The sequence below is a fragment of the Geodermatophilus sp. SYSU D01180 genome, assembly GCF_054050415.1.
On the sequence record NZ_JBJGZH010000019.1, the window covers coordinates 1 to 86,543 of the forward strand.

At 75.4% G+C, this 86,543-nt stretch carries 78 protein-coding genes; 43 read left to right on the forward strand and 35 right to left on the reverse strand.

Annotated features, from left to right (window positions below; translation table 11 throughout):
- Positions 1-44: 44 nt before the first annotated feature.
- Both gyrA and gyrB read right to left on the reverse strand, forming a co-directional pair.
- Positions 45-2,513, reverse strand: a complete 2,469-nt coding sequence (gene gyrA, locus ACI8AA_RS16770) for a DNA gyrase subunit A (protein WP_457045538.1) — start codon at positions 2,511-2,513, stop codon at positions 45-47.
- Positions 2,514-2,623: 110 nt separating this feature from the next.
- Entirely contained in the window at positions 2,624-4,657 is a 2,034-nt protein-coding gene (gene gyrB / locus ACI8AA_RS16775; RefSeq protein WP_457045539.1) for a DNA topoisomerase (ATP-hydrolyzing) subunit B, read from the reverse strand.
- Between the two features lie 83 nt (positions 4,658-4,740).
- Between gyrB and ACI8AA_RS16780 the strand changes: the two genes are divergently transcribed.
- Positions 4,741-5,430 (forward strand): DUF2867 domain-containing protein, encoded by a 690-nt coding sequence (locus ACI8AA_RS16780; protein ID WP_457045540.1) that lies wholly within the window; start codon positions 4,741-4,743, stop codon positions 5,428-5,430.
- A gap of 36 nt (positions 5,431-5,466) precedes the next feature.
- Here the strand turns inward: ACI8AA_RS16780 and ACI8AA_RS16785 are convergent, their stop codons facing one another.
- The 7 genes from ACI8AA_RS16785 to dnaA form a co-directional block, all read right to left on the reverse strand.
- Entirely contained in the window at positions 5,467-7,242 is a 1,776-nt protein-coding gene (locus ACI8AA_RS16785; protein ID WP_457045603.1) for an ABC transporter ATP-binding protein, read from the reverse strand.
- On the reverse strand, positions 7,239-8,015 hold the full coding sequence (locus ACI8AA_RS16790; protein WP_457045541.1) for a hypothetical protein: 777 nt from the start codon (positions 8,013-8,015) through the stop codon (positions 7,239-7,241). Before ACI8AA_RS16790 ends, ACI8AA_RS16785 begins: the two co-directional genes overlap by 4 nt.
- A gap of 13 nt (positions 8,016-8,028) precedes the next feature.
- A complete protein-coding gene (locus tag ACI8AA_RS16795) occupies positions 8,029-8,529 on the reverse strand; it encodes a DUF721 domain-containing protein (RefSeq protein WP_457045542.1) in 501 nt (166 codons plus the stop codon).
- Positions 8,522-9,700: a DNA replication/repair protein RecF gene (gene recF, locus ACI8AA_RS16800; protein WP_457045543.1), complete on the reverse strand. Its 1,179-nt coding sequence runs from the start codon at positions 9,698-9,700 to the stop codon at positions 8,522-8,524. Before recF ends, ACI8AA_RS16795 begins: the two co-directional genes overlap by 8 nt.
- Positions 9,701-9,793: 93 nt before the next feature.
- Complete coding sequence (gnd, locus tag ACI8AA_RS16805; protein ID WP_457045544.1) at positions 9,794-10,726, reverse strand: phosphogluconate dehydrogenase (NAD(+)-dependent, decarboxylating); 933 nt, start codon at positions 10,724-10,726, stop codon at positions 9,794-9,796.
- 109 nt (positions 10,727-10,835) lie between these two features.
- Positions 10,836-11,987 (reverse strand): DNA polymerase III subunit beta, encoded by a 1,152-nt coding sequence (gene dnaN, locus ACI8AA_RS16810; RefSeq protein ID WP_457045545.1) that lies wholly within the window; start codon positions 11,985-11,987, stop codon positions 10,836-10,838.
- 875 nt (positions 11,988-12,862) lie between these two features.
- A complete protein-coding gene (gene dnaA / locus ACI8AA_RS16815; RefSeq protein WP_457045546.1) occupies positions 12,863-14,740 on the reverse strand; it encodes a chromosomal replication initiator protein DnaA in 1,878 nt (625 codons plus the stop codon).
- Between the two features lie 675 nt (positions 14,741-15,415).
- Here dnaA and rpmH point away from each other — a divergent pair.
- From rpmH to ACI8AA_RS16855, 8 genes are all read left to right on the forward strand, one after another.
- A complete protein-coding gene (gene rpmH, locus ACI8AA_RS16820; protein WP_040338882.1) occupies positions 15,416-15,553 on the forward strand; it encodes a 50S ribosomal protein L34 in 138 nt (45 codons plus the stop codon).
- A gap of 1 nt (position 15,554) precedes the next feature.
- Entirely contained in the window at positions 15,555-15,974 is a 420-nt protein-coding gene (rnpA, locus tag ACI8AA_RS16825; protein WP_457045547.1) for a ribonuclease P protein component, read from the forward strand.
- Positions 15,971-16,387, forward strand: coding sequence for a membrane protein insertion efficiency factor YidD (gene yidD, locus ACI8AA_RS16830; protein ID WP_457045548.1), 417 nt, complete (start codon positions 15,971-15,973; stop codon positions 16,385-16,387). Before rnpA ends, yidD begins: the two co-directional genes overlap by 4 nt.
- Positions 16,380-17,552, forward strand: a complete 1,173-nt coding sequence (gene yidC, locus ACI8AA_RS16835; protein ID WP_457045549.1) for a membrane protein insertase YidC — start codon at positions 16,380-16,382, stop codon at positions 17,550-17,552. Before yidD ends, yidC begins: the two co-directional genes overlap by 8 nt.
- Positions 17,553-17,684: 132 nt before the next feature.
- Positions 17,685-18,284 (forward strand): Jag family protein, encoded by a 600-nt coding sequence (locus ACI8AA_RS16840; protein ID WP_457045550.1) that lies wholly within the window; start codon positions 17,685-17,687, stop codon positions 18,282-18,284.
- Positions 18,281-18,937, forward strand: coding sequence for a 16S rRNA (guanine(527)-N(7))-methyltransferase RsmG (rsmG, locus tag ACI8AA_RS16845; RefSeq protein ID WP_457045551.1), 657 nt, complete (start codon positions 18,281-18,283; stop codon positions 18,935-18,937). Before ACI8AA_RS16840 ends, rsmG begins: the two co-directional genes overlap by 4 nt.
- A gap of 91 nt (positions 18,938-19,028) precedes the next feature.
- Complete coding sequence (locus ACI8AA_RS16850) at positions 19,029-20,141, forward strand: ParA family protein (RefSeq protein ID WP_457045552.1); 1,113 nt, start codon at positions 19,029-19,031, stop codon at positions 20,139-20,141.
- Positions 20,138-21,190, forward strand: coding sequence for a ParB/RepB/Spo0J family partition protein (locus tag ACI8AA_RS16855; RefSeq protein WP_457045553.1), 1,053 nt, complete (start codon positions 20,138-20,140; stop codon positions 21,188-21,190). The genes ACI8AA_RS16850 and ACI8AA_RS16855 overlap by 4 nt, the downstream gene beginning before the upstream one ends.
- Positions 21,191-21,269: 79 nt before the next feature.
- Here ACI8AA_RS16855 and ACI8AA_RS16860 read toward each other — a convergent pair whose 3' ends face one another.
- From ACI8AA_RS16860 to ACI8AA_RS16900, 9 genes are all read right to left on the reverse strand, one after another.
- Positions 21,270-22,082, reverse strand: a complete 813-nt coding sequence (locus tag ACI8AA_RS16860; protein WP_457045604.1) for a D-alanine--D-alanine ligase family protein — start codon at positions 22,080-22,082, stop codon at positions 21,270-21,272.
- A gap of 344 nt (positions 22,083-22,426) precedes the next feature.
- Entirely contained in the window at positions 22,427-23,830 is a 1,404-nt protein-coding gene (locus tag ACI8AA_RS16865; RefSeq protein WP_457045554.1) for an aminotransferase-like domain-containing protein, read from the reverse strand.
- A gap of 203 nt (positions 23,831-24,033) precedes the next feature.
- Positions 24,034-25,188, reverse strand: a complete 1,155-nt coding sequence (locus ACI8AA_RS16870) for an N-acetylmuramoyl-L-alanine amidase (RefSeq protein WP_457045555.1) — start codon at positions 25,186-25,188, stop codon at positions 24,034-24,036.
- 129 nt (positions 25,189-25,317) lie between these two features.
- On the reverse strand, positions 25,318-25,644 hold the full coding sequence (trxA, locus tag ACI8AA_RS16875) for a thioredoxin (RefSeq protein WP_387988625.1): 327 nt from the start codon (positions 25,642-25,644) through the stop codon (positions 25,318-25,320).
- Positions 25,645-25,800: 156 nt separating this feature from the next.
- Positions 25,801-26,754, reverse strand: coding sequence for a thioredoxin-disulfide reductase (gene trxB / locus ACI8AA_RS16880; RefSeq protein WP_457045556.1), 954 nt, complete (start codon positions 26,752-26,754; stop codon positions 25,801-25,803).
- A 117-nt stretch (positions 26,755-26,871) separates the two neighbouring features.
- Positions 26,872-28,488 (reverse strand): hypothetical protein, encoded by a 1,617-nt coding sequence (locus tag ACI8AA_RS16885; RefSeq protein ID WP_457045557.1) that lies wholly within the window; start codon positions 28,486-28,488, stop codon positions 26,872-26,874.
- Positions 28,489-28,567: 79 nt separating this feature from the next.
- Positions 28,568-30,319, reverse strand: a complete 1,752-nt coding sequence (gene murJ, locus ACI8AA_RS16890; RefSeq protein WP_457045558.1) for a murein biosynthesis integral membrane protein MurJ — start codon at positions 30,317-30,319, stop codon at positions 28,568-28,570.
- 383 nt (positions 30,320-30,702) lie between these two features.
- Positions 30,703-32,955, reverse strand: a complete 2,253-nt coding sequence (locus tag ACI8AA_RS16895) for a DUF6049 family protein (protein WP_457045559.1) — start codon at positions 32,953-32,955, stop codon at positions 30,703-30,705.
- Positions 32,956-33,022: 67 nt separating this feature from the next.
- Positions 33,023-33,499: an NUDIX hydrolase gene (locus ACI8AA_RS16900; RefSeq protein ID WP_387988621.1), complete on the reverse strand. Its 477-nt coding sequence runs from the start codon at positions 33,497-33,499 to the stop codon at positions 33,023-33,025.
- 42 nt (positions 33,500-33,541) lie between these two features.
- Here ACI8AA_RS16900 and ACI8AA_RS16905 point away from each other — a divergent pair, with 42 nt between their 5' ends.
- Together ACI8AA_RS16905 and ACI8AA_RS16910 are read left to right on the forward strand one after the other, a co-directional pair.
- Complete coding sequence (locus tag ACI8AA_RS16905; protein WP_457045560.1) at positions 33,542-35,026, forward strand: CCA tRNA nucleotidyltransferase; 1,485 nt, start codon at positions 33,542-33,544, stop codon at positions 35,024-35,026.
- A 218-nt stretch (positions 35,027-35,244) separates the two neighbouring features.
- Positions 35,245-36,153 (forward strand): matrixin family metalloprotease, encoded by a 909-nt coding sequence (locus tag ACI8AA_RS16910; protein WP_457045561.1) that lies wholly within the window; start codon positions 35,245-35,247, stop codon positions 36,151-36,153.
- Here ACI8AA_RS16910 and ACI8AA_RS16915 read toward each other — a convergent pair.
- Positions 36,150-37,436 (reverse strand): MFS transporter, encoded by a 1,287-nt coding sequence (locus ACI8AA_RS16915; protein ID WP_457045562.1) that lies wholly within the window; start codon positions 37,434-37,436, stop codon positions 36,150-36,152. The two genes, ACI8AA_RS16910 and ACI8AA_RS16915, sit on opposite strands and share 4 nt — an antisense overlap.
- A gap of 138 nt (positions 37,437-37,574) precedes the next feature.
- On the opposite strand from ACI8AA_RS16915, the gene ACI8AA_RS16920 reads away from it, so the two are divergent.
- Positions 37,575-38,159: a YqgE/AlgH family protein gene (locus ACI8AA_RS16920; RefSeq protein WP_457045563.1), complete on the forward strand. Its 585-nt coding sequence runs from the start codon at positions 37,575-37,577 to the stop codon at positions 38,157-38,159.
- Positions 38,160-38,282: 123 nt separating this feature from the next.
- On the opposite strand, the gene ACI8AA_RS16925 is transcribed toward ACI8AA_RS16920, so the two are convergent.
- From ACI8AA_RS16925 to ACI8AA_RS16935, 3 genes are all read right to left on the reverse strand, one after another.
- Entirely contained in the window at positions 38,283-39,041 is a 759-nt protein-coding gene (locus ACI8AA_RS16925) for a hypothetical protein (protein ID WP_457045564.1), read from the reverse strand.
- Positions 39,042-39,221: 180 nt separating this feature from the next.
- Positions 39,222-40,301, reverse strand: coding sequence for an inositol-3-phosphate synthase (locus ACI8AA_RS16930; protein ID WP_457045565.1), 1,080 nt, complete (start codon positions 40,299-40,301; stop codon positions 39,222-39,224).
- 137 nt (positions 40,302-40,438) lie between these two features.
- Complete coding sequence (locus ACI8AA_RS16935; RefSeq protein ID WP_456927700.1) at positions 40,439-41,035, reverse strand: PadR family transcriptional regulator; 597 nt, start codon at positions 41,033-41,035, stop codon at positions 40,439-40,441.
- 155 nt (positions 41,036-41,190) lie between these two features.
- On the opposite strand from ACI8AA_RS16935, the gene ACI8AA_RS16940 reads away from it, so the two are divergent.
- From ACI8AA_RS16940 to ACI8AA_RS16950, 3 genes are all read left to right on the forward strand, one after another.
- On the forward strand, positions 41,191-41,601 hold the full coding sequence (locus ACI8AA_RS16940) for a DUF5318 family protein (RefSeq protein ID WP_456927699.1): 411 nt from the start codon (positions 41,191-41,193) through the stop codon (positions 41,599-41,601).
- A gap of 156 nt (positions 41,602-41,757) precedes the next feature.
- Positions 41,758-44,193 carry a transglycosylase domain-containing protein gene (locus tag ACI8AA_RS16945; protein WP_457045566.1) on the forward strand — a complete coding sequence of 812 codons (2,436 nt, stop codon included), beginning with the start codon at positions 41,758-41,760 and terminating at the stop codon, positions 44,191-44,193.
- Positions 44,194-44,322: 129 nt separating this feature from the next.
- A complete protein-coding gene (locus tag ACI8AA_RS16950) occupies positions 44,323-45,726 on the forward strand; it encodes a glycosyltransferase family 87 protein (protein ID WP_457045567.1) in 1,404 nt (467 codons plus the stop codon).
- Here the strand turns inward: ACI8AA_RS16950 and ACI8AA_RS16955 are convergent.
- Positions 45,723-46,538, reverse strand: a complete 816-nt coding sequence (locus ACI8AA_RS16955) for a deoxyribonuclease IV (protein WP_457045568.1) — start codon at positions 46,536-46,538, stop codon at positions 45,723-45,725. The genes ACI8AA_RS16950 and ACI8AA_RS16955 overlap by 4 nt on opposite strands.
- 141 nt (positions 46,539-46,679) lie before the next feature.
- Between ACI8AA_RS16955 and ACI8AA_RS16960 the strand changes: the two genes are divergently transcribed.
- From ACI8AA_RS16960 to ACI8AA_RS17000, 9 genes are all read left to right on the forward strand, one after another.
- Complete coding sequence (locus ACI8AA_RS16960; RefSeq protein WP_457045569.1) at positions 46,680-47,762, forward strand: hypothetical protein; 1,083 nt, start codon at positions 46,680-46,682, stop codon at positions 47,760-47,762.
- A gap of 146 nt (positions 47,763-47,908) precedes the next feature.
- Positions 47,909-48,196, forward strand: coding sequence for a 30S ribosomal protein S6 (gene rpsF, locus ACI8AA_RS16965; protein ID WP_387988608.1), 288 nt, complete (start codon positions 47,909-47,911; stop codon positions 48,194-48,196).
- 2 nt (positions 48,197-48,198) lie between these two features.
- A complete protein-coding gene (locus ACI8AA_RS16970) occupies positions 48,199-48,684 on the forward strand; it encodes a single-stranded DNA-binding protein (protein WP_387988607.1) in 486 nt (161 codons plus the stop codon).
- Between the two features lie 100 nt (positions 48,685-48,784).
- A complete protein-coding gene (gene rpsR, locus ACI8AA_RS16975) occupies positions 48,785-49,021 on the forward strand; it encodes a 30S ribosomal protein S18 (protein WP_073422051.1) in 237 nt (78 codons plus the stop codon).
- 11 nt (positions 49,022-49,032) lie between these two features.
- The gene (gene rplI / locus ACI8AA_RS16980; RefSeq protein WP_457045570.1) at positions 49,033-49,479 is read left to right on the forward strand and encodes a 50S ribosomal protein L9; all 447 of its coding nucleotides are present in this window, start codon (positions 49,033-49,035) and stop codon (positions 49,477-49,479) included.
- A gap of 620 nt (positions 49,480-50,099) precedes the next feature.
- Positions 50,100-52,673, forward strand: coding sequence for a replicative DNA helicase (gene dnaB, locus ACI8AA_RS16985; RefSeq protein ID WP_457045571.1), 2,574 nt, complete (start codon positions 50,100-50,102; stop codon positions 52,671-52,673).
- Positions 52,674-52,966: 293 nt separating this feature from the next.
- Positions 52,967-53,668: a molybdopterin cofactor-binding domain-containing protein gene (locus tag ACI8AA_RS16990; protein ID WP_457045572.1), complete on the forward strand. Its 702-nt coding sequence runs from the start codon at positions 52,967-52,969 to the stop codon at positions 53,666-53,668.
- 125 nt (positions 53,669-53,793) lie between these two features.
- Complete coding sequence (locus tag ACI8AA_RS16995) at positions 53,794-55,209, forward strand: molybdopterin cofactor-binding domain-containing protein (protein WP_457045605.1); 1,416 nt, start codon at positions 53,794-53,796, stop codon at positions 55,207-55,209.
- A gap of 10 nt (positions 55,210-55,219) precedes the next feature.
- A complete protein-coding gene (locus ACI8AA_RS17000; RefSeq protein WP_456927691.1) occupies positions 55,220-55,675 on the forward strand; it encodes a (2Fe-2S)-binding protein in 456 nt (151 codons plus the stop codon).
- Positions 55,676-55,804: 129 nt separating this feature from the next.
- Here the strand turns inward: ACI8AA_RS17000 and ACI8AA_RS17005 are convergent, their stop codons facing one another.
- Together ACI8AA_RS17005 and ACI8AA_RS17010 are read right to left on the reverse strand one after the other, a co-directional pair.
- Positions 55,805-57,016 (reverse strand): fatty acid desaturase family protein, encoded by a 1,212-nt coding sequence (locus tag ACI8AA_RS17005; protein WP_457045573.1) that lies wholly within the window; start codon positions 57,014-57,016, stop codon positions 55,805-55,807.
- Between the two features lie 28 nt (positions 57,017-57,044).
- Positions 57,045-58,145 (reverse strand): ferredoxin reductase, encoded by a 1,101-nt coding sequence (locus ACI8AA_RS17010; RefSeq protein ID WP_457045574.1) that lies wholly within the window; start codon positions 58,143-58,145, stop codon positions 57,045-57,047.
- Positions 58,146-58,248: 103 nt separating this feature from the next.
- Between ACI8AA_RS17010 and ACI8AA_RS17015 the strand changes: the two genes are divergently transcribed.
- Both ACI8AA_RS17015 and ACI8AA_RS17020 read left to right on the forward strand, forming a co-directional pair.
- A complete protein-coding gene (locus tag ACI8AA_RS17015; RefSeq protein WP_457045575.1) occupies positions 58,249-59,424 on the forward strand; it encodes a PucR family transcriptional regulator in 1,176 nt (391 codons plus the stop codon).
- Between the two features lie 353 nt (positions 59,425-59,777).
- On the forward strand, positions 59,778-60,041 hold the full coding sequence (locus tag ACI8AA_RS17020; RefSeq protein ID WP_457045576.1) for a hypothetical protein: 264 nt from the start codon (positions 59,778-59,780) through the stop codon (positions 60,039-60,041).
- Here ACI8AA_RS17020 and ACI8AA_RS17025 read toward each other — a convergent pair.
- Together ACI8AA_RS17025 and ACI8AA_RS17030 are read right to left on the reverse strand one after the other, a co-directional pair.
- A complete protein-coding gene (locus tag ACI8AA_RS17025) occupies positions 60,034-60,621 on the reverse strand; it encodes a class I SAM-dependent methyltransferase (RefSeq protein ID WP_457045577.1) in 588 nt (195 codons plus the stop codon). The genes ACI8AA_RS17020 and ACI8AA_RS17025 overlap by 8 nt on opposite strands.
- Positions 60,618-61,970, reverse strand: a complete 1,353-nt coding sequence (locus tag ACI8AA_RS17030) for a DNA polymerase IV (protein WP_457045578.1) — start codon at positions 61,968-61,970, stop codon at positions 60,618-60,620. Before ACI8AA_RS17030 ends, ACI8AA_RS17025 begins: the two co-directional genes overlap by 4 nt.
- A 93-nt stretch (positions 61,971-62,063) precedes the next feature.
- Here ACI8AA_RS17030 and ACI8AA_RS17035 point away from each other — a divergent pair, with 93 nt between their 5' ends.
- Entirely contained in the window at positions 62,064-62,495 is a 432-nt protein-coding gene (locus ACI8AA_RS17035) for a DUF6220 domain-containing protein (protein WP_457045579.1), read from the forward strand.
- Positions 62,496-62,724: 229 nt separating this feature from the next.
- Here the strand turns inward: ACI8AA_RS17035 and ACI8AA_RS17040 are convergent, their stop codons facing one another.
- Both ACI8AA_RS17040 and ACI8AA_RS17045 read right to left on the reverse strand, forming a co-directional pair.
- Positions 62,725-63,099 (reverse strand): hypothetical protein, encoded by a 375-nt coding sequence (locus ACI8AA_RS17040; protein WP_457045580.1) that lies wholly within the window; start codon positions 63,097-63,099, stop codon positions 62,725-62,727.
- Between the two features lie 281 nt (positions 63,100-63,380).
- Entirely contained in the window at positions 63,381-65,084 is a 1,704-nt protein-coding gene (locus ACI8AA_RS17045) for a helicase (RefSeq protein ID WP_457045581.1), read from the reverse strand.
- A 69-nt stretch (positions 65,085-65,153) separates the two neighbouring features.
- On the opposite strand from ACI8AA_RS17045, the gene ACI8AA_RS17050 reads away from it, so the two are divergent.
- From ACI8AA_RS17050 to pgm, 7 genes are all read left to right on the forward strand, one after another.
- A complete protein-coding gene (locus ACI8AA_RS17050; RefSeq protein ID WP_457045582.1) occupies positions 65,154-66,011 on the forward strand; it encodes an alpha/beta fold hydrolase in 858 nt (285 codons plus the stop codon).
- Between the two features lie 231 nt (positions 66,012-66,242).
- Positions 66,243-67,160, forward strand: a complete 918-nt coding sequence (locus tag ACI8AA_RS17055) for a restriction endonuclease (RefSeq protein ID WP_457045583.1) — start codon at positions 66,243-66,245, stop codon at positions 67,158-67,160.
- Between the two features lie 173 nt (positions 67,161-67,333).
- Positions 67,334-67,729 carry a VOC family protein gene (locus ACI8AA_RS17060; protein ID WP_457045584.1) on the forward strand — a complete coding sequence of 132 codons (396 nt, stop codon included), beginning with the start codon at positions 67,334-67,336 and terminating at the stop codon, positions 67,727-67,729.
- Positions 67,726-68,043, forward strand: a complete 318-nt coding sequence (locus tag ACI8AA_RS17065) for a hypothetical protein (protein WP_457045585.1) — start codon at positions 67,726-67,728, stop codon at positions 68,041-68,043. The genes ACI8AA_RS17060 and ACI8AA_RS17065 overlap by 4 nt, the downstream gene beginning before the upstream one ends.
- Complete coding sequence (gene bluB, locus ACI8AA_RS17070) at positions 68,040-69,755, forward strand: 5,6-dimethylbenzimidazole synthase (RefSeq protein ID WP_457045586.1); 1,716 nt, start codon at positions 68,040-68,042, stop codon at positions 69,753-69,755. Before ACI8AA_RS17065 ends, bluB begins: the two co-directional genes overlap by 4 nt.
- Entirely contained in the window at positions 69,752-70,114 is a 363-nt protein-coding gene (locus ACI8AA_RS17075; protein WP_457045587.1) for a hypothetical protein, read from the forward strand. The genes bluB and ACI8AA_RS17075 overlap by 4 nt, the downstream gene beginning before the upstream one ends.
- Positions 70,115-70,163: 49 nt before the next feature.
- Complete coding sequence (gene pgm / locus ACI8AA_RS17080) at positions 70,164-71,798, forward strand: phosphoglucomutase (alpha-D-glucose-1,6-bisphosphate-dependent) (protein ID WP_457045588.1); 1,635 nt, start codon at positions 70,164-70,166, stop codon at positions 71,796-71,798.
- A 41-nt stretch (positions 71,799-71,839) separates the two neighbouring features.
- Here the strand turns inward: pgm and ACI8AA_RS17085 are convergent, their stop codons facing one another.
- Positions 71,840-72,697, reverse strand: a complete 858-nt coding sequence (locus tag ACI8AA_RS17085) for an endonuclease domain-containing protein (RefSeq protein ID WP_457045589.1) — start codon at positions 72,695-72,697, stop codon at positions 71,840-71,842.
- A gap of 139 nt (positions 72,698-72,836) precedes the next feature.
- Between ACI8AA_RS17085 and ACI8AA_RS17090 the strand changes: the two genes are divergently transcribed.
- Entirely contained in the window at positions 72,837-73,454 is a 618-nt protein-coding gene (locus ACI8AA_RS17090) for a hypothetical protein (protein WP_457045590.1), read from the forward strand.
- A 23-nt stretch (positions 73,455-73,477) separates the two neighbouring features.
- Here ACI8AA_RS17090 and ACI8AA_RS17095 read toward each other — a convergent pair whose 3' ends face one another.
- A complete protein-coding gene (locus ACI8AA_RS17095; RefSeq protein ID WP_457045591.1) occupies positions 73,478-74,368 on the reverse strand; it encodes a diguanylate cyclase domain-containing protein in 891 nt (296 codons plus the stop codon).
- Positions 74,369-74,498: 130 nt separating this feature from the next.
- Between ACI8AA_RS17095 and ACI8AA_RS17100 the strand changes: the two genes are divergently transcribed.
- Both ACI8AA_RS17100 and ACI8AA_RS17105 read left to right on the forward strand, forming a co-directional pair.
- A complete protein-coding gene (locus ACI8AA_RS17100; RefSeq protein WP_457045592.1) occupies positions 74,499-75,443 on the forward strand; it encodes a hydroxymethylglutaryl-CoA lyase in 945 nt (314 codons plus the stop codon).
- On the forward strand, positions 75,440-75,940 hold the full coding sequence (locus ACI8AA_RS17105; protein WP_457045593.1) for a flavin reductase family protein: 501 nt from the start codon (positions 75,440-75,442) through the stop codon (positions 75,938-75,940). The genes ACI8AA_RS17100 and ACI8AA_RS17105 overlap by 4 nt, the downstream gene beginning before the upstream one ends.
- Here the strand turns inward: ACI8AA_RS17105 and ACI8AA_RS17110 are convergent.
- Positions 75,910-78,297 (reverse strand): SpoIIE family protein phosphatase, encoded by a 2,388-nt coding sequence (locus tag ACI8AA_RS17110; protein WP_457045594.1) that lies wholly within the window; start codon positions 78,295-78,297, stop codon positions 75,910-75,912. The two genes, ACI8AA_RS17105 and ACI8AA_RS17110, sit on opposite strands and share 31 nt — an antisense overlap.
- Positions 78,298-78,481: 184 nt before the next feature.
- On the opposite strand from ACI8AA_RS17110, the gene ACI8AA_RS17115 reads away from it, so the two are divergent.
- The gene (locus ACI8AA_RS17115) at positions 78,482-79,321 is read left to right on the forward strand and encodes a hypothetical protein (RefSeq protein ID WP_457045595.1); all 840 of its coding nucleotides are present in this window, start codon (positions 78,482-78,484) and stop codon (positions 79,319-79,321) included.
- A 4-nt stretch (positions 79,322-79,325) separates the two neighbouring features.
- Here the strand turns inward: ACI8AA_RS17115 and ACI8AA_RS17120 are convergent, their stop codons facing one another.
- Positions 79,326-79,799 (reverse strand): hypothetical protein, encoded by a 474-nt coding sequence (locus tag ACI8AA_RS17120; RefSeq protein ID WP_457045596.1) that lies wholly within the window; start codon positions 79,797-79,799, stop codon positions 79,326-79,328.
- Positions 79,792-80,157: a hypothetical protein gene (locus ACI8AA_RS17125; RefSeq protein ID WP_456927667.1), complete on the reverse strand. Its 366-nt coding sequence runs from the start codon at positions 80,155-80,157 to the stop codon at positions 79,792-79,794. Before ACI8AA_RS17125 ends, ACI8AA_RS17120 begins: the two co-directional genes overlap by 8 nt.
- A 62-nt stretch (positions 80,158-80,219) precedes the next feature.
- On the opposite strand from ACI8AA_RS17125, the gene ACI8AA_RS17130 reads away from it, so the two are divergent.
- Positions 80,220-81,137: a PaaX family transcriptional regulator C-terminal domain-containing protein gene (locus tag ACI8AA_RS17130; protein ID WP_457045597.1), complete on the forward strand. Its 918-nt coding sequence runs from the start codon at positions 80,220-80,222 to the stop codon at positions 81,135-81,137.
- Here the strand turns inward: ACI8AA_RS17130 and ACI8AA_RS17135 are convergent.
- The gene (locus tag ACI8AA_RS17135) at positions 81,107-82,099 is read right to left on the reverse strand and encodes an aldo/keto reductase (protein WP_457045598.1); all 993 of its coding nucleotides are present in this window, start codon (positions 82,097-82,099) and stop codon (positions 81,107-81,109) included. The two genes, ACI8AA_RS17130 and ACI8AA_RS17135, sit on opposite strands and share 31 nt — an antisense overlap.
- Positions 82,100-82,233: 134 nt before the next feature.
- On the opposite strand from ACI8AA_RS17135, the gene ACI8AA_RS17140 reads away from it, so the two are divergent.
- Genes ACI8AA_RS17140 through ACI8AA_RS17155 form a run of 4 tightly spaced genes read left to right on the forward strand, consistent with a single transcriptional unit; the run spans position 82,234 to position 86,020 of the window.
- Positions 82,234-83,244 (forward strand): siderophore ABC transporter substrate-binding protein, encoded by a 1,011-nt coding sequence (locus tag ACI8AA_RS17140; protein ID WP_457045599.1) that lies wholly within the window; start codon positions 82,234-82,236, stop codon positions 83,242-83,244.
- Between the two features lie 13 nt (positions 83,245-83,257).
- Entirely contained in the window at positions 83,258-84,268 is a 1,011-nt protein-coding gene (locus tag ACI8AA_RS17145; RefSeq protein ID WP_457045600.1) for an ABC transporter permease, read from the forward strand.
- Entirely contained in the window at positions 84,258-85,265 is a 1,008-nt protein-coding gene (locus ACI8AA_RS17150) for an iron chelate uptake ABC transporter family permease subunit (RefSeq protein WP_457045601.1), read from the forward strand. The genes ACI8AA_RS17145 and ACI8AA_RS17150 overlap by 11 nt, the downstream gene beginning before the upstream one ends.
- A complete protein-coding gene (locus ACI8AA_RS17155) occupies positions 85,262-86,020 on the forward strand; it encodes an iron ABC transporter ATP-binding protein (RefSeq protein WP_457045602.1) in 759 nt (252 codons plus the stop codon). The genes ACI8AA_RS17150 and ACI8AA_RS17155 overlap by 4 nt, the downstream gene beginning before the upstream one ends.
- Positions 86,021-86,543 lie beyond the last annotated feature (523 nt).

Below are 86,543 nucleotides of genomic sequence, written 5' to 3' on the forward strand. Positions count from 1 at the left end.
GCGTGGTGACCGGAGGTCACCACGCGCCTGCTCCCGGTTCCACCCTAGGCGGCGGGCTCGTCGTTGTCCGTCGTGCGCGCGATCGCCACGATCGACACGTCCTCGGGCAAGTTCATGAGCTTGACACCCATGGTGGCCCGGTCCTTGTTGTGGCGCACGCCGTTCACCGGCGTCCGGATCACGCCGCCACCGGAGGTGATGGCGTACAGCTCGTCGCCGAGCCGGACCGCCAGCGCCCCGACCAGGGCGCCCTTGCGCGCCTTCGGGTCCGCGGTGAGCACACCCTTCCCGCCGCGGCCCTGCGGCGGGTAGTTCTCGATGCCGGTCCGCTTGGCGAAGCCGCGCTCGGTGGCGACCAGGACGTCGACGCCCTCCTCGACGACCATCATCGACAGCAGCCGGTCACCGGGCGCCAGCGAGATGCCGCGCACGCCCTCGGTGGCCCGGCCCATCGGCCGCAGGGTGGCGTCGTCGGCCTTGAACCGGATCGACATCGCCGAGCGGGTGACCAGGAGCAGGTCCTGCTCCGGGTCGATGAGCGCCGCGCCGACCAGCTCGTCGCCCTCGCGCAGGTTGATCGCGATGACGCCGCCGCTGCGCGGGGAGTCGAAGTCCGACAGCCGGGTCTTCTTCACCTGCCCGTTGGCGGTGGCCAGCACCAGGTACGGCGCGACGCCGTAGTCCTTGATCTGCATGACCTGGGCGATCCGCTCGTCCGGCTGGAACGCCAGCAGGTTGGCCACGTGCTGGCCGCGGGCGGTGCGGTTGGCCTCGGGCAGCTCGTACGCCTTGGCCCGGTAGACCCGGCCCTTGGTCGTGAAGAACAGGATCCAGTCGTGGGTGGAGCCCACGAAGAAGTGGTCGACGATGTCGTCCTGCTTGAGCTGGGCGCCCATCACGCCCTTGCCGCCCCGCCGCTGCGACCGGTAGAGGTCGCTCTTGGTCCGCTTGGCGTAGCCGGTGCGGGTGATGGTGACGACGACCTCCTCCTCCGCGATGAGGTCCTCCATCGTCACGTCGCCGTCGTTGGCCACGAACTTGCTGCGGCGGTCGTCGCCGTACTTCTCGACGATCTCCTCGAGCTCGGAGCGGACCAGCTGCCGCTGCCGCTCCGGGGAGTCGAGGATCGCCTGCAGGTCGGCGATGCGGGCCTCGATCTCGGCCAGCTCGTCGAGGATCCGCTGCCGCTCCAGCGCCGCCAGCCGGCGCAGCTGCAGGTCGAGGATCGCGGTCGCCTGGACCTCGTCGACGTCGAGCAGCTGCATGAGGCCGGTGCGGGCGGCCTCGGCGGACTCGCTGTTGCGGATCAGCGCGATGACCGCGTCGAGCTGGTCGAGGGCCTTGGCGTAGCCGCGCAGGATGTGCGCGCGCTCCTCGGCCTTGCGCAGCCGGTAGCGGGTGCGCCGGACGATGACCTCGATCTGGTGGTTGACCCAGTTGCGGACCAGCTCGTCCAGGCGCAGCGTCCGCGGGACGCCGTCGACGATCGAGAGCATGTTGCAGCCGAAGGAGGTCTGCAGCTGCGTGTGCTTGTACAGGTTGTTCAGCACGACCTTGGCCACGGCGTCGCGGCGCAGGGTGATGACCAGCCGGCGGCCGACGCGGTCGCTGGACTCGTCGGCGATCTCGCTGATGCCCTGCAGCCGGCCGTCCTTGACCGCCTCGGCGATCGCCTCGGCCAGGTTGTCCGGGTTGACCTGGTAGGGCAGCTCGGTCACGACGAGCTGCACGCGGCCGCGGCTGTCCTCCTCGACCGTGACGACGGCGCGCATCTTCACCGAGCCGCGGCCGGTGCGGTACGCGTCCTCGATGCCCTCGCGCCCGACGATCAGGCCGTGGGTCGGGAAGTCGGGGCCCGGGATCGCCTTCATGCAGGCGTTCAGGGCCTCCTCCGGCTCCGCGTCCGGGTTGTCGAGCATCCAGTAGGCGGCCTCGGCGACCTCGCGCAGGTTGTGCGGCGGCATGTTGGTGGCCATGCCGACGGCGATCCCCGCCGAGCCGTTGATCAGCAGGTTGGGGATCCGCGAGGGCAGGACCAGCGGCTCCTGCGTGCGGCCGTCGTAGTTGGCCTGGAAGTCGACGGTCTCCTCGTCGATGCCGGCCAGCATCTCCATGGCCAGCGGCGTGAGGCGGCACTCGGTGTAGCGCATGGCGGCCGGCGGGTCGTTGCCCGGCGAGCCGAAGTTGCCCTGGCCGTCGATGAGCGGGTAGCGCATCGACCACGGCTGGGCGAGCCGCACGAGGGCGTCGTAGATCGCCGAGTCACCGTGCGGGTGGTAGTTGCCCATGACCTCGGCGACCGGCCGGGCGCACTTGACGTAGCCGCGGTCGGGGCGGAAGCCCTGGTCGTACATGGCGAAGAGGACGCGGCGGTGCACCGGCTTGAGGCCGTCCCGCACCTCCGGCAGCGCGCGGCCCACGATCACGCTCATCGCGTAGTCGATGTAGCTGCGCTGCATCTCCTGCTGCAGGTCGACCGGCTCGACGCGGTCGCGGGCAGGGGTCTCGGTCACTGGTCAGATCTCCACAGGTGAGTGCGCAGGAGTGGACGAACGCGCTGGTCAGGCGCCGTTTCCGGGACCGGGGGGCGGGCGTCGCACGCCGTTCCCCGGCCCCGGTGCGGCTAGACGTCCAGGAAGCGCACGTCCTTGGCGTTGCGGGTGATGAAGCTGCGGCGGGCCTCGACGTCCTCGCCCATGAGCACGCTGAACAGCTCGTCGGCCGTCGCGGCGTCCTCGAGGGTGACCTGGCCCAGGAGGCGGGTCTCCGGGTTCATCGTGGTCTCCCACAGCTCGCTGGCGTTCATCTCGCCGAGGCCCTTGTACCGCTGGATCATCTCCTCGCGGACCTTGCGGCCCTCCTCCTTGCCGGAGGCGAGCAGGGCGTCGCGCTCCCGGTCGGAGTAGGCGTACTCGTCACCCCACTTGCCGCCCCACTTGATCTTGTAGAGCGGCGGCCGGGCCAGGTAGACGTGTCCGGCCTCCACCAGCGGCCGCATGAAGCGGAACAGCAGGGTCAGCAGCAGGGTGCAGATGTGCTGGCCGTCGACGTCGGCGTCGGCCATCAGCACGATCTTGTGGTACCGGAGCTTCGACAGGTCGAACTCGTCGTGGATGCCGGTGCCGAAGGCGGTGATCATCGACTGGACCTCGGTGTTCTTGAGGACCCGGTCGATGCGCGCCTTCTCGACGTTGATGATCTTGCCGCGGATCGGCAGGATCGCCTGGAACATCGAGTCGCGGCCGGACTTGGCCGAGCCGCCGGCCGAGTCGCCCTCGACGATGTAGATCTCGGAGTTGCGCGGGTCGGTCGAGCGGCAGTCGGCGAGCTTGCCCGGCAGCGAGTTGTTGCTCAGCAGGTTCTTGCGGGCGAGCTTGCGGGCGTCCTGCGCGGCGCGGCGGGCGCGGGCGGCCGAGGCGGCCTTGGTGATGATGGTCTTGGCCTCGGTCGGGTTGGCCTCGAACCAGTGCGAGATCTGGTCGTTGCAGACCTTCTGCACGAAGCCCTTGACCTCGGTGTTGCCGAGCTTGGTCTTCGTCTGGCCCTCGAACTGCGGGTCGCCGATCTTGACCGAGACGATCGCGGCCAGGCCCTCGCGGATGTCCTCGCCGGTGAGCTTCTCGTCCTTCTCCTTGAGCAGCTTCTTGTCGACGGCGTAGCGGTTGACGATCGACGTCAGCGCCGCGCGGAAGCCCTCCTCGTGGGTGCCGCCCTCGTGCGTGTTGATGACGTTGGCGAAGGTGTAGACCGACTCGGAGTACGCGTCGGACCACTGCATCGCGACGTCGACCGACATGCGCATGTCGTTCTTGCCGGTGCCCTCGGCGCCGAAGCTGATGACCGAGCGGTGGATCGGCGTCCGCTTGGCGTTGATGTGACCGACGTAGTCGATCAGGCCACCCTCGTAGTGGTAGGTGACCTCGGTGGCCTCGAAGGCCTCCTGCTCGGCACCGGGCTGCAGGGCGGCCTCGGCCACCGACACCTCGTCGGCGACGCCGGTCTCGGCCTTGCCCTGGCCGGGCCGCTCGTCGCGCAGGACGATCTTCAGGCCCTTGTTGAGGAAGGCCATCTCCTGCAGCCGGCGGCTGATGGTGTCGAACGAGTAGGTCGTCGTCTCGAAGATGCCGCCGTCGGCCCAGAAGGTGATCTGGGTGCCCCGCTTGGAGGTCGGGCCGACCTCCTCGAGCGTGCCGGGCTTGGCGAACTCGTAGGCCTGGTGCCACTCGCGGCCGTCCCGCCAGATGCGGACGTCGAGCGCGGTGGACAGCGCGTTGACGACGGTGACGCCGACGCCGTGCAGACCGCCGGAGACGCCGTAGCTCTTGCCGTCGAACTTGCCGCCCGCGTGCAGGACGGTCATGACGACCTCGACGGTCGGCCGCTTCTCCACCGGGTGCACGTCCACGGGGATGCCGCGGCCGTTGTCCTCGACGCGGACGCCGCCGTCGGCCAGCAGGGTGACGCGGACGGTGTCGCAGAAGCCGGCCAGCGCCTCGTCCACGGCGTTGTCGACGACCTCCCACACCATGTGGTGGAGGCCGCGCTCACCTGTGGAGCCGATGTACATGCCGGGCCGCTTGCGGACCGCCTCAAGCCCCTCGAGGACGGTGATGGAGCTGCCGGAGTAGGAGTTCTCGGTCTTCGGTCGAGCGACCACGTGGGGCCCTTCTGTCGCGCTCCCGGCATGCGGGCATCTCTCCTCCGAGAGGGCCCCGGGGGCGCACAGCGCCGCTCAGCCGGATGCTGGGGATTCCTGTCCTCCATGTTACCGGGTCCACCGACAGAAACCGCGTCGCGCGGGCCCTCAGGCCGTCCCTGCGCCACTCGCGGCTCGCGACGTACCACCGGTGTTGCCCCCGGGGTCGACACGCCCGCCCTGGGGCCGCTGGGCCGGTCGACCGGACGCCGCCGTCCGCCGGCGACTCCCGGACTGGTCGACGTGGAGCCGGCAGCGCGCCCGCTCACCTGTCCGGTCACCGGTGCGACCGGCTACGTCGGCGGCCGGCTGGTCCCGGGACTGCTGGCATCGGGCTGCGGCGCGGCCGGCGCGACCCCGCCGACCTCGACGTCGGCGACGCGCTGGACCGGTGGCAGGTGGAGGAGCTCGACGAGGGGTCGCTGCTGCGGCTGCGCGCCGAGATGCGGGCGCCCGCCTTCGCCTGGCTCGAGTTCCACGTGGAACGTGCCGACGACGGCCGCACCCGGCCGCGGCAGAAGGCGACCTCCCACCCCTGCGGCCTGCTCGGGCAGCTCCACTGGTGGGGCGTCTCACCGTTCCACGGCGTCGTCTTCGGCAGCATGGTCCGCAACCTGTGCAGGGCCGCGGAGGCCCAGGGACGGCAGGGGCGCGACGGCGACGTCGCACGCGGCCTGAGGCACCGACCTCACCCTGCGGTGCCCGACCTCGCGCTGGGGGGTGAGGCGGGGTGAGGCCCGCGGCGCCTCCCCGGGCAGAGGGTCGGCCGGTCAGACCAGGAGCTGGGCCGAGGCGAGCTCGCGGTAGAGGGGGCTGGTCTCCACCAGCTCGGCGTGCGTGCCGCGGGCGACGACCCGGCCGCCGTCGAGGACGACGATCTGATCGCTGTCGAGCACGGTGGACAGCCGGTGGGCGACGACGAGCAGCGCCCGGTCGGCGGCCGCGGCGGCCAGCGTCTCGCGCAGCAGGTTCTCGTTGCGGGCGTCGAGGCTGGCGGTCGGCTCGTCGAGCAGCAGCAGCGCCGGGCGGGCCAGCAGCGAGCGCGCGATCGCCAGCCGCTGCCGCTCGCCGCCGGACAGCAGCACGCCCTCGTCGCCGACCGGCACGTCCAGCCCGCGGGCCGAGCGCTGCACCACGGCGGTCAGCCCGACGTCGGCGAGCACCGCCCACAGCTCGTCGTCGCCGGCGTGCGGCGCGGCCAGCAGCAGGTTCTCCCGCACCGTCCCGGCGAGGACCGGCGCCTCCTGCTCGACGTAGCCCAGCCGCGCGCGCAGCGCGGCCCGCGGCAGCTCGCGGACGTCGGTGCCGGCCCACCGGATCGTCCCGCCGGCCAGCGGGTAGAAGCCCTCGACCAGCGCGAGCACCGTCGACTTCCCCGCACCCGACGGCCCGACCAGCGCCACCCGGCTGCCGGCCGGCACGGTCAGCGACACCCCGCGCAGCACCTCGGTGCCGTCGGGGTAGGCGAACGAGACGTCGTCGAGCTCGAGCAGCGGGACGCCCGGCGCCGGCGCCCGCGGGGCGGTCGTCGCCCCGCCCACCTCGGCGACGGCGTCCCGCTCCGGCTCGAGGACCAGCACCTCCTGGATGCGCGCCAGCGCGCCGAGCCCGGTCTGCAGCTGGGTCCACGCCGAGACCGCCTGGCCCAGCGGCATGACCAGCAGGAACATGTAGAGGATGAACGCGACCAGGTCGGCGACGGCGATCGAGCCGGTGGCCACCCGGTACCCGCCGAGACCCAGGACGGCGAGGAACGCGCCCTGCACGGCGATCGACCCGGCCGGCGCGACCAGCGCCTGCACCCGCGCCACCGAGACCCCCGCCCGGTAGGCCCGCGCCGCGCTCTCCCCCACCCCGTCGACCTCCCGCGCGGTGGCGCCGCTGGCCCGGATGGTGCGCACCGCCGACAGCGCCCGCTCGACGGCCGCCGACATCGCGCCGACCTCCTCCTGGGCCCGCCGCGAGAGCCGGCGCACCCGCCGGCTGGTGCTCACCACCACGGCCATGCCGATCGCGACCGCGGCCAGCGTGACCAGCAGCAGCCAGACGTCGACCAGCGCCATGGCCACCAGTGCACCGATCCCGACCACCGCGGAGCCCGCCACCTCGACGACGCCGGAGGTGACGGTGGCGCGCAGCAGCGTGGTGTCGGCGCCCACCCGGGACATGAGGTCACCGGTGCGCCGCCGGTCGTACTCGGCCACCGGCAGCCGCAGCAGCCGGTCGGCCACCGTGCGCCGGGTGGTGAGGACGACGCCCTCCCCGGTGCGCTGCAGCAGGTAGGACTGCCCGGCGTCCAGCACCGCCCCGGCGACCAGGACCAGCACCAGCGCGGCGACGGCGGGCAGCAGCGGCCGGCCCGCGCCGACGGCGGCGATGACCCGCCCGGTGAGCGCCGGCTGGGCCAGCGCCGCGGCCGCGCCGACCAGCGACAGCCCGGCGGCCGCCAGCAGCGGCCGCCGGTGCGGGCGGAGCAGGGGCAGCAGGTCGCGCAGCCCCGCCGCCGGTGCGGCCGGGGGGCCGGCGGCGGCCTCGGCGGCGCTCAGGAGACGCCGGCCAGGGCGGCGACCATCGCGCCCAGCAGGCGGGCGTGGTGCTCGATCAGCTCGGGCCGCTGCCCGTCGGGGCGGACCGCGGCGAGGTGGCCGGCGGCCGTCCAGACCTCGTCACCGTCGTCGGAGGCCATCAGCAGCCCGCGCACGGCCGGGTCGCCGACGAGCCGGCGGACGGCCTCGCCGTCCTCGGCGGTGAGCAGCACCCACCGGGCGTCGAAGGCCTCGTCGCCGCTGGGCACGTGCAGCAGGCCGCCGGTGCGGTGCCGCCAGAACCGGGCCGGGGACAGCCGCAGGCCGGGCAGCGGCAGCAGCACCGGCGCCGCGGTGACCGCCCACTCGGGCACGGTGTGGCGCCGGTCCATGAAGACGACGTCGAAGGCGACCAGCTCCAGGGTGCCGGCGCGCCCGCGCATCACCCCGGCCGGCCGGTGGTCCTTCGTGGCGCGGACCGGGGCGGTCGCGACCAGCTCGGCGAGGACGGCGTCCTGGGGCGCGGTGCCGTCGGAGATCTCCCAGCCGTGCTGCAGCGCCCAGCCCTGCGCCCCGACGGTGTCGCCCTGGTAGCGGAACACCTGCTCGACGACGCCGGGCGTGCGCTGCCGCGGCGCGGGCGGCGCCCAGGAGACCACCGGCCCGGGGCGGGCCGGCTCGGGCTCCCGGTCACCGTCGCCGGGCCCGCCCTCGCCGAGGTGGGCCGGCTCCTGCCAGCCGTCCCGGTCGCGCGGGTCGTCGTCGCGGGGTCGGTCGTCGTGCGGGCTGCTCATCGGGGCACCGTCCTCATCCGTACGTGTCGCGGGGCCCCCGCCCGCGGACCGACCGCGGGCCCTTCTTCCAGCTGGGGGCCGTCGGACCGACAACGCGCAGCCGGGTCACCACGTCCCCGCCGACCTGGGCGCGCAGCTTGGCGAGGATCGTCGGGGCGAGCAGCCGCAGCTGGGTGGCCCAGGCGGTGGACTCCGCGACGACGAGCAGCTCGCCCTCGGTCAGCGTCTCCGGGCGGCAGTGCGCGGCGATGTCGGGCCCGACGATCGCGTCCCAGCGGCCGAACACCGCGCCGACCCGGGTCTGCTCCGACCAGTCCTGCGTGCTGACCAGCGAGTCGACCAGCCGGCCCAGCGGCTGCGGGTCGTCGTCGCCGGGGCGCGGGCCGGTCCACCGCCGCCGCGGGCCGGCCACCCGGCGGCGGGTGGGCGCCGGGCGGGCCGCCGACGCGGCGCGGGCCGCCTCCAGCGCCGCGCGGGCGATGTCGCTGGGCCGGGCCGGCCGCTCGTCAGCCACCGCGGACCTCCTCGCCGGTGCCGGCCGCCTCGACCAGCGTCGCCGTCCCCTCGCCCACCTCGACCCGGGCGCCGCGCAGCTCGCCGGGCACGTCGTCGAGGACGGCGGCCGTGATGAGCGTCTGCTCGGCGCCCCGGGCGACCTCGGCCAGCGCCGCCCGCCGACCGGCGTCCAGCGTGGCGAAGACGTCGTCGAGCACGAGGATCGGCTCCTCCCCGTCGGCGCGCAGCAGGCCGAAGCAGCCGAGCTTGAGCGCCAGCGCCAGCGACCAGGACTCGCCGTGGCTGGCGAAGCCCTTGGCCGGGGCCGGGCCCAGGTGCAGGACCAGGTCGTCGCGGTGCGGGCCGACCAGGGTCATCCCCCGGTCCACCTCGTCGCGGCGCCGCTCGGCGACCCGCTCGCGCAGCGCCGCCGACAGCTCGGCCGCCGACGGCGTCGCGGCGCCCTCGGCCAGCGGGGCGCCGTCGCCGGCCAGCGGGACGGTGCTCGCGTAGCCCAGGCCCGCGGCCGCCGCGCCCGCGCCGGCCACCGTGGCGTAGGCGCGGGCGACGTGCGGCGCGAGGTCGGCGACCAGCGCCAGGCGGGCGGCCAGGAGCTGCCCGCCGAGCTCGACGAGGTGGGCGTCCCAGACGTCGAGGGTGGCCAGCGCGTCGCCGCGGGCCATCCGCGCGGTCTTGAGCAGGGCGTTGCGCTGCTTGAGCACCCGCTCGTAGTCGCTGCGCACCCCGGCCAGCCGCGGCGTGCGGCTGACCAGCAGGTCGTCGAGGAACCGGCGCCGCTCGGCCGGGTCGCCGCGCACCAGCGCGAGGTCCTCGGGGGCGAACAGCACGCTCTTCACCAGCCCGAGGAGCTCGCGCGGGCGCGGCAGCGCGGCCCGGTTCACCCGCACCCGGTTGGCCCGGCCCGGGTTGACCTCCACCTCGACGAGCAGCTCGCGGTCCTCCCGGCGCAGCGCCGCCCGGACGACAGCCTGCCCCGCGCCGTGGCGCACCAGCGGCGCGTCGGCGGACACCCGGTGGCTGCTCATGGTCGCGAGGTAGCCGACCGCCTCGACGAGGTTGGTCTTGCCCTCGCCGTTGCGGCCGACGAACACCGTCGGGCCGGGCCGCAGCGCCAGGTCGACCTTCTCCCAGCTGCGGAAGTCGACCAGCTGGAGGTGCCGGACGTACACCTCAGCCCCGGCCCGGCGGTGAGGTGCTGGAACGGCCGCCCTTCAGGGGCCCGCGCCGAGCGTGCGAGGCGTGGGGGGAAGGGTGGTCCTTCTTCACGCGGGGCGCTCGACCTCCTGCGCCCTGACGGCGTGCACCGCGTGCCCACCGAACTGCTGGCGCAGCGCGGCGACCGCCTTCATCGTGGGCGAGTCGTCCTGCCGCGAGACGAACCGGGCGAACAGCGACGCCGCGATCGTCGGCATGGGGACCGCGTGGTCGATGGCCTCCTGGACCGTCCACCGGCCCTCCCCGGAGTCCTCGGCGTAGCCGCTGATCTTCTCCAGCTGCGGGTCCTCCTGCAGCGCGCGGACCAGCAGGTCCAGCAGCCAGGAGCGGATGACGGTGCCCTGGGTCCAGCTGGCGACGACGCCCGGCACGTCCTCGATCAGGTCGACGGCGGCCAGCAGCTCGTAGCCCTCGCCGTAGGCCTGCATCAGCGCGTACTCGATGCCGTTGTGGACCATCTTCGCGTAGTGACCCGCCCCCACCGGGCCGGCGTGCACGAAGCCCGCCCCGGGGATCTCCTCCCCCGACGCGTCGGTCGGCGACGGCGGCTTGAGCGCGTCGAACACCGGCTGCACCTTGGCGACGTCGTCCTTCGAGCCGCCGACCATCAGCGCGTAGCCGTTCTCCAGGCCCCAGACGCCGCCGGAGACGCCGGCGTCGACGTAGCCGACGCCCTTCTCGCCGAGCATCTCGGCGTGCACCTGGTCGTCGGTGAACCGGGAGTTCCCGCCGTCGACCACGACGTCGCCCGGCTCGAGCAGCTCACCGAGCTGGCGCACCGTCTCCCGGGTCGGCTCGCCGGCCGGGACCATCACCCACACCACGCGCGGCGCCGACAGCGCGCCGACGAGCGCCTCGAGGCTGTCGACGTCGCGCTTGTCCGGGTGGTGGTCGAAGCCGACCACCTCGTGACCGGCGCGGCGCAGCCGCTCGGCCATGTTGCCGCCCATCTTGCCCAGCCCGATCAGCCCCAGCTGCACGGCTCAGTCCTTCCCTCGCGGTCGTCATGGCACGGGCGCACGCGACGGTGCGGGTGCCCGCGGTGTGCGGTGCCCTCCCCGGCTGCCCGGGACACCTGGAACGCCGACGTCAGCCCGGCAGACGCACCGGCATGATCAGGTAGCGGTAGCTGCCGGGGCGCTCCACCGGGCGCTCGCCGCCGTCCTCGTCGTCGGTCGCCGGGTCCTCGACGCCGGAGAGCACCGCGGGCTTGAGCGGGCTGGTGAAGTCCATCCGCGCCCGGCCGGTGTGCACCGCGGCGAGCCCGTCGAGCAGGAACGTCGGGTTGAAGCCGATGGTCAGCGGGTCGCCCTCGAACTCGACGTCGCAGCGCTCCTCGGCCTGGCCCTCGTCGTCGCTGCCGCCGGCGCGGAGCGTGACCTGGCCGGGGGTGAACTCGCAGCGCAGCGGCGTGCCCCGCTCGGCGACCAGCGCGACGCGCTTGGCGGCGTCGGTGAACTGCACGACCGGCAGCGTGGCGTGCGCGGCCGACTCGCTCGGCATGATCGCGCGGTACTTGACGAACTCGGCGTCCAGCAGCCGGGTGGTGGTCTGCCGGTCCTTGCCGGACAGGCCGAGGATGCCCTCGCCGGACCCGCTGGAGGACAGCGAGACCAGGATCTCCGGGCCGCTGGTCAGCGTCCGGGCGGCGTCGGCGAGCGTGCGCGCCGGGACCAGCACCGCGGCCGAGAGGCCGGGGGTCTCCGGGCGCCAGGCGAACTCGCGCACGGCCAGCCGGTAGCGGTCGGTGGCGGCGAGGGTCACCCGGTCGTCGTCGATCTCCAGCCGGACGCCGGTGAGCATGGGCAGCGTGTCGTCACGCCCGGCGGCGACGGCGACCTGGCCGACCGCCTCGGCGAACACGTCGCTGTCGACCACGCCGGCCGACGACGGCATCGCCGGCAGCGACGGGTAGTCCTCCACCGGCAGCGTGGGCAGGCTGAACCGCGCGTTGCCGCAGGTGATGGCCAGCCGCGGGCCGTCGGCGCGGACGTCGACCGGCTGCGGCGGCAGCGCGCGGGTGATCTCGGCGAGCAGCCGGCCCGGCACCAGCACCCGGCCGCTCTCCCCTGCCTGCACGTCGACCTCCGCGCGCGCGGACACCTCGTAGTCGAAGCCGGAGACCGACAGCTGGCTGCCGTCGACCTCGAGCAGGATGCCGGCGAGGACCGGCACCGACGGCCGCGGCGGGAGGCTGCGCGCCGTCCACGCGACGGCATCCGCGAGCACCTCGCGTGTCACCCGGAACTCCATGACCGACCCACCCCAGCTCTGCACGGCCCACTGCTGTCGTCTGCGCACCCCGGTGCCCCGGCGTCCGTGCGGACCGGGAACGGGGCTCTGTGTCTGTTGCGTCGTTCATCGTGCCCGTCGGGGTGTGGATGGGGGAACCCGGGACCCGATCAGGTGGCCGCTCCTGCTCCCTGCCGCTGTCCCGCTGCGGCCCCGGAGCCCCTCCGGGCCGCAGCGTCCCCACCCCTACTGGGGTTCGAGAAAACCTCGATCTATCTCCCTCATCTCCGTCATCACCGGTGTGGAAGCTGGGGATCGAGGCCCTTCCCGCAGGTCAGCGCCATTGTCGACATGTTGGCTCGCTGTGGGGAACTCACGTGCCGCTGTTGTCGACACGTGGACATCTCGACGGCGGTGCACAGGCACCGCCGTCTCTCCACTCCCCGTCCCCGCTCCACCCCCGGTCTGTCCCCAGTCCGTGCCCAGGACCCCGGCGACCACGCCGGCCGGCGACGGGCGGAGGTGGGGACGACGGCCCTCCGGCGGCGCGAACGCGCAGGTCACCACGGCGGAACGTCGCTGCATGCACACACTGGGGAACCACCTGGGGACGACACCCGGTGCCACGGCTGCCGGGGCGGTCCGGTCACCCCGGGATCACGATCTCCCCAGGGTGTGCACATCCCTGGGGACAACTCGGCGGCATGTCGACACGGCGGAGGCCGGTGACCGCCCGGCAGCCGCGGGACGACGGGCGACGACCGGTCCCCGTCGCCGTCCCCCGGCTGTGGACAGCCGGCCCGGTGTCTCCACCGCGGGCCGGGACGACGACGGCCGCCGGGGCCCCACGTGGGGTCCCGGCGGCCGTCGGAGGGCCCGAGGGGCTACTGGCGGGCGCGGCTCTTGATGCGCGCGGTCAGCTCGGTGACCTGGGTGTAGGTCGCCCGGCGCTCGCTCATCAGGTTGGTGATCTTCTTGACCGCGTGCATGACCGTGGTGTGGTCCTTGCCGCCGAAGGAGGCGCCGATCCGCGGCAGGGACAGCTCGGTGAGCTCCCTGCACAGGTACATGGCGATCTGGCGGGCGTTGACCAGCGTGCGGCTGCGGTTGGAGCCCTGCAGCTCCTCCATCGTCACGGAGAAGTACTCCGCGGTCGCGGCCATGATGATCGCCGCGGTGATCTGCGGGCCCTGCTCGTCGCTGATGAGGTCCTTGAGCACCAGCTCGGCCAGCGGCAGGTCGACCTGCTGCTTGTTGAGGCTGGCGAAGGCGGTGACCCGGATCAGCGCGCCCTCGAGCTCGCGGATGTTGGTCTGCACCTTGCTGGCGATGAACTCCAGCACCGGGTCGGGCACCTGCAGCCGCTCGCCGTAGGCCTTCTTCCGCAGGATCGCGATGCGGGTCTCCAGGTCCGGCGCCTGGACGTCGGTGATCAGCCCCCACTCGAACCGCGTGCGCAGCCGGTCCTCGAGCGTCGTCAGCTTCTTCGGCGCCCGGTCGGAGGTGATGACGATCTGCTTGCTCGCGTTGTGGAGCGTGTTGAAGGTGTGGAAGAACTCCTCCTGCGTCCGCTCGGCGCGCTCCAGGAACTGGATGTCGTCGATGAGCAGGAAGTCGATGTCCCGGTAGCGGCGGCGGAAGTCCTCGGCCCGGCCGGAGTGCACCAGGTTGATGAACTCGTTGGTGAACTCCTCGGTGCTGACGTAGCGCACCCGCACGTTGGGGAACATCCGCGCCGCGTAGTGCCCGATCGCGTGCAGCAGGTGCGTCTTCCCCAGCCCGGAGTCGCCGTAGACGAACAGCGGGTTGTAGGCCCGCGCCGGGGCCTCGGCGACGGCGACCGCCGCGGCGTGGGCGAACCGGTTGCTGTTGCCGATGACGAAGCTGTCGAAGACGTACTTGGGGTTCAGCCCCGGGTCGAGGCCCGCCGGCGGACGGCGATCGCCGAACAGCGGCACCGCGGTGCCGGACGTGCGGCCGGGGGACCCGCCGCGCTGCGGCCCCGGCTCGTCGGCGCCGTCGGGTGCGGCGTCACCGAGGTCGAAGGGCAGCACCTCGGCGCCCTCCCCGACGCGCGGGCCGCGGCGGCGGCCGGTGCGCCCGCGGCTCGCGGGGCTCCAGTCGGTGCCGCCCCACTCCCCCACGCCGTCACCGGCGGGCGGCGCGACGTCGGCGGGGGACGGCGCCTCCCGGCGCGCGGCGTCCCGGCGGGCGGCGCCGGCCCGGCCGGCGTCGTAGGTCTCGAAGGGGCCGGCCTCGTACGGGGCCGGGTCGTAGGACGCCGGCTCGTAGGACGCCGGCTCGTAGGACGCGGGCTCGTAGGGGCCCGGCTCGAACGGCGCGGGCTCGAAGCCGCCGCGGTCGAGCGGGCGCGCGTCGCTGCGCACCCCGAAGGCGCTGCGGCCGTCGTCGGCCCGCTCGCGGTCCTCGTCGCTGGGGCCGGCGTCCACCGGCGTCCACGGCCGGCGGGTCGGCTGCTCCTCGGGCGCGGGCGCCGAGGCGGGGGCGTCCTCGAGCTGGATGGCCACGCCGATGTCCCGGCCGAGCTGCTCGGACAGCGCCTCGGCCAGCACCCGGCGCATCCGCGACTCGAGCACGGTCTGGGTGAACTCGTTGGGCGCGGCGAGCACGGCGGTGCCCCCGACCAGGCCCACCGGCCGGGTCAGGTTGAGCATCGCGTTCTGCTGCCGGGTGAGGCTGGTGGCCAGCCGCTCGCGGACCGAGTCCCAGACCTCCGCCAGGTCCACCGTGGCATCGGCCATGACCGTGTCCTCCCCTTGCAGTTCGTCCCCGCTGTCCGACCCCCGGCGCCACCAGGAGCCGGCGTCCCCGGTGCCGCGGCTGCCCGGGAAGTGGACATCCTGGACACCCGGGTTCCACACGAGTGTCCACAGGCTGTGCACGACCGGCGACATGGCGCCGTGTCGACCTGTGGATGTCAGGTCGCAGCGGTGTCGTCGCTGGTCGGGAGGGAGGTCGTGATACGGCTCGAGGCGGACTGCGGTCAGGTCGACCGGGTGGTCGGCCCCCGTGCCGGGCGGTCTGCCCGGACCGGAGCGACGGCGACGCTAACAGCCCCGTCCACAGCCCGGCAACGACGTCCGGGGACGCCTGGGACGTCCGGTGCGCGTGTCGTTCGGCGTGTCGTCCCCGGGTGGTCGGCGTGCCGACACCGACCGTCCGCCCGGAGGGTGCAGCCTGGCGGGTCGCCGTCGGCGAGCCGGTCCCGTGACGGGGACCGCGGGAACGGCGTCCTCGGGTACCGCCGTCCTCGGTTATGCTGGTCGGAGTCTGTGGACCGGGCCGCTGGCACCGGGATCCGCAGCGCCAGCCTCGCGGGGTCCCGCGGAGTGGCCCCGCCGCCCCTCCCGGAGCCCCGCCGCGTGCCTGCCCACCGGCCGGCCGCACCACCGATTGTCCTGCCGTAGGAGTACCCCGTGAGCAAGCGCACCTTCCAGCCGAACAACCGCCGCCGGTCCAAGACCCACGGCTTCCGGCTGCGGATGCGCACCCGCGCAGGCCGCGCGATCCTCGCCGGCCGCCGCCGCAAGGGTCGCGAGAAGCTCTCCGCCTGAGGTGCTGCCCGCGCAGGCCCGCCTGCGCCGGCGTCCGGAGTTCACCGCGGTCGTCCGGTCGGGCCGGCGTGCCGGTCGGCCGACCATGGTGCTCCACTACCTCCCCGTCCGACCCCCGGCCCGCACGGCCGGGGGTCTCGGCGTGCCCGGGGACGCGACGCCCGCCGGGCCCCGCGCCGGGTTCGTGGTCGGCAAGGCGGTCGGCAACTCCGTGGTCCGGCACCGCGTGACCCGGCAACTGCGCGCCGCCGTGCGCGAGGAGCTCGGCCGGCTGCCCGCCGGCGCCGACCTCGTGGTCCGGGCCCGCCCCGACGCCGCGACGGCGACCTCCGCGCAGCTGCGCCGCGACCTGGCCGCCGGCCTCGACCGGGTGCTCGCAGAGCGGTCCCGCCCGTCGACCGAGCGGACGCGGTCCTCGTGAGCACCCCCACGGCCCGGCGTCCCGGACCCGTGGCCCGCGCGCTGCTGGCCGCCGTGGGCTTCTACTCCCGCGCCATCAGCCCCGCGCTGCCCCCGCGCTGCCGCTTCGCCCCCACCTGCAGCGCCTACGCCGCCGAGGCGGTCGCCGTGCACGGCGCCGCCCGCGGGTCGTGGCTGGCGCTGCGGCGGCTGCTCAAGTGCGCCCCCTGGCACCCCGGCGGCTACGACCCGGTCCCCGCGCCGCGCGCGGGCCGGGCACGCCCCGGAACCGGCGGCGACGGCCGCACGTCGATGACAGCGGCACCCGCGGCGCCGGCCGCCGGCGTGCCCGCCGCCGACGGTGCCCGTCGCCCCGCCCCCGAGACCCCGCCGGCGTCCCGCCGGGCCCCGCAGGAGGAGTCCTCCGTTGCTTGACTGGCTCTACACCGCCATCGCCTTCGTCATGAAGACGTGGCACTCGGTGTTCTCGACGTTCCTCGACCCCGCCGCCGGCATCACCTGGGCGCTGTCGATCGTCTTCCTGGTCGTCACCGTGCGGCTCATCCTCTTCCCGCTGTTCGTCAAGCAGATCAAGAGCCAGCGGGCGATGCAGGAGATCCAGCCGGAGATCCAGAAGCTGCGCAAGCAGTACGGCGCGGACCGCCAGGGCTTCAGCCAGGCGATGATGGCGCTGCAGAAGGAGCGCGGGGTCAACCCGCTGGCCGGCTGCCTGCCGATCCTCCCGCAGATCCCGGTCTTCCTCGCGCTGTTCCACGTGCTGCGCCGGCTCCAGCCCGGTGCCCAGGGCCTGTACAGCTGGAGCGACGAGCTCACCGACCAGGCCGCCAAGGCGGAGCTGTTCGGGGTGGCGCCCATCTCGGCGTCGTTCAACATGACGGGGGCCAAGGCCGAGGCCATCCTCGCGCTGCCCGGCGTCACCCAGGCCGGCATCCGCACCGTCGCGCTGATCCTCATGGTGGTCATGTGCGTGACGACGTACGTCACGCAGAAGCAGATCATGAAGCGCTCCGGCCCGGTCGAGGGCCAGGCCGCGATGGTGCAGAAGCTGCTGCTCTACGGCATGCCGATCAGCCTCTTCGTCACCGGCTTCTTCTTCCCGATCGGCGTCCTCCTCTACTGGATGACCAACAACCTGTGGACGCTGGGCCAGCAGTTCTTCATCCTGCGCAAGATGCCCCCGCCCGGCAGCCCCGCCGCTCTGGCGAAGGCCGCGGCCGACAAGCCCGCGATCGACCCGAAGACGCTCGCCCCCAAGCCCGGCGCCAAGCCGGTGCGCGGCAAGGGCGGCCGGCCGGCGGGCGCCGGCGTCGAGCTGACCAAGGGCGGCGCTGACGGCGCCGCGGTGGACGGCACCCCGGCGGCCGGCGCCACCGGCACCGGCGGCACCGGCGGCACCGGTGGCAGCACGAACGGCACCGGCAGCGCGAACGGCACCGGTGGCGGCACGGCCGGCGGGGCGACCGCCGCGGGCGGGACCGCCCCCGGCGGCCGCTCCGGCGGGAACCGCACACCCCGGCCGGCGAACCGCGGCCCGCACGGCCGGCCCGCCGGCACCGGCGGCAAGCGCAAGCGCCGCTGACCCCCGGTCCGCGGCGACGGCGTCCCCCGACGCCGGTCGCCGCGGACCCGCCGGGAGGAGCAGCGACCCCGCGCCCTCCGGCCTCCGACCTCCGGGCCCGCCCCGGCTGCCGCACCGACTGGAGGTACCTCCGTGAGCGTCCCGAACCACACCGCACCGGCCGAGACCCCCGACCTGCCCGACGCCGACGACGACAGCACCGACGCCGTCCTCGAGCCCACCGACGAGGTCGCGCCCGCCCCCTCGGGGGACGGCCGCGCCGCCACCGGCACCGACCTGCTCGTCCGCGAGGGCGACGTCGCCGGGGACTACCTCGAGCGGCTGCTCGACATCCTCGACGTCGACGGGGACATCGACCTCGACGTGGAGGGCGACCGGGCCTCGGTCGCCATCGTCGGCGGCGACCTCGACGACCTCGTCGGCTCCGACGGCTCCGTCCTGGAGGCGCTGCAGGAGCTGACCCGGCTGGCCGTCGCCCAGGCCACCGGCGTCCGCAGCCGGCTGATGCTCGACATCGGCGGCTACCGGGCCCGGCGGCGCGCGGACCTCACCTCCATGGCCGCCGAGGCCGCCCGCCGGGTCGCCGGCACGGGGCAGCCCGAGCGGCTGGCGCCGATGAACCCCTTCGAGCGCAAGGTCGTCCACGACGTCGTCGCCGGCGTCTCCGGGGTGCGCAGCGAGTCCGAGGGCGAGGAGCCCAACCGCCGCGTCGTGGTCCTGCCGGAGCGGTGAGCGGCACTCCCGTCCCGTCCGCCCCACCCGCCCCGGAGGTCGCCGCCGCCGTCTTCGGGGCGGGGCTGCCCGGCGCCGAGCGCTACGTCGCCCGGCTCGCCTCCGACGGCGTCACCCGCGGGCTGATCGGCCCGCGGGAGGTCCCGCGGCTGTGGGAGCGGCACGTGCTCAACAGCGCAGCCGTCGCCGAGGCCGTGCCCGAGGGGGCCCGGGTGGTCGACGTCGGCAGCGGCGCCGGCCTCCCGGGGATCCCGCTCGCGCTGGCCCGGTCGGACCTGCGGATGACCCTGGTGGAGCCCATGGCCCGCCGGGTCGAGTTCCTCGAGGAGGTCGTCGAGGAACTCGGCGCCCCGTGGCGGGTGGTCCGCGGCCGCGCCGAGGAGCGCTCGGTGGCGACCGCGGTCGGCCCGGTCGACGTCGTCACCGCCCGGGCGGTCGCCGCGCTGCCCCGGCTGGTCGGCTGGAGCCGCGGCCTGCTGCGTCCCGGCGCCCAGCTGGTGGCCCTCGTCGGCGCCCGTGCGGTGGAGGAGCTGCCCGCGCTGCTCCCCGAGCTGGAGGCGGCGGGCATGCGCGACGTCCACGTCCGGGCTGTCGGCGCGGAGCTGGGGGACGCTGCCACTACCGTGGTGGTGATGACGCGGGGCCGACGGTGAGGCCCCGCGGGACGACGACGGCGTTCCACGTGGAACGCGTCCAGGTACCCGTCCCGTTCCACGTGAAACGGGTGGGCAGGGAGGACCCGCGATGACCGACCCGGGCCAGCGGCTGCGCACCAGCCTCGCGGCCGACACGGCGGCCCACTCCGGCGGGGACTTCGACAGTCCCATCGCGATGGAGGCGCTGCGGGCCACCCGGGTGCTGCACGCCGCCGACCAGGAGCCGTTCCCCGCACCCGGGCGGATCCGGGTCATCACCGTCGCCAACCAGAAGGGCGGCGTCGGGAAGACCACCTCGACGGTCAACCTGGGCGTCGCGCTGGCGCTCTACGGCCTGCGGGCGCTGGTCATCGACCTCGACCCGCAGGGCAACACCAGCACCGCCCTCGGCGTGGAGCACACCGTGGGGACGCCGTCGATCTACGACGCCCTCGTCGGGGACAGCTCGCTGGCCGACGTCGTCCACCCGACGACGGCGAGCCCGAACCTGCGCTGCGTCCCGGCGACGATCGACCTGGCCGGCGCGGAGATCGAGCTGGTCTCGGTCGTCGCCCGCGAGTACCGGCTGCGCCGGGCGATCGAGGGGTACATCCACGGCCTGCCCGAGGACCAGCGGCCGCACTACGTCCTCATCGACTGCCCGCCGTCGCTGGGCCTGCTGACGCTCAACGCGCTGGTGGCCGGCGACGAGGTGCTCATCCCCATCCAGTGCGAGTACTACGCGCTGGAGGGCCTGGGCCAGCTGCTCAACAACATCGAGCTGGTGCGCGCGCACCTCAACCCGGGGATCGCCGTCCGCACCATCCTGCTGACGATGTACGACGGCCGGACCAAGCTCGCCGACCAGGTCGCGGAGGAGGTCCGCAGCCACTTCGGGGACCTGGTGCTGGCGACGGTCATCCCGCGCAACGTCCGGGTGTCCGAGGCTCCGGGGTACGGGCAGTCCGTGCTCACCTACGACCCGGGATCGCGGGGCTCGACCAGCTACGTGGAGGCCGCGCGCGAGCTCGCCGATCGCGGCGTCGGCCTGGAGCCGATCGACGTCCGGCCGATGGGCCCCCCGCCGCCGCCTCCCGCGCCGGCGACCGCGCCGATGCCCGCCGTCCGCCCGGGCGGCGCCCGGCACGCCGACCCGGCGTTCGCCGGCACCGACGCCGCCGTCCTGCCCGTTCCCAGCTCCGTCGACGAGGAGACCCGATGAGCAAGCGTGGCGGCCTCGGCCGGGGTCTCGCGGCGCTGATCCCCACCGCCCCGCCGGTCGAGCAGCCGGCGCTGCCCGAGGCCGACGGCCCGGCTCCCGCCGCCCCCGAGGCGGCCGGGACGCCGGGGACGGGTGGGGCGCCGGCGCCGATCACCCTGCTGCCGCCGGCAGCGCAGGCGGCAGCCACGGTCGCCGCGCAGGCCGAGGCAGCCGTCGGCGTCCCGGGCGCGCAGCTGCGCGAGGTCGCCGTCGGCGACGTCGCCCCCAACCCGCGCCAGCCGCGGCAGGTCTTCGACGACGAGGCGCTCGAGGAACTCACCCACTCGGTGCGCGAGTTCGGCCTGCTGCAGCCGATCGTCGTGCGCGAGCGCACCGAGGGCGACGGCGGTGCCCCCTACGAGCTCATCATGGGCGAGCGCCGGCTCCGGGCGGCACGCGCGGCCGAGCTGGAGACGGTGCCGGCGATCGTCCGGGACACCGAGGACGACGCCCTCCTCCGCGACGCGCTGCTGGAGAACATCCACCGCGTCCAGCTCAACCCGCTGGAGGAGGCGGCGGCCTACCAGCAGCTGCTGGAGGAGTTCGGCGCCACCCACGAGGAGCTGGCGCAGCGGATCGGCCGCAGCCGCTCGCAGGTCACCAACACCATCCGGCTGCTCAAGCTGCCGGTGAAGGTCCAGACCCGGGTCGCCGCCGGCGTCATCTCCGCCGGGCACGCGCGGGCGCTGCTGGGCCTCGACGACGCCGAGGCGCAGGAGGCCCTGGCCGCCCGGATCGTCGCCGAGGGGCTGTCGGTGCGGGCCACCGAGGAGGCGGTCGCGCTCGCCGTGGCCGAGCAGCCGGCCTCCCGCCGCCGCGCCCGCCGGATCAGCGCGCCCGGTGTCGAGGACCTCGCCGGCCGGCTCTCCGACGTCTTCGAGACCAAGGTGAAGATCCAGATCGGCCGGGCCAAGGGCCGGATCGTCGTCGAGTTCGGCTCGGTCGACGACCTGCAGCGCATCATCGGCCAGATGGCGCCGGACCTGACCGGCCGCCGCGAGGAGCAGTAAGGACCCACAGTCACGACAGAGGCCGGTTCCGTCACGGACGGAACCGGCCTCTGTCGTGTGCCCCTGCGGGGGGCCTCGCTCAGCGGGAGCTCTGGGCCCGGCGGGTGAGCAGCCCGGAGAGGACCTCGCCGAGGTCGTGCCCGGCGGCCTCGACCGCCATGGGGAACATCGACGTCTCGGTCAGCCCCGGGGAGACGTTCACCTCGAGGAAGTGCACCTCGCCGTCGGGCGAGACGATCGCGTCGGTGCGGGACAGGTCCGCGAGGCCCAGCGCCCGGTGCACCCGCACCGCGACGTCGGCGGCATGGGCCGCGACGTCGGCGGACACGCGGGCCGGCGCGTGGTACTCGGTCAGCCCGGGCGTGTAGCGGGCGGTGTAGTCGAAGACGCCGGACTCCGGGACGATCTCCACCGCCGGCAGCGCCTGCGGCCCCTCCCCCAGGTCCACCACCGACAGGGCGAGCTCCACGCCGTCGACGAACCGCTCGACGAGGACGGTGTCGCCGTAGGCGAAGCAGCTGACCATCGCCGCGGGCAGGTCCTCGACGCGGGTGACCTTCTGCGCGCCCAGCGCCGAGCCGCCCGAGGCCGGCTTGACCATCAGCGGCAGCCCGAGCCGGGCGACGATGAGGTCGAGGACGGCGCCGGCACCCAGCTCGCGGAAGGTGCTGTGCGGCAGCGCCACCCAGTCCGGCGTCGTCACCCCGGCCGTGCGCACGACCGACTTGGCCGCGGCCTTGTCCCAGGCCAGCCGGCAGGCCGCGGCCGGGGAGCCGACGTAGGGGACGCCGGCCAGGTCGAGGACCGCGCGCAGGGCGCCGTCCTCGCCGGTGGCGCCGTGCAGGGCGATGAACACCGCGTCGGCGGGGGCGGCGGCCAGACCGGGCAGCAGCTCCGGGGGGGGGGGGGGGGGGGGGGGGGGGGGGGGGGGGGGGGGGGGGGGGGGGGCGCGTCGGGGGGGGGGGGGGGGGGTGGAGGCGGGGGGGGGGGGGGGGTGGGCCCCAGCGGGGGGCGCGGGGGGCCCCCCCCCCCCCCCCCCCCCCCCCCCCCCCCCCCCCCCCCCCCCCCCCCCCCCCCCCCCCCCCCCGGGCCAGCTCCTCCACCACCTGGGTGCCCGAGGACAGGCTGACCTCGCGCTCGAAGGTCAGGCCCCCGGCCAGGACGACGGCGCGCAGCGGGGTCTCCCCAGCCTCGGGGGCGGCCGGTGCGGCGGGGTCGGTCACGGGTTCGGTCACGTCAGTCCTCGATCCGGTCGCTGCTGGCGGGGCCGACGATCGTCTCGGCGGCACCGACGTCGGGCCGGCCGACGGCGCGGAAGGTGCCGGTGTCGACGGCGTCGAAGGTGGAGTGCAGGTCCAGCTCGGCCTCGATGACCCGGGCCAGCCGGCGCACGCCCTCGCGGATCTGGTCCGGCTCGGGGTAGCAGTAGGACAGCCGCATGTACTCGCGGCCCGACCCGTCGGCGTAGAACCCGATGCCGGGCACGTAGGCGACGTGCGCGCCCACCGCCCGCGGCTGCATCAGCTTGGCGTCCAGGCCGCTGGGGAGCTTCAGCCACACGTAGAAGCCGCCGTCGGGCCGGGTCCAGGTCGTGCCGGGCGGCATCAGGGCGTCGAGCGACTCCAGCGTGGCGTCGCGCCGCTCCCGGTACAGCTCGGTGAACAGCTTGATCTGCTCGCGCCAGGGCTGGGTGTCCAGGTAGCGGGCGACGGCGTACTGGGTGAGCGAGGGCGGGCAGAGCACCTGCGCCTCGGTGGCCAGCACCAGCTTCTCGCGGACGGCGAGCGGCGCGAGCACCCAGCCCACCCGCAGGCCCGGGGAGAAGGTCTTGGAGAACGAGCCCAGGTAGATGACCCGCTGCGCGTTGCGGGCCCGCAGCGCGCGCATCGGCTCGTGGTCGAACCCGAGCAGGCCGTAGGGGTTGTCCTCGATGACCAGCAGGTCGTACCGGTCGGCGATGTCGATGATCGCCTGGCGGCGCGGCTCCGACAGCGTCACGCCGGCCGGGTTGTGGAAGTTGGGCACCGTGTAGAGGAACTTGACCCGGTCGCCGTTGGCGCGGCACTCGAGCAGCGCCTGCTCCAGCGCCTCCGGGACCAGCCCGTCGTCGTCCATGGCGACGTGCTTCACCCGCGCCTCGGCGGCCTGGAAGACCCCGAGGGCGCCGACGTAGGACGGGCCCTCGGCGAGGATGACGTCGCCCGGGTCGCAGAAGACGCGGGTCACCAGGTCCAGGGCCTGCTGCGAGCCGACGGTCACCACGACCTCGCTGGGCGAGGCGTCGGTGATGCCCTCGAGCGCCATGACGTCGCAGATGCGCTCGCGCAGCCGCGGGTCGCCCTGGCCGGAGCCGTACTGCAGGGTCTGCGCGCCCATCCCGGTCACCAGCTCGCCGATCATCGAGCCGACGGCGTCCAGCGGGAGTGCGGTGACCGCGGGCATGCCGCCGGCCAGCGAGACCACCTCGGGCCGGCTGACGACGGAGAAGAGTGCCCGGATCTCCGAGCTCTTCATGCCGTGCGTGCGGGCTGCGTACCGGTCGGCCAGCGGGTCCAGCCGCGGGTGGCGGGGCACCACGTGCCCGTGCTGCTGCGGCGGCGTGCGGTGCGGCTGGCCGTGCGACGGCGGGAGAGAGGCCACGGACCGAGTGTAGGGAGGCCGCCGCGCGCGCCCGCCCGACACGGCGGGTGAGACGGACCCGTCACACCTGGGGCGCCAGGCGCCCCACTGGTCACAGGGGTGAGCCGCCCTGCGAGGCGTCCGGAGGAGTGGGGGCCGGAGGCTCCCGCGACGAGGGGCGGATCCGGCTCAACGCGCCCCGGGGACGGCTCCTGGCCGCGGTGTCACCCGGAGGATGACGATGTGCTCGGCAGGACGAACGTGCCGGTGGGCGGGTCGGCCTCCGCGGGCAGGAACAGCCGCTGGACGGCGGCCAGCACGGCCGAGGCCACGGTGCCGCGGAGCCGGGCGTCGAGCAGCAGCAGCCGGTCGACCGGGTGCGACAGGTAGCCGACGTCGAGCCGGACGGCGGGCATCCGGGTCATCCGCAGCAGGTCCCAGGTCTTGGGGTGCCCGCCGAGGTCGAGCATGCCGGTGCGGGCCACCACCTCGCGGCGGGCCAGGTCGGCGAAGCGCTCCCCCACCGTCGACGACGTCCCCGAGCCGGTGCCGTAGTAGTAGCTGGCCACCCCGCGGGCGTGCGGCGAGTCGTAGGCGTCCGTGTGCAGGGAGATGAACAGGTCGGCGCGGGCGTCGTTGGCGAACGCGGTCCGCTCGGCCGGCGTCGGGTTCTGCTCGCGGCCGCGGGTGAGGTAGACCGTGGCGCCGGCCGCGGCCAGCCGCCCCTCGATCCGGCTGGCGAGGTCGAGCACGAGGTCGGCCTCGGTGGTCTCGCCGGCGGCGAAGCCGGTGTCGTCGCCGCCGTGGCCGGGGTCGACGACGATGCGCCGGCCGATCAGGTGCGGCCCGCTCTCCACGAACTCGGCGCTCTGCCGCAGCAGCTGGGGGCGGCCGCCGGTCACCTTGCGGCCGAGCTGGCGCAGCGCCCGCAGGGTGGCGGGCCCGCAGGTGCCGTCGGCGGTCAGCCCGTAGTCGCGCTGGAAGGCCTGCAGGCCGGACTCGGTGTCGCGGCCGAAGATGCCGTCGGCGCGGCCGGCGTCGTAGCCGAGCTCGAGCAACCGCTCCTGCAGGTTGGTGACGTCGTCACCGCGCACCGGCCGCTCGGGGTCGTGGTGCAGCAGCCGGTCGCCCAGCGACCAGCGCGCCTCCGACAGCGCCCGCCAGGTCTCCTCGCCGACCCGGCCGTCCACCGACAGGCCGCGGACCTGCTGGAAGTGGCGGACGGCGAGCGCGGTGGCCTCGTCGTAGTCGCCGTCGGCGGGCCCGGCGCCGTCGGTGGGCTGGAGCAGGCCCAGGCTGCGCAGCGCGGCCTGTACGTCTGCGACGGCGGCTCCGTGGCTGCCCGGACCCAGCGGCTGCATGTCGCTCTCGCTACCCATCGTGCCCACGATTGTCGCCTCTGCGACGCCTCCCGGCCCAGCCGGGGGTCCCCGGCCGGCGCAACGGCGAGGGCCCGCCTGGGACGTTCCCAGACGGGCCCTCGGGAGCCGTGTGTCGGAGCCTGCGGCTCAGATGTAGTCGGCGAGGTCGGAGAGGATCGCGCCCTTCGGCTTGGCACCGATGATGCTCTTGACCGGCTTGCCGCCCTGGAACACGGTCATCGTCGGGATCGACATGACCTGGTAGTCGCGGGCGATCTGCGGGTTCTCGTCGATGTTGAGCTTGGCGATCGTCAGCTTCTCGCCGTGCTCCTTGGCGATCTCCTCGAGCACCGGGGCGACCATCTTGCACGGCCCGCACCACTCGGCCCAGAAGTCGACGAGGACGGGCTTGTCACTGCCCAGCACCTCGTTGGCGAAGGTCGCGTCGGTCACCGTCACGGTGTTGCCTGCCATGGTCGTTCTCCTCTGTCGCGGTCGAGGTCTGTCGGCCTCCGCGGGGAGTAACCCGCGGAGGGGGTGCGGTATGCCCGGGGTGGTGACGTGCTGGAACGGCCCCCTCGCAGGGTCCCGCTGCGAGCCTGCGAGCGGTGGGGGCGAGGGGGTGCTTCGTCAGCGCTCGTCGAAGGTCTCGGCCAGCCAGCGCTCGGCGTCGATGGCCGCCGCGGCGCCGGTGCCGGCCGAGGTGATCGCCTGCCGGTAGATGTGGTCGACCACGTCACCGCAGGCGAACACGCCGTCGAGGTTGGTGCGGGTGGTGGGGTGCTCCACCTGGACGTAGCCCTCGTCGTCGAGCTTGAGCTGCCCGGCGAACATCTCGCTGCGCGGGTCGTGGCCGATGGCCACGAACACGCCGCTGACCGGGAGCTCCTCGGTGCTGCCGGTGGCGACGTCGGTCAGCTGCACGCCGGAGACGGTCTGGTCACCGAGCACGTCGGTGACCTGCTTGCCCAGCGCCCAGCGGATCTTCCCGTTGTCCTGCGCGCGCTTCTGCATGATCTTCGAGGCGCGCAGCTCCTCGCGGCGGTGGACGACGGTCACCGTCTTGGCGAAGCGGGTGAGGAAGGTGGCCTCCTCCATCGCCGAGTCGCCGCCGCCGACCACGACGATGTCCTGGTCGCGGAAGAAGAAGCCGTCACAGGTGGCACAGGCGGAGACGCCGTGGCCGAGCAGGCGCTGCTCGTTGTCGAGGCCCAGGTACCGGTACTTGGAGCCGGTGGCGACGATGACCGCGTGCGCGAGGGTCACCTCGTCGCCGACCTTGACCACCTTGGGGGTGGCGGTGAGGTCGACCTCGGTGACGTCGCGGGCGACCAGCTCGGCGCCGAAGCGCTCGGCCTGCTGGCGCATGTCCATCATCAGCTGCGGGCCCTGGATGCCCTCGGCGAAGCCGGGGAAGTTCTCCACCTCGGTGGTGGTCATCAGGGCGCCGCCGAACTGGGAGCCCTCGAAGACGAGCGGGTGCAGGTTGGCCCGGGCGGCGTAGACGGCCGCCGTGTAACCGGCGGGACCCGATCCGATGATGACCAGGTCACGGACGCCGTCGTGCTCCGCGGGCGGGATCACGGGCGACTGGACCTCCGTGGTCGTCGCGGGGCCAGGGGTGGGCTGGGGGTCGGTCACGCGGGGCACAACGCCGCATCGTAGGGCGGGATTCCCGTGATCAGGGCGCTGACGTGCAGGTCACTCCCCCGTGGCGGGGGTGACGGCGACCTCGGCCAGGTCGCCGGCGAAGCCGTCCCCGGCGGGGACCAGGCCGGTCACCCACACCAGGACGTACTGCGCGGTCACCGGCTCGTCGAAGGCGAGGTCGGTGGTCCCGTCGACGCTGCCGGAGGTGGCGACGGCGAAGGAGTCGAGGTCGCCGTCGGGGGCCTCGCCGGTGCGGACCTCGACGTTGATGCCCGGGGTGGTCGTCGTCAGCGTGACGCCGCCGATCGCCTGGGCCGAGCCGAGGTCGTAGACGACGCCGACGCCGGGCTTGAGGTTGCCGAAGTCGGCCGAGCCCCGGTAGGTCAGCGTGGACCAGGTGGTGGCCGGGTCGCCGTCGTGGGTGGCCGGCACCTCGTCGGTGTTCTCCGGCTCGCCGTCGCCGAAGGGGTCGAAGACGGTGGCGTCGCGGATCGTCAGCGGCGTGCCGGCCTCCGGCGCGGGCGCGGCGCTGTCCTCGGCGGGCGCGCTGCTGGACGGGACCACGGGCGTGCCGGGCCGCTCGTCGACGTTCGTGGCGACCGAGAGCAGGTTGGTGCCCACCCACCAGGCGAGCAGCACGACGACGACCAGGGCGGCCAGCAGCAGGCCGACGACCATGAACCGGCGGCGGCCGGGCGAGCCCTCGGCGTCGTCCTCGTCCTCCTCGTCGACCGGCTCACCGACGACGTCGACGTCGTGGTGGTCCTCGGTCGGCACCGGCGGGAGGGAGCGGGCGGGACCGAGGGGGACCGGCGGGAGGGTGTCCGGGTCGAGCCGCTGGGGTCGCCCGGCGTCCTGCGCCGCGACCGTGGGGGCCTGCTCGGCGTCGCGGTGCTCGCGCAGGCGCCGGAGCCAGCCGCTGTCGCTCTCGTCGCGGCCGCGGACCGGCACGGCCGAGGACCGCGGGCGCTCGGCGAGCAGCGCGGCCATCGCCGCGGCGCTGGCCAGCCGGGCGCCGGGCTCGGTGGAGCGGGCGCGGCGGACGAGCGCGGCCAGGTCCGGCTGGGCGATGACCGGGGCGGCGGCGGGGACGCCGTCGGGCCCGGGGATGCCGGCCTGCCGGCCGGTGAGGCAGTACTCGAGCAGCGCGGCGAGGGCGGCGATGTCCTCCTGGACGGTGCCCGTGGCGGCGGGGACGGCGCGCAGGCCGACCAGCCCGTTGGGCCGCAGGACGACGGTCTCGGGGCTCAGGCCGCCGACGGCCAGGCCCACCCGGTGCGCCTCGGCGACGCCCTCGGCCAGCCGGCGCAGGACGGTGCGGGCCTCCCGCTCGCCCATCGGCCCGGACCGCAGCCGCTCGGCGAGGGTCTGCCCCTCGATCCACTCGTTGACGACGTAGGCCCCGCCGGTCTCGCCGCCGCTGCCCTCCGAGGCGTCGTAGACCATCGCCAGCGCGGGGGTGGCCAGGCCGCCGGCGGTGAGGGCGCGGGCGATCCAGGCGCGCGCCGGGGGGCCGCCGGGGACGTGCACGCGGATGGCGACGTCGCGGTTGAGGATGCGGTCCTTGGCGCGCCAGCAGTGGATGACGCCGGTCGAGGTGCGTTCCTCGGGGCCGACCTCGTCCAGCGGTCGGTACCGGTCGGGGAGGCCGGTGATCGTCGCCGTCATGGACGTGTCCGACCCCCTGTCCGCTCCCCCCGGCTGCGCGCTGCCCCGGGGACGCCGTCCGTGCCCGCCGGTCCGCGGCTCACCCGCGGCCCAGCCGCGCGCGGACGGCGGCGAGGGGCCCCCGGAGCTCCGGGACGCGGGCGAGCACGAACCCTGCGAGGGCCGTGACGCCGACGACCACGGTACCGATCAACAGGGTGCCGAGCGAGCCCGTCAGCGACGCGCCGAACGCGTCCTGGGTCACGCGGACGACGAGCCAGCCGACGCCGGCCGCCACCGCCGCGGCGAGTCCCATCCGCAGCACCGGGCCCAGCGCCCCGCCCCGCGCCACGCCCGGCTCGGCGCCGAGCTGCCGGCGCAGCGCGAGGTGCCCGAGCACCCAGCCGGCGACGTAGGTGAGGCTGGTGGCCAGCATCAGCCCGGCGACGACGTGCCCGGGCTCGACCAGCACCGGGACCAGCAGCAGCAGCGGCACGCGGACGAGGACCATGCCGACCTGGATCAGCGTCGGCGTCCGGGCGTCCTTCATGGCGTAGAAGACACGCAGCTGCAGGAGCGTGACGGCCATGGGCAGCAGCCCGAACGCGCCGACGGCCAGGGCCGCGCCGATCCCCTGCGCCTCGTCGACCGAGGTGTTGCCGCGGGCGAAGGCGACGGCGCCGAGCGCCGGGCCGACGACGGTGAGCGCGGCGGCCACCGGCAGCAGCCCGAGCGCGGACAGCCGCGTGCCGAGGGAGAGGTCCTGGACGACGCCGGGGACGTCGTTGCGCGCGGCGGCGCGGCTCATCCGTGGCACGAGGGCGGTGAGCAGCGCGACGCCGATGATCCCGTAGGGCATCTGGAACAGGAGGCTGGCGTAGGCGAACGCGCTCGAGCCCAGCCCGCCCTCGCGGGCGGCCGCGTTGGCCACGCGGGTGGCCACGACGACGCCGATCTGGCTGACCGCCACGTAGAGGACCACCCACAGGCCCAGCCCGCCGACCTCGCGCAGCCCGGTCTGCCGCAGGCTCCACCGGGGCCGCAGCGGCACGCCGGCCCGGTGCAGCAGCGGCACCAGCACCAGCGCCTGGACGGCGATGCCGAGCAGGGTGCCGCCGCCGAGCAGCCACACCTGGCCGGGGGTGATCGTCCGCGGCTCGAGGTCGCCGGGCCCGCTGGCCATCACGAACAGCACGCCGGTCGCGATGACGACGACGTTGTTGAGCACCGGCGCCCACGCCGGCGGCCCGAAGACCCCGCGCGAGTTGAGGATCGCCTGCGCCAGCGCGCCGATGCCGTAGAAGACGATCTCCACCAGCAGGATCCGGGCCAGCCAGTTGGCCAGCCGCACCTGGTCGGGGTCGTCCTCGATGCCGTACAGCGCGGTCAACGCCGGCGCGATGACGACGGCGACCACGGTGACCACCAGGAGCCCGGCGATCGCCACCGTGGACAGCCGCTGGGCGTAGGCGACGCCGCCGTCGCGGTCGCGCTCCTGCGCGTGCACCAGCAGCGGCACGATGACCGAGGTCAGGACGCCGCCGAGCAGCAGTTCGTAGACGATGTTGGGCAGCGTGTTGGCGGTGTTGTAGGCGTCGTTGACCAGCCCGACGCCCAGCGCGGCGGCCAGCACCACCGTGCGCAGCAGGCCGGTGACCCGGGAGACCAGCGTGGCCACCGCCATGGTCCCGGCGGCACGCAGGAGGCCGCGGCTGCCGCCGGGGGCGCCCTCCCGCTGCCGCGCCTCCTCCTCGGTCTCACCCTCGCGCTGCGGGACCGGGGGCAGGTGCAGGATCGGGATGACCTGCGTCTCGTCGGCCGGGATGAAGCGGCGCCGCACCGGCGGGGGCACCGGCGGCAGCGGCCGGGGCGCGGGCCGGACGACCGCGGGCTGGGGTGCCTCGGCGCCGGGGTCCGCCGGGCGCCGTCCGTTCGCCTGCGCCCCCGGCTGGTCCCCGGTGCGGGGGGCCCCGGGCGTCCGCGGCCGGGCCGGCGGGACCGGGGGCATGGCGCGGCGGGCCGCCGGGGTGCCCGGCAGTCCCGAGCCCGGCGGCGGGGCGACCGGGTAGGGCGGCGGGGGCAGCGGCCGGGACCGGTCGCCCGCCGCCCCCCGCTCCGGCGCCCCCGGGGACGCCGGAGCGGGGGGCGGGGAGGACACGGGCGGGGGCACCGGCGGCAGCGGGCGCGCCCCCGGCTCCCGGGCCGGTGCGTCCTCGTCGCTGCGGGGCCGGCCGGTCACACCGGGCTCCGGCTGGGCGGGAAGGCGGTCCCGGCGCCGTCGGGCAGCTCCTCCTCGGTCCGCCCGCGGCGGCGGAGGAAGAGGACCCCGCGGCGCAGGAACAGCAGCCCGAGCAGGACGGCGGCGCCGATGGTGATCGACAGCGAGATCGTCCCGTAGGCGGTGCTGCGCACCTGGATCGCGACGTCGTCGCCCAGCGGGCCGCCGTCGGGGGTGGTGAGGCTCGCGGTGACGGCGAAGCGGCCGGACTGGCGCACCTCGGTCGGGACCTCCAGCGTCGTGCGCTGCTCGGGGGCGAGCTCCTGCGCGTCGAGCTCGCCGATGGTCAGGCCGACGTTGTCGCGGGTGCGCGCCTCGACCAGCACCCGCACCGCGAAGGGCAGGTCGTTCTGCACGGTGAGGACCAGCGGCGCGTCGCTGGAGGCCAGGCTGTAGGTGCCGTCGGCGGGGGCGACCAGCGTCACCCGCTCGCGCAGCTCGGCCAGGGTGTCGCGCACGTCCCCGGCGGCGGCGGTGAAGCCGGCCGGGTCGTCCCGCCAGGCCGCCGAGGCGGCCCGGGCCAGCGCGGCGTCGTACCCGGCGAGGACGGTGGCGGGCTCCTCGACGACGGCGCCGGCGAGGTCGTCGCGCAGCGCGGTCGCGGCGACCAGCTCGGCGACGCCGGCGGGGTCGAGCACCGCCGCGCCGGCCTGGTCGACCGGCGTGCCGGCGTCGGCGACCGGGCCCGCGGACAGGTCGGTCAGCGATGCCGGGCGCAGCCCGGGCAGCGCGGTGTCGGTGATCATCGCGGCGACCGCCTCGGGGTCGGGGTCGACGTCGCGCGGCGGGGCGACCAGGACGCTCTGGCCTGCCGGGGCGGCGGGCGCCTGCTGCGAGACCAGCACCAGCTCGGCGAGGTAGCGCTGCTCGGCCACCCGCGGCCCGCCCTCGGCGGTGTCGGCCGTGCCGACGACGGAGGACAGCCCGGCGTCGGCCACCAGCGCCTCGACGGGGCCGTCGGTGCCGGGCACCGTGGTGCGGGCGGCCGCGCCGCCGCCGGGGATGCCGAGTGCGGCGTCGCCGTCGCTCAGCGCGCTGGAGGCGACCACCACCTGCTCGACGCCGCCCTCCCGGAGGGTCGTGAGCGTGTCCGGCCGCAGCGCCCCGCCGGCCGCCCAGGTCAGGTCGGTGCGCGGGGTGACCCCGAGGACGTCGGCCAGCAGCGCGGCCCCGGCCGGCCCGGGCGAGGCCTCGGAGACCACGCCCCCGCCGTCGGGGGTGTCGCCCTCGGCCCCGGGTGCGGCACCGGGCAGCGCGCGGGTCAGCGCGGGCTCCAGGCCCGCGGCCTGCAGCGCGTCGGCGTCGACGTCGCCGTAGGGCAGGGCGACCACCGGGTGGTCGGCGGCCACGGCGCGCAGCCGCTCCAGCCACGCGGCGGCGGCCTCGGTGCCGGTGCCGGCGTCCTCCTCGCCGCCGACGTCGTAGGGACCCTCGGCCATGAGCGAGAGCTCCTCGACCAGGGCGGGGTCCACGGCGAGGGCCACCGGGGCCAGGGGCGTGGCCGCGGGCGCGCCGGGGGCGGCGACGGCGGGCAGCCGCTCGACGACGGCCAGCGCGCGGTCGAGCCGGCCGCCGTCGGCGACCTCCTCGGCCAGGCCGTCGTCGACGAACCGGCCGGAGGCGTCGCGGTGACTGCGCTCGGCCAGGGGCCACAGCCAGGCGACGGCGGTGGCGGTGGCCGGCGGCGCGCTCTGCTGCACCACGTGGGTGCGGACCTCGCCCACCCGGCTCGCCTCGCCGTCGGCGGTGGTGCCGTTGACGTTGACCAGCAGGGGGTAGACGCCGTCGCGGTCCAGCGCCAGGTCGGCGGTGGTGACGGTGACGGTGAACGGCGCGGAGTCGCCGGGGGCGAGCGGGCCGGGCAGCGGCTGGAACGGCGTGGTGAACGCGGTGGCCGGGTCGGGGTCGGCGTCGGCGGCGAGCAGGTCGGCGCGGGTGGTGACGGCCTGGCCGCGCTGCAGCCGGACGCCGAGGTCGGTGACCGTCTCGGTGCCGTCGTTGGTCAGCGTGCCGCCCAGGGTGACGGTGCCGCCGGGGGCGACGGTGCGCGGGTCGAGCCGGGTGAGGTCGACGGTGACCGGCCGCTCGGGGTCGGTCACGGGCGCGGCCGGCGGGGCCGGCGCCGCGGCGGCGGGAGCCGCGTCCGGGACGAGGGCCGGGGCGGCGGCGAGCGGCAGGGCCAGCAGGGCCGCCGTCAGGACGCGGGTCACCGTCCTCCCGCGCCGGCCGGCCCCGGACCGGGGGGTGCTGTGCCGAGGATGGACGTCGCGGTCCGGGTCACGCACTGTCGGCGAGCAGCGCGGGCGCCCGCTCGACCAGCGCCCGCTCGTCGGCGTAGGCCAGCCGGTCGGACAGCTCGTCGAGGGGGACCCAGGCGACCTCGGTCACCTCGACGTCGGCGTCGGACAGGGCGCCTCCGATGGCGCGCAGCAGGAAGTGGTGCACGGTCTTGTGCACGCGGCGGCCCTCGGCGACGAACCAGAAGTCGATGATCCCGAGCGGGGCGAGCACCTCGCCGATGATCCCGGTCTCCTCGGCGACCTCCCGGACGGCGGTGTCCTCGGGGGTCTCGCCCTCCTCGATGTGGCCCTTCGGCAGCGACCACAGCAGCCGGCCGCGGCGGTCGGTGCGGCCGATCAGCGCGGCGCGCGGGCCGGAGATGCCGTCGTCGGCGACCACGAGGCCCCCGGCGGAGGTCTCGTCGACCCGCCGCAGGCGGCGGCCGGGACGCCCGCGTCCGCCGGTGCCTGCCATGCCAGGAGGGTAGCGCGAGCCGCCGCACTACCCTGGCTCGTCGTGTCCGGAGAGCGTCAGAGTCGTCCGGCCGCCGCGGACGTCCCGCCGGCGGTGCAGCAGACCGTGCGCGAGCTGGTCGACGTCTCGCCCGTGCTGGTCGAGCTGGGGGAACGCTTCGCCGCGGCCGGGTTCGAGGCCCACCTCGTGGGCGGGTCGGTGCGCGACGCCCTGCTGGCCGCCGGCAGCGGCGCGCCGACGCCGCCCGGCGACCTCGACGTCACCACCGACGCCCGGCCCGAGCAGGTGCTCGGGCTCCTGCGCGGCTGGGCGGGTTCCACGTGGAACCAGGGCATCGCCTTCGGCACCGTGGGCGCCGAGGTGCGGGGCACCCGGCTGGAGATCACCACCTTCCGCGCCGACCGCTACGACCGGGAGTCCCGCAACCCCGAGGTGGCGTGGGGCGACTCGCTGACCGACGACCTGGCCCGCCGCGACTTCACGGTCAACGCGATGGCGGTGTCCCTCGGCCCCGACCGCACGGTGACCGACCCGTTCGGCGGCCTCGGCGACCTGCTCGCCCGCCGGCTGCGCACCCCGGGCGCGGCGGCGGACTCCTTCGCCGACGACCCGCTGCGGATGCTGCGCGCGGTGCGCTTCGTCGCCCAGCTCGGTCTCACCCCGGACGACGACGTGGTCCGCGCGATGACCGGCATGTCCGGGGAGCTGGCGCGGATCACCCCGGAGCGGGTGCAGGCGGAGCTGTCCAAGACCCTGCTGCAGGACGCCCCCCGCGCGGCGCTGGAGCTGCTCGTCTCCACCGGCCTGGCCGACGTCGTGCTGCCCGAGCTGCCGGCGCTGCGCATGGAGATCGACGAGCACCACCAGCACAAGGACGTCTACTCCCACTCGCTGACCGTGCTCGACCAGGCGATCGCGCTGGAGAAGGCGGACCCGGACGCGGAGTCGCCGGACCTGGTGCTGCGGCTGGCGGCGCTGCTGCACGACATCGGCAAGCCCGCCACCCGCCGGCACGAGCCCCGCGGCCGGGTCTCCTTCCACCACCACGAGGTGGTCGGCGCGAAGCTGGTGCGCAAGCGGCTGACGGCGCTGCGCTACCCCAAGGACGTCGTCGAGGCGGTCGCCCGGCTCACCTTCCTGCACCTGCGGTTCCACGGCTACGGCCGCGGCGAGTGGACCGACTCCGCGGTGCGCCGCTACGTCACCGACGCCGGCGACCTGCTGTCCCGGCTGCACAAGCTCGTCCGCTCGGACTGCACCACCCGCAACCGGCGCCGGGCCGCCGCGCTCTCGGCCACCTACGACTCGCTCGAGCGGCGGATCGCCGAGCTGTCCGCCGCCGAGGACCTCGCGCGGGTGCGGCCCGACCTGGACGGCAACGCGATCATGGAGATCCTGGGCATCCCGCCGGGCCGCGAGGTCGGCGAGGCATGGACCTACCTCAAGGACCTCCGCCTGGAGCGCGGCCCGCTCGGGCCCGACGAGGCCGAGGCCGAGCTGCGCGCCTGGTGGGCCGCCCGCTCCTGAGCTCCCCCGCTCGGGTGGCCGCTCCGCCCGCGCCCCTCCCCGCACCCCGCGTCCGCCGGTAGGACGGACGGCCGGACCGCGGACGGGGGGCACGGGTGCACGGGGGAACGCAGGACGGGCGCGCCGTGCGCGCGCCGTGGCCCTCGGAGCTGCCGTCGGGTCCGTGGCCCCCGCCCCTGCCGCCCCCACCGGGCGTCCCGGCCTCGCCCACCGGACGCGTGCCGCGGTGGGTGCTGGACGGGCCGGCCGGCCGTCCCGCCGACCCGGCGCCGTGGCGCGCCCGGGAGGGCGGGCCGCCGCCCCCGCGCCGCCGCTCCCCCGCCGTCCGCGGGGTGCTGGCCGTCGTCCTGGTGCTCGCGCTGAGCCTCGGTGCGGCGGTGCTCGCCGGCCCGCGGCCGTGGCCGTGGGAGTCCTCCGCCGGCCTCTCCGCCGCCGGGGGCCCCGCGGCCCCGGTGGCGGACCGGCCCACGCCCGGCCGCGAGGCCGCGGACTCCCCGCTCGGCACGCCGCCGCCGGCCCCGGCCGGCGGCACCTTCGAGTTCGTCGAGCGCCAGGCCGACGGCGTCACGCCGGTCGCCTACGACCCGTGCCGCCCGGTCCACTGGGTCATGCGGCCCGACGGCGCGCCGCCGGGCGCCGCCGGGCTGGTCGAGGACGCGCTGACCCGGGTGTCGGCCGCCACCGGCCTGCGGTTCGTCTCCGACGGCACCACCGACGAGGGGTACACCGACGACCGGGCGGTGTTCCAGCCCGACCGCTACGGGGACCGCTGGGCGCCGGTCCTGGTCAGCTGGGCGACCCCGGAGGAGGTGCCGGGCCTCGGGGGCACGGTGGCGGGCCTGGGTGGCAGCCAGGCGGCCGCCGCGGCCGGCGGGCCGTGGGTGTTCGTCACCGGCGCGGTGACCATCGACGCCGGCTGGGCCGGCGGCGCCGCGGGGTCCCCCGAGGGGCGGGCCGCGCTGCGCGCCGTCCTCATGCACGAGTTCGGGCACGTCTTGGGCCTGGACCACGTCGACGACCCGGCCGAGCTGATGGCCCCGCGCAACGACGGCCAGGTGGACTTCGGCCCCGGCGACCTCGCCGGCCTGGCGCGGCTGGGCCGCGGCGCCTGCGAGCCGGACCTCTAGACCCGCGCCGGCGCCGCGCTGCGCTGCAGGAACGCCACGGCGGTCAGCCCGTAGACGGCGCCCACGGCGACCAGCACCGGCACCGAGACCCCCGAGGCCGGCAGCACCAGCGCCCCGGCCACGAGCGCGGCGACGTAGGTGACGTTGACCAGGGTGTCGTAGACGGAGAACACCCGCCCGCGGACGTCGTCGGCGAGCACCTCCTGCAGCGTCGTGTCGACGCACACCTTCACGCCCTGGGCGACGAAGCCGAGCACGAACCCGCCCGCCACGATCCCCGGCGGCGCGAAGGTCAGCCCGAGCAGCGGCTGCAGCACCCCGCCGGCGACCAGCAGCAGCGCCGTCCACCCGCGGCGGCCCAGCCGGCGCACCGCGGCCGGGGTGACCAGCGCGGCGAGCAGCGTGCCGACCGCCCCGGCGCCCACCACCTGCCCGAGGCCGACCAGCCCGCCGGGGAACAGCGGCCCGGACCCCTCCGCCAGCGGGCCGCGGTAGAGCAGCAGCGACACGAGCGTCAGCACGCCGTAGCAGACCCGGTGCCCGGAGATCGCCAGCAGCGCCGCCGTCGCCGGCGGGTGCGCGCGCACGTCCCGCACGCCGTCGGCCATGCCGCGCAGCACGTGCCGCGCGGACAGCCGGGCCGAGCGGGTGGCGCTGTCGGGACCGAGGTACGCCCGGGCGAAGCCCGCGACGACCGCCGCGGCCGCGAGGTAGGGCAGCGCCGCGGACAGCGTCACGGCCGCGTAGCCGGCGTCCCCGGCCGGGGCCAGCTGCAGCAGGCCGACCGCGGCCGCCCCGCCGACGACGGTCGCCACCGCGCCCGAGGTCGTCGAGAGCGCGTTCGCCGTCACCAGCACGCCGGCGTCGGCGGTGTGCGGCAGCCCCGCCGACAGCGCCGCCAGCACGAACCGGGTGACGGAGAAGACGGCGAGCCCGGCGACGGCGAGCGGCAGGCCGCCGGCCCCGGTCACCACGAGGGCCGCGACGACGGCGACCAGGCCCGCGCGCAGCACGTCGGCGTGCACCAGGACCTGCCGCCGGCTCCACCGGTCCAGCCAGACGCCGGCGAAGGGGCCCAGCACCGAGTACGGCAGGAGCAGCACCGCGAACCCGGCCGCGACGGCGAGCGGGTCGGTGGCCCGCTGCGGGTTGAACAGCACGCTCCCGGCGAGCGAGGCCTGGAAGACGCCGTCGCCGAACTGGGCCAGGAGCCGGGTGGCCAGCAGCCGGCGGAAGTCCTCCCGGCCGAGCAGGAGCCGCACGGTCGGAGCGGCCCGCGTCACCGGCTCACCCTACGGCGCGCGCTCGTCCTCCCCCCGGCCCCGGACTGTTGCACACTGGACGGGATGTCTCCGGTGCCCTCACCCGAACCCGAGTCCGGCCCACCCACCCGGCGGGCCACGGGCAGACGCCGTGCGCCGGTGCCGCGGCTGTCCACCGGAACCCTCGACGACGTCGTCCCCGGCTCGCTGCTCGTGGCCATGCCCGGGCTCACCGACCCGAACTTCGCCGGCACCGTGGTCTACGTGCTCGACCACAACGACAGCGGCACGCTCGGCGTCGTCCTCGGCCGGCCCAGCCAGGTCGAGATCCGCGACGTGCTGCCCGGCTGGTGCGACCTCGCCGTCGAGCCCGGCGTCTTCCACGTCGGCGGCCCGTGCGAGACCGACACCGCCCTGTGCCTGGCCAGCGCCCCCGGCGCGGCCGGTGAGGGCGAGGGGCTGCGGCGGGTGGCCGGTGACGTCTACCTCGTCGACCTCGACGCCGACCCCGGCGACCTCGAGAGCGGCCTGTCCGGCCTGCGGGTGTTCGCCGGCTACGCGGGCTGGTCCCCCGGCCAGCTGGCCGCCGAGGTGGCCGAGGGCGCCTGGGCCTGCGTGCCCGGCTCCCCGGGCGACGTGCTCAGCGAGCTGTCCGGACCGCAGCTGTGGCGCGCGGTCCTCGCCCGGCAGACCGGCCGGCTGGCCGTCCTGTCCACGGCACCGGCCGACCCCTCCGCGAACTGACACGCCGCGGGAGGGCGGTCCGGGGCGCGCGCCCCGGCGAGGTCTGGTAGGAATGACCCCGGAGGGGGCGGTCTGGGGAAGAGGCCGCCCCCTCTTTGCATGTCCGGGTGACCTCGCCCCGGTCTAGACGCCGACCGCCGCCGCGACCTCCGGGTGCGCCGCCGCGTCCACCGTCTGCCCGTCCTCCGGCAGGGCGATCGTCCGCGGCCCGTGGTCCGACAGCGTCACCGTGACCTCGGTGTCCTGCCCGGGCAGCGGGGTCACGTACTGCAGCAGCAGGCCGGTGGCGTCGTCCACGGTGACCGTCCAGCCGGCCTCCCCCGCGTACACCGTGGCCAGCCGGCGGTCGACCGAGCGCTGCCCCTCCCAGGTGTGCTCCCCGCCGAGGAAGGCGGCGGCGTCGTCGGCCTCGGGGGCGCCCAGGTTGAGCACCACGGCCACGAGGACGTCGGTCAGCGGCACCGCGTCGGGCCCGGTCGCCGGCGCGCGGCTGACGAACGGGACGTCGGGCCGGCCGGCGGCGGCGAGGGCGTCCGGCAGCCCGGGGACGTCGCCGAACCAGATCCGGTCGCGGGTGAAGAACAGCGTGCGGGTGTCGTCGGGGCGTCCGTCGCCGTAGGTGGTCACCGCCTGCGCCCGGCCGGCGGAGGCGGTGAAGTCGACCTCGCCGGTGAGGCGCAGCAGGCCGCCGTCGCCGAAGGGCGCGGCGACCTCGACGTCGGCGCCGCCCTCCTCCGAGTCCTGCGCCAGGAGGCCGGCGAGCACCTCGGCCTCCTCGGCGGTGACCGGGTCGCCGGGCTGCCGGTCGGCGGGGTCGTCCGAGCACCCGGCCAGCAGGACCGCCAGCAGGACCAGCGCGGACGCGAGCAGGCGGCGCGGCATGGCGGTCAGCGTAGGCAGCCCGGCGGCGCCGGTCCCCCGACAGGCCGCAGGCCCGCCCCCCGGTACGGGGGACGGGCCTGGTGACGTGCTGGAACGGCTACCTGCAGGGCCCCGCCCCGAGCTGGGGGCACCTCCCGCTTGCGGGGGACAGCGAGGGGTGGGGAGCAGGTAGGTCCTTCCTCAGCGCTCGACCTCGCCGCGGATGAAGGCCTCCACGGCGTCGCGGGCCTCGCTGTCGCTGTACTGCACCGGCGGGGACTTCATGAAGTACGACGACGCCGACAGGATCGGGCCGCCGATCCCGCGGTCCTTGGCGATCTTCGCGGCACGGACGGCGTCGATGATGATGCCGGCCGAGTTCGGGGAGTCCCAGACCTCGAGCTTGTACTCCAGGTTCAGCGGGACGTCGCCGAACGCGCGGCCCTCGAGGCGGACGTAGGCCCACTTGCGGTCCGACAGCCACGGCACGTGGTCCGACGGGCCGATGTGCACGTTGTCGGTGCCCATGTCGCGGTCGACCTGGCTGGTGACGGCCTGGGTCTTGGAGATCTTCTTGGACTCCAGGCGCTCGCGCTCGAGCATGTTCTTGAAGTCCATGTTGCCGCCGACGTTGAGCTGCATCGTGCGGTCGAGCTGCACGCCGCGGTCCTCGAACAGCTTGGCCAGCACCCGGTGGGTGATGGTCGCGCCGACCTGGCTCTTGATGTCGTCGCCGACGATCGGGACGCCGGCGGCGGTGAACTTGTCCGCCCACTCCTTGGTCCCCGCGATGAACACCGGCAGCGCGTTGACGAAGGCGACGCCGGCGTCGAGGGCGGCCTGCGCGTAGAACTCGGCGGCCTGCTGCGAGCCGACCGGCAGGTAGCAGACGAGGACGTCGGCGCCGGACTCCCGCAGCGCCGCGACGACGTCGACCGGCTCCTCGTCGGACTCCTCGATGGTGGCCCGGTAGTACTTGCCCAGGCCGTCGAGGGTGGTGCCGCGCTGCACGGTGACGCCCAGCGGCGGGACGTCGGTGATCTTGATGGTGTTGTTCTCGCTGGCGACGATGGCCTCGGAGAGGTCACGGCCGACCTTCTTGGCGTCGACGTCGAACGCCGCGACGAACTGCACGTCGGAGACGTGGTACTCGCCGAAGCGGACGTGCATGAGGCCCGGGACCGAGGTGGTCTCGTCGGCGTCGCGGTAGTAGTGCACCCCCTGAACCAGCGAGGCGGCGCAGTTGCCGACGCCCACGATGGCGACCTTGACAGCTCCCATGGGTTTCCCTTCTCCCTGGACCGGGTGGTCCGTGTCGCGGGACCGTTCCGGTCCTGGCGGTGGCTGCCGGTCGAGCTGGACAGCCGTGGTGCCTGTTGTGCGGTGTCGGTGGGGTGCGGTCCCGCCCGGGGGCGACCTCACCCCTCGCTGGGCGGCGGGCGCTCACCGCCGGGCCCCGGCTCGGGCCGGCGCCGCTCGCTGTCGATGAGCTCCGACAGCCAGCGCACCTCCCGGTCGACCGAGTCCAGGCCGTGGCGCTGCAGTTCCAGCGTGTAGCGGTCGAGCCGTTCGCGGGTCCGCGCCAGTGAGGACCGCAGGCCGTCCCGCTGCCGTTCGACCGTGCGGCGGCGCCCCTCGAGGATGCGCAGCCGCACGTCGGCGGCGGTGTGCCGGAAGAAGGCGAGGTGGACGCCGAAGAGCCTGCCGTCGTCGTACGCCTCGGGGCCGGCCTGGCTGACCAGCTCCGCGAAGCGCTCCTTGCCCTCCGCGGTGATCGTGTAGACCACCTTCCCGCGCCGGCCGGTGAGCGGCGGTGCGTCGGCCGGGAGCGGCGCGCGCCGGTCGGACTCGTCGGTGGTGACGAGCCCGGCAGCGTGCAACCGCTTCAGCGCGGGATACAGCGAGCCGTAGGAGATGCTGCGCAGGCCCCCCAGCACCTCCGCGAGCCGTTTCCGCAGCTCGTAGCCGTGCATCGGGGACTGCTGCAGCAGTCCGAGGATGGCGAACTCGAGCATCTCGCCCCCCGTCGGCCCCTGCCGTTCGATGTATCGAGACGATACATCGGGAGGTGAGCCGATCGGCAACCCGAGACCCTTCCCCGATCGGGCGGGGCGCGCACACACGGTCACGACGGGCCCGGGCGCCGGCGGACCTGCGTACATTGACGGCCGTGCCCGGACGTCGCTCCGTCGTCGACTACTCGCTGCAGAGGCGGGCCGTCCTGGCGGACGTGCACGCCGGCCGCACCGGGCTGTTCGAGGTCTGCGACGCCAGCCCCTACCTCACCCGTGCCGCCCGGTACCACGGGGAGCAGACCGACGACCCGTGCCCGGTCTGCCGCCGCGAGCGCCTGACGTTGGTCAACTACGTCTACGGTGAGGGGCTGGGCCACGTGTCCGGGCAGGCGAAGACCGAGGCGGAGCTCGCCCGGATGGACGCCATGCAGGAGGAGTTCTCCGTGTACACCGTCGAGGTGTGCCGCGGGTGCGGGTGGAACCACCTGGACTGCTCCTACGTGCTCGGGACCGAGCCCGAGCCGGGGCGGCAGCCGCGCCGGCGCCGCCGCGCTGCCACGGACTAGGACCGCCGGTCGCACGGTTGCACACCGGCGGACCCGTCCGTCACACCCGTCCCGGGAGGACGGCGCGCCTGCGCGTCCTCCCCGGTCACCACAGGTAACGACGCCACGCTGGGCCGGACCCGATCCGCCCACCGACACCCGAGGAGGGGCTGCCTGGTGCCTCCCCACGACGAGACCACGCCGGTCGGGCCGTCCGGCGGCCCGCCGCGGCGCCCGCCGGCCGCCCGTGCGACCGGCGGCTCCGGAAGCGCCGGCCGCGGCCGCACGTCGGCCGCGCGGTCAGGGGGCTCCGGCGGCTCGCGTCCCGGCGGCTCCCGGCCCACCGGCTCGCGTCCCGCGGGCGGCAAGCCCAACGGCAAGAAGGCGCGCACGAAGAAGCAGCGGCGCCGCCGCCGGCTGAAGGTGGCGCTGGGCACCCTGCTCGGCCTGCTGGTGCTGCTCGGCGTCTTCGTCGGCGTCGTCTACGCCACCACCGAGGTGCCCGACCCGAGCTCGGTGCAGCGGTCGCAGACGACGGTCGTGTACTACGCCGACGGCACCACCGAGATGGCCCGCCTCGGCGACACCAACCGGCGGGACGTCACGCTCGACCAGGTCTCGGAGGCGGCGCGCAACGCGGTGCTCGCCGCGGAGAACCGGAACTTCTACTCCGACCCGGGCATCTCCTTCACCGGCATCGTCCGGGCGGCGTGGAACAACCTCACCGGCGGCTCCACGCAGGGCGGCTCGACCATCACGCAGCAGTACGTGAAGAACGCCATCCTGCAGAACTCCGACCAGACGTTCAGCCGCAAGTTCCAGGAGCTGTTCCTGGCGATCAAGCTGGACAACAACTACTCGAAGGACGAGATCCTCGAGAACTACCTCAACACCATCTACTTCGGCCGCGGCGCCTACGGCATCGAGGCGGCGGCCAACACCTTCTTCGGCGTCCCGGCCGCCCAGCTGACCCCGCAGCAGGGCGCGGTGCTCGCCGTCCAGATCCGCAGCCCCAGCTCCTACGACCCGGAGTCCAACCCGGAGGGCGCGCAGGACCGCTGGGGCCTGGTCCTCGACGCGATGGTCGACGAGGGCTGGATCACCCAGGCCGACCGCGACGCGTCGGTCTACCCGCCGGTGCTGCCCAGGCCGCAGTCCTCGGCCCTGGGCACCCCGACCGGCCCCGAGGGCCTGGTCGTGTCGCAGGCCATCTCCGAGCTGGAGGCGCGCGGCTACACCGAGGAGCAGATCCAGGCCGGTGGCCTGCGGATCACCACGACCGTCGACAAGGCCACCCAGGACGCCGCGCTCGCCGCGGTGAACGAGGTCATGGACGGCGAGCCGCGGGAGACGCTGCGCCAGGCGCTGGTCGCCGTCGACCCGCGGACCGGCGGGGTGCGCGCCTACTACGGCGGGGACATCGGCGCCGGTGACGGCGCTGTCGACTACGCGCAGGCCCGCCGCCAGCCCGGCTCGTCGATGAAGCCCTACGTGCTGGCCACCGCGCTCGACCAGGGCATCAGCGTCACCTCGCGCCGGGACGGCAGCTCGCCGCAGGAGTTCCCCGACCGCGAGGCCCCGGTGCGCAACTCCGGCGGCGCCTCGTGCCCGGCCTGCACCCTGGTCGAGGCGATGACCCGCTCGCTGAACACGACCTTCTACGGGCTGGCCTACGAGGTGGGCCCGGAGAACGTCCGCGAGACGGCGCTGGCCGCGACCGGCATGCCCGAGACCTGGCCGGCCACCGGCTCCCTGCTCGACGACAAGACGACGCTGGCCGCCCCCGACTCCGGGGTCACCGGCTCCTCGATCGGCATCGGCGAGTACGAGATGCGCCCGATCGACCAGGCCGTCGGCTTCGCCACCTTCGCCAGCGGCGGCGTGCGGCACGACGCGTTCTTCGTCAGCCGGGTCACCGACAGCGAGGGCACCGTCCTGCTGGAGAACGGCGCCCCGGCCGGTGAGCGGGTCATGAGCGAGGACGTCGCGAACGACACCACCTTCGCGCTCGAGGGCGTCGCCCAGTACTCGCGCCGGGCGCTCGACGACGGCCGCGAGGTGGCGTCCAAGACCGGCACCCAGGGCATCGACGCCGACGACAACTCCGACGCCTGGATGGTCGGCTACACGCCCTCGCTGTCGACGGCGGTGTGGATGGGCACCGACGGCTACCTGCCGATCCGCAACAGCGACGAGGCGATCATCTACGGCTCCGGCCTCCCGGGCGCCATCTGGCAGGAGTTCATGAACACGGTGCTCGCCGGCACCCCGGAGGAGGACCTGCCGAACCGGCCGGTCATCCGCGGGGACACCGGCGAGGGCGTGCCGGCGCCGGAGACCCAGGCGGCCCCGACGACGCAGTCCGCCCCGACGACGCAGTCCGCGCCGCCCACGCAGGCGACGCCGACCACCCCGGCCACGCCGACGGAGACCACCCCGCCGGGCGACGGGACGTCCGAGGAGGACCCGAACGACCCGACGGTGCCCACGGTGCCGACGCCGCCGTCGTCGCCGGTCACCCCTCCCCCGGCGGGCGGCCAGCCGACCGGCCCGCCGACGCAACCCGGTCAGCCGGCACCGACCACCGCCACCCAGCCGCAGCTGACCGGCTGACCCGCCCGGCAGACTGACCGGGTGAGCTCCTCCCCCACGGGCCCGTCCGCCCCGGCCGACCAGCCGGCGGACGGGCCCGCGGCGTCCCCGGCCCCGGCACCGGCGTCCCCGGGGCGTCCGGACCGGGTGGTGCCCACCTGGTCGGACCCGGTCGCCGCGCAGGCGGGTGAGGCGGTGGGGGGGCCGTGGGGGCGGCACGCGGTCACCGGCCGGGCGCTGTTCTGGACGCCGCTGCGGATCTGCCTGCTGTACGCCACCGTGGTGCTGGCGGGCGCGTGGCTGAAGCAGGCGCCCTGCGCCGACGGCAACTGGGCCGGGTCGGTGCAGTACACCCACTTCTGCTACTCCGACACCGTCCCGCTGTTCACGCTGCACGGCCTGGACGCCGCCGCGGTCCCCTACCTCGACTCGGCCGTCGAGTACCCGGTGCTCACCGGCGCCTTCGCGGCGCTGGCCGCGCTGCTCGGCCGGGCCTACGGCGACCTCGCGACGGCGGCCGGCCTGCTGCCGCAGGTGCCGCCCGTGCAGGCCTACTACGTGGCGACCTGCCTGCTCCTGACGCTGTGCGCGTTCCTCCTCGTCCGGGAGGTGCTGGCGCTGGCCGGGCACCGGCCGTGGGACGCCGCGATGGTCGGGCTGTCCCCGCTGCTGTTCGTGCACGCGTTCACCAACTGGGACCTGTTCGCCGTCGCGCTGGCCACCGGCGGGCTGTGGGCGTGGGCGCGCAACCGGCCGGTGCTCGCCGGCGTGCTGATCGGCCTCGGCGTCGCCGCGAAGTTCTACCCGCTGCTGCTGCTCGGGGCGCTGTTCCTGCTGTGCCTGCGGGCCGGGCGCCTGGGCGAGTGGCTGCGCGCCGCCGTCGCCGCCGCGGCCGCCTGGCTCGCCGTCGACCTGCCGGTGGCGCTGCTCGCGCCGGAGAACTGGTCGCTGTTCTTCCGGCTCAACACCGCCCGCCCGGCCGACCCGGACAGCATCTGGAACGTCCTCATCACCGCCTCCGACGGGCGGTTCCTCGACGGCCCGCTGCCCGAGGGGACGCCGCCGGTGCTGCTCAACACCGTGGTCGCGGGCTGCGTGCTGCTGGTCTTCGCCGGCCTGGGCTGGCTGGTGCTGCGCGCCCCGGTGCGGCCGCGCGTGGCCCAGGTCGCCTTCCTGCTGGTCGCGGCGTTCCTGCTGGTCACCAAGGTGTGGAGCCCGCAGTACTCGCTGTGGCTGCTGCCGCTGGCGGTCCTGGCCCGGCCGCGCTGGCGCTCGCTGCTGCTCTGGCAGGCCGCCGAGGCGGTGCTGTGGGTGGTGCGGATGCTCTGGTACCTCGGCACCGAGGACCGCGGCGTCGGCGTCGACTGGTTCTTCCTCGCCGTGACCGCGCGCGACCTCGCCGTCGTCGTGCTCATGGGCCTGGTGGTGCGCGACGTGCTGCACCCCGACGGCGACGTCGCCCGCACCAGCTGGCCCGGCGTCGACGACCCGGCCGGCGGCCCGCTGGACGGCGCCCCCGACCGGCTCACCCTGCGCCGGCGGGTGCCCGCCTAGCCGCGCAGCGCCGCGCGGACGAGCGCGACCTCCTCCGCGTGCGCGGCGGCGTCCCCGGGCGTCTCCAGGACGACGGGGCAGTCCGCGGCCCGCGCGACCTCGAGCAGCAGCTCCAGCGGGATCTCCCCGTCGGTCAGCGGCGCGTGCCGGTCGCGGCCGGAGCCGTGCGGGTCGCGGCTGTTGTTGAGGTGCACGAGGTCGACCCGGCCGGTGACCGCGCGGACGTCGGCGACGGCGGTGGCGAGGTCCCAGCCGGCGGCCCAGGCGTGGCAGGTGTCGAGCACGAACCCCGCGCCGAACTCCCCGACGGCGTCCCACAGCCGGGCCACCGCGCCGAGCTCGCGGGCCATCGCGTTCTCGCCGCCGGCGGTGTTCTCGATGAGCAGCGGCAGCGGGAAGCCGCCGTCGTCGGCCTGCCGCGCGAACGTCTTGCGCCAGTTGTCGAACCCGGCGGCGGGGTCGTCCTTGGCGAGCACGTGGCCGCCGTGCACGACCATCCCGCGGGCGCCGATCGCCGCCGCGGCCCGCGCGTGCACCCCGAGGTTCTTCCGGCTGGGGATGCGGATCCGGTTGTTGGTCGAGGCCACGTTGAGCACGTACGGCGCGTGCACGAAGACGGCGACGTCGGAGGCGAGCAGGTCGTCGGCGTCCGGGCGCGGCGGCGGCGCCTTCCAGCCCTGCGGGTCGCCGAGGAAGACCTGCACGCCGTCGGCGTCCATCTCCGCGGCCCGGGCCAGCGGCCCGCCCGCGTCCAGCTCGTTGTCCTCGGTCAGGCCGGGGCCGACGTGTACGCCGATCGGGTGCTCCGCCACCCCGGCGACAGTAGTTCCGACCCCGGTGGGGACCCACCCGTATCGCACAGGTCACGTCCTCGTTGGGACACGTGACGGCGGACACGCGCGGGCGTGGCGTGCGCCGTGACCACGGGGACGCAGGCGGAGGGGACGCAGGGGATGACGACGGGGTCGGCGACCACCGGCACGGTGCGGCGGGCCGCGCGACGGTTCCTGGCCGCGCTCGCGCTCGTGGTGGCCGCCGTCCTGGGCGGCGCGGTGCTGCTGCCGCCCGCCGCGAGCGCCGCACCGTCGGCCACCGTCGACATCCGCGACCTCACCCCGCCGCTGGTCTCGGTCGACCCCGGCGGCACGGTCACCTTCACCAACCGGATCGAGCCGAAGACGGTGCAGGTCGGCGGCGGCGGGCTGGTGCCCTCGCTGGTCACCGTGCAGGTGCTCACCGACGTCACCCTCGGCCTGCCCTCGGGCCCGAGGCCGCTGCCGGAGGACGCGAGCGTCACCGAGCGCTTCGACAGCACCTGCCTGACCTGCACGATCACCTACACGTACCGGGTCGTCGTCCCGAACACCTCGCTCGTCGGGAGCGTGCTGAACACCGTCACCACCCGGGCGCTGAGCACGCTGCCGCAGACGCAGACGGTCACCTACGACGGGCGGCAGACGACGGTGCAGATCGGCGTCCCGACGCCGTTCGTCGTCAACACGCTGCTGCCGCTGCCGAACCTGCCGGCGGTCGGCCTGCCGCAGCTGCCGACCGTCGACGTCCCGCTGCCCTCGCTGCCGTCACTCCCGGCGCCGGCCTCCACCGACCCGACCGCGCCGCAGGCCCCGGCCGCCGCCCCGGGGGCCCCTGCGGCCGCCCGGGGGGTCGACGGGGACGCCTACGCCTACGACCTCGGTGGCGGCGCGGCGCGGATGGCGCCCTCCGGCGGCGGGGCCGCGGCCTTCGGGCCGTCGCGGCTGCCCGGGAGCGGCTCGCCGTCCGGCACCGCGTCCGGCGGCGGCGGGGTGGACGGCTCCGGCGGGGTCGCCGGCGGCTACGACGGCGCCGCGGTGCCGGTCTTCGGCGAGCTCGGCGGGCTCGACGGCGGCGCGCTGGACGAGGAGAGCAGCACGGTGAGCGCCGACGGCGCCTCCCCCGGCCCGGCCCTGCCGCCGGCCGCGCTGGTCGCCGTCGTCGCGCTGGCCGGCTGCACCGCCGCGCTGGTCCGCACCTCCCGGGCGGTCCGCGCCCGCTGACCCCGGTGGGCGCCGGCGCGTGCGCTGGTACCCTCGGGGGGCGCGTCCCGTGTGCCGTCCGAGGCAGGCAGGGCGCGCGACGCGTGTACGACCCTCCTGCTGCAGACGTCCTGCAGCCGCCCAGACCAGAGGAGGTGGGGTTCTCCGTGCGTCACTACGAACTGATGGTCATCCTCGACCCCGACCTGGAGGAGCGCACGATCGCTCCCTCCCTCGACCGGTTCCTGACCGTCGTCACCAACTCCGGTGGCACCGTCAAGACCGAGATCTGGGGCCGGCGCCGCCTGGCCTACGAGATCAAGAAGCACGTCGAGGGCATCTACGCGGTCGTCGACATCCAGGCCGAGCCCGCCGCGGTCGCCGAGCTCGACCGTCAGCTCAACCTGAACGAGTCGGTCCTGCGGACCAAGCTGCTCCGGCCCGAGGTCCACTGACCATGGCCGGCGAGACCGTCATCACCGTCATCGGCAACCTGACCTCCGACCCGGAGCTGCGGTTCACGCCGTCGGGGGCCGCGGTCGCCAACTTCACGGTCGCCTCGACGCCGCGCACCTTCGACCGGCAGTCGCAGGAGTGGAAGGACGGCGAGGCGCTGTTCCTCCGCTGCAACGTCTGGCGGCAGGCGGCCGAGAACGTGGCCGAGTCCCTCACCCGCGGCTCGCGGGTCATCGTCTCGGGGCGCCTCAAGCAGCGCTCGTTCGAGACGAAGGAGGGCGAGAAGCGCACCGTCGTCGAGCTCGAGGTCGACGAGATCGGCCCCTCGCTGCGCTACGCCACCGCGAAGGTCACCCGCGCCTCCCGCGGTGAGGGTGGCGGCGGCGGTGGCGGTTTCGGCGGCGGTGGCGGTGGCGGCGGTTTCGGCGGCGGCGCGAGCGACCCGTGGTCGACGCCCGCCGGCCCGTCCGACGAGCCTCCCTTCTGAGAAAGGACCCCTCGCCCCCCACGCCACGCTCCGCGCGGCGCGGGCCCCTGCGAGAGGGCCGTTCCCATCTCCTCACCACTAGTCGTACCTGGAGAACCCAGTGCCCAAGCCCCCCGTGCGCAAGCCCAAGAAGAAGGTCTGCCAGTTCTGCAAGGACAAGGCGACCTACATCGACTACAAGGACACGACGCTGCTGCGGAAGTTCATCTCCGACCGCGGCAAGATCCGTGCCCGCCGCGTGAGCGGCAACTGCAGCCAGCACCAGCGGGACGTCGCCACGGCCGTCAAGAACAGCCGTGAGATGGCCCTGCTGCCCTACACCTCGACGGCGCGCTGACCATGAGCACGATGAAGCTGATCCTGACGCAGGAGGTCACCGGTCTCGGGTCCTCCGGTGACACCGTCGAGGTCAAGGGCGGCTACGGCCGCAACTACCTCCTGCCCCGCGGCCTGGCCATCGTCGCCACCCGCGGTGCCGAGAAGCAGGTCGAGTCGCTGCGCCGGGCGCGTGCCGCCCGCGAGGTGCGGTCGCTCGAGGAGGCCCAGGCCGTGGCCGGCCGCCTCTCCGGCCTGACCGTCCGGGTGCCCGCCCGCGCCGGCGACGGCGGCCGCCTGTTCGGCCGCGTCACCACCGCCGACGTCGCCGCGGCCGTCACGGCCGCCGGTGGCCCGGAGCTGGACCGCCGCCGCATCGAGCTGCCGAGCAGCATCAAGACCACCGGCAAGCACGCCGTCACCGTGCGGGTGCACCCGGAGGTCACGACGACCCTCCCCATCGAGGTCGTCGCCGGCTGACGAAGGACCACCCTTCCCCCCACGCCTCACTCCGTTCGGCGCGGGCCCCTGAAGGGCGGCCGTTCCACCACCTCACCAGCCCGCGAGGGGCGTCGGACACCCGTCCGGCGCCCCTCGCGGCGTCTCGGGGGCCGTGGCCGCCCTCCCGGTCCCCCGAGCCCCGGACGGCGGCGGCGCGGCCGGGCTCCCGGTCCCTGTGGGTGCCTGTGACGGCTGCGCCGGGCGGGACGACACGACACGCCCGGAGCCCCCGGCGCGCCGACTTTCTCGTGTCCACAGCCGGTGGGCGGCCGGGACGCAGGTGACGCCCGCGGGACCGCGGCACGACGGGTCGGTGTCCCCCCTGTCTCCACATGTCGACTCCGGCTGTCCACCGACTTGTCCACAAGTTGTGCAGAACGCGGCCCACACGGGTGTTGGACGGGTCCGTCCCCGCTTCCTAACGTCGTCTCCTGCGCCGGACCTCCGCGAACTGTCGGTGGCTCCGGGTAGTGATGTCCTCGAACGCGTGTTCGAGAGGCACGCGAGGCGTCCTGGTGCTTCCCCCACCGGGCCCCGGCCGGGCGGCCGGGGTCTGTACGCGCGCGCGTGCCACGAGAGAGGGAGGTACCCAGGTGGCGGTGGCCGACGACTTCAGCCGGCCGCAGGCGACGGCGCCGGAGTACGACCGGCAGCCGCCGCAGGACGTCGCGGCCGAGCAGTCGGTGCTGGGCGGCATGCTGATGAGCAAGGACGCCATCGCCGACGTCGTGGAGCAGTTGACCGGCAACGACTTCTACCGGCCGGCGCACCAGGTGATCTACGACTGCATCCTCGACCTGTACGGTCGGGGTGAGCCGGCCGACGCGATTACCGTCGCCGCGGAGCTCAACCGCACCGACCAGCTGTCGAAGATGGGCGGCGCGGTCTACCTGCACACGCTCATCGCCTCCACGCCGACGGCGGCCAACGCGGGCTACTACGCCCAGATCGTGGCCGAGCAGGCCACCCTGCGCCGCCTGGTCGAGGCCGGCACCCGCGTGGTGCAGCTGGGCTACGGCGCGGCCGGCGGGCGCGGCGACGTCGACGACATCGTCGACCGCGCGCAGCAGGAGATCTACGAGGTCACCGAGAAGCGGATGAGCGAGGACTACTCGCGCCTCGAGGACGTCCTGCAGCCCACGATGGACGAGCTCGACGCCATCGCCTCCCGCGGCGGCACCGCCCGCGGCGTGCCCACCGGCATCCGCGACCTCGACGAGCTGACCAACGGCCTGCAGGCGGGCCAGATGGTCGTCATCGCCGCCCGCCCCGGTGTGGGCAAGGCGCTGGCGCTGGACACCCCCATCGCCACTCCGGACGGCTGGACCACCATGGGTGCGGTCCGGGTCGGTGACCGGGTCCTCGGGGCAGACGGCCGCCCCACGACCGTCGTGGCCGCGACCGACGTCATGACCGACCGGCTCTGCTACGAGGTGCACTTCTCCGACGGGTCGGTGATCGTCGCCGACGCCCAGCACCAGTGGCTCACCACCGACCGCGCCGCCCGCCGGCTCGGGGAGCGCGGTGAGGCTCGCGTCCGGACGACGGAGGAGCTGGCCCGCTCGGTGCGGTGCGCGACCGCCGACCGCCGGCTCAACCACGCTGTGGTCAACGCCGCTCCGCTCGACCTCCCGGAGGCGGACCTGCCGGTGCCCCCTTACGCGCTCGGCGTGTGGCTCGGCGACGGCACCTCCGCGGCGGCGCAGTACACCAGCAACGACCCGGAGATCGCCGCCTACATCGAGGCCGAGGGCCTGGACGTCGTCCCCACCGCGGCCGACCGGCGGTACGCACTCGAGCTACCGGCCCGCCCCGCACCGGCCGCGCGGCCGTGCCCCATGTGCGGCGAGCCCTTCGTGCCGAAGACCTCCCAGGTGCAGACCTGCGGCAAGACCTGTGGCGGCGCCTTGCGGGCCAGCGGTGGCGTGGGCCTCCAGGCCGCCTGCCCCGATTGCGGCGGCCCGTCCAGCGGGTTGGTCCGGTGCCAGGACTGCCGGGACGACCACGGCACCGTCAAGGCCCTCCTCCGCGGGCTGGGCGTGCTGGGCGACAAGCACATCCCGACGGCCTACCTGCGGGCGGCGGTGGCCCAGCGGCGGGCGTTGCTGGCCGGGCTGCTCGACACGGACGGCACGGTCACCGTGGGCGGTGCGGTCCAGTTCGCCGTCACCAACCGCCGGCTCGCCGAGGATGCCCGCGAGCTCATCGCGAGCCTCGGGCACCGGGTGCGGATGAGCACCAAGCGGGTGCACGGCCGGAGCGAGGCGTCCTCGACCTGCTACACGCTGACCTTCAGCACCGACGACGAGGTGTTCCGGCTCGAGCGGAAGAAGCTGCTGCACAAGGAGCGCGGCCGGCGGACGTTCACGGCCCGTGGCGTCCGTTTCATCACCGACGTCCGGCCGATCGAGAGCGTGCCGGTGCGGTGCATCCAGGTCGACGCCGCCGACTCCCTGTTCCTCGCCGGCCGCAGCCTGATCCCCACGCACAACTCGACCCTGGGGCTGGACATCGCGCGGTCGGCCACGGTCAAGCACCACATGCCGGCCGTCATCTTCTCGCTCGAGATGAGCAAGCACGAGATCACCATGCGTCTGCTGTCGGCCGAGGCGAAGGTGCCGCTGCACCACATGCGCGCCGGCACGCTGTCCGACGAGGACTGGTCGAAGCTGGCCCGCCGGATGGGCGAGGTGGCCGACGCCCCGCTCTACATCGACGACTCGCCGAACATGACGATGATGGAGATCCGGGCCAAGGCGCGGCGGCTCAAGCAGCGCAACGACCTCAAGCTCGTGGTCATCGACTACCTCCAGCTCATGACGTCGGGCAAGCGCGTCGAGAGCCGCCAGCAGGAGGTCTCGGAGTTCTCCCGGGCGCTGAAGCTGCTGGCCAAGGAGCTCGAGGTCCCGGTGATCGCGATGTCGCAGCTCAACCGCGGCTCGGAGCAGCGTCAGGACAAGAAGCCGATGCTGTCGGACCTCCGCGAGTCCGGCTCGATCGAGCAGGACGCCGACATGGTCATGATGATCCACCGCGAGGACATGTACGAGAAGGAGAGCCCGCGGGCCGGCGAGGCCGACATCATGCTGGTCAAGCACCGCAACGGCCCGACGGCCAACGTCACCGTCGCCTTCCAGGGCCACTACAGCCGCTTCGTCGACATGGCGAACTGAGACACGGCCAACTGAGACACGGCCAACTGAGACACGGCCAACTGAGACCGGCCAACCGAGACACGGCCGACCGACCGGCCGCGCCGAGGCGCAGGAGGGCCCGGGACCGTCGTGGTCCCGGGCCCTCCGTACGTCCGCGGTGTTCCACGTGGATCACCGAGCGCGACGTTGCAACGACACACCGTTGCACTGCAACGTCGTGACCCCGGTCGCGCCCGCTCGTTGGTCCGGGCCGAGCACCGCCGAGTCCGGCCGTGTCCTCGACCGAGCGCTCACCGTCGAGAGGCCAACGCGTGACGACCCTGCCCGAGCACCCCCGCACCGACGAGCCCGCGGCCACGCACAGCCGCCGCCGCTTCCTCACCTACCTCGTCGCCGCGCCGACGCTCGCCGTAGCCGCGCAGGTCGTCGCCGACGTGACGGGCCCGGCGACCGCGCAGGCGCTGCCCTCGCTGCCCGCGCCGGCCGAGCTCCTCGACCTCGGCGACGTGCTGATCCTCGCCGGGAAGTCCACCGAGGACCTCATCGTCGTCACCGTCGACGAGCAGGGCCGGGTCGGGCTGGCCCTCCCCCGCGCCGAGGTCGGCCAGGGCATCACCACCGCCGTCGCCATGCTGCTGGCCGACGAGCTCGACGTGCCGCTGGACCGCGTCGACGTCACGCTCGCCGACGCCCGCCCCGAGCTGGTGTTCAACCAGCTCACCGGCGGCTCCAACACCATGCGCAGCGTCTACGGCCCGGTCCGGCGGGCGGCCGCCGTGGCCCGCGCCCGGCGCTGGCCGCTGCGGCCCTCCGCTGGGGCACCACCCCGGGCGCGCTCACCGTCACCGACGGCGTGGTCAGCGGCCCCGGCGGGCGGACCGCCACCTACGGCGAGCTGTCCGCCGCCGCGGCCGACCGCACGCTCGCCGTCGCGCCGGCCGCGCCCAAGCCCGCCTCCGCGCAGCGGGTCGTCGGCACGCCCACCAGCCGCACGGACGCCCGCGCGATGGTGACCGGCCGGCAGCGCTACACCCTCGACCTCGACGTCGTCCCCGGCGCGCTGCCGACCATGCTGCGCCGCCCGCCGACGATCAACGGCACCGTCCGGTCCCTGGACAACGAGGCGCAGGTCCGGGCCATGCCGGGCGTCGTCGACGTCGCCGTGGTGCCCACCGGGGTCGCCGTCCTCGCCGAGACCTTCGGCCAGGCCCCCGACGCCGTCGCGGCCGTGCGGGCCACCTGGGGGCCGGGCACGGTCGACGGCGAGGACGACGAGTCGATCCGGCGGAAGCTGCGCGCGGCCACGCCGCCGCCGCCGGCGCCCGGCCTGCTGGTGCGGACGGTGGACGCGGAGTTCGACTTCGCCTTCGTCAGCCACGCGCCGCTGGAGCCCAACTGCGCCATCGCGCACGTGACCGCGGACCGCGCCGAGATCTGGTCGCCGCTGAAGTCGCCGATCGTCGCGCAGGAGACGATCGCCGCCGAGCTCGGCCTGCCGGTGTCCCGGGTGACCGTGCACGTCGTCCAGGGCGGCGGGTCGTTCGGCCGGCGCCTGTTCTCCGACGCCGCCCTGGAGGCCGCGCGGGTCTCGAAGGTCACCGGCCGGCCGGTCAAGCTGCTGTGGTCGCGCATCGACGACATGCGCCACGGCCGCGCCCGCGCCGCCAGCCACCACCGCATCCGTGCCACGCACGCCGCCGGGGACGTGCGCAGCTTCGAGCACCGGGTGGCCAGCGTGGAGACCGACTTCGGGCACGGCCTCGGCGAGATCCTGACGTCGGTCGCCGCGAGCCTGCCGGTGGGCGGGAACGCCTCGTTCGCGCAGACGGTCTTCCTCACCACCGTGCACTCGCCGTACCACTTCGGCGTCACCACGCAGACGCTGGCCGAGGTGCCGCTGCAGATGCACACCGGCAGCTGGCGGTCGGTGTACTCGGCCAACACCCGCGGGGCCGAGGAGGTCGTCGTCGACGAGCTGGCCGCCGCCACCGGCCGCGACCCGGCCGAGTTCCGCCGCCACTTCCTCAAGGAGGACCGCTACCGCGCCGTCCTGGACAAGGTCGTCCAGGAGGGGCGGTGGGGCCGGCGGCTGCCGCGCGGCCGCGCCCAGGGCCTCGGCTTCCACGCCGAGTACAAGGGCTGCACCGCCTGCCTGGTCGAGATCGACGCGCACGATCCCCAGCGCCCGCGGGTCACCCGGGCGACGATCGCCGTCGACGTCGGCAAGGCGGTCAACCCGCGCGGGCTCGAGGCGCAGATGCTCGGTGGGCTCACCGACGCCATCGGCACCACGCTGCGCGCGGGCCTGCACGTCGTCGACGGGCTGCCGCTCGAGGGCAGCTACAGCCAGTTCCACTACACCCGGCAGGCCGACTCGCCGCCCGACGTCCGGGTGTTCGTCATCGACAGCAGCGACGAGCCCGGCGGCGCCGGCGAGCTCGGCGTCCCGGCCGCGGTCGGCGCCGTCGCCAACGCCTACGCCCGCGCGACCGGGACGAAGCCGCGGTCGTTCCCCCTCGTCTTCCCGGTCGACTTCGAGCCCTTCCCCCGCTGAGGAGCGCCCCGTGCCGAACTACACCTTCCAGCTCAACGGCGAGACCGTCACCGTCGACGCCCCCGCCGACCTGCCCCTGCTCTGGGCGCTGCGCGACAAGCTCGGCGTCACCGGGCCCAAGTACGGCTGCGGCATCGACGTGTGCAAGGCCTGCACCAGCCACCTCGACGGCGAGGCGATCCGCCCGTGCGTCACCCCGACGGCGGAGGTGGCGGGGCGCGAGGTCACGACCATCGAGGGGCTGGCCGACGGCGACCGGCTGCACCCGGTCCAGGAGGCGTGGCTCGAGCAGGACGTCGCGCAGTGCGGCTACTGCCAGCCCGGGCAGATCATGGCCGCGGTCGCGCTGCTGCGCCGGACCTCGGACCCCACCGACGAGGAGATCGACGAGATCCAGAACGTCTGCCGGTGCGGCACGTACGTCCGCATCCGCGAGGCGATCAAGGCCGCGGCCGCCCGCATGTGACGGCGCCGCGGCCCCACGCACCCGCTCCTGCTGGTGCTGACCCGCCGGTCGGCGCTGTGACCCCGACCGGCCGCTGGGACACGAGGGGCCCGGGACGGCGATCCGTCCCGGGCCCCTCTGCGTGTGCCGTCAGGCAGCGGCGGCCATGGCGGCCTGCTCGCGGATGAGCTTGCGGCGGACCTTGGGCTCCCCGGTGGTCATCTTCCAGAGCTTGGCCAGCTGCGAGGGCAGGTTGCGGGCGGTGGTGTTCGCCAGCCAGCCGTTCGGCAGCGACAGCCGGATGATCTTGTGCCAGGCCGAGCCGACCTGCTTCGGCAGCGGCGCGGTGTGGTAGTTCAGCCCGTAGCGCTGGAACAGGTCGCGGATCTTCGGGGCGATCTCGGCGTACCGGTTGCTCGGCAGGTCCGGGAACAGGTGGTGCTCGATCTGGTGGGACAGGTTCCCGGTCAGGATGTGCATCGCCTTCGAGCCGGAGATGTTGGCCGAGCCGAGCATCTGGCGCAGGTACCACTCGCCTCGGGTCTCGCCGTCGATCGACTTCTTCTCGAAGGTCTCGACGCCCTCGGGGAAGTGCCCGCAGAGGATGACCGAGTTCGACCACAGGTTCCGCACGATGTTGGCGGTGAAGTTCGCGGCCAGGGTGGCCAGGAAGTTCGGGCCCGACAGCAGCGGGTGGATGACGTAGTCCTTGCGCACCTGCCGGCCGATCTTGACCAGCACCTGCTTGGCGCGCCGGCGGAACTCCGGGTCGCCGGTCTGCTTCTTGGCGATGACGGCGCCGAGCTCGAGGTCGTAGGCGGCGATGCCGTACTCGAAGAAGCAGGCGTTGACGAAGCTCCACAGCGGCTGGCCGAGGTACATCGGCGTCCAGGGCTGGTCCTCGTCGACGCGCATGATGCCGTAGCCGAGGTCGTTGTCCTTGCCGATCACGTTCGTGTACGTGTGGTGCAGCTCGTTGTGCGAGTGCTTCCACTGCTCGGCCGGGCTGGCCATGTCCCACTCCCACGTCGTGGAGTGGATCTTCGGGTCGCGCATCCAGTCCCACTGCCCGTGGAGGATGTTGTGCCCGATCTCCATGTTCTCGAGGATCTTGGCGATCGACAGGCCGATCGTCCCGGCGATCCACGCGGGCGGGAAGCCGGAGGCGAGCAGGACGGCGCGGCTGCCCAGCTCGATCTTGCGGTGCACGTCGATGACCTTGCGGATGTAGCGCGCGTCGGACTCGCCGCGGCTGTCCATCACGCCCTGGCGGATCTCGTCGAGCTCCTTGCCGATGAGCTCGACGTCCTCGGGGGTGAGGTGGTCGATCGGGTTGACGTCCTTCTTCTGCAGAGCGGTCATGCGGTGCTCTCCTCGGGTCTCGAGCGGGTCAGTGGTCGATGTCGCAGGCGCCGGCGGCGGCGCTGATGCAGGTCTGGACGAGGACGCCGTCGCCGGGGGCGGCGGTGGTCACCTCGCCGGTGCGCAGGTCGCGGACGGCGCCCTCTGGCAGCGGGAGCACGCAGCCGTAGCAGATGCCCATGCGGCAGCCGCTGGGCATGAGGACGCCGGCCTCCTCGGCGGCATCGAGGATCGGGGTGGCGCCGTCGGCCTCGAGCGAGGTGCCCTTCTTCGTGAAGGTGACCGTGCCGCCCTCGCCGGTGACCAGCACCTTCGGGCGGAACCGCTCGGTGTAGAGCCGCTCGGTGAGTCCCGCCGCGGCCCAGTGCTCCTCCAGCGCCTCGAGCATGCCGACCGGGCCGCACGCCCAGGTGTCGCGCTCGGCGAGGTCGGGGACGAGGGCGGCGACCGCCGCGGCGTCGAGCAGCCCGGCGGTGTCGGTGTGCTGCTCGACCAGCCGGATCCGCCCGTCGGCGGCCAGCCGCCGCAGCTCGGCGCCGAAGACGACGTCGTCGGGCGTGGGTGCGGAGTGCACCAGGACGACGTCGGTGAGTTCGGGGTGGTTGCGCAGGATGCCCATCACCGGGGTGATGCCGGAGCCGGCGGTGACGAACAGCGCCTTGGCCGGCAGCTGCGCGGGCAGGCAGAAGTCCCCGGTGGCCTGGTCGAGCTGCACGATGGTGCCGGGCTCCGCGCGGCGGACCAGGTGGTTGCTGACCTTGCCGCCGGGGATCGCCTTGACGGTGACGGTGAAGCAGCCGTCGGTGCGGCCGAGGTCGGAGGTGATCGAGTAGGCCCGCCACATCCGGACGCCGTCGACGTCGATGCCGATGCGCACGTACTGGCCGGGCCGGTGCGGCTGCCAGTCGGCGCCGGGCCGGATGACCACGGTGGCGGCGTCGCGGGTCTCGGGCACGACCGCCTCGATCCGTCCGCGCAGGTCGGCGCCGGCGCGCAGCGGGTCGATCAGGTCGAGGTAGTCGGCGGGCAGCAGCGGGGTGGTGACGAGTTCGGCGACGCGCAGGACGCGGTCGCGCAGCGCCTTGAGGGCCGGCCGGGCCGGGGAAGGGCGCGGAGCGGTCGCGGTCATTCCCTCACTGTTCCCTGCGGATCGTGCAACTACCTGTGCTCTGGACGTGAACGTTCCGCCGGATACTGTTCGTCGGGTACAAAGCCGGTCACGGGGAGGTCACGTGGTCCCTGCGCAGGAGACCTTCTCGCTCGGGGTCGCCGCGGCGATGCGCACCGAGCTGCCGTCGGTGGCCGAGCGGACGGTCGCGGCGATCGTCGTCGAGGTGCCCAGCTACGCCGAGGCCTTCCGCGGGCCGATGGGCCGCAAGATCGAGAACGCCGTCCAGCTCGCCCTCGGCGGCTTCCTGGAGCTCGCGACCGGCGGCGCGGACGCCAGCCGGCCGGTGGACCCCGCGATCGAGGGCGCCTACGCGCTCGGGCGCGGGGAGGCGCGCACCGGCCGGTCGATGGACGCGCTGCTGTCGGCCTACCGGGTCGGCGCCCGGGTGGCCTGGCGGCACCTGAGCGAGACGGCGGTGGCCGCCGGCATGCCCGCCGGGGCGCTGGCCCGCTTCGCCGAGCTGGTGTTCGCCTACATCGACCAGCTCTCGGCGGCGAGCGCCTCCGGGCACGCCGACCAGCTCGCCGCCAGCGGCCGGGTGCGGCGGCGGCACCTGGAGCGGCTGACCGAGCTGCTGGTCACCGGCGCGCCCCCGTACGAGTTGATCGCCGCGGCCGAGCGGGCGGACTGGACGCCGCCGCGCACGCTCACCGCCGTCCTGCTGCCCGAGGCCGGCGCCCGCGACGCGACGGCGGTGCTCGACGCACGCACGCTGCAGGCCGGCGAGGACCTGCCCGGCGCGGAGCCCTCCACCGAGCGGGCGGTCCTGCTGGTGCCCGACGCCGAGGGGTTCGCCCGCGCCGCGCTGCTCCGGGTGCTCACCGGCCGTGACGCCGTCGTCGGGCCGGCGCGGTCGTGGCAGGAGGCGCGGTCGTCGTACTCGCGGGCGCTGCGGGCGCTGCAGCTGGGCCTGTCCCCCGATGGCGCGGCGCCGGTGGACACCGAGCAGCGGCTGGCCGACCTGGTCCTGCGCGCCGACGGCGAGGCGCTGGCCGACCTGCGCGCGCAGGTGCTCGCCCCGCTCGACGGCCTCGGCCCCGGCCCGCGGGAGAAGCTGCTGGAGACGCTGCGCTCGTGGCTGCTGCACCACGGCCGGCGCGAGCAGGTGGCCGCGGAGCTGTTCGTCCACCCGCAGACGGTGCGCTACCGGATGGGGCAGCTGCGCGAGCTGTTCGGCAGGCACCTCGACGACCCGCAGACCGTCCTCGAGCTCACCCTCGCCCTCGGCTGCCGCTGAGCCGCTCCCCCGCGATCATGGCGTCCTCACCGCGACACGCCGTCCGGCGATGGTCACGACGCCATGATCGCGGCGCGGACGGGCCGGCACGCTGCCGGATCGACGGCGTCGCGCCGGGCCTGCCTCGAGGGCGCCCGGTCGCTGCCCCTCTCCCGCGATCACCGCGTCGCGGTGGCGACACGCCGTCCTCGGTCCGTGTGTCGCCACGTGAGCCCGGTGATCGCCGCGCGGACTGCCGCGACAGCGTCCCGGGGAACTGGCACGTCGTCCCCAGGGTGCTCCCAGGCGGGCGGCCGAGGCTCGGACCCGTCGCGGCACACCCCCGGCGCCGCGACGGACCCGAGGAGGCTCCCGTGTACCGCAGCACCGAGACCGTCGGCCGGCACGCCTGGGTGCGGACCCCGCGCCGCCCGCTGCCGCCGGAGCTGACCGCCGACGTCGCCGTCGAGGTGGCCGCCGCCGCCCTCGCCGAGGCGCCCGGGGCGACCATCGAGTGGCTCGAGGTCAGCGAGGCGGGCCTGTTCGAGGCGCACCTGCGCGGCGCCGACGGCACGACGCTCGTCGTCCACCTCGACGCCGGCCTGGGGGTGGTCGGGTGGCTCGCCGAGGTCAGCTGACCCGGAGGACGGCGACCAGGAAGTCCGACGCCGCGGTGAACGGGTGCAGGTGCCAGCTCGACAGGAGCAGGTCCGGCTCCAGCCCGGCGGCGCGGGCGTCGGCGAGGAACGCGTCGAAGGCGTAGTCCCGCCCGGCGCCGAAGCCGACCACCGCCCGGCCGCCGTCGGCGAGGTGGGAGCGGAAGCGCCGCAGCACCTCGACCCGCGTGGACGGCGCCAGGAACGTCACCACGTTGCCGGCGCACACGATCGCGTCGAACCGGTCGGGCAGGTCGAGGGCGGCCAGGTCGCCGACCAGCCAGCGCGCGCCCGGGTGGTCCTCCCGCGCGGCGGCGACCAGCACCGGGTCGACGTCGACCCCGACGACGTCGTGCCCGGCCGCGGCGAGGTGGCCGCCGACCCGGCCCGGGCCGCAGCCGGCGTCGAGCACCCGCGACCGGCGGGGCAGCATCGCGTCGACCAGCCGCGCCTCGCCGACGATGTCCATCCCGCCCGCGGCCAGGTCCTTGAACCGCTTGACGTAGGCCGCCGAGTGACCGGGGTCGGCCTCGGTCATCCGCACCCAGAGGTTCTCGCTCACGGCTCCATCGTCGGGGGCCGCCAGTCCGGTGGGTCGCCCGGGTGCAGCGCCGGGTCGTCCGCGGCGAGGGTCCGCACCGGGCCGGGCGGGGTCCGCGGCCCCTCGAAGCGCACCGTCACCCGGCCCAGCCCGCGGCCCCACACCCAGCCCGCGCCCAGCTCGTCGTGCACGACGTCCTGCCCCGGCCACCACCGCCGGTCGGCCGGTCCGGCGGTCCGGGCGGCCTGCGCGAGGACGGCGTCCGCCTCCGACTCGTCGGGCGCGTCGGCGTCGTCGTCGGCGAACAGGTCGCCCTGCGCGTACTGCGACAGCCCCGAGACGCCGACGCCGAGCAGCCGCAGGCCCCCGCCGGTGCCGGCCTCGACGAGCAGCCGCCGGGCGATCGAGGCCACCTGGCGGGCGTCGTCGGTGGGCTGCGGCAGCGTCTGCGAGCGGGTGAGCGTGGTGAAGTCGTAGCGGCGCAGCTTGAGCGTCACCGTCCGCCCCGACAGCGCCGAGGACCGCAGCCGCGCGCCCACCCGGGTGGCCATCGAGTCGATCAGCCGGTTGAGCTCCGCGAGGTCGGTGAGGTCCCGCTCGAAGGTCTCCTCGTGCGACACCGACTTGGCCTCGCGCTCGGCCACCACCGGCCGGTCGTCCTCGGCCCGCGCCAGCTGGTACAGCCCGCCGCCGTGCGCCTTCCCGGCCAGCGCGACGAGGTCGGGCAGCGACTTGGCGGCCAGCTGCGCCACCGTCGCGACGCCGACCTGCCGCAGCCGCTCCGCCGTCGCCGGGCCCACGCCGCCGAGCCGGGTCACCGGCAGCGGGTGCAGGACGTCCAGCTCCGTGCCGGGCGCGACGACGACGAGGCCGTCGGGCTTGTCCAGGTCGGAGCCGATCTTGGCCATGAGCTTGGAGCTGCCGATCCCCACCGAGCCGGTCACCCCGCCGGTGGCCTCGGCGATGCGCGCCTTGAGCCCGCGGGCCAGCGCGGTGACGCCCGCGACGGACAGGTCGTGCCCGGGACCGGCGGCGAGGTCGACGTAGGCCTCGTCGATCGACACCGGCTCGACCAGCGGCGACAGCTCCCGCAGCAGCTCCATGACGACGTCGGAGGTCCGCCGGTAGGCACCGAACCGGCCACCGAGGAACGCCGTCCCCGGCGGGCAGCGGCGCCGCGCCTCCGCCGTCGACATCGCGGAGCGGGCCCCGTACGCGCGGGCCTCGTAGGACGCCGTCGCGACCACGCCGCGGCCGCCGGTGCCGCCGACGACCACCGGCCGGCCGCGCAGCGAGGGCTTGTCGCGCTGCTCGACGGCGGCGAAGAACGCGTCCAGGTCCAGGTGCAGGACGCTCGCCTCCCGCCGCACGCCCCCATGGTCCTACGCCGGGACGACAGGCCCTGGACGCCGGTCCGGCGCGGCCGGATCCTGGCCGGCAGGCACCCGACAGGAGGCCGACCGATGACCGCTCACGGGACCCCGACGACGACGCGGGCACGGGCCGGCGGACCGCGGCACGGCGCGCTGGTCGCCTACCGGGTGGCGCTGGCACTGCTGCTGCTCGCCGTCGTCGTGCAGTTCTTCCTCGCCGGGCTGGGCGCCTTCGGCGGGGGCTTCGACGCCCACGTGACCAACGGCTACTACGTGATCCCCGCGCTGGCCCTCGTGGCCCTCGTGCTGGGGGTGGTGGCCCGGGTGGGCACCCGGGACGTCGTCCTCGGCGTCGTGCTGCTGCTGCTCGTGGTCTTCGGCCAGAGCCTGCTCAAGGCGCTGGCCGGCGAGGGTGCCTTCTGGGGCGGCCTGCACGCCCTGGACGGGCTGGCGATCCTCGGGATCACCGGCTTCCTGCACGCGTCGGCGGTCCGCCGGCTGCACGCGGGGCCGGGGGCGTAGCGCCGCTCAGGCGCCGGCGACCGCCTCGACGGTGGGGCCTGGCAGCGGGCGGGACCGCGGCCCGCGGTCCCACTCGCCCCCGTCCCGGGATCGGCCCAGCGGCGCCGGAGGGCGCCCGGGTCGCGCGTCGTCGTGTCCGCGGCGAGGCCGCCGGGGACGTCCCGCACCTGTGCCATCGGTCCTCCCTCCGCCTCCCCTCCCGCGGCGGGGGCCCGCCGGATGCGCCGGCTCAGGCCAGCGCCAGCACCAGGCACACGACGGTCAGCGCGAGGGCGACCGGCGTCATGACCAGCCGCTCGGGCCGGCTGCGGGAGATCGCGTTGAGGACCACGCCCAGCGCGAAGTACCCGGTCAGGACCCACATGCCGGCCTCGACGAGCCCGCCGGGCAGCAGGTCGACGGCCCCGGCCGCCTGCAGCACCAGAAGCGCCACCACGGCGTAGACCCCGATCGACAGCACGCTGCCCACCCGCAGGCGGGGCGGCAGGACGACGTGCTGCCCGCCCCACGCGAACCGCCCCAGCGGCGCGCCGCCGGCCAGCGCGAGCTGGAAGACGGCGAGGGCGGCGAGCAGGGCGGTTCCGACGGCGGCGACCGGGATCACGGACGGGCAGGCTAGGGGCCGGAGGCGTTGTCCCGGGTGACCACCAGGTGTCCCGTCCGCGCCGCCGGCGCACGTCCGCCGGGTGGGCGAAGCCGTCGGCGGAGGCGCGCACCACCGGCACCTCCAGGCGTGCCGCGACGCGGGCGGCCGGCGTGGTCCTCCCGGCCGCGTCCGGCCCGTCGACGGCGACCAGGGTCCGCTCGCGGGCACCGACCGCAGAGACGACGGCCGCCAGGTCGGACACCAGGGCCGCGCCGCAGGCCATGCTCCGATCGTGCCGCTCAGCCCTCCGTGAGCGCGGCCGGCGGCAGCCAGTCGGCGTCGAGCAGCTCGGCGATCTCCTGCAGGGCGGAGGTGTCCGCGCCCGCCGTCGACCCGCTGACCGCCAGCCGCTCGACCATCACCCGGGCCACCTGCTCCTCGACCGTCCCCTCCGCGTAGGCCACCCGCCACGGCGAGACCTGCCCGTCGCGGTGGGTGCGGCCGGTGACCTGGCGCGCCTGGATGCCGGAGAAGCGCGGCTGGTGGAACAGCCCCACCCGCGGCGTGGGCGAGGCGGTCGTGCCGCCGGGCAGCAGCTCGCCGGCGTGCAGGCTGATCGAGGCGGTCACGGTGAACACGCACACCGGGGCCTCGCCGGTCTGGAAGCGCAGCCGCTCGGCCTCGACGTCGAACCGGTCGCGCCCGTAGATCGAGGCGACGGCGATGCCGGCGTCGAGCAGCGCCTCGCGGATCGGGTCGGCCGCGGTCTCCACGAACTCCACCGACACCGCGACCTGCCGCTCGGCCTCCACCTGGGCGCGTACCCAGTCGACGGTCGCCTGCGCGCGGATCAGCCCCGCCTTCTGCCGGAACCGCAGCAGCGCGGCGCGGCCGCGGGCGCTCTGCCGGGACCGGCGGGCGAGCTGCATCTCCGCGCGGAACTCATGCCACTCCGACTCGTAGGCGGCCCGCTCGGCGGGGGTCAGGGCCACCGGCGTCCCGGTCACCGACACCGGGCCCCACGGCGCCGGGCGGTGCAGCGTGGCCGGCGGGTCGGCGTCGGCAAGCCAGCCCTGCAGCCGGGCGAGGTCGGTGCGGCGGGCGTCGGCGTCCTCGGTCCACGCCCAGCCGTAGCGGCTGCGTTCCACGTGGAACCCGTGCCCGGCGAGCTTCGCGGGCAGGTCCGCCCAGGCGCGCAGCGGCTCCCCGTGCACCTGGGCGAACTGCGGCACCAGGTAGGGCAGCTCCATCGGGGTGTGCGCCGGGGTGGCGGTGGCCGCGATGACGAAGGGCGCCTCCTTGGCGCGCGCGTGGCCGGAGACCGCCTTCCAGTGCTTCCAGCGCTGCGTCGTCGTGTGGCGGACCATGTGCGCCTCGTCGGCGATCACGACGTCGAACGGCAGCTTGGCGACCTTCGCCAGCCGGTCCCAGGTGGTGACGCACCAGCGCAGGCCGCCGTCGCCGAAGCCGGCGATCGAGCGGGTCCAGTGCGGGATGGTGATGGCGGCCGGGCGGTCGGCGACGACGAGCACCCGCTCACCGCCGCGCAGCTCGCAGATCTCCCGGGCGGCCATCACCGCGGTGCCGGTCTTGCCGACGCCGGGGTCGTCGCCGAGCAGGAACACCCGGTGCCCGGCCGCGGCGGAGGCGACGACGGCTTCCGCGCCGGTGCACTGCTCGTCGCGCGGCACCAGCTGCCGGGCCTCGGGCAGCGGCCGCGGCGTCTCGTTGAGCTCGTCCTCGAGGAAGCGCTCGAAGGTGTGGGGCGGCGGGTCGTAGGGCGCCAGCGCCGGCGGCAGCTGCGCGCCGACCCACACGTGCGCCTGCAGCCCGGCGTGCCAGACGGCGCCCGGGGCCGGGGCGCGGAACGGGACGGCGAGCACCCACACCCGCTCGCCGGGGCCGGCGGTGGGCAGGTCGGGCACCGGCGGCCGGCGGACCGCCGTCCGCCGCTTCGTGGTCCGGCGCTTGGTGGTCGTGGCGGCGCGACGCCGTCCGGGCATGCTGGGACCTCCCCCGTCGTCCCCGGCACGGTAGGTCGCCGTCGCCCGCGGATCTGGTGGAATCGCCGGGTGACCACCGACGCGCCCTCCGACGAGCGGCTGGCGGCGCGCACCGTCGGGGAGTCCGGCCCGCGGGTGGTGTTCGTGCACGGGCTGTTCGGCCAGGGCAAGAACTGGACGACGGCGGCGAAGGGGCTGGCCGACCGCCACCGGGTGACGCTGCTCGACCTGCCCAACCACGGGCACTCGCCGTGGACCGACCGGGTCGACTACGTGGACATGGCCGGGCTGGTCGCCGCGGAGCTGGAGTCCTTCGGCGAGCCGGTGACGCTGGTCGGGCACTCGATGGGCGGCAAGGTGGCGATGCAGCTGGCGCTGCGCCGGTCAGAGCTGCTGCGGGCGCTGGTCGTCGTCGACATCGCGCCGGTCGAGTACCCGGTGTCCGGCGGCCGCACCGACGACCCCGACGAGGAGGCCTCCCCGTTCGGCGCGTTCATCGCCGCGATGCGGGCGGTGGACCTCGGCGCGCTGCGCACCCGCGAGGACGCCGACCGGGCGCTGCGCGAGGCGGTGCCCAGCACGATGGTGCGGTCGTTCCTGCTGCAGAGCCTGGTCCGCGAGGGCGTGGGGTCGGGCCGCTGGCGGTGGCGGCTGAACCTGGAGACCCTCGAGCGCGACCTCGGCGAGCTGCGCGGCTTCCCCGATCCCCCACCCGGCGCCACCTTCGACGGCCCGGTGCTCTGGGTCGCCGGCGCCAACAGCCACTACGTGCTGCCCAAGGACCGCGCGCGCATGGAGCAGCTGTTCCCGCGCACGCGGCTGGTCAAGGTGAAGAACGCCGGCCACTGGGTGCACTCCGAGCAGCCCGAGGTCTTCGTCGAGACGCTGCGCCGTTTCCTCGCCGCCGTCGAGTCCAACGCCGGATGAGTAGTGCCTGACTCCGTTCCGTAGCTGGACGACCTATCGTTTCTCCCGTCATGGCTGACACGGGGACACGGTGACGCTGACGGTTGAGCAGCGTGCGCGCGTACCGACCGAGCGGCACCTGGCCGCGGCAACCGCGCTTCGAGAGGTCCTTCTGGAGGCCGCCCTTGCCGGGCAACTGAACGGGAGAGGCACGGACGGCGAGTTGGTCGTAGAACTGGCCGAGGTGCCCTCATGATCCCCGACTTCCAGTCGCTGATGCGACCGTTGCTTGAAGCCCTGAGCGACGGAACGGTCCGGCGTACGCGTGATCTGGTCGAGGCGATGAGCGACCGCTTTGAGCTCAGCGACGAGGAGCGCGAGGTGATGCTGCCCAGCGGACGGCAGCGCCTGATGCACAACCGCGTCGCCTGGGCGATCACTCACCTGTTCCAGGCAGGCCTCCTGGAGCGGCCCGCCCGAGGGCAGGTTGCTATCGCAGCTGTCGGGCGTGCGGTCCTCGCTGAGCATCCGGACCGCGTCGACATGACGGTGCTCCGTGGCTTTGAGTCCTACCGCGTGTTCCGCTCGAAGAGCACGACTCGGGACACTGATGACGGGATCCCGAACCCCACCGAGCCACAGGCGGACGCGGCCTCGCCGCAGGACTTGCTCGCGCAGGCCGTCACTGAGAACAAGGCGGCCGTCGAGGGCGAGCTGCTCAAGCGAGCCCTGGCGCTGTCACCAATCGAGTTCGAGCGCCTCGTCCTCCGCCTGCTTGAGAAGATGGGCTACGGCCGCTTCGGCGGTGTCGAGCACTCGGGACGCAGCGGTGACGCGGGCATCGACGGGATCATCAGCCAAGACCCGCTCGGCCTCGACCGTATCTACCTCCAAGCCAAGAGGTACGGGCCCGACCAGTCGGTTCAGCGACCGGCAATCCAGGGCTTCGTCGGCGCACTGATGGGCGCCCAGGGAGACCGCGGGGTCTTCATCACGACCAGCAGTTTCTCTATGGGCGCTCGGACCGAGGCGGACCGCGTCAACGCGCGCATCGAACTCATCGATGGGCCGCGGCTCTCGGAACTCATGCTCCGGCATGGGGTGGGTGTGCAGGCGGAAGTCACCGTGACGCTGCACCAACTGGACGAGGACTTCTTCGAGTCCCTATGAGACGGGAGCGGCGAAGGACCGCCGGCGCTCCCGTCCTCGGGCAGCCGGCTACGCCTCCCAGGCCCACCTCACCTGCGAGTGGCGCACCTTCACCGGCCTGTTAGCGCTGCGCCGGCCCGCCGCGGAGCTCGGATCCGTCAAGACCCCCCGGCGGCGGGGCCACCATCAGCGGCATGACGACTTCACCGCCCACCGTCTGGCCGGCGTTCCGCGCCGTCGACGCTCCCGCGCTGATCCGCTGGCTCGTCGGCGTCCTCGGCTTCGAGGAGGCCCTCGTCGTCCGCGACGGCGACCTCGTCGTCCACGCGGAGCTGGCCTGGCCGCCCGGCGGCGGCATCATGCTGGGCTCGACCCGGGACGACGGCGGCTGGCCGGTCCGCCCCGGCGTGACCGGCGCCTACCTCGTCACCGAAGACGTCGAGACCGTCTGGGAGCGGGTCCGGGCCTCCCGCGCCGACGTCCTCCGCCCGCTGCACCGGGCCGGCCACGGCGGGCAGGAGTTCTCCGTGCGGGACCCCGAGGGCAACAGTTGGAGCGTCGGCGACTACCCGGGAGCGCCCCGCCCGTGACGGAGGAGCAGGTCCGCGCGCTGGCGCTCGCGCTGCCGGAGGTCACCGAGGCCGACCACCACGGCCGCCCGTCCTTCCGGCTGGGGACCGCGGTGCTCGCCACGCTGTGGGCACCGGGCATCCTCAACGTCGTGGTCGGGGAGTCGGAGGCGCGCGCGGCCGAGGGCGGCGCGGTCTCGCTGCTGTGGTGGGGCGAGCGGCTCTCGGGCGTGCAGGTGGACCTCGCCGCGGCCGACCCGGGCGTCGTCGCCGACCTGCTGGACGACGCCTGGGCCCGCCGGGCCCCCGTCCGGCTGCGGAGGCAGCACCCGTGACGTATCCCCGGCCGGTCCCGCTCATCGGCGACGCCACCTCCGCCGCCGAGCGGGCCGGCGACCCCGCCGGCTGGGCCATGCCCGACGATGCCGGCGGGTTCTACGCCGTCGTCGCCGCCCGCCGCGACGTCCGCCGCTACCGCCCCGACCCGGTGCCCGACGACGTCCTGCGCCGGGTGCTCGCCGCCGGGCACTCGGCGCCGTCGGTCGGGCACAGCCAGCCGTGGCGGTTCGTCGTCGTCCGCGACCCGGCGGTCCGGGACCGCGCCGCGGTCCTCACCGACCGCGAGCGGCTGCGCCAGGCCGCGCAGATGGAGCCCGACGCCGCCCGCCGGCTGCTCGACCTGCAGCTCGAGGGCGTGCGCGAGGCGCCGCTGGGGATCGTCGTCTGCTGCGACCGGCGCACGCCCGCCGCCGGCGTGCTGGGCCGCGCCACCTTCCCCGACGCCGACCTGTGGAGCTGCGCGGCCGCCATCCAGAACCTGTGGCTGGCCGCCCGCGCCGAGGGCCTGGGCATGGGCTGGGTGACGCTGTTCCGCCCCGAGGAGCTGGCCGGGCTGGTCGGCCTGCCCGACGGCGTGGCCACCCTCGGCTGGCTGTGCCTGGGCTGGCCCGACGAGCGCCCGCCCGCGCCCGGGCTGGAGCGGGCCGGCTGGTCGCGGCGGCTGCCGCTGGACGCCGTCGTGCTGGAGGACCGCTGGCCCGCCGACGACGGCGGCCCGGCCGCTCCCCCGTCGCACCTGCGCGCGCCCGGCCGCGAGGACGTCGTCGGCGCCCGCGACGAGGCCGACCGCCTGCTCACTCCCCCGGGCTCGCTCGGCGTGCTCGACCGCGCGGTGGACCGCGTGGTGGCGCTGGGCCGCGGCGACGTCACCGGCGGCGCGCTCGTGCTCGCCGCCGCCGACCACCCGGTCGCCGCGCTCGGCGTCTCGGCCTACGGCGGGCACGTCACCCGCGACGTCGTCCGCGCCGCGCTGGCCGGCACCTCGGTCGGCGCCACCGCCGCGGCCGCGGCCGGGCTGACGACGGTCGTCGTCGACGCCGGGGTGGACGGCGACCCGCTGCCCGGCGCGGTGGACGCCCGCCCGGCCGGCCCGCGCGGCGACCTCGCCGCGGCGCCCGCCCTGACCGCCGCCGACGTCGAGCGGCTGCTGGCCGCCGGGCGGGAGCTGGGCGCCCGCGACGGCCTGCTCGCGCTCGGCGAGGTGGGCGTGGGCAACACGACCGTCGCCGCCGCGCTGGCCGCCGGGCTGCTCGGCGCCGACCCCGCCGACGTCACCGGGCTGGGGTCCGGCGCCGACAGCGAGGTGCTCGAGCGCAAGCGCGCCGTGGTGGCCGCCGCGGTGGCCCGGGCCGGGAGCGGTCTGGACCCCGCGCGGGCGCTGGCCGAGCTCGGCGGGCCGGAGCTCACCGTGCTGGCCGGGGCGGTCCTCGGCGCTGCGGCCGCGCGCACCCCCGTCGTCCTCGACGGGTTCGCCGTCTCGGTGGCCGCGCTGGCCGCCGTGCTGCTCGAGCCCGGCGCGCAGGCCTGCCTGGTCGCCGGGCAGCGCAGCCGCGAGCGCGGGCACGAGCTGGTGCTGCACGCCCTCGGCCTGGAGCCGCTGCTGGACCTGCGCCTGCGCGCCGGGGAGGGCGCCGGCGCCGCGCTGGCCGCCGGCCTGCTGCTCGACGGCCTCCGGGTCCGCCGGACGACCGCGCGCGTCGGCACGTGATCGAGGCCGGGACGGGGCGGCGCGACCAGCCTGCTCCCCCGCACGTCGTCTTCGCGGTGCTCACCGAACCCGACCGCGACCCGGCGCGCCCGTGGCTGCGGCTGCTCGACGACGAGCACCCACCGGCCGTGCTCCGCGCCGAGCGGCCGCACCTCGTCGTCTGGTCCTCGCTGTGGCCGCGCCGGCCCGACGCGCAGGTCCGCTTCGACGTCCTCCCCCGCGACCCTGCCCACGGGACCGACCTCCGCTGGACCCTGCTGGTCGGGGAGCCGCTGCCGGACGCCTCCCTCCTGGGGCATCTGCGGAAGCGGATCAACCAGCTGGTCACCGCGGACCTGAGGTACTCGTTCGGTCAGTAGCCGCCGTCCCCGCTCGCCACCGGAGCGGGGGTCGGGCCAGGATCGGCCCGTGACCGATCCCCGCGCCGGCCAGCCGGCCGCCCCGTCCGACCTGGTCGACGTCGCCTCGCTGGTGACCGCCTACTACACACTGGTGCCCGACCCGGCCGAGCCGGCGCAGCGGGTGTCGTTCGGGACCTCGGGGCACCGCGGGTCGGCGTTCGACTCCGCGTTCAACGAGGCGCACATCCTGGCCACCACCCAGGCCATCTGCGAGTACCGGGCGGCGCAGGGCTTCGACGGGCCGCTGTTCCTCGGCCGCGACACCCACGCGCTGTCCGAGCCGGCGTGGGCCGGCGCGCTCGAGGTGCTCGTCGCCAACGACGTCACCGTGCTCGTCGACGCCGCCGGCCGGTACACGCCCACCCCGGCGGTGAGCCACGCGATCCTCACCGCCAACCGGGGGAGGACCGGCGGCCTGGCCGACGGCATCGTCGTCACGCCGTCGCACAACCCGCCCCGCGACGGCGGCTTCAAGTACAACCCGCCCTCGGGCGGCCCGGCCGACACCGACGCCACGAAGGTCATCGCCGACCGCGCCAACGAGCTGCTCGCCGCGGGGCTCGACGGCGTGCGGCGGGTGCCGTTCGCCCGGGCGCACGCGGCGGCGCAGCGCTACGACTACGTCGCCACCTACGTCGACGACCTGCCGGCGGTGCTCGACCTCGACGCGGTCCGCTCGGCCGGGGTGCGGATCGGCGCCGACCCGCTCGGCGGGGCGTCGGTGGACTACTGGGCGGCGATCGCCGAGCGGCACCGGCTCGACCTCACCGTGGTCAACCCGCTGGTCGACCCCACGTGGCGGTTCATGACGCTGGACTGGGACGGCAAGATCCGGATGGACTGCTCGTCGCCGTCGGCGATGGCCTCGCTCATCGGCAAGCGCGCCGACTACGCGATCGCCACCGGCAACGACGCCGACGCCGACCGGCACGGGATCGTCACCCCCGACGCCGGGCTGATGAACCCCAACCACTTCCTCGCCGTCGCGATCTCCTACCTGTTCGCGCACCGCCCGGAGTGGGGCGGGGACGTCGCCGTCGGCAAGACGCTGGTGTCGTCGTCGCTGATCGACCGCGTCGTCGCCGGGCTGGGGCGGCGGCTGGTCGAGGTGCCGGTCGGGTTCAAGTGGTTCGTGCCGGGGCTGCTCGACGGGTCGGTCGGGTTCGGCGGCGAGGAGTCCGCGGGGGCGTCGTTCCTGCGCCGCGACGGCGGGGTGTGGACGACGGACAAGGACGGCGTCCTGCTCGCGTTGCTGGCCAGCGAGATCCAGGCGGTGACCGGCAGCTCGCCGTCGCAGCTGCACGCGGAGCTGACCGCGCGGTACGGCGCGTCGGCCTACGCTCGGGTGGACGCCCCGGCGACCCGGGAGCAGAAGGCGGCGCTGGGCAGGCTGTCGCCGGAGGACGTCACCGCCACCGAGCTGGCCGGTGAGCCGATCACCGCCAAGCTCACCCGCGCGCCCGGCAACGACGCCGCGATCGGCGGGCTGAAGGTGGTCACCGAGAACGCCTGGTTCGCCGCCCGCCCGTCGGGGACCGAGGACGTCTACAAGGTCTACGCGGAGTCCTTCAAGGGCCCCGACCACCTCGCGCAGGTGCAGGAGGAGGCCCGCGCCGTCGTCGGCGCCGCCCTCGGCGTCTGACCCGGGCGGGGCGGCAGAATTGGCCATTTCTGCCGCCCCGGTCAGGCGATCAGGGCTGCCCGGACACGCTGGACGACGGGGTCCAGGGCACGGAGGTCGGCCGCGCTCAGGCGGATGACCCGCCAGCCGGCCGCGATCAACCGTGCATGACGCTCGTCGTCGCGCACGATCTGGACGCCGTCGAAGTGGTGCTCGCCCTCGTACTCGACCGCGAGCCGCGCCTCGGGGAAGGCGAGGTCGACCCGGGCGATGAAGCGGCCCCCCTGACGGACCTCGAACTGCGGTCGGGGTGCGAGGCCGGCCGTCACGAGCGCCACCCGCACCCGGGACTCCGGACCCGACTCGGCCCGCGGGTCGATCAGGGACACCGCGCGGCGCACCCGGGCGACGCCCCACCGTCCGGAGCCTCCGCACACGGAGGCCGACAGGTCCTGGCAGGAGACGGCGCCCGCCCTGACCATCGCGTCCAGGGCGGAGACCGCGGTCCCCAGGGGCTCGAGTGCGGCGACGTCCCAGCACGTGCGCAGGGCGGTGCTCAGGGGGATGCCGTCGCGCACCTCGATCTCTCCCGGATCCACCGCGCTCCGGTGCACCCGCACCCCCCGAGGGCCCTTCCACTCGACCTGGGCGGGCCGCAGCACGGTGACGAGGTCGTTCGGCCCCGGCCACGGAGCGCCGTGCCAGCCTGCTGCCGAGCTGCCACCGAGGACCGCGCCCGGGGGCAGCAGGAGCGCCACCGCCTCGCAGCGCAGCCGGTGGTCGAACGGCAGCGCGGGATCTGCGTAGACGCCCTGGACGACGCGGCGGAACGACCGCAACTGCCGCGGCGTCAGGTCACCGGTGGACACGGCATGGCTGCCGACGAAGACGCCGGTGACGAAGCGGGCAGCACTGGGCACCCGGAGAGGGTCGCCCGGCCGGCCCACCCTCGCCGTCGTCGTCCACAGCTGCGACAGAAATGGCCATTTCTGCCGCAAAGGGGTGTGGACACGCGGCTGGCGGGCGGGGGCGCGGGGGCGGCGGCCGCAGACTGGGCGCATGACCGGTCAGCCGTACGAGCAGGAGTGGGACGTCGTCCCGCCCGGGTCCGTCCCCCCTCCCCCGCCGCCCGCGTACGGCGCCCCGCCCCCGTACGGCGCCCCGCCCCCGTACGGCGCCGTGCCGCCGTACGGGCAGGTCCTCCCCTCCCCGCAGCCGGTCCCGTACGGGCCCGGCTGGGCGGCGGTGCCGCTCGCGCCGCCGGCGTGGCCGCACGGACCCGGTCGGCCGGGGACGGCGACCACCGCGGCCGTGCTCGGCTTCGTCACCGGCGGCCTGACCGCGCTGGTGTCGCTGGCCCTCCTCGTCGCGGTGCTCACCGGCGCCGAGGACGACCCGATCACCGTCACGCTGCTGCTCGGGCTCCCGTGCGCGGCCGGGCTGGTCACCGGGGCGGCGCGGCTGCTGGGCCGGCGCTCCCCGACGGTCCTCTTCGCCTCCGCGCTCGCCTCGGTCGTCGTCCTCTTCCTCGCCCTCGTCGCGGGGGCCGTGTCGCAGAGCGCCGACGACATCGCCGGCTTCAGCGTCTTCCTCGTGCTCGCGCTGCCGCTGCCGGTGCTGACCGCGGTGTTCGCCCGGCTGCCCGGCACGCTGGGCTGGGCCGGCTCGCGCGCCTGAGGGAGCCGCGCGCCGGAGGCAGCTCAGCGGCGGCGGGCCTTGTCGGCGTACATCGCCGCGTCGGCCTCCCGGACCACCACCTCCTGCGCCTCCTCGGGGTCCACGCCGCCGTCGACCGAGCCGATCCCGATGCTCAGGCCCACCCGCACGGTGGTCGAGCCGATGCTCAGCGAGCCGGGGAACGCCTCCCGCAGCCGCGCGGCCAGCACCTCGGCGTCGGCCCGCTCGGTGTTCTCGCAGACGACGGCGAACTCGTCGCCGCCCAGCCGGGCCGCGGTGTCGCTGGCCCGCAGCACCGAGGCCAGGTGCCCGGCCACGGCCACGAGGACGGCGTCACCGACGGGGTGACCGAACTGGTCGTTGACCGCCTTGAACCCGTCGAGGTCGAGCACGAGCACGCAGGTCGGCGTGTGCTCGCGGTGACCGCGCTCGAGCGCGTGCCGCAGCCGGTCGCGGAACAGCAGCCGGTTGGGCAGCCCGGTGAGCGGGTCGTGCGCCGACAGGTGCAGCAGCCGGGCCTCCATCGCCTTGCGCTCGGTCACGTCCTCGACCACCAGGACCAGGTGCGGCGCGGCGACGCCCGGGGTGCCGTCGACCCAGGACGACGTCACCTGGACCGGCACGACCTGCCCGTCGGCCCGCACCATCCGGCACTCCTGCCGGGCCCGGCCGCGGCTCTCCTGCAGGCCGGCGTAGACGGCGACCGCGCCGGCCACGTCCTCGGGGTGGGTGACGGCGAACAGCGTCGTGCCGCGCAGCGTCCCGGGCTCGCGGCCGAGCAGCTCGCCGAGCGCGGCGTTCGCCTCGATCAGCACGCCCTCCGGGGTGCTCAGCGCCACGCCCATCGGCGAGTTCGTGAACGCGCTGCCCAGGTCGGGGGGCGGCAGGGTGCCCGTGGCACTCCCTCCGTCCACGGCACCTCCCTCCCGCACCTCGGCTCGGTGTACCGACCCCAGTCATTACCTCCTGCGTTCCACGTGGAACCCCCTGGCGTAGCAGGATGGTCGGGTTCCCCCGTCCGGGCGAGCAGACAGGAGGGCAGCCGTGCCGTCGGACTTCGACCTGGTGCTGCCGACGGCGGTCGACGTCCGCGAGGTCGGCATGCGTGACGGGCTGCAGCTGGAGGCCCCCGTCCCGCTCGAGGGCAAGCTGGCGATGCTCGAGGCGCTGGTCGCCACGGGCGTCCGCCGCATCGAGGTGACGTCGTTCGTCTCGCCGAAGGCCGTCCCCGCGCTGGCCGACGCCGACCGGGTGGCCGCCGAGCTGTCCCGGTGGCCGGGCGTGCACTGGTCGGCGCTGGTCGCCAACCCCCGCGGCGCGGTCCGCGCGGTCGACGCCGGCCTCGCCGACCTGGAGCTGGTCGTGTCCGCCTCCGACGGGCACAGCCGGGCCAACGCCGGCCGCTCCACCGCCGAGGCGCTGGCCGGCGTCGGCGAGGTGGCCGCGCTGGCGCACGGCGCCGGCGGCTCGCTGGAGGTCGTCGTCGCCACCGCGTGGGACTGCCCGTTCGACGGGCGCACCCCGATCGCCCGCACCGTCGACGTCTGCCGCGCCGCGGTCACCGCCGGCGCCGACGCCCTGTGCCTGGGCGACACCATCGGGACGACGACGCCGGCGCGGGTGGTCCGCCTGCTGCACGCCGTCCGCCGCGCCTGCCCCGGCACCCCGGTCGCGGTGCACTTCCACGACACCCGCGGCACCGGCCAGGCCAACGCGCTGGCCGCCGTCCAGGCCGGGGTGACCCAGCTCGACGCCTCCGTCGGCGGGCTCGGCGGCTGCCCGTTCGCGCCCGGCGCGAGCGGCAACATCGCCACCGAGGAGCTCGTCCACTGGCTGGAGGAGTCCGACGTGCGCACCGGGATCGACCTCGACGCGCTGCTGGCCGCCGCGCGGGTCACCGAGTCCGCGGTCGGCCACGAGCTGCCGAGCTCCCTGTACCGCGCCGGCGGCCGCTCGGTGCCCCGGGCGGCCGCCGGGACGACGGCGTGAGCGGTCCGGCGGAGGTCGTCGACCCACGGGTCATGCGGGACGTGCTCGGCCACTTCGCCTCCGGCGTCACCGTGGTCACCGCGGACGCCGACGGCGGCCCGATCGGCTTCACCTGCCAGTCGTTCAGCTCGCTGTCGCTGGACCCGCCGCTGGTGGCCCTCGCGCCCTCGCGCACGTCGAGCACCTGGCCGCGGCTGCGGGACATCGGCCGGTTCTGCGTCAACGTCCTCGCCGAGGACCAGTCCGGGCTGTCGGCGGCGTTCGCCCGCTCGGGCGCCGACAAGTTCGCCGGCGTCCCGTGGCGGCCGAGCCGGCACGGCTCCCCCGTGCTCGACGGCGTCGTCGCGTGGATCGACTGCACGCTGTGGGCGGAGTACGACGGCGGTGACCACACCATCGTCGCGGCCCGCGTGCTGGACCTCGGCGCCGACCCGGGCCGCCGCCCGCTGCTGTTCCACCGCGGCCGCTACGGCCTCGCGGAGGACAACGGGGGCTGAACGCCCTTCCGCGGGGTCCGCCAGCCGAAGCGGACGGCGATCAGCGCAACGTCGTCGCGGCCGTCGAGGGTGCCGCTGACCGCGGCGTCGCACAGGTCGCGGGGCGAGGCGTCGGCCGGGGTGGCCGACAGCCGCTCCACCAGCGCGGCGATGCCCTGGTCGAGGTCCGAGCCGGGGGTCTCCACCAGCCCGTCGGTGTAGGCGAGCACCGTGGAGCCCGGCGGCAGCCGCAGGGTCCGCGTCCGCCGCTCGGCGGCGGCGTCGACGCCGACCAGCAGGCCGGTGACGCCGTCGACCGGCGTCACGGACCCGTCGGGTGAGCGCAGGAGCAGCGGCGGGTGGCCGGCGTTGGCCAGCTGCGCGGTCCAGGCGCCGCCGGGCCCGTCCGGGGGGAGGGCGCGCAGGTAGGCCATCGTGGCCAGCGAGGCGACCCGCAGGCCCTGCACCAGCCGGTCGACGCGGGTGAGCACCGTGCTCGGGTACGGGTCGGGGGCGTCCCAGAGGCAGGCGCGGATGAGCCCGCGCAGGTGCCCCATCGCGGCCGCCGCGGCGACGTCGTGGCCGACGACGTCGCCGACGACCATCCCGACCGACCCGTCGGGCAGCTGCAGCAGGTCGTAGAAGTCCCCGCCGACGTCGGCCGCGGTCGAGGCGCTGACGTAGTGCGCGGCGGCCTCCAGACCGGGGATCTCCGGCAGGTCCGGCAGCAGGGACCGCTGCAGGGTGTCGGCGACGGCGTGCTCCTGCTGGTAGAGCCGCACGTTGTCCATGACCAGGGCCGCCCGGCGGGCGAGGTCCTCGACCAGCCCGACGTCGTCGGGGGTGAACGGGCGCTCCGGCGAGGTGCGCACCAGCGTGATCGCCCCGCGGGTCCGGCGGCGGGCCACCATGGGCGCGCTCAGCGCCGACGCCGCGCCCAGCCGCCCGGCGATCTCCTGGGCCACCGGGGAGGCGGTGGCGTCGTCCAGCCGCTCGGGCAGCCGCTCGACCAGCACCGCGCGCGAGGTGGTGATGCTGCGCTGGCTCGGCGAGTCCGGCGGCAGCCGCAGGGCGTGCCCGGCGTCGAAGCGGCGCAGGTCGGTGCGCTGGTGCTCGCGGTCGCGGGAGACCAGCTCCCGGACCTCGCCCGACTCGTCGACGAGCGTGATGACCGCCCAGTCGGCCAGCTGCGGCACGCACAGGGCGGCCAGCCGGTCGAGCACGTCGGCGATGTCGAGGGTGGCGATCAGCGCGCTGGTGGCCTCGGCCATGAGCGCGAGCCGGGCCTGGGCGCCCTCGGCGTCGCGCTGCGCCTGCTCGGCGTCGCGCTGGGCCTGCTCCGCGACCGACCGGGCGAGCTCGGCCTCCTGCCGGGCGGCCTGCTCGGCGGCGAAGGCGGCCTCCCGCTCGGCCTCCACCCGCACCCGCTCGGTGACGTCGGTCTGCACGCCGACGAAGCTGACCAGCTCGCCGTCGCCGTCGAACACCGGGCTGATCGCGAGCTGGTTCCAGAAGGCGGTGCCGTCGCGGCGGTGGTTGAGCAGCGTGACGGTGACCGCCTCCCGCGCCCGCAGGGCGGCGCGGATCTGCTCGATGGTCCCCCGGTCGGTGCTGGGGCCCTGCAGGAAGCGGCAGTTGCGGCCCACCGACTCCTCGTAGGAGTACCCGGTGATCCGGGTGAAGGACGGGTTGACCCAGACCAGCGGGTCGTCCGGCTGGCGGGGGTCGGTGATGGTGAACGCGATGTCGGTGGCCACCACGGCCCGCTCGCGCAGCGCCTGCAGCTCGGCGTCGGCGTCCTCGCCGCCGGCGTTCTCGACCTCCAGCAGCACCACCAGGGACAGCTGCTGGGCGCTGCCCGGCTGCGACAGGGGGAAGCCGGTCACCCACAGCAGCCGGTCCGCGTCGCCGTCGTCCTCCCGCGCCCGGCCGGCGTCGGTGCTGCGGCCCGGCGAGAGCCGCACCGCCTCGCCGGTCACCGGCTGGCCCTGGGCGACCAGGGACAGGGGGCCGCTGGTGCGCGCGAGCGGCGCGCCGCCGAGGTCGGTGAGGCCGGCCGACGCGCCCCAGGTGTCGACGTCGACCGGGAGGCGGACGTTGCCGGCCATCTCGACCGCGGCGGTGTTCGCGTAGGTGACCGCGCCCGACTCCTGGTCGATGAGCAGGACCGCGACCGGGACGTCGGCCAGGACCGCCGGCAGGGCCGTGGAGGCGGAGCGGTTCCCGCGGTGCTCGGAGACGACCGCGGTGGCGGCACTGACGATGCCGGCCTGCCGGTCGGGGGCGCCGTCGCGGGCCGGCGCCGTGGCCTCGGCCATGACGGCGCGGGTGCGCGGGGGGATGCCGTCACCGGGCGGGGAGTCGGTGGGGGCGCCCACGCCGGGCAGCAGGCCGGGCGGCGGCCTCTGCTCCTCTCGCGGTGGGTTCCCGTCCGGTCGCACGCAACGAATCTACCGGCTGCCCCGGGCCGGTCGCTCCCGACCGCGGGGTGACCTGCCCGGACAGGTGTGCCCGGCTCCCGCCTGGGCACCCCTCCCGGGGACCACTCGGGAGGGAGACGTCATGGGACTGCTCGACCGGCTCCTCGGCCGACGACGCGCGCCGGAGCCCCCGGCCTACGGCGGCTACGACGGCTACGCCACGCCCGCACCGGCCCCGCCCGCGCCCCCGCGGGCCTCCGGCGACCGCCGGCTCACCGACCAGCAGGCCATCGAGCGCTACCGCTACCTGCTCGAGACCGCGCCGCCGGACCAGATCGAGCAGGCGCACGCCGAGGCCTTCGGCCAGCTCACCCCGGAGCAGCGGCAGGAGGTGCTCACCCAGCTCGCGGCCGGCGTGCCGGCGTCCGAGCGCCCGCGCAGCGACGACGCCCAGACGCTGGCCCGGGTCGCCACCCGCGCCGAGCTCCGCCAGCCCGGGTTCCTCGAGCGGACCTTCGGCGGCTACGGCGGCGGCCCGGGCTACGGCGCGGGCTACGGCCCCGGCCCCGGCTACGGCCCCGGCCCCGGCTACGGGGGTGGCGGGTACGGCTACGGCGGCGGCTACGGGCCCCGGATGGGCGGGTTCGCCAGCTCGATCGGCGGCAGCATGCTCGGCACCATCGGCGGCCTCGTCATCGGGACGGCGGTCGCCGACGCGCTGTTCGACACGGGCCTCGGCGACGGCGGCCTGTTCGGCGGCGGCGACGAGGAGGCGTACGCCGAGGGCTACCAGGACGGCGCCGAGGACGGCGCCGAGGACGGCGACGGCGGCGGGGACGGCGGCGGGGACGGCGGGGGCGACTACGCGGCCTCCGAGGGCGACTACGGCGGCGACCCGGGCGCCGACTTCGCCGGCGGGGCCGACAGCGGCTTCGACGGCGGCGGGGACTTCGGCGGCGACTTCGGGGGTGGCGACTTCTGACCGCTCAGGACCGGCCGGGACCGTCCTCGGGGACGGTCCCGGCCGCCTCCTCCCCCGCCGCCACCTCGGCCTGGTGGCGCAGCCACAGCAGGCCGAGCACCGGCAGAACCAGCGGCACGAACCCGTAGCCGCGGCCGAACGCCGACCACACCGTCTCGTCCGGGAAGGCCGCCCGGTCCACCAGCGACAGCACGCCCACCACCAGCACGCCGGCCAGCTCCACCGAGCACGCGACGAGGGCGGTCCGCCGTCCTCCCCGACCGCCGCGGGCCAGCCCGACGGTGGCGACCACGTAGACGACCGCGGCCAGGGCCGACAGCAGGTAGGCCACCGGCGCCTCGTCGAAGCGGGTGGCCAGCTGCACGCCGGCGCGAGCGCCGGCGGCCAGCGCGAAGACCGCGTAGACGGCCACCAGCACGCGGCCCGGCCCGGCGGCGGTCCCGCCCGGCGCGGTGCCCCGCGCGTCCCGCTCAGGCACCCGGGGCCTCCCAGAGCTGCACCAGCCGCCACACCATGACCGCGGTGACCAGCGACGCCACGGCCAGCACCGTGCCCGCCCAGCGGCTGGGCTCGGTGCGCGACCACAGCACCCCGGCCACCGGCAGCAGGACGACGCCGGCCAGGTAGCCGACGAACGTCGCCGTCTCCGGGGGCCGCTGCCCGCCCGCCAGCGCCACCGCCGCCACCACTGCCTGGACGACGAGCAGCACCTCGAGCACCGCGGCGCCGGCCAGGTGCAGCAGGCCGATGCGCCGGCGGGCGAGGGTGGACGCCAGGCCGGCCAGGGCGACCAGCAAGGCCACCGCCGTGGCCGACCAGACGAGGAGGGCGTTCATCGCCCTCATGATCGCGCGCCCTCCGGGGGAGCCGGGACCGGGCGCGGGGTAGGCAGGGGGTCATGACCGTCCGCGACCTGCTGGTGGACCTGTGCACGGAGCACCTGGACGCCGTCACCGGCGACCCGGTGCCGCTGCAGGCCCTGGTCGGCCTCCTCGCGGCGTGCGGGGTGGCCGAGCCGAGCACGCGGGTCGCCACGTCGGCACTGCGCCGCGCCGGCCGGCTGACCGCGTCCCGGCGCGGGCGGGAGACGCTGCTCGCCCCGACCGCGGCACTGCGCGCGGCGGTCGCCGCCCGCGACGAGCGGGTCCGGCGGCGGCTGGACCCGTGGGACGGGGCGTGGCGGATGGTCGTCTACGGCGTCCCGGAGACCGACCGGGCGGCCCGCGAGCGGGTGCGGCGCGCGCTCGCCCGCGCCGGCTTCGGCCCCCTGGCGCCGGCCACGTGGGTGTCGCCGCACGCCGTCGCGCTGGAGGAGGTGCGCGCCGAGCTGGCCGGCGAGCGCACCTCCCGGCTGGACCTGCTCACCGCGCACGTGGCCGACCCGCGGCTGTCCGACGCCGACCTCGCCGGCCGCTGCTGGGACCTCCCCCGGCTCGGCGCCGCCTGGGTGCGCGTGCTCGACCGGTTGCGCGCGGTCGCCGGTGCGCCGCCCGAGGGTCCGGCCGCGCTCGGGTGCCACCTGCAGCTGCGCGCGGAGATGCGGGCGGTGCTCACCGGCGACCCGCTGCTGCCCCCGGCGCTGCAGCCGGAGGCGTGGCCGGCGCGCGAGGTCCGCGACGCGTGGGCTGCCGTCGGCGCCCGGCTGGCCGCCGCCGCCCGCGCCCACGTCGCCGAGGTCCTGCACTCCCCCGCGGCCCGCGCCGCCCCTCGCGCCGTCGCCTGGTCCGGCCTCCCTGCAGGGGCCCGCCGCGAGCGTGCGAGTGGTGGGGGCAGGGAGGTCCTCCGTCAGCGGTGGACGCCGGACATGTCCGGGTAGCGGTCGCCGACCGCGGCGCCGACCGGGGCGGCCTCGTCGAGCCGGCGCAGGTCGTCGTCGGAGAGCTCGACGTCGGCGGCCGCGGCGTTCTCCTCCAGGTAGCGCACCCGCTTGGTGCCCGGGATCGGCACCACCCCCGGGTTGCCCCCGCGGTCGCTCTGCGCCATCACCCACGCCAGCGCGAGCTGCGACGCCGTCACACCCTTCTCGTCGGCGATCTCCCGCACCCGGTCGACCAGGCGCAGGTTCTGCTCGAACGCCTCGCCCTGGAAGCGCGGGTTGTGCCGGCGGAAGTCGTCGGGCGCGAGGTCGTCGACGCTGCGGATCTGGCCGGAGAGGAAGCCGCGGCCGATCGGCGAGTAGGCGACGAACCCGATGCCGAGCTCGGCGCAGGTGGCCAGGACGCCGTTCTCCTCGGGGTCGCGGCTCCACAGCGAGTACTCGGTCTGCACGGCGGTCACCGGCTGGACGGCGTGCGCGCGGCGGATGGTCTCCGGCGCGGCCTCGGAGATCCCGACGGCGCGCACCTTGCCCGCCTGGACCAGCTCGGCCAGCGCGCCCCAGGTGTCCTCGACGGGGACGGTGGTGTCCACCCGGTGCTGGTAGTAGAGGTCGATGACGTCGACGCCGAGCCGCTCGAGCGAGGCGTCGCAGGCCCGCCGCACGTAGTCCGGCTTCCCGTTGACGCCGCGGAACGAGCCGTCCTCGCCGCGCTCGTTGCCGAACTTGGTCGCCAGCACCACCTCGTCGCGGCGGCCGGCGATCGCCTTCCCGACCAGTCGCTCGTTGGTGAACGGGCCGTACATGTCCGCGGTGTCGAGGAAGGTGACGCCGAGGTCGAGGGCCCGCTGGATCGTGCGCTCGGCCTCGGCCTGGTCGCCGGTGCCGTAGAACTCGCTCATCCCCATGCAGCCCAGTCCCATGGCGGGGACGGACAGGGACCCGAGGGTGCGTGTCTGCATGCGCCGCTCCTGCCCGCACCGGGACGGGGGCAACCGGCCGTGAGGGGACCCCGCCGTTCCGTTGCTCCGCAGGCTGTGGCAGGTTAGGCCGTCCTCACTTAGGGCAGCCTGACCTACTTCCGACCAGGAGAACGATGCGCACCGCGACCCGGCCGCTGGCGGCCGCCTCCCTGTCCCTCGCCACGGTCCTCGCGCTCGGCGCGTGCTCGTCCGACGAGCCGGTCGCCGAGGCCGCGACCGACGCCGGGACGGTCACCTGGACGTGGGACCGGAACACCGCCGCCGAGGACCAGGAGCCGGAGTACGAGGAGACGACGGTCGAGGTGCCCGTCGACCCCGAGCGGATCGTCGTCTTCGACATGGCCAGCCTCGACACCATCGGCGCGCTGGGCGGGGAGGTCGCCGGCGCCCCGCTGGACTCGGTGCCGGACTACCTGCAGCAGTACCTGGCCGACGACGCCTTCAACGCGGGCACCCTGTTCGAGGCCGACCTGGTCGAGATCGAGTCGCAGCAGCCCGACCTCATCGTCATCGGCGGCCGCTCCGCGGCGCTCTACGAGGACCTCAGCGAGATCGCCCCGACGGTGGACCTGAGCCTGCGCGGCTCCTACACCGAGACCCTCGAGCGCAACGCCACCTTCCTCGGCGAGGTGCTCGGCGCGGAGGACGAGGCGGCCGCGGCCGTCGCCGACCTGGAGGCGGGGATCGAGGAGGCGCGGGCCGCCACCGCCGACGCGGGCACCGGCCTCGGCCTCATGGTGTCCGGCGGCGAGCTCAGCGCGATGGCCCCGGCCGGCGAGGGCGCGGACGCCCGCGGCGCGCGCGGCGGGCTGATCTACGACGCGTTCGGCGTGCAGCCCGTCGTCGACGACATCCAGGCCGCCACGCACGGCGAGCCGGTCTCCTTCGAGTTCCTGCTCGAGACGGACCCCGACCACCTGTGGGTCGTCGACCGCGACGCCGCCACCGGCGAGGAGGGCGCGCAGGCGGCCGCGGCGGTGCTCGACAACGACGTCGTCGCGCAGACGACCGCCGCCCAGCGAGGCCAGATCCACTACCTCGACCCGGTCGCCTGGTACGTCGTCTTCGGGGGCATCGACACCACCCGGATCATGATCGACGACGTCCTGCAGATCGCCGGCTGAGTCCCGCCCCTCCGTGACGGCACTCGCCACGGGCCGGACGAGCACCCCCGTCCCGGCGCGTCCCCGGCGCACCGGCGTGGGGGTGCTCGTCGGCGTGCTGCTCGCGGTCCTCGCGGTCGCGAGCCTGTTCATCGGCGTCTCCGACGTCTCCCCGGTGTCGGTGCTCACCGACGGCACCGCCGCCTTCCTGCTCGTGGCCAGCCGGATCCCGCGCACCGTGGCGCTGGTCCTCGCCGGCGCCTCGCTGGGCATCGCCGGGCTGATCATGCAGATGCTCGTGCGGAACAGGTTCGTGGAGCCGAGCACCACCGGCGTCACCGAGTTCGCCACGCTCGGCATGCTCGTGACGACGGTGTTCCTGCCGGGGCTGGCCGTCGTCGGCAAGACGGCCGTCGCCGCGGTGTTCGGCCTGCTCGGCACCTGGGTGTTCCTGCGGGTGGTGCGGGCGGTACCGGTCCGCCAGCTCGTGCTCGTCCCGCTGGTCGGCATCGTGCTCGGCGGCGTCGTCGGGGCGGTGACGACGTTCTTCGCCTACCGCCTGGACCTGCTGCAGTCCCTCGGGCAGTGGGCGCAGGGCAGCTTCGCCGGCGTCGTGCAGGGCCGGTACGAGCTCGTGTGGATCGCCGGCGTGATGGTCGTCGTCGCCTGGGTGGCCGCCGACCGGTTCAGCGTCATCGGCCTCGGCGAGGAGTTCGCGACCAACCTGGGCCTGGACCCCCGCCGCGTCGTCGCCGTCGGGATGGTCGTCGTCGCGGTGATCACCGCGGCGGTGCTGGTCACCGCGGGGCTGGTCCCGTTCCTCGGCCTCGTCGTCCCGAACGTGGTCAGCCTGCTGATCGGGGACAACGTGCGCCGCGCGATCCCGTGGGTCGCCGCGCTCGGGGCCGTGTTCGTCGTCGCCTGCGACATCCTGGCGCGGGTCCTGCGCTTCCCCTACGAGATCCCGCTGTCGGTCGTCGTCGGCATCGTCGGCGCGGTGCTGTTCCTCTGGCTGCTGCTGCGGAGGGGGAGCCGTGCTCACTGACCCCGCCCCGACGACGGTCCGCCCCCGCGTGGCGGTGCGCGTGCGCCGGGCCGGGCCCGCGGCCCGCCTGGCCGTGCTCGGCGCCGCCGCGGTCGTCCTGACCGCGCTCCACCTGTTCACCGACGTCCCCGGCTCGCTGGCCTACGCGCTGGAGAAGCGCGGCCTGACGGTGGCCGCGATGGTCGTCGTCGCGGCCGCGGTCGGGGTCTCGACGGTCGTCTTCCACACGATCACCCAGAACCGCGTCCTCACCCCGTCGATCATGGGGTTCGACGCGTTCTACGTGCTGGTGTCGACCGTCGTCGTCTTCGCCGCCGGGTCCGCGGCGTTCCTGGCGGCCGACCCGCTCGTCCTGTGGGCGGTGCAGGTGGCGGTCATGGTCGGGTTCAGCGCCGTCCTGTTCACCTGGCTGTTCGGCGGGAAGCGGCGCTCGATCCACCTGATGCTCCTGGTCGGCGTCGTGCTGGGCACGTTCTTCCGCGCCCTCGGCGAGTGGATGCAGCGGATGCTCGACCCGCTGGACTTCCAGGTGCTCTCCGACGCCTTCTTCGCCTCCCTGACCCGGCCGGACGAGACGCTGCTGGCGCTCACCGCGGTGCTCGTCGTCCTCGGCTGCGCGGTGGTCGTGCCGCTGCTGCGCACCCTCGACGTGCTCACCCTCGGCGAGCCGGCCGCCGTCGGCCTGGGCGTCGACCACCGGCGCGTGGTGATGACGCTGTTCCTGGTCGTCTCGGTGATGGTCGCGGCGTCGACCGCGCTGGTCGGGCCGATCCTGTTCTTCGGTCTGGTCGTCGCCAACGTCGCCTACTCGTGGGCGGGCTCGTTCCGCCACGTGTGGACGGTGCCCACGGCGGTGCTCCTCGGCGTCGTCTGCCTGCTCGGCGGCCAGCTGGTCCTGGAGCGGCTGCTCGGCTTCGGCGGCACCCTCTCCACGGTCATCGACTTCGCCGGCGGCCTGTTCTTCCTGTACCTCGTCCTGCGGAAGGGGGCGCGGTGATCGCGCTCGAGGGCGTCACCAAGCGCTACGGCGGCCAGACGGTGGTCGACGACGTCACGATCCGCTTCGGCGGCGAGGGGGTGACGGCGCTCATCGGCCCCAACGGCGCGGGCAAGTCGACGCTGTTCGGCCTCGTCGGCCGCCTGGTCCGGCCCGACGCCGGGCGGGTCACGGTGGACGGCCTGGACGTCGCGACGACGCCGTCGCAGGAGCTGGCCCGGCGGCTGGCCGTGCTGCGCCAGGACAACCACGTCGCCGCGCGGCTGACCGTCTCCGACCTCGTGGGGTTCGGGCGCTTCCCGCACTCCCGGGGCCGGCTCACCGTCGCCGACCGCGAGCACGTCGACCGGGCGCTCGCCTACCTGGAGCTCGATCCCTACCGGGACCGCTTCCTCGACGAGCTCTCCGGCGGTCAGCGCCAGCGCGCGTTCATCGCGATGGTCCTCGCGCAGGACACCGAGTACGTGCTGCTCGACGAGCCGCTCAACAACCTCGACCTGCGGCACATGGGCGAGATCATGCGGCTGGTCCGGACGATGGCCGACGAGCTCGGCAAGCGGGTCGTCACCGTGCTGCACGACGTCAACTCCGCGGCGGCCCACGCCGACCGCATCGTGGCCATGCGGGACGGCGCCGTCGTCGCGGACGCCCCCGCCCGCGACGTCATGCGTCCCGAGGTGCTGGCGGCCGTCTACGACACCACCGTCGACGTCCGGGAGATCGACGGCCGGCCGGTCGCCCTCTACTACGGCTGAGGTCCCTCGCGGCGGTCCGTGCGTCTCGGGTCGCCGCCCAGCCCGTTGCGCCGCTGACCTGCGGGAAGTGTCGTACCCCGGCCGTGGCGTGCGGGATGTGCAGGAGGTGGGCGGTCCCGGGTCGCTCATCGAGCGTGCGCTCGTCGACGCGGCCCTGCACCGGCCGCCGCGGCTGCCGGTGAGCCTGCTGACCCGCGAGCAGAGGGCCGCCGAGCTCGAACGGGTGCAGGCCTCAAGGCGATGGCCGCCGCCTACGAGGCCGAACTCGTCCTCGGCCCGGCCGACGACTCCCCCGACGACGCCGAGCCCGCACATGACACCCCCGGTGCGAGGGGTGGCTCATGGGCGCCGGATCCCGAGCTGCCAGGTGTGTCGGAGTTCTTTCCCGCCGAACTGGCGCTGGTCCTCAACGTCGGCCGGGGCACCGCCTCCCACCTGGCGCACCGGGCGTGGACGTACCGCTCGCACCTGCCCGCGACCTGGGCAGCACTCGCCGCCGGCACCCTGGACGAGGCCCGCGCCA

What these genes read in the sequence shown, in the direction of transcription:
- ACI8AA_RS16780 (WP_457045540.1), top strand. Translation starts at nt 4,741, where the DNA reads ATGCTGGGGATTCCTGTCCTCCATGTTACCGGGTCCACCGACAGAAAC.
- ACI8AA_RS16790 (WP_457045541.1), bottom strand. Translation starts at nt 8,015, where the DNA reads ATGAGCAGCCCGCACGACGACCGACCCCGCGACGACGACCCGCGCGAC.
- dnaA (WP_457045546.1), bottom strand. Translation starts at nt 14,740, where the DNA reads ATGGCCGATGCCACGGTGGACCTGGCGGAGGTCTGGGACTCGGTCCGC.
- ACI8AA_RS16850 (WP_457045552.1), top strand. Translation starts at nt 19,029, where the DNA reads ATGACCGACCCGGGCCAGCGGCTGCGCACCAGCCTCGCGGCCGACACG.
- ACI8AA_RS16855 (WP_457045553.1), top strand. Translation starts at nt 20,138, where the DNA reads ATGAGCAAGCGTGGCGGCCTCGGCCGGGGTCTCGCGGCGCTGATCCCC.
- ACI8AA_RS16870 (WP_457045555.1), bottom strand. Translation starts at nt 25,188, where the DNA reads ATGGGTAGCGAGAGCGACATGCAGCCGCTGGGTCCGGGCAGCCACGGA.
- trxA (WP_387988625.1), bottom strand. Translation starts at nt 25,644, where the DNA reads ATGGCAGGCAACACCGTGACGGTGACCGACGCGACCTTCGCCAACGAG.
- ACI8AA_RS16885 (WP_457045557.1), bottom strand. Translation starts at nt 28,488, where the DNA reads ATGACGGCGACGATCACCGGCCTCCCCGACCGGTACCGACCGCTGGAC.
- ACI8AA_RS16900 (WP_387988621.1), bottom strand. Translation starts at nt 33,499, where the DNA reads ATGGCAGGCACCGGCGGACGCGGGCGTCCCGGCCGCCGCCTGCGGCGG.
- ACI8AA_RS16925 (WP_457045564.1), bottom strand. Translation starts at nt 39,041, where the DNA reads ATGCCGCGCCGCCTGCTCGCGTCCGCGCTGGTCCTGCTGGCGGTCCTG.
- ACI8AA_RS16930 (WP_457045565.1), bottom strand. Translation starts at nt 40,301, where the DNA reads ATGGGAGCTGTCAAGGTCGCCATCGTGGGCGTCGGCAACTGCGCCGCC.
- ACI8AA_RS16935 (WP_456927700.1), bottom strand. Translation starts at nt 41,035, where the DNA reads ATGCTCGAGTTCGCCATCCTCGGACTGCTGCAGCAGTCCCCGATGCAC.
- ACI8AA_RS16960 (WP_457045569.1), top strand. Translation starts at nt 46,680, where the DNA reads ATGACGACGGGGTCGGCGACCACCGGCACGGTGCGGCGGGCCGCGCGA.
- ACI8AA_RS16970 (WP_387988607.1), top strand. Translation starts at nt 48,199, where the DNA reads ATGGCCGGCGAGACCGTCATCACCGTCATCGGCAACCTGACCTCCGAC.
- rplI (WP_457045570.1), top strand. Translation starts at nt 49,033, where the DNA reads ATGAAGCTGATCCTGACGCAGGAGGTCACCGGTCTCGGGTCCTCCGGT.
- ACI8AA_RS16995 (WP_457045605.1), top strand. Translation starts at nt 53,794, where the DNA reads ATGCCGGGCGTCGTCGACGTCGCCGTGGTGCCCACCGGGGTCGCCGTC.
- ACI8AA_RS17005 (WP_457045573.1), bottom strand. Translation starts at nt 57,016, where the DNA reads ATGACCGCTCTGCAGAAGAAGGACGTCAACCCGATCGACCACCTCACC.
- ACI8AA_RS17010 (WP_457045574.1), bottom strand. Translation starts at nt 58,145, where the DNA reads ATGACCGCGACCGCTCCGCGCCCTTCCCCGGCCCGGCCGGCCCTCAAG.
- ACI8AA_RS17035 (WP_457045579.1), top strand. Translation starts at nt 62,064, where the DNA reads ATGACCGCTCACGGGACCCCGACGACGACGCGGGCACGGGCCGGCGGA.
- ACI8AA_RS17045 (WP_457045581.1), bottom strand. Translation starts at nt 65,084, where the DNA reads ATGCCCGGACGGCGTCGCGCCGCCACGACCACCAAGCGCCGGACCACG.
- ACI8AA_RS17055 (WP_457045583.1), top strand. Translation starts at nt 66,243, where the DNA reads ATGATCCCCGACTTCCAGTCGCTGATGCGACCGTTGCTTGAAGCCCTG.
- ACI8AA_RS17060 (WP_457045584.1), top strand. Translation starts at nt 67,334, where the DNA reads ATGACGACTTCACCGCCCACCGTCTGGCCGGCGTTCCGCGCCGTCGAC.
- ACI8AA_RS17090 (WP_457045590.1), top strand. Translation starts at nt 72,837, where the DNA reads ATGACCGGTCAGCCGTACGAGCAGGAGTGGGACGTCGTCCCGCCCGGG.
- ACI8AA_RS17115 (WP_457045595.1), top strand. Translation starts at nt 78,482, where the DNA reads ATGGGACTGCTCGACCGGCTCCTCGGCCGACGACGCGCGCCGGAGCCC.
- ACI8AA_RS17125 (WP_456927667.1), bottom strand. Translation starts at nt 80,157, where the DNA reads ATGAACGCCCTCCTCGTCTGGTCGGCCACGGCGGTGGCCTTGCTGGTC.
- ACI8AA_RS17130 (WP_457045597.1), top strand. Translation starts at nt 80,220, where the DNA reads ATGACCGTCCGCGACCTGCTGGTGGACCTGTGCACGGAGCACCTGGAC.
- ACI8AA_RS17135 (WP_457045598.1), bottom strand. Translation starts at nt 82,099, where the DNA reads ATGCAGACACGCACCCTCGGGTCCCTGTCCGTCCCCGCCATGGGACTG.
- ACI8AA_RS17140 (WP_457045599.1), top strand. Translation starts at nt 82,234, where the DNA reads ATGCGCACCGCGACCCGGCCGCTGGCGGCCGCCTCCCTGTCCCTCGCC.